Origin of the sequence: Shewanella sp. 6_MG-2023 (genome assembly GCF_030547195.1) — a bacterium.
Lineage (GTDB): Bacteria > Pseudomonadota > Gammaproteobacteria > Enterobacterales > Shewanellaceae > Shewanella.
Genome location: NZ_JAUOQU010000005.1, coordinates 57,672 through 166,158, shown reverse-complemented (window position 1 = coordinate 166,158; position 108,487 = coordinate 57,672). Strand labels below are relative to the sequence as shown.

General features: G+C 40.2%; 93 protein-coding genes and 2 tRNA genes (1 of these 95 running past the window's edge). 48 read left to right on the top strand and 47 right to left on the bottom strand.

The window, feature by feature from the left end; genetic code table 11:
• Positions 1 to 200: 200 nt before the first annotated feature.
• The 3 genes from Q4533_RS05035 to Q4533_RS05025 all read left to right on the top strand — a co-directional run bounded on the left by Q4533_RS05035 (position 201) and on the right by Q4533_RS05025 (position 3,622).
• Positions 201 to 704: a VC2046/SO_2500 family protein gene (locus Q4533_RS05035; RefSeq protein ID WP_102435556.1), complete on the top strand. Its 504-nt coding sequence runs from the start codon at positions 201 to 203 to the stop codon at positions 702 to 704.
• A gap of 199 nt (positions 705 to 903) precedes the next feature.
• A complete protein-coding gene (locus Q4533_RS05030) occupies positions 904 to 1,191 on the top strand; it encodes a DUF406 family protein (protein WP_102476730.1) in 288 nt (95 codons plus the stop codon).
• A gap of 253 nt (positions 1,192 to 1,444) precedes the next feature.
• Entirely contained in the window at positions 1,445 to 3,622 is a 2,178-nt protein-coding gene (locus Q4533_RS05025) for a bifunctional diguanylate cyclase/phosphodiesterase (protein WP_303502154.1), read from the top strand.
• A gap of 27 nt (positions 3,623 to 3,649) precedes the next feature.
• On the opposite strand, the gene Q4533_RS05020 is transcribed toward Q4533_RS05025, so the two are convergent.
• Both Q4533_RS05020 and Q4533_RS05015 read right to left on the bottom strand, forming a co-directional pair.
• On the bottom strand, positions 3,650 to 4,132 hold the full coding sequence (locus tag Q4533_RS05020; protein WP_303502152.1) for a YchJ family protein: 483 nt from the start codon (positions 4,130 to 4,132) through the stop codon (positions 3,650 to 3,652).
• Between the two features lie 128 nt (positions 4,133 to 4,260).
• Positions 4,261 to 4,809 carry a DUF4440 domain-containing protein gene (locus Q4533_RS05015; RefSeq protein WP_303502150.1) on the bottom strand — a complete coding sequence of 183 codons (549 nt, stop codon included), beginning with the start codon at positions 4,807 to 4,809 and terminating at the stop codon, positions 4,261 to 4,263.
• A gap of 186 nt (positions 4,810 to 4,995) precedes the next feature.
• Between Q4533_RS05015 and smrA the strand changes: the two genes are divergently transcribed.
• Entirely contained in the window at positions 4,996 to 5,586 is a 591-nt protein-coding gene (gene smrA / locus Q4533_RS05010; protein WP_102435546.1) for a DNA endonuclease SmrA, read from the top strand.
• A 113-nt stretch (positions 5,587 to 5,699) separates the two neighbouring features.
• On the opposite strand, the gene Q4533_RS05005 is transcribed toward smrA, so the two are convergent.
• Positions 5,700 to 7,583, bottom strand: a complete 1,884-nt coding sequence (locus tag Q4533_RS05005; RefSeq protein WP_102435544.1) for a M2 family metallopeptidase — start codon at positions 7,581 to 7,583, stop codon at positions 5,700 to 5,702.
• 193 nt (positions 7,584 to 7,776) lie between these two features.
• On the opposite strand from Q4533_RS05005, the gene Q4533_RS05000 reads away from it, so the two are divergent.
• Together Q4533_RS05000 and Q4533_RS04995 are read left to right on the top strand one after the other, a co-directional pair.
• A complete protein-coding gene (locus tag Q4533_RS05000; RefSeq protein WP_076541009.1) occupies positions 7,777 to 8,418 on the top strand; it encodes a TetR/AcrR family transcriptional regulator in 642 nt (213 codons plus the stop codon).
• A 12-nt stretch (positions 8,419 to 8,430) separates the two neighbouring features.
• Positions 8,431 to 10,707 carry an acyl-CoA dehydrogenase gene (locus tag Q4533_RS04995; RefSeq protein WP_303502149.1) on the top strand — a complete coding sequence of 759 codons (2,277 nt, stop codon included), beginning with the start codon at positions 8,431 to 8,433 and terminating at the stop codon, positions 10,705 to 10,707.
• Positions 10,708 to 10,912: 205 nt separating this feature from the next.
• Here Q4533_RS04995 and pyk read toward each other — a convergent pair whose 3' ends face one another.
• Both pyk and Q4533_RS04985 read right to left on the bottom strand, forming a co-directional pair.
• A complete protein-coding gene (pyk, locus tag Q4533_RS04990; protein WP_102435540.1) occupies positions 10,913 to 12,352 on the bottom strand; it encodes a pyruvate kinase in 1,440 nt (479 codons plus the stop codon).
• Positions 12,353 to 12,561: 209 nt separating this feature from the next.
• Positions 12,562 to 13,416 (bottom strand): MurR/RpiR family transcriptional regulator, encoded by an 855-nt coding sequence (locus Q4533_RS04985; RefSeq protein WP_102435538.1) that lies wholly within the window; start codon positions 13,414 to 13,416, stop codon positions 12,562 to 12,564.
• A gap of 330 nt (positions 13,417 to 13,746) precedes the next feature.
• Between Q4533_RS04985 and zwf the strand changes: the two genes are divergently transcribed.
• From zwf to Q4533_RS04955, 6 genes are all read left to right on the top strand, one after another.
• On the top strand, positions 13,747 to 15,219 hold the full coding sequence (gene zwf, locus Q4533_RS04980; RefSeq protein ID WP_102435536.1) for a glucose-6-phosphate dehydrogenase: 1,473 nt from the start codon (positions 13,747 to 13,749) through the stop codon (positions 15,217 to 15,219).
• A 9-nt stretch (positions 15,220 to 15,228) separates the two neighbouring features.
• Positions 15,229 to 15,927, top strand: coding sequence for a 6-phosphogluconolactonase (gene pgl / locus Q4533_RS04975; RefSeq protein WP_102531116.1), 699 nt, complete (start codon positions 15,229 to 15,231; stop codon positions 15,925 to 15,927).
• Positions 15,928 to 15,938: 11 nt separating this feature from the next.
• On the top strand, positions 15,939 to 17,765 hold the full coding sequence (gene edd / locus Q4533_RS04970) for a phosphogluconate dehydratase (RefSeq protein WP_303502148.1): 1,827 nt from the start codon (positions 15,939 to 15,941) through the stop codon (positions 17,763 to 17,765).
• A 19-nt stretch (positions 17,766 to 17,784) separates the two neighbouring features.
• Entirely contained in the window at positions 17,785 to 18,426 is a 642-nt protein-coding gene (locus Q4533_RS04965) for a bifunctional 4-hydroxy-2-oxoglutarate aldolase/2-dehydro-3-deoxy-phosphogluconate aldolase (protein ID WP_303502147.1), read from the top strand.
• A gap of 137 nt (positions 18,427 to 18,563) precedes the next feature.
• Complete coding sequence (locus Q4533_RS04960) at positions 18,564 to 19,271, top strand: class I SAM-dependent methyltransferase (RefSeq protein WP_102531119.1); 708 nt, start codon at positions 18,564 to 18,566, stop codon at positions 19,269 to 19,271.
• A 4-nt stretch (positions 19,272 to 19,275) separates the two neighbouring features.
• A complete protein-coding gene (locus Q4533_RS04955; RefSeq protein WP_303461513.1) occupies positions 19,276 to 20,379 on the top strand; it encodes a hypothetical protein in 1,104 nt (367 codons plus the stop codon).
• Positions 20,380 to 20,420: 41 nt separating this feature from the next.
• Here the strand turns inward: Q4533_RS04955 and Q4533_RS04950 are convergent, their stop codons facing one another.
• Positions 20,421 to 21,017, bottom strand: a complete 597-nt coding sequence (locus Q4533_RS04950; RefSeq protein ID WP_102476741.1) for a DUF1569 domain-containing protein — start codon at positions 21,015 to 21,017, stop codon at positions 20,421 to 20,423.
• Between the two features lie 83 nt (positions 21,018 to 21,100).
• The gene (locus tag Q4533_RS04945; protein WP_303502144.1) at positions 21,101 to 21,949 is read right to left on the bottom strand and encodes a LysR family transcriptional regulator; all 849 of its coding nucleotides are present in this window, start codon (positions 21,947 to 21,949) and stop codon (positions 21,101 to 21,103) included.
• Between the two features lie 138 nt (positions 21,950 to 22,087).
• On the opposite strand from Q4533_RS04945, the gene rimK reads away from it, so the two are divergent.
• From rimK to Q4533_RS04925, 4 genes are read left to right on the top strand one after another with little or no spacing between them, the layout of a single operon-like run.
• Positions 22,088 to 22,993: a 30S ribosomal protein S6--L-glutamate ligase gene (gene rimK, locus Q4533_RS04940; RefSeq protein ID WP_303446777.1), complete on the top strand. Its 906-nt coding sequence runs from the start codon at positions 22,088 to 22,090 to the stop codon at positions 22,991 to 22,993.
• 13 nt (positions 22,994 to 23,006) lie between these two features.
• Positions 23,007 to 24,029 (top strand): succinylglutamate desuccinylase/aspartoacylase family protein, encoded by a 1,023-nt coding sequence (locus Q4533_RS04935; protein WP_303502142.1) that lies wholly within the window; start codon positions 23,007 to 23,009, stop codon positions 24,027 to 24,029.
• An 11-nt stretch (positions 24,030 to 24,040) separates the two neighbouring features.
• Positions 24,041 to 24,466 carry a RimK/LysX family protein gene (locus tag Q4533_RS04930; protein ID WP_303502140.1) on the top strand — a complete coding sequence of 142 codons (426 nt, stop codon included), beginning with the start codon at positions 24,041 to 24,043 and terminating at the stop codon, positions 24,464 to 24,466.
• Positions 24,467 to 24,511: 45 nt separating this feature from the next.
• The gene (locus Q4533_RS04925) at positions 24,512 to 25,369 is read left to right on the top strand and encodes a mechanosensitive ion channel family protein (RefSeq protein WP_303502137.1); all 858 of its coding nucleotides are present in this window, start codon (positions 24,512 to 24,514) and stop codon (positions 25,367 to 25,369) included.
• Between the two features lie 164 nt (positions 25,370 to 25,533).
• Here Q4533_RS04925 and adhE read toward each other — a convergent pair whose 3' ends face one another.
• The 3 genes from adhE to yfbR form a co-directional block, all read right to left on the bottom strand.
• Positions 25,534 to 28,146 (bottom strand): bifunctional acetaldehyde-CoA/alcohol dehydrogenase, encoded by a 2,613-nt coding sequence (gene adhE, locus Q4533_RS04920; protein WP_102435513.1) that lies wholly within the window; start codon positions 28,144 to 28,146, stop codon positions 25,534 to 25,536.
• A 391-nt stretch (positions 28,147 to 28,537) separates the two neighbouring features.
• Positions 28,538 to 29,902, bottom strand: a complete 1,365-nt coding sequence (locus tag Q4533_RS04915; protein ID WP_303502157.1) for an anti-phage deoxyguanosine triphosphatase — start codon at positions 29,900 to 29,902, stop codon at positions 28,538 to 28,540.
• Positions 29,903 to 29,995: 93 nt separating this feature from the next.
• On the bottom strand, positions 29,996 to 30,604 hold the full coding sequence (gene yfbR / locus Q4533_RS04910; RefSeq protein ID WP_102435511.1) for a 5'-deoxynucleotidase: 609 nt from the start codon (positions 30,602 to 30,604) through the stop codon (positions 29,996 to 29,998).
• Positions 30,605 to 30,813: 209 nt separating this feature from the next.
• On the opposite strand from yfbR, the gene Q4533_RS04905 reads away from it, so the two are divergent.
• Positions 30,814 to 31,722, top strand: a complete 909-nt coding sequence (locus Q4533_RS04905) for a hypothetical protein (RefSeq protein WP_102476746.1) — start codon at positions 30,814 to 30,816, stop codon at positions 31,720 to 31,722.
• A 14-nt stretch (positions 31,723 to 31,736) separates the two neighbouring features.
• Here Q4533_RS04905 and Q4533_RS04900 read toward each other — a convergent pair whose 3' ends face one another.
• The gene (locus tag Q4533_RS04900; RefSeq protein ID WP_303502135.1) at positions 31,737 to 32,549 is read right to left on the bottom strand and encodes an endonuclease/exonuclease/phosphatase family protein; all 813 of its coding nucleotides are present in this window, start codon (positions 32,547 to 32,549) and stop codon (positions 31,737 to 31,739) included.
• 152 nt (positions 32,550 to 32,701) lie between these two features.
• Between Q4533_RS04900 and cls the strand changes: the two genes are divergently transcribed.
• Positions 32,702 to 34,153 carry a cardiolipin synthase gene (gene cls / locus Q4533_RS04895; RefSeq protein WP_303502133.1) on the top strand — a complete coding sequence of 484 codons (1,452 nt, stop codon included), beginning with the start codon at positions 32,702 to 32,704 and terminating at the stop codon, positions 34,151 to 34,153.
• A 151-nt stretch (positions 34,154 to 34,304) separates the two neighbouring features.
• Here cls and Q4533_RS04890 read toward each other — a convergent pair whose 3' ends face one another.
• From Q4533_RS04890 to Q4533_RS04860, 7 genes are all read right to left on the bottom strand, one after another.
• Entirely contained in the window at positions 34,305 to 35,519 is a 1,215-nt protein-coding gene (locus Q4533_RS04890) for a pyridoxal phosphate-dependent aminotransferase (RefSeq protein ID WP_102476748.1), read from the bottom strand.
• 331 nt (positions 35,520 to 35,850) lie between these two features.
• The gene (efp, locus tag Q4533_RS04885; protein ID WP_076540967.1) at positions 35,851 to 36,411 is read right to left on the bottom strand and encodes an elongation factor P; all 561 of its coding nucleotides are present in this window, start codon (positions 36,409 to 36,411) and stop codon (positions 35,851 to 35,853) included.
• Positions 36,412 to 36,457: 46 nt separating this feature from the next.
• On the bottom strand, positions 36,458 to 37,651 hold the full coding sequence (gene earP, locus Q4533_RS04880; RefSeq protein ID WP_303502132.1) for an elongation factor P maturation arginine rhamnosyltransferase EarP: 1,194 nt from the start codon (positions 37,649 to 37,651) through the stop codon (positions 36,458 to 36,460).
• A gap of 121 nt (positions 37,652 to 37,772) precedes the next feature.
• A complete protein-coding gene (fldA, locus tag Q4533_RS04875) occupies positions 37,773 to 38,300 on the bottom strand; it encodes a flavodoxin FldA (RefSeq protein WP_076540963.1) in 528 nt (175 codons plus the stop codon).
• Positions 38,301 to 38,349: 49 nt separating this feature from the next.
• Positions 38,350 to 38,622: a LexA regulated protein gene (ybfE, locus tag Q4533_RS04870; protein ID WP_076540961.1), complete on the bottom strand. Its 273-nt coding sequence runs from the start codon at positions 38,620 to 38,622 to the stop codon at positions 38,350 to 38,352.
• 8 nt (positions 38,623 to 38,630) lie between these two features.
• Positions 38,631 to 38,852, bottom strand: coding sequence for a DUF2788 domain-containing protein (locus Q4533_RS04865; RefSeq protein ID WP_076540959.1), 222 nt, complete (start codon positions 38,850 to 38,852; stop codon positions 38,631 to 38,633).
• 109 nt (positions 38,853 to 38,961) lie between these two features.
• Positions 38,962 to 39,726, bottom strand: a complete 765-nt coding sequence (locus Q4533_RS04860) for an alpha/beta fold hydrolase (RefSeq protein ID WP_102435500.1) — start codon at positions 39,724 to 39,726, stop codon at positions 38,962 to 38,964.
• A 307-nt stretch (positions 39,727 to 40,033) separates the two neighbouring features.
• Here Q4533_RS04860 and seqA point away from each other — a divergent pair, with 307 nt between their 5' ends.
• Positions 40,034 to 40,627: a replication initiation negative regulator SeqA gene (seqA, locus tag Q4533_RS04855; RefSeq protein WP_102435498.1), complete on the top strand. Its 594-nt coding sequence runs from the start codon at positions 40,034 to 40,036 to the stop codon at positions 40,625 to 40,627.
• Positions 40,628 to 40,661: 34 nt separating this feature from the next.
• Positions 40,662 to 42,302: a phosphoglucomutase (alpha-D-glucose-1,6-bisphosphate-dependent) gene (gene pgm / locus Q4533_RS04850; protein ID WP_303502130.1), complete on the top strand. Its 1,641-nt coding sequence runs from the start codon at positions 40,662 to 40,664 to the stop codon at positions 42,300 to 42,302.
• Positions 42,303 to 42,393: 91 nt separating this feature from the next.
• Here pgm and Q4533_RS04845 read toward each other — a convergent pair whose 3' ends face one another.
• From Q4533_RS04845 to Q4533_RS04775, 15 genes are all read right to left on the bottom strand, one after another.
• Positions 42,394 to 43,557 (bottom strand): DUF1501 domain-containing protein, encoded by a 1,164-nt coding sequence (locus tag Q4533_RS04845; protein WP_303502128.1) that lies wholly within the window; start codon positions 43,555 to 43,557, stop codon positions 42,394 to 42,396.
• A 1-nt stretch (position 43,558) separates the two neighbouring features.
• Positions 43,559 to 44,965 carry a DUF1800 family protein gene (locus tag Q4533_RS04840; protein WP_303502127.1) on the bottom strand — a complete coding sequence of 469 codons (1,407 nt, stop codon included), beginning with the start codon at positions 44,963 to 44,965 and terminating at the stop codon, positions 43,559 to 43,561.
• Positions 44,966 to 45,399: 434 nt separating this feature from the next.
• A complete protein-coding gene (locus Q4533_RS04835) occupies positions 45,400 to 45,564 on the bottom strand; it encodes a hypothetical protein (RefSeq protein ID WP_198589276.1) in 165 nt (54 codons plus the stop codon).
• 59 nt (positions 45,565 to 45,623) lie between these two features.
• The gene (locus tag Q4533_RS04830) at positions 45,624 to 45,971 is read right to left on the bottom strand and encodes a hydrogenase maturation nickel metallochaperone HypA (RefSeq protein ID WP_102435491.1); all 348 of its coding nucleotides are present in this window, start codon (positions 45,969 to 45,971) and stop codon (positions 45,624 to 45,626) included.
• The gene (gene hypE / locus Q4533_RS04825; RefSeq protein WP_102476754.1) at positions 45,971 to 46,984 is read right to left on the bottom strand and encodes a hydrogenase expression/formation protein HypE; all 1,014 of its coding nucleotides are present in this window, start codon (positions 46,982 to 46,984) and stop codon (positions 45,971 to 45,973) included. Before hypE ends, Q4533_RS04830 begins: the two co-directional genes overlap by 1 nt.
• Positions 46,971 to 48,098, bottom strand: coding sequence for a hydrogenase formation protein HypD (hypD, locus tag Q4533_RS04820; protein WP_303502125.1), 1,128 nt, complete (start codon positions 48,096 to 48,098; stop codon positions 46,971 to 46,973). The genes hypE and hypD overlap by 14 nt, the downstream gene beginning before the upstream one ends.
• Entirely contained in the window at positions 48,095 to 48,340 is a 246-nt protein-coding gene (locus Q4533_RS04815) for a HypC/HybG/HupF family hydrogenase formation chaperone (protein WP_102435486.1), read from the bottom strand. Before Q4533_RS04815 ends, hypD begins: the two co-directional genes overlap by 4 nt.
• A 1-nt stretch (position 48,341) precedes the next feature.
• Positions 48,342 to 49,061 carry a hydrogenase nickel incorporation protein HypB gene (hypB, locus tag Q4533_RS04810; protein ID WP_303446323.1) on the bottom strand — a complete coding sequence of 240 codons (720 nt, stop codon included), beginning with the start codon at positions 49,059 to 49,061 and terminating at the stop codon, positions 48,342 to 48,344.
• Between the two features lie 102 nt (positions 49,062 to 49,163).
• Positions 49,164 to 51,632: a carbamoyltransferase HypF gene (gene hypF, locus Q4533_RS04805; protein WP_303502123.1), complete on the bottom strand. Its 2,469-nt coding sequence runs from the start codon at positions 51,630 to 51,632 to the stop codon at positions 49,164 to 49,166.
• A 4-nt stretch (positions 51,633 to 51,636) separates the two neighbouring features.
• The gene (locus Q4533_RS04800) at positions 51,637 to 53,598 is read right to left on the bottom strand and encodes a hypothetical protein (protein WP_303502122.1); all 1,962 of its coding nucleotides are present in this window, start codon (positions 53,596 to 53,598) and stop codon (positions 51,637 to 51,639) included.
• A complete protein-coding gene (locus Q4533_RS04795) occupies positions 53,591 to 54,145 on the bottom strand; it encodes a HyaD/HybD family hydrogenase maturation endopeptidase (protein ID WP_102476759.1) in 555 nt (184 codons plus the stop codon). Before Q4533_RS04795 ends, Q4533_RS04800 begins: the two co-directional genes overlap by 8 nt.
• A 3-nt stretch (positions 54,146 to 54,148) precedes the next feature.
• Complete coding sequence (gene cybH / locus Q4533_RS04790; RefSeq protein ID WP_303502121.1) at positions 54,149 to 54,814, bottom strand: Ni/Fe-hydrogenase, b-type cytochrome subunit; 666 nt, start codon at positions 54,812 to 54,814, stop codon at positions 54,149 to 54,151.
• Positions 54,815 to 54,843: 29 nt separating this feature from the next.
• A complete protein-coding gene (gene hyaB, locus Q4533_RS04785) occupies positions 54,844 to 56,547 on the bottom strand; it encodes a nickel-dependent hydrogenase large subunit (protein ID WP_102435476.1) in 1,704 nt (567 codons plus the stop codon).
• A gap of 3 nt (positions 56,548 to 56,550) precedes the next feature.
• Positions 56,551 to 57,687 (bottom strand): nickel-dependent hydrogenase small subunit, encoded by a 1,137-nt coding sequence (gene hyaA / locus Q4533_RS04780; RefSeq protein ID WP_102435474.1) that lies wholly within the window; start codon positions 57,685 to 57,687, stop codon positions 56,551 to 56,553.
• Positions 57,688 to 58,329: 642 nt separating this feature from the next.
• The gene (locus Q4533_RS04775) at positions 58,330 to 58,824 is read right to left on the bottom strand and encodes a multiheme c-type cytochrome (protein ID WP_303502120.1); all 495 of its coding nucleotides are present in this window, start codon (positions 58,822 to 58,824) and stop codon (positions 58,330 to 58,332) included.
• A gap of 407 nt (positions 58,825 to 59,231) precedes the next feature.
• Here Q4533_RS04775 and Q4533_RS04770 point away from each other — a divergent pair, with 407 nt between their 5' ends.
• A complete protein-coding gene (locus tag Q4533_RS04770; protein WP_102476762.1) occupies positions 59,232 to 59,480 on the top strand; it encodes a YdcH family protein in 249 nt (82 codons plus the stop codon).
• Positions 59,481 to 59,530: 50 nt separating this feature from the next.
• Here Q4533_RS04770 and Q4533_RS04765 read toward each other — a convergent pair whose 3' ends face one another.
• The 3 genes from Q4533_RS04765 to Q4533_RS04755 form a co-directional block, all read right to left on the bottom strand.
• A complete protein-coding gene (locus Q4533_RS04765) occupies positions 59,531 to 60,832 on the bottom strand; it encodes an ectonucleotide pyrophosphatase/phosphodiesterase (RefSeq protein ID WP_303502117.1) in 1,302 nt (433 codons plus the stop codon).
• A 235-nt stretch (positions 60,833 to 61,067) separates the two neighbouring features.
• Positions 61,068 to 64,265: an efflux RND transporter permease subunit gene (locus Q4533_RS04760; protein WP_102435466.1), complete on the bottom strand. Its 3,198-nt coding sequence runs from the start codon at positions 64,263 to 64,265 to the stop codon at positions 61,068 to 61,070.
• 2 nt (positions 64,266 to 64,267) lie between these two features.
• The gene (locus tag Q4533_RS04755) at positions 64,268 to 65,467 is read right to left on the bottom strand and encodes an efflux RND transporter periplasmic adaptor subunit (RefSeq protein ID WP_303502114.1); all 1,200 of its coding nucleotides are present in this window, start codon (positions 65,465 to 65,467) and stop codon (positions 64,268 to 64,270) included.
• Positions 65,468 to 65,973: 506 nt separating this feature from the next.
• Between Q4533_RS04755 and galE the strand changes: the two genes are divergently transcribed.
• Together galE and Q4533_RS04745 are read left to right on the top strand one after the other, a co-directional pair.
• Positions 65,974 to 67,002: a UDP-glucose 4-epimerase GalE gene (galE, locus tag Q4533_RS04750; protein ID WP_303502112.1), complete on the top strand. Its 1,029-nt coding sequence runs from the start codon at positions 65,974 to 65,976 to the stop codon at positions 67,000 to 67,002.
• Between the two features lie 496 nt (positions 67,003 to 67,498).
• On the top strand, positions 67,499 to 69,094 hold the full coding sequence (locus tag Q4533_RS04745; protein ID WP_303502110.1) for a glycoside hydrolase family 43 protein: 1,596 nt from the start codon (positions 67,499 to 67,501) through the stop codon (positions 69,092 to 69,094).
• Between the two features lie 115 nt (positions 69,095 to 69,209).
• Here Q4533_RS04745 and xylA read toward each other — a convergent pair whose 3' ends face one another.
• On the bottom strand, positions 69,210 to 70,529 hold the full coding sequence (xylA, locus tag Q4533_RS04740) for a xylose isomerase (RefSeq protein WP_102435458.1): 1,320 nt from the start codon (positions 70,527 to 70,529) through the stop codon (positions 69,210 to 69,212).
• 50 nt (positions 70,530 to 70,579) lie between these two features.
• Positions 70,580 to 72,037, bottom strand: coding sequence for a xylulokinase (gene xylB, locus Q4533_RS04735; RefSeq protein WP_102435456.1), 1,458 nt, complete (start codon positions 72,035 to 72,037; stop codon positions 70,580 to 70,582).
• 200 nt (positions 72,038 to 72,237) lie between these two features.
• On the opposite strand from xylB, the gene Q4533_RS04730 reads away from it, so the two are divergent.
• The 11 genes from Q4533_RS04730 to Q4533_RS04680 all read left to right on the top strand — a co-directional run bounded on the left by Q4533_RS04730 (position 72,238) and on the right by Q4533_RS04680 (position 86,894).
• Positions 72,238 to 73,194 carry a Gfo/Idh/MocA family protein gene (locus tag Q4533_RS04730; protein ID WP_102435454.1) on the top strand — a complete coding sequence of 319 codons (957 nt, stop codon included), beginning with the start codon at positions 72,238 to 72,240 and terminating at the stop codon, positions 73,192 to 73,194.
• A gap of 113 nt (positions 73,195 to 73,307) precedes the next feature.
• Entirely contained in the window at positions 73,308 to 74,342 is a 1,035-nt protein-coding gene (locus tag Q4533_RS04725; protein ID WP_102435453.1) for a LacI family DNA-binding transcriptional regulator, read from the top strand.
• A 288-nt stretch (positions 74,343 to 74,630) separates the two neighbouring features.
• The gene (locus Q4533_RS04720; protein ID WP_102435451.1) at positions 74,631 to 75,347 is read left to right on the top strand and encodes an NUDIX domain-containing protein; all 717 of its coding nucleotides are present in this window, start codon (positions 74,631 to 74,633) and stop codon (positions 75,345 to 75,347) included.
• A 141-nt stretch (positions 75,348 to 75,488) separates the two neighbouring features.
• Positions 75,489 to 76,847 carry an MFS transporter gene (locus Q4533_RS04715; protein WP_102435449.1) on the top strand — a complete coding sequence of 453 codons (1,359 nt, stop codon included), beginning with the start codon at positions 75,489 to 75,491 and terminating at the stop codon, positions 76,845 to 76,847.
• A gap of 93 nt (positions 76,848 to 76,940) precedes the next feature.
• Positions 76,941 to 77,978, top strand: coding sequence for a glycoside hydrolase family 43 protein (locus Q4533_RS04710; protein ID WP_303502109.1), 1,038 nt, complete (start codon positions 76,941 to 76,943; stop codon positions 77,976 to 77,978).
• 315 nt (positions 77,979 to 78,293) lie between these two features.
• Positions 78,294 to 81,323 (top strand): TonB-dependent receptor, encoded by a 3,030-nt coding sequence (locus Q4533_RS04705; protein WP_303502108.1) that lies wholly within the window; start codon positions 78,294 to 78,296, stop codon positions 81,321 to 81,323.
• Between the two features lie 71 nt (positions 81,324 to 81,394).
• Entirely contained in the window at positions 81,395 to 83,026 is a 1,632-nt protein-coding gene (locus Q4533_RS04700; protein ID WP_303502107.1) for a tryptophan halogenase family protein, read from the top strand.
• Between the two features lie 32 nt (positions 83,027 to 83,058).
• On the top strand, positions 83,059 to 83,787 hold the full coding sequence (locus Q4533_RS04695; RefSeq protein ID WP_102435441.1) for a SapC family protein: 729 nt from the start codon (positions 83,059 to 83,061) through the stop codon (positions 83,785 to 83,787).
• Positions 83,788 to 83,896: 109 nt separating this feature from the next.
• On the top strand, positions 83,897 to 85,384 hold the full coding sequence (locus tag Q4533_RS04690; protein ID WP_303502105.1) for a tryptophan halogenase family protein: 1,488 nt from the start codon (positions 83,897 to 83,899) through the stop codon (positions 85,382 to 85,384).
• 6 nt (positions 85,385 to 85,390) lie between these two features.
• On the top strand, positions 85,391 to 86,074 hold the full coding sequence (locus tag Q4533_RS04685; protein WP_303502103.1) for a DUF6445 family protein: 684 nt from the start codon (positions 85,391 to 85,393) through the stop codon (positions 86,072 to 86,074).
• Positions 86,075 to 86,087: 13 nt separating this feature from the next.
• A complete protein-coding gene (locus Q4533_RS04680; protein ID WP_303502101.1) occupies positions 86,088 to 86,894 on the top strand; it encodes a ThuA domain-containing protein in 807 nt (268 codons plus the stop codon).
• Here the strand turns inward: Q4533_RS04680 and Q4533_RS04675 are convergent.
• Positions 86,891 to 87,901: an SMP-30/gluconolactonase/LRE family protein gene (locus Q4533_RS04675; protein ID WP_303502099.1), complete on the bottom strand. Its 1,011-nt coding sequence runs from the start codon at positions 87,899 to 87,901 to the stop codon at positions 86,891 to 86,893. The genes Q4533_RS04680 and Q4533_RS04675 overlap by 4 nt on opposite strands.
• A gap of 185 nt (positions 87,902 to 88,086) precedes the next feature.
• Here Q4533_RS04675 and Q4533_RS04670 point away from each other — a divergent pair, with 185 nt between their 5' ends.
• Positions 88,087 to 89,289 (top strand): endo-1,4-beta-xylanase, encoded by a 1,203-nt coding sequence (locus tag Q4533_RS04670; RefSeq protein WP_303502098.1) that lies wholly within the window; start codon positions 88,087 to 88,089, stop codon positions 89,287 to 89,289.
• Positions 89,290 to 89,850: 561 nt separating this feature from the next.
• The gene (locus Q4533_RS04665) at positions 89,851 to 91,017 is read left to right on the top strand and encodes an endo-1,4-beta-xylanase (protein ID WP_303502096.1); all 1,167 of its coding nucleotides are present in this window, start codon (positions 89,851 to 89,853) and stop codon (positions 91,015 to 91,017) included.
• Between the two features lie 152 nt (positions 91,018 to 91,169).
• Here the strand turns inward: Q4533_RS04665 and Q4533_RS04660 are convergent.
• The 3 genes from Q4533_RS04660 to Q4533_RS04650 form a co-directional block, all read right to left on the bottom strand.
• Positions 91,170 to 91,246 (bottom strand) — tRNA-Val (locus tag Q4533_RS04660).
• 26 nt (positions 91,247 to 91,272) lie between these two features.
• Positions 91,273 to 91,349: transfer RNA gene (locus Q4533_RS04655), tRNA-Val, on the bottom strand.
• A gap of 203 nt (positions 91,350 to 91,552) precedes the next feature.
• Positions 91,553 to 92,923 carry an MATE family efflux transporter gene (locus Q4533_RS04650; protein ID WP_102435429.1) on the bottom strand — a complete coding sequence of 457 codons (1,371 nt, stop codon included), beginning with the start codon at positions 92,921 to 92,923 and terminating at the stop codon, positions 91,553 to 91,555.
• A gap of 29 nt (positions 92,924 to 92,952) precedes the next feature.
• Here Q4533_RS04650 and Q4533_RS04645 point away from each other — a divergent pair, with 29 nt between their 5' ends.
• Positions 92,953 to 93,570: a riboflavin synthase subunit alpha gene (locus Q4533_RS04645; RefSeq protein WP_102519543.1), complete on the top strand. Its 618-nt coding sequence runs from the start codon at positions 92,953 to 92,955 to the stop codon at positions 93,568 to 93,570.
• 66 nt (positions 93,571 to 93,636) lie between these two features.
• Here Q4533_RS04645 and Q4533_RS04640 read toward each other — a convergent pair whose 3' ends face one another.
• Positions 93,637 to 93,837: a CPXCG motif-containing cysteine-rich protein gene (locus Q4533_RS04640; RefSeq protein WP_102435425.1), complete on the bottom strand. Its 201-nt coding sequence runs from the start codon at positions 93,835 to 93,837 to the stop codon at positions 93,637 to 93,639.
• 386 nt (positions 93,838 to 94,223) lie between these two features.
• Here Q4533_RS04640 and thrS point away from each other — a divergent pair, with 386 nt between their 5' ends.
• The 5 genes from thrS to Q4533_RS04615 all read left to right on the top strand — a co-directional run bounded on the left by thrS (position 94,224) and on the right by Q4533_RS04615 (position 98,029).
• Entirely contained in the window at positions 94,224 to 96,152 is a 1,929-nt protein-coding gene (gene thrS / locus Q4533_RS04635; RefSeq protein ID WP_102435423.1) for a threonine--tRNA ligase, read from the top strand.
• 3 nt (positions 96,153 to 96,155) lie between these two features.
• Positions 96,156 to 96,698 carry a translation initiation factor IF-3 gene (gene infC / locus Q4533_RS04630; RefSeq protein WP_076540890.1) on the top strand — a complete coding sequence of 181 codons (543 nt, stop codon included), beginning with the start codon at positions 96,156 to 96,158 and terminating at the stop codon, positions 96,696 to 96,698.
• 89 nt (positions 96,699 to 96,787) lie between these two features.
• Positions 96,788 to 96,982: a 50S ribosomal protein L35 gene (rpmI, locus tag Q4533_RS04625; protein ID WP_055023949.1), complete on the top strand. Its 195-nt coding sequence runs from the start codon at positions 96,788 to 96,790 to the stop codon at positions 96,980 to 96,982.
• Positions 96,983 to 97,000: 18 nt separating this feature from the next.
• The gene (rplT, locus tag Q4533_RS04620; protein WP_076540889.1) at positions 97,001 to 97,360 is read left to right on the top strand and encodes a 50S ribosomal protein L20; all 360 of its coding nucleotides are present in this window, start codon (positions 97,001 to 97,003) and stop codon (positions 97,358 to 97,360) included.
• A gap of 99 nt (positions 97,361 to 97,459) precedes the next feature.
• Positions 97,460 to 98,029 carry a GNAT family N-acetyltransferase gene (locus Q4533_RS04615; protein ID WP_102435421.1) on the top strand — a complete coding sequence of 190 codons (570 nt, stop codon included), beginning with the start codon at positions 97,460 to 97,462 and terminating at the stop codon, positions 98,027 to 98,029.
• Positions 98,030 to 98,209: 180 nt separating this feature from the next.
• Here the strand turns inward: Q4533_RS04615 and trxB are convergent, their stop codons facing one another.
• A complete protein-coding gene (gene trxB, locus Q4533_RS04610) occupies positions 98,210 to 99,163 on the bottom strand; it encodes a thioredoxin-disulfide reductase (protein WP_102435419.1) in 954 nt (317 codons plus the stop codon).
• A gap of 156 nt (positions 99,164 to 99,319) precedes the next feature.
• A complete protein-coding gene (msrA, locus tag Q4533_RS04605) occupies positions 99,320 to 99,799 on the bottom strand; it encodes a peptide-methionine (S)-S-oxide reductase MsrA (RefSeq protein ID WP_102435417.1) in 480 nt (159 codons plus the stop codon).
• Between the two features lie 173 nt (positions 99,800 to 99,972).
• Between msrA and astE the strand changes: the two genes are divergently transcribed.
• The 5 genes from astE to nadA all read left to right on the top strand — a co-directional run bounded on the left by astE (position 99,973) and on the right by nadA (position 106,099).
• On the top strand, positions 99,973 to 101,004 hold the full coding sequence (astE, locus tag Q4533_RS04600; protein WP_303502156.1) for a succinylglutamate desuccinylase: 1,032 nt from the start codon (positions 99,973 to 99,975) through the stop codon (positions 101,002 to 101,004).
• Positions 101,005 to 101,153: 149 nt separating this feature from the next.
• Positions 101,154 to 102,332 (top strand): thiamine pyrophosphate-dependent dehydrogenase E1 component subunit alpha, encoded by a 1,179-nt coding sequence (locus tag Q4533_RS04595; RefSeq protein ID WP_102435415.1) that lies wholly within the window; start codon positions 101,154 to 101,156, stop codon positions 102,330 to 102,332.
• A gap of 2 nt (positions 102,333 to 102,334) precedes the next feature.
• Positions 102,335 to 103,312, top strand: coding sequence for an alpha-ketoacid dehydrogenase subunit beta (locus tag Q4533_RS04590; protein ID WP_102435413.1), 978 nt, complete (start codon positions 102,335 to 102,337; stop codon positions 103,310 to 103,312).
• A 9-nt stretch (positions 103,313 to 103,321) separates the two neighbouring features.
• On the top strand, positions 103,322 to 104,917 hold the full coding sequence (locus tag Q4533_RS04585; RefSeq protein ID WP_303502094.1) for a dihydrolipoyllysine-residue acetyltransferase: 1,596 nt from the start codon (positions 103,322 to 103,324) through the stop codon (positions 104,915 to 104,917).
• A gap of 114 nt (positions 104,918 to 105,031) precedes the next feature.
• Positions 105,032 to 106,099, top strand: a complete 1,068-nt coding sequence (nadA, locus tag Q4533_RS04580; protein WP_102435409.1) for a quinolinate synthase NadA — start codon at positions 105,032 to 105,034, stop codon at positions 106,097 to 106,099.
• A gap of 104 nt (positions 106,100 to 106,203) precedes the next feature.
• On the opposite strand, the gene gap is transcribed toward nadA, so the two are convergent.
• Together gap and Q4533_RS04570 are read right to left on the bottom strand one after the other, a co-directional pair.
• Entirely contained in the window at positions 106,204 to 107,214 is a 1,011-nt protein-coding gene (gene gap / locus Q4533_RS04575; protein ID WP_102527304.1) for a type I glyceraldehyde-3-phosphate dehydrogenase, read from the bottom strand.
• A 235-nt stretch (positions 107,215 to 107,449) separates the two neighbouring features.
• A complete protein-coding gene (locus tag Q4533_RS04570; RefSeq protein WP_102519548.1) occupies positions 107,450 to 108,280 on the bottom strand; it encodes a DUF2989 domain-containing protein in 831 nt (276 codons plus the stop codon).
• 200 nt (positions 108,281 to 108,480) lie between these two features.
• Between Q4533_RS04570 and Q4533_RS04565 the strand changes: the two genes are divergently transcribed.
• Positions 108,481 to 108,487, top strand: partial view of a glyceraldehyde-3-phosphate dehydrogenase gene (locus Q4533_RS04565; RefSeq protein WP_303502091.1) — the 5' portion only. The gene runs 1,430 nt beyond the window's last position; the window shows 7 of its 1,437 coding nt (coding positions 1-7); its start codon is at positions 108,481 to 108,483; the stop codon falls past the right edge of the window.

The window sequence follows — 108,487 nt, the reverse complement described above, 5'->3', positions numbered from 1 at the left end:
GGAGAAGGATTCGAACCTTCGAAGGCTGAGCCGTCAGATTTACAGTCTGATCCCTTTGGCCACTCGGGAACCCCTCCTCAATTGCGGCGGCAATAGTAGTCACGAATTAAATATAAGTAAAGGAAAAATCGAAAATAATGCTCAAGTATTTGTTTAAGTGGTCGATAAAATATCAACCTTGATAAATTTGATGTAAATATATGCAAATTGAGTCGCCATTAGTCAACGAACTGCAATTAGGCAATCGCCTTAATGATGCAGTTGAACACCATAGAAGGGGCGAGTTCGCGCTACTACTTTCTATGTTGTCTAATGACGCTTGCGACATGGCGCAATTTCAAGTCGATAAAAATTTATCCATTGATGAAAAATTATATAAACAGTTACATATTCCTAAACCCCAAGCATTAGTGTGCGATATATCTCAGCAACAGGCGATTAATCATGCCGGTGATTTTTATGAAAGCGGTTTAAGCCAATTTCATTTACAGCAGGCGTTAAAACCTGAAGCTGTAGTGACGCGGGGAAAATATGATGAAGATTTGCAAATCACCTTAGCGAATTGTGATCTACTGACTAAACTTAAGCACCAACAATTAGTCCCAGATACATCAGCTCTAGCGCAAAATGAATTTCTTGAGCAATTAACCATACAAAGAAAGATGAGCGAAACCCTAGCATCACAACTTTATGCCGTTGCCTAGTTAATGCAGGTGCTTAGTAAATGCCGTGGCAATGATTAAGCCGTTACTTGAGTTAGTTGCTACTAAGCGTTAAGCGCCCGCTGGTTAGACAGCCCCAATTAGGTGTATTACTGATTGGTAATATTGTGAGGCATATAAAAATTTTATTTCAGTTTTTGGGCTATGCTGACGTTTTAATGTGTATTGATAGGTGATAAAAGTGATAAAAACGATTACTAAGCAAGAAGTACAAGTCAGTGACAACTGTAATGATTGTGGCAGCTTTGTCGATATTGGTGCTGTTATCGAAGAAGAAGATACACAACTTATCTTGCAAGTTGATGGTGAAAACTTTCAGCAAATTGCAGATGACTTAGTTAGCAAAGCCAAAGAACGTTTTAGCAATGTCAAAGTACAGCAGCAAGTAACCGAGCAAGATGCGGTGGTTACTTTTGAGTTTGACGTTACGGTAGAAAAAATGATTTTCCAATTAGAAAACGGCCTTTAATTAGTCGTTTCTATGAGGTGTTGAAGGTTACAACTTGCTGTTTTAAAATAGGAAGTGTAACCTTCATTTACCGAAGTTGAGTAAAATTCAACATCATGATTTTGATAATAACATTTTTGTAAATATCTCTTTTTAGCAACACTTCTTAACATTTTTAGAGTGTTATTAACGGCTAAGTTCCGTTATTTTAAGTAGAAAAAACCTCCACAGAAAGAGGTTTACCCGACTGTTAAGTTGTCCTTTGGGAATAATAATGAAGCAAACTGAGCAACAACATTTATTAGAGTTAATTGTAAACTCTGTCGCCAAAGAACAAGGCGACTTTAAACAGACCTCAGAGTTAGTCTGTAAATTACTACTAAAGTTTTTTAATGCTAGTAGCGTTTCAGTTATTTCATTACGTAACAAGTCACTAAAGCAAGAAATCATTGCTTGTCTGTCTGCTGATGACAGCCTAAAACAATTAATTTACCAACACCGCAACGATAATCTTGTTGCAAATGCCTACTTTGATGATATACGCCGTTACCGTCATATTGTCAGTGACAGTTCTCAAACTGACACCCGTCTGCAGGGCTTAAGTGCTTATTATAAGCAAGCCAATGTTCACGCAAATTTAGATGTTGCCATCCGTATCAATGGTCATATAGAAGGGCTATTGTGCATTGAGTTTGAACATCCTCTAAAGCTAACAAGCGATCAAATACAATTTGCTTGTCAATTTGCCGATCAATTGGCTTTAACCCTTGCCACCCGCTATGCCTACGATAAAGATGAGCGAATAACACTATTTCATAGTGCTACAGAGCAAGCTAAGCATGTATTGATGCTTATTAATCTTAAAACCCAAATTATTGAATATATAAATCCAGCTCATGAAAAAATGACTGGCCTAAGTCGCGATATTGTTCAAGATAATCAATTAGTCAGCTTAGATTTTTTTCGTGGCAAACGAGAGCTTGCTGATGAAATGACCCAAGCGTTAATCAATGGCAATGTGGTAGAAGGTGAAAGTGAGCTAACTCGTCTTGATGGCTCGAACTACTGGGTGCAGTATCAAGCCAACCGCTTTGTCACTGAGCAAGGAAACAATTACGCCTTAGTGTCATGCCTTGATGTTACTGCTCAGCGTAAAAGCAAAGAGCAGCTTGAGCATCTTGCTTGGAATTGCAGCCTCACCGGCCTGAGTAATCGCCTTCATTTTACTCAGCAATTAGAAAGGCTCTCACAAGGCACGTTGATCCTTATCGACTTAATGGGCTTTAAGCGGTTTAACGATACCAATGGTCATGAGCAAGGCGATGCCTTGTTATCCGAAGTCGCTCGACGATTAAAGCATTTTGCTAACAGCCATGATGCTATTGATGTGGCGCGAGTCGGCAGTGACGAATTTGCAATGATTTTACCGCAATTTGATGCTGCTGAATTACTCGAGAACAATATTAATAAGTTATATCAACAATTACTGGTCACCTCGGTAATTGGTCGTGAAAAAGTTGACCCTAAAGCGGCGCTAGCCATTGTTGATATAGCTGCGGTTGCAGATCAGTTTTCACCACTATCCTGTGCTGATATTGCTCTGCAGTACGCGAAAAAGAAGCCATCACTGAATTACCAAGTCTTTAATGATGACTTATTAGCAACCTTTAAAAATAACGCCGAAATAGAGCGAGATTTACAAACCGCGGTACGTAACAGGCAATTTGAACTGTATTATCAGCCACTGATGGATTTAAAAAATCATAAATTTATTGGCGCAGAAGCATTAATCCGCTGGCATCACCCCAAAAAAGGTGTGCTTTACCCGGGGGCATTTATTGATATCGCTGAACAAACCGGCATGATCACTGTCATTGGCGAATGGGTATTGGAAGCGGCCTGTAAGCAACTTAACTTATGGCAGCATAAGAATGTTGATATCGTCATGCATGTTAATGTTGCTGCAAGGCAATTTTTCAGTGGCAATTTATTTGAGCAAGTTTGGAGCTTAGTTACCCGCTACCGGATTAAACCACAAAGCTTAATTTTAGAAATTACTGAAACTGAGTTAATGGGAGATATTCGCCATGCAACCCGACTTTGCCAAGAATTAGCCGATTTAGGCGTTGGCTTAGCCATCGATGATTTTGGTACAGGTTACAGCTCTATGCGTTATTTAAAGCAGTTTCCAATTACTAAGTTAAAAATCGATCGCTCATTTATTGCCGATTTAACCACCAGTCATCAGAGCCGTGAAATTGTCAGCGCCATTATTGCTATGGCCAAGGCGTTAAATATATCCCTAACAGCAGAAGGGGTTGAAACCAAGGAGCAAGAGCTGTTCCTTGAAGATAGCTGTTGCCATCACGCACAGGGTTATTTATACAGCCCAGCCATAAGAGAAAACGAATTTTCACAGTTTATTTTTGAAAAAAATGAAGTCGTGCATTAGCACGACTTGTTGTTATTTGATGGCGTGTTAGCCTGTTAACTTCATGCAGCAGGCTTTAAATTTTTTACCACTATGGCAGATACATGGGTCATTTCGCTTTGGTAAATCCGCGTTAAATTGCTCACCAGTGGTGTAAAACCACTTAGCGTCTTCTCGAACAAATTGTGATTTTTCATAGATCGCATCGATTTCACCGTCATGATAAAACCAAGCTTTAAAGGTCACCGTTGCCGTGGCGAGCTCATCTTGTGGCTCAAAATTAATCACCTCTAATCCAAGCCATCGAGTAAGCTCAGCCCCTTGAGACAAATCATTAATAGATAGGCCGTCGCGATAGTTAGCATGATGAGTCTCGATTAAATAGGGATAGTGTTGTAATACAAAGGCGCAATAACGCGAGCGCATCAGGATCTCAGCTGTGGCTGCAACTTGAACATTACTGTGGTATGGCTTACAACAATCTTCATAAGTTGAATCACTGCCGCAGGGACAATGTATTTTAGTCGTCATAGTAGCTGTCTTTTAAATGCAATGAGTAAAAATGGGTTATAAAGTGTTGAAGGCTTATCTTTAATGGCTTAAAGCACTGATTATTAAACTGGTTAATAAGAGTTTTAAACTAGTAGCTTTAACAATTGCTATGGAATTCGATGTTCTGCTTCAACGGGTACAGAACCCACTTCAGCTTCATTTTCAACTGACATTGATTTAGCTTCAGTATTGAATTGGCGACCATAATATAAGTTAGAAATAGGTTTTGCCGAATAGTAAAGCTCAGGGTTCATTTTGGTGTTTGAATCAACAATAAACTGCCATTGATTGTTAGTGTCTTTTTGTGACACAAAAACAAATTTACCTGAAAATACACTAATTTGATCGCCTGTTTCTTTTTTAGGGTGGAATCGAACCAAATAAAAGCCAACGTCAGTAGCACTATCGTTAGTTAGCTTTCTATTGATGACTCGAAAATCGACTTCAATACGGGCTTCTCTTTTAGCAATTTTTTCAAAAAAATGCTGATAAAGTTCAACTATTTGTGGTTTACCGGTAATGATACCTTGATTTGGTGTTTCAGAAAGGTACACCGCATCATCGGTATACATGGTCTCGATGATACTGATATCTAAATTTTCAAAACCTGACGCAAAAGTTTTATAGTTTTGGTTTATGATTTCGTTATCTGTCAAGGTCACAGCTTGATTGAAAAAACTGATTAATGAGAAGCAGGCAATAAAAAATATTTTATAATGAGGCATGCAATTATTTTGCTCTTAGTGATTCTAACAATAGTCATTACGACAATGGCAACACTATAAATTATTCGGTAGTGATACTAAAGTGGATAATCTTTACAAAGTGTGTAGGAACCAATAATGAATAACGATGACAGCGCACTGTTTTTAGCAGAAATGGCAGGGGTAAAACCCATTAAGGCCAGTGATAGTATTTTTAGCTTCGATTCCGACATCGCAACAGAAGCGCAATTAGCCAGACGAGCTGCTGCAGCGCAGAATGAGTACATTAGTAAACTTACTGTAGATCCGATGATGATTAGCGCGGTAAAACCGGAAGACATGGTGAGTTACAAGCTTGATGGGGTTCAAGATGAAGTGTTTAGTCATCTGCGGCTTGGTAAATATAAATATCAAACAGTGGTTGATTTACATGTTTATCGCTTAGCTCAAGCGCGGGAATACCTTATCGAGGCGATTATCAAAGCACATCATCGTGGTGAGCGTAATATTTTGGTTATTCACGGTAAAGGCTTTAAAAGTAAGCCATACCCAGGGTTAATGAAATCAGCAGTGTGCCAATGGTTGATGCAGTTAGACGAAGTGCAAGCCTATCATTCTGCTACTCGTACTCAGGGTGGCACCGGTGCAGTATTTGTTATGCTGGTTAAATCCGCTCAGCAACGAATTGAGGCAAGTGAAACTAATCGTAAAGGAAGCGGTTTTAGGTAGTCTATATTATCGGCATCACATAGCGTTATTACCCTTATAACAAGGCCTACTCACTAAAACAGTCAGTGGGCCTATTTGTTATTGGCAGTTCATTTAAAACAGCTAACGATGAGTTACCAACCGCATTGACGGTTTTGTTGGCTATTTTGCTTATCTAACCACACTTGTAATGGCGCAAAATAATCGAGTACCGCTTTAGCATCCATGTTTTTAGTGCCAGTGACGATATTTAACGCTTCAGGCCACGGCTGACTTAAACCTGACTCAAGCATTTGATTAAGCTTATCTCCGGCGTCTTTATTACCATAAATACTACAACGGTGCACTGGGCCTTCATTACCGGCGATCTCACATAATGCTTTATGGAACTGGAATTGAAGTACGTGGGCTAAAAAGTAGCGTGTGTAAGGAACATTGCCAGGGACGTGATATTTAGCGCCCGGATCAAAGTCTGCTTCAGTACGTGCTATAGGCGCTTTAACGCCTTGGTATTTTTCACGTAAATCCCACCAAGCTTGGTTATATTGAGCTGGGCTAATTTCGCCATTAAATACTTTCCAGCGCCATTGATCGATCATCAAACCAAATGGCATGAAGGCAATTTTATCAAGGGCTTGACGCAGTAACAGTCCGATGTCTTTTGATTCATCAGGCACTTCATCTAATAGACCGATTTGTTTGAGGTAACTCGGCGTAATTGATAGCGCAATCGTGTCACCAATGGCTTCATGGAAACCGTCGTTTGCAGAACCTTTAAATAGGTGAGGTTGGTTTTTATAAGCGCGCTGATAATAGTTGTGACCTAATTCATGATGAATAACGGTAAAGTCTTCGGCGGTTTTTTGAATACACATTTTAATGCGAATATCGTCTTCGTTATCTAGATCCCAAGCTGAAGCATGACAAACGACATCGCGATCTTTAGGTTGCACAAATAATGAGCGAGTCCAAAATGTTTCTGGTAGCGCTTCAAAGCCTAATGATGAGAAAAACCCTTCAGCTTGCTTAACCATTTTAATTTCATCATAGTTATTGGCCGCTAAAAGCTCGGTAACATTGTAGCCAGGATCTGCATCATCAGGGGCGACAGTATTGTAAATGGTTCCCCATTGCTGAGCCCACATATTACCCAATAGATGCGCAGGAATAGGACCATTATCTGGTGCTACCTCGTCTCCATATTGCTGATTTAGTTCGCCACGGACATAACAATGTAGTGAATCATATAAAGGTTTAATATCACCCCAAAGTCGGTCTAATTCGGCTGAAAACGCCTCAGGCTCCATATCATATTGACTACGCCAAAGTTCTGATAAATCGCTAAAGCCTAAATCTTGCGCGCCTTCATTAGCCAGCTCAACTTCACGTTTAAATAATGGACGCATAGGTTTGGCTATTTCACGCCATCCTTGCCATGCTTCTAATAGCACCGCAGGATCTTGAGATTCAGCCATCAAATTTGATAATTCTGGCTGGGTTAAGCAGCGACCATCGGCAAAACAGTATTTCCCTTTACCGTATAAGCCATTCAGTTCTGAGCTAATTTGTGCAAGCTCAGCGTTTTTAGCAGGATCTAATGGCGCAGGTAATACCAAGCTACTTCGTAAAATATGTAACTTGCGGGCGTTAACAGGATCTAATTCGACCTTGGCATATTTAGCCGCTTCGGTGGCAAAGCCAACTGACATCGAAGTCATTTTTTCACTAATTGCAGCAGAAAGCGCAGCAGTATCTTCAGTGATAAAATTGCTATAAACCCATTCGGTGCGTGCGCCTTCTACAGAGAGTTTGGCCAACTGTGCTTCAGCATCATTAATAAATGCGATTGCTGAAGCGCTATCAATTTTGGTTGTTTTTTCAGTTGATTGGCTAGCTGGTGGTAGAGGATTTGTGGTGGTTAAATTAATCTCTTCATCCATTTGTTGGCAGGCTGAAAGGCCAAGCGCCATTGAAATAACAACAGCGATAGTAGACGGTTGTTTAAAAGTTAACTTCATCTTACAGGTTTCCTTATTTTTATTTTCGACGACAGTTTACATAATTAACTTAAATATTGCATTTTAGTTGCAACTTGGCGCACAAAGGGTTGCTGTTACTGTGTTGAGATGTAATAGCTACAAGAAATTAGATTGACAACTGTGCGCTCAATGTTTAATTTAAACGAGTGTTTTAATTGATTTGGGTCATGGAATGGCAGGCAGAACAGATACAAAAACAAGAATATTAGATGCTGCTGAAAAACTTTTCGCTGAGAGGGGCTTTTCAGAAACATCTTTACGTCTAATTACTAGCAAAGCCGAAGTTAATTTAGCTTCAGTTAATTATCATTTTGGTTCAAAGAAAGAGCTGATTAGAGCTGTATTAGCACGCTATTTAGATGTGTTCATGCCAAGCGCAGCTGCTGAAATAGATAGATTATTTAAAAATCCACAACTAGCTAATTTGAATGAGATATTTTCATCTCTAATTAATCCATTATTGGAATTAAACCAAGTTAGGCAGGGGGGAACAACGATATTTCTGCAATTGTTAGGTCGTGGTTATATCGAAAGTCAGGGCCATTTAAGGTGGTTTATCACCACGCATTATGGTGATTATTTAAAAGTTTTCGTTAAAGCGGTATCAGAAAGTGCGCCGCATATTCCGCCTGCAGAAATGTTTTGGCGACTACACTTTACCTTAGGGACCATAGTATTCACCATGGCTTCAGCTGATGCACTTAACGAAATTGCAGAAGCTGATTATGGTGAACATAATGATACTGAAGCAATCATTCGTAAGGTGATTCCATATATGGCCGCTGGTGTTTCAGTGCCAATTTTAGCTAAGTAATAAGGGATTAACATGACTGTCGTTATACTGGTTTTAATAGCACTTGCTGTGTTATTTGGTGTGCGTAATTTAAGGATGCGATTTATCACGCGTCCGGTTTTTTCGTTTTTTAAGAAAGTACTTCCGCCATTATCTAGTACTGAAAAAGAGGCGATGGAAGCGGGTGATGTGTGGTGGGAAGGTGAATTGTTTGGCGGAAATCCAAACTGGAACACGCTTCACAATTACGGTAAACCCCAATTAACAGCAGCTGAGCAAGACTTTATCAATAACCAAGTGCAAACAGCGCTGAGTATGATTGATGATTATGACATTGTTCACAACCGCAAAGACTTACCACCTGAGTTATGGGATTACTTCAAAAAAGAAGGTTTTTTTGCATTAATTATTCCCACTAAATTTGGTGGTAGAGAGTTTTCTGCCTACGCCAACTCAACCATTGTCAGTAAAATTGCCTCTCGCAGCATTAGTGCGGCCGTTACGGTTATGGTTCCTAACTCTTTAGGCCCTGGTGAGTTATTAACTCATTATGGTACTGAAGAGCAAAAACAGCGTTGGTTACCTGCGTTAGCTAATGGTGATGAGCTACCGTGTTTTGCGTTAACTGGCCCAGAGGCGGGATCAGACGCTGGTGCAATACCTGATACTGGTATTGTGTGTCGCCGCGAATTTAATGGTGAAGAAGTATTAGGTTTAAGTCTTACTTGGGATAAACGTTACATTACCTTGGCACCTGTAGCTACAGTGCTTGGTCTTGCATTTCAAATGCGTGACCCTGAGGGCTTATTAGGTGATACGGTTAATCTTGGTATTACCTGTGCGTTAATTCCAACCGATCATCCCGGTGTTGAAATTGGTCGTCGTCATAATCCATTGATGATGGCCTTTATGAACGGCACCACAAGTGGTGAAGATGTATTCATTCCACTGGATTGGATTATTGGCGGCCCTCAGTTTGCGGGTAAAGGCTGGAGAATGCTGGTTGAGTGTTTATCTGCCGGCCGTGGTATTTCATTGCCAGCATTGGCAACTGCATCGGGTCATATGGCCACTAAAACCACAACAGCTTATAGTTATGTAAGACAGCAGTTCGGTATGCCAATTGGTAAATTTGAAGGTGTACAAGAAGCGCTAGCGCGTATTATCGCTAACACTTATCAATTAGAAGCGGCCAGATGTTTAACCACCACCGGTATTGATTTAAAAGTGAAACCATCGGTGGTTACCGCGATTGCTAAATATCACATGACTGAATTAGGTCGAGATGTGGTAGAAGATGCGATGGATATTCAGTCTGGTAAAGGTATTCAGTTAGGGTCGAAAAACTATCTCGGTCATGCTTATATGGCCAGTCCTATTTCTATCACTGTTGAAGGGGCGAATATTTTGACCCGTTCGCTGATGATTTTTGGTCAAGGGGCAACACGCTGTCATCCTTATGTATTGGCTGAAATGGAAACTGCGGCGATGGAAGATCAAAAAGCAGCCATTAACCGTTTCGATTCATTATTAATGGGCCATATGACTTATGCTATTCGAAATGGTGTCATGGCTTTCTTTAATGCATTAACAGCCAGTAAAACCAATTCATCGCCAGTTAGTGGTACCACTCAGCAATATTATCGTGATATGAGCCGTATCTCGGCAGCTTTAGCGATAATGACTGATTTAGCTATGTTGGTCATGGGCGGTGATTTAAAACGTAAAGAGATGATCTCAGCGCGTATGGGCGATGTGCTAAGTCAATTATACCTAGCATCAGCAACCTTAAAGCTGTTTGAAGATAATGGCCGTCAACAAGATGATTTACCGGCAGTGCATTATGTCATGACTGAAAGATTACATCTTGCCGCTAAAGCATTGGAAGAGGCTATTCGTAACTTCCCAAATAAGTTTGTTAGCGTATTGCTTAGAGTGATCATATTTCCATTAGGTAATCACTTTAATGCGCCAACTGACAAACAAGCAACGACCTTAGCAGATGGTTTCATGCAACCTTCGCCAGCAAGAGATAGGTTAACTTTCTTATGTGCTGATTTTGACGGAGATAGCAGCGGCATTGCTGAAGTTGAGCAAGCATTTACAGCTAAATATGCTTGTAAAGGTTTGTACTCTCGCCTTAAGAAAGCCCAAAAAGCGGGGACTCTTGATGCGAAACAGCCAATGGTTGACTTGTTTAACCAAGCTTTAGCCAATAACGTGATTAATCAAGCAGAGCTTGAGCAGCTACTTGATGCCAATGAAAAGCGCTTAGCTGCGATTCATGTCAATGATTTTGAAAGCCTATAATCGAAAGTTAACTGACGTTTGACTGTAACGGTCTAGCGTTACCTGAGGTTTGAATGTTAAACAAGTAATGTTTATGCCTTGGGTACTGTTAGCCTGAAATAATGACGACACACAATTTTCTAAATCAAAACACACATATTTAGCACATAAAAAAACCACCTAATCAGGTGGTTTTTTATTAGCTATTTGAAGCAATTAACTCATATTAAGCAACAACAAGTACTTTACAAGTGTTAGTGCCACCAACAGTTTCCATTGCATCGCCTTTAGTCATTAATACCATGTCACCTGATTTAAGGTAACCAGCAGCTGCAACCGCTTTTAACGCTTCTGATGCTAATGCATCAGCTGGGAAAGCTGTAGAATCAAACTGAACTGGCATAACACCACGGAATAAAGCTAATTTTGCTAAGGTCTTTTGATGACGAGACAGTGCGAAAATTGGTAATGCAGAGCTGATGCGCGACATTAACTTGGTAGTTTCGCCTGATTCAGTCAAGCTGATGATAGCTTTAACACCTTTTAAATGGTTTGCAGCATACATAGTTGAAAGGGCAATGGTTTCTTCAATAGTATCGAATGTTTCGTTCATTCTATGCTTAGAAGACATCACTGATGGATGCTGTTCTGCACCAGCACAAACATTGCTCATTGCTAACACAGTTTCTTCAGGGAAGTCACCGGCAGCAGTTTCAGCTGAAAGCATCACAGCGTCAGTGCCATCTAGTACGGCGTTCGCTACGTCCATAACTTCAGCACGAGTTGGCATAGGGCTTGAAATCATTGATTCCATCATTTGAGTTGCAGTAATCACAACTTTGTTCAATTGACGTGAACGACGGATAAGTTTCTTTTGTACTGCAACCAATGCAGCATCGCCAATTTCAACACCTAAGTCACCACGTGCAACCATTACCGCGTCAGATGCTTTAATGACATCGTCCATCGCTTCATCAGTACCAACAGCTTCTGCACGTTCTACTTTTGATACAATAAGTGCAAAACTGCCCGCATCTTCAGCAAGCTTACGTGCTAAATCTAAATCAGCGCCAGTACGTGGGAAAGAAACGGCTAAGTAATCAACCTGAATTTGCGCAGCCGTTAAAATATCTGCTTTGTCTTTTTCAGTTAGTGCAGGGGCTGTTAATCCGCCGCCTTTTTTGTTGATGCCTTTATTATTAGATAAAGGACCCGCAACAGTAACACTAGTGAAAACTTTACGACCTTCTACAGATTCAACTTTAAGCTGAACACGGCCGTCATCAAGCATAAGAATGTCACCTATGACAACGTCATTTGGCAATTCTTTATAATCGATACCAACTTGTTTCTCGTCACCTTCACCTTTAGCAAGATCTGCATCTAAAATGAAAGTATCACCTAAATTCAACTGAATTTTTTTGTTATCTTTAAAGGTAGATACACGAATTTTGGGGCCTTGCAAATCACCTAATACAGCTACGTGAACACCTAACTCTTTTGCAATATTGCGAGCGTCAGTAGCACGTTTAAGATGATCTTCTGGTGAGCCGTGTGAGAAGTTAAGACGTACAACATTTGCACCAGCGGCAATGATTTTACGTAGGTTATCATCGCGGTCGGTTGCAGGTCCAAGTGTCGTAACGATTTTAGTTCTGCGGAACATAGGATACTCCGTTAATTTAAAAGAAAAAGAATTCGGTACTAAATATTATGGACTTATATTAACAGAGATTTTCGAATTATGTAGGAAAGTTACGAACAAAAAGATCGTTTTTGAGATATATATCTGTGACTGAGTCGTATAAATTCAATAAAAAAGGCCGAACAGGTAATATTGTTCGGCCTTTCGGACAGGTAATTATTTAGTAATAATTAGATGGTAAGATCTTTATTTATCCGAGATTCTTTCAATACTTCTTTAACACGTTTTAGATTATCGCGAAAACGCGGGCCTCTTCTCAAGGTAAAGCCTGTGGCTAACACATCAATAGTAACCAGCTGTGCTAAACGTGAAGCCATAGGTAAATACATGTCAGTATCTTCTGGCACTTCCATGGTCACCGGCAACGTACATTCGTGAGACAGTGGCGAGTTACGAGCAGTAATCCCAATCACCGCAGCGCCATTTTCACGGGCAATTCGGGCTATTTCGATTAATGATTTAGTACGGCCAGTGTGGGATATAAGCACCACAACATCACCTTCATCGCAGCCAATACAGCTCATACGTTGCATTAATACATCATCAAAACAAATGACCGGTACGTTAAAACGGAAGAACTTATTTTGCGCATCGTGAGCAACTGATGAGGATGCTCCCAGGCCAAAAAACGATATTGTTTTAGCTTGCGTTAAAATATCTACGGCTTTATTGACTGCAACCACATCAAGGCTTTGACGGGCAGTATCAAGGGATGCCATTGAAGATTCGAAGATTTTTGTTGTATAGGATTCAGGAGAATCATCTTCTTCAACATGGCGGCTTACATAAGGTGTACCGTTAGCAAGACTTTGGGCCAAATGTAACTTAAAATCAGGGAAGCCCTTAGTATCAAGTCTGCGACAAAAACGGTTCACAGTGGGTTCGCTGACGTCAGCCATTTTGGCAAGCGTTGCAATACTAGAGTGAATCGCCGTTTGCGGAGAAGAGAGAATGACCTCTGCAACTTTTCGCTCTGACTTACTAAATTGTGTAAGGCTTTTTTGCACCTTCTCAAGGGTATTCATAAGTAATTGTCCGCTAAAATGGATGATGTAATTTTATATCATAAATTACAATTTAGGTGGAAATGAAGTAATTTTCATACCTCTAAAAACGATTATAAGCCGTTTTGTTTTATTTTTTGTAACTAATCTATGATAGTAAAGTAATTTAACAACCAAAATACTATCAGGTTTTGTGTGAAAAAGGCTAGATGTAACCAATATCAATAATTGTAAAATTATAATGCACAAATTTAATTCTGTTGTTATATTACAACAAAAGTGTGCTTTTATTCACTGGCAACTAAAAATGGTTTGACTGTGAACACGCATAATAAAGGAGTATTTTAAGCAATGAGTAACTCATCAATAGGCGCCAAGGCTTGCGACTTTGTACTTTTTGGCACCAAAGGCGATTTAGCACGCCGTAAGTTGTTACCTTCTCTCTATCAGCTTGATAAAGCGAATCTATTAGATAAAGACACCAAAGTTATTGGTGTCGCTAAAGATGCCTTTACTCAAGAAGAGTTCATTGAACTTGTCAATAAAGCATTAAACACTTTTGTAAAGGACGAGTTATGTGAAGAGACCCTCGCTCGCTTTATTGCTCGTTGTCATTATATCGGTACTAATTTTACCGATTCTGAAGGCTACAAAGCTTTCCATGGTCTTTTAGAGCCAACTAAGCGTGTAATGGTCAGCTATTTCGCCACGCCTCCGTCAATCTTTGGTGAAATCTGTCGTTGTCTTAATGAGCAAAACCTTATTCATTCCGACACCCGTATCGTGCTTGAAAAGCCAATTGGCACTTGCCTTGCGTCATCAAAAGTCATTAATGACAAAGTTTCTGAATTCTTCAATGAAAATCAAGTTTACCGAATTGACCACTATTTAGGTAAAGAAACCGTTCAAAATCTCATTGCCCTGCGCTTTGCGAATTCATTGTTTGCTTCTAAGTGGGATAACCGCACGATTGATCATGTACAAATCACCGTAGCTGAAGAAGTCGGTATTGAAGGTCGTTGGGGATACTTTGATACTGCAGGTCAAATGCGTGACATGATCCAAAACCATTTACTGCAAGTGCTGACGCTTGTGGCAATGGACCCGCCAGTAAATTTAGATGCTGATAGCATTCGTGATGAAAAAGTAAAAGTACTTAAGTCATTGCGTCCAATTACCCCAAACAACGTGTTTGAAAACACGGTTCGTGGCCAATATTCTAGTGGTTATTTAAAAGGCTCACCTGTTCCTGGTTATTTAGAAGAAGAGGGCGCCAATGTTAAATCTAACACTGAAACCTTTGTAGCGCTTCGCGTTGATATTGATAATTGGCGCTGGGCTGGCGTGCCGTTCTACTTACGTAGTGGCAAACGTATGCCGTTTAAGAGCAGTGAGATTGTGGTTTACTTCAAAAACCCGCCGCATAATTTATATCGTGACACCATGCGTAACTTACCACCAAACAAGTTGACTATTCGTTTGCAACCCCATGAAGGTGTTGAAATTCAAATGATGAATAAAGTCCCAGGTCTGGAAGAAAAGCAACGCATTCAAACCACCAAACTTGATTTAAGTTTCACCGATACCTTTAAAAACGAACGCATTGCCGACGCGTACGAACGTTTATTACTTGAAGCCATGTTAGGTAATCAAGCACTGTTCGTGCGCCGTGATGAAGTTGAGCAAGCCTGGACTTGGGTCGATGGCATCATCAACTCTTGGGAAAATGGCGGCGAGAAGCCTAAGCCATATCCAGCAGGTACATGGGGCCCTGTGGCTTCAGTTGCTTTAATCACTAAAGATGGTCGTTCTTGGGACGAGTAAGGAAATATTATGATTAAAGAATCTGTATTTAAAGCATTTGCAACCCCAGCGGATCTCGAAACCAAATTAGCTGACAAAATTGCCAGTCAGTTGCAGGATGCGGTTGATAGCCGTGGTAAAGCAAGCCTTGTTGTTTCAGGTGGCTCGACACCGCTTAAATTATTTCAATTACTAAGCAATAAAGCGATCGACTGGAGTGATGTTTATATCACACTTGCCGATGAACGTTGGGTAGATGCAGAAGCTGCAGATTCTAACGAGCGCTTAGTAAGAGCACATTTATTACAAAATCGCGCAGCAAGTGCCAAATTCCGTGGTTTAAAGAATATGTTTGATAGCCCTGAAAAGGGCTGTGACATGACGATTGAGTCTCTGGCTAACTTCCCTAAACCATTTGATGTTGTGGTATTAGGCATGGGTACAGATGGCCACACTTGTTCGTGGTTCCCTTGCAGTAAAGAATTAGAAAACGCTTTTACGACTGATTTACTTTGCGCAGCCGTTAATCCAACGACTGCTCCACATGCACGTATTACCTTATCTAAAGGTGCCATTTTAAACAGTCGCCAGATTTATCTGCATTTAGTAGGTGAGTCAAAACTATCCGTATATCGCCAAGCTTTGGAAAGCGACGATGTGAATGCAATGCCAATTAGAGCCGTATTAGCGCAGCGTAAAACGCCCGTTGATGTGTTTTATAGCGCGTAAAGGAGTTAACCATGCACTCAGTAGTTCAAGCTGTTACCGATCGAATTATCGCTCGTAGCCAAGATTCACGTAAAAAATATCTCGAAGCATTAAACGATGCTCGTGCCAAAGGCGTACATCGTAGTGCATTAAGCTGTGGCAACTTAGCCCATGGTTTTGCGGCCTGTAAGCCAGATGATAAAGATTCTTTACGTCAATTAACCAAAGCGAATATCGGTATTGTGACGGCATTTAATGACATGTTATCTGCCCATCAGCCATATGAAGATTATCCAAACTTCATTAAAAAAGCCTGCCAAGAAGTCGGCAGCGTTGCTCAAGTTGCTGCGGGTGTTCCGGCGATGTGTGACGGTGTGACCCAAGGCCAACCTGGCATGGAGCTTAGCTTACTGAGTCGTGAAGTGATTGCAATGTCAACGGCGGTGGGTTTATCTCACAACATGTTTGACGGTGCCTTATTATTAGGTATTTGCGACAAGATTGTTCCGGGTTTATTGATTGGCGCGTTAAGTTTTGGTCATTTACCAATGATGTTTGTGCCAGCAGGCCCAATGAAATCTGGTATTCCAAACAAAGAAAAAGCCCGTGTACGTCAACAATTTGCACAAGGTAAAGTTGATAGAGCTGCATTGTTAGAAGCTGAATCAAGCTCTTATCACAGTGCGGGTACTTGTACTTTCTACGGTACTGCTAACTCTAATCAGTTAATGCTTGAAATGATGGGGCTACAGCTTCCTGGTTCTTCGTTTGTGAATCCTGATGATCCACTACGTGATGAACTAACCGCAATGGCAGCTAAACAAGTGTGTCGTTTAACCGAAATGGGCACCCAATACACCCCAATCGGTGAGATTGTAAATGAAAAATCAGTGGTTAATGGCATTGTAGGCATCCTTGCAACAGGTGGTTCTACCAACCTGACTATGCACATTGTTGCTGCAGCGCGCGCCGCTGGCATCATTGTAAACTGGGATGACTTTTCAGATTTATCTGATTGCGTACCATTATTGGCAAAGGTTTATCCAAACGGTCATGCTGATATTAACCATTTCCACGCCGCAGGCGGCATGGCATTTCTAGTAAAAGAGCTGTTAGATGCAGGTCTTATCCATGAAGATGTCAACACTGTAGCGGGCTTTGGTTTACGTAAATATACCCAAGAGCCGCGCATTCTTGACGGCAAGCTGACCTGGGTTGATGGGCCAACAGAAAGTTTAGACAAAGAAGTGTTAACCCACATCGATACACCGTTCCAAAGCAATGGTGGTTTAAAATTACTCAAAGGTAACCTTGGTCGTTCGGTGATCAAAGTATCAGCAGTGCCTGCAGCTAACAGAATTGTTGAAGGCCCAGCGGTTGTTATTGATGACCAAAACAAGCTTGATGCTATTTTCCAAGCCGGTGGTTTAGACCGAGATTGTGTTGTGGTGGTAAAAGGCCAAGGCCCGAAAGCTAACGGTATGCCAGAGTTACATAAACTCACACCATATTTAGGCACCTTACAAGATAAGGGTTTTAAGGTTGCGCTTGTGACTGATGGTCGTATGTCGGGTGCGTCAGGTAAAGTGCCTGCTGCGATTCACTTAACGCCAGAAGCATTAGATGGCGGCATTATTGCTAAGGTTGAAGATGGCGACATCATTCGCGTCAACGCTGATACCGGCGAGCTAAGTTTACTGGTGGATGAAGCCACTTTAACTGCACGTGTAGCAGGGAAAGTAGATCTACATCACTCAAGTTATGGAATGGGCCGTGAATTATTCGGTGCTTTACGAAATAGTTTAAGCAGCCCAGAAACAGGCGCTCGTAGTACCAGTGCCATTGACGAAATTTATTAATTAAAAGGAAGATACTCGAATGCTTGAGAATAACTGGACGTTACAGCCACAAGATATTTTTAAACGCAGCCCGATTGTTCCTGTAATGGTTATCGATAAAATTGAGCATGCAGTACCGTTAGCTAAAGCATTAGTAGCGGGCGGCATCAGTGTTTTAGAAGTCACTTTACGCACAGAATGTGCTTTAGAAGCCATTGCATTGATTGCTAAAGAAGTCCCAGAGGCGTTAGTGGGGGCAGGTACTATTTTAAATGAATTGCAACTGCAACAAGCTGTAGATGCGGGTTCACAATTTATTATTACGCCAGGTGCTACCGTTGACCTGTTAAAAGCAGCTAAGCGTGGTAATGTGCCGTTAATTCCAGGTGTTGCGAGTATCTCAGAAGTTATGACGGGAATGGAGTTGGGTTATACCCATTTTAAATTCTTCCCAGCTGAAGCGTCTGGCGGCGTTAATGCACTGAAAGCCTTCTCTGGTCCATTGGCGAATATTCGTTTTTGTCCAACAGGCGGTATTACGCCGACAAGTTATAAAAATTACTTAGCATTAGCTAATGTTGATTGTATTGGTGGTAGCTGGATCGCGCCTACTGATGCAATGGAACAAGAAGATTGGGGTCGGATTACCCAGCTATGTAAAGATGCCATCGGCGCTTTATAAACCGAGCGTTTAACTAACGATTAATAAAAGCCACTTTCGAGTGGTTTTTTTGTTTTTAAAATAAGTCCGATCATCAATTTTATAGTGTATAAATTAATACTGGTGAATTAACATTATAAAAATGGACACTTCTTTAAATGGACAAGTACCAGCAAACGGTAAACGTATTTGACAAAGCAGCTGATAAATATCAGCAAAAATACATGGATTGTGCCTTATATGCTGATAGTCTTAATCGTTTTGCTGCGTTAATAGACACTCAATTCAACATTGAATCTAGTTCTAAATCGGCATTTAAAACAGAAACGGGTATTTCTGTATACGATATCGGTTGCGGACCAGGTAACGCCAGTTTGTATTTGCAACAAGCATTAGCTCAGCAACGAAATGTCCCGATAAATATCAGTGGAATAGATTTATCTACGGCGATGATAACGATTGCCAAGCAGCAAAACCCCGCAGCGACATTTGAGGTTAACGATATTCGCCAGATTGCGGCAACAAATAATAGATTTAATGTACTGCTGTGCTCATTTTGTCTGCCGTATCTTGCAAAAACTGATATAGCGCCTTTTATTGAATCTTTAGCCAAGATATCGACACCACAAGCGTTGATCTATATTGGCTTTATGCAAGCTGATTACAGTCAATCATGTGTGCAAGAGTCTGCTGAAGGTGACAAGCTACATATGTATTTTTATCAACCTGAATTTATAGCGTCTTTGCTCTGCCAATATGATTTTGAAATTGTCACCAGCTTTACCCAAGATCATATCGTCGATGGTCAGAAGATGGCCACTGATAGGTTTTTATTTGCTAAGAAAACAGTGTTAATTAAGGAGTGATCGAATGCGAACATGGCCATTAGCTTCCAAAATCCCTTTTATTAGTCTGCTAGTTCTATCGTTTGCCTGGTTTTTATTTTATCAAAACGATATGTGGATTAATGATTATGGCGCAGCAAAATTCGATTGGTTGTTACTCATTGACGCTGCTATCATTTTACCCATAATTTGCTTTTTGTGTATCAAATCTACCAAGTTAGCACTCGTTAAGGCACTCGGTTATTTTGCTATTTTAATACTGCTTGGCAGTTATATTATTCCCTCAGAGCAACAAATATTATGGCCTTATTTAACTCAGATCCGTTACCTGTTACTGACGGTATTTGTATTAATTGAGGTATTTTCAATTACCTGCGTGATATTTGCCATAAAAACGGCGCTTAAATCAGGAGTTGATCCTGATATTGCAATTAAGCAGCCAATTAGTGCTTTATTTGGTAATAACTTGGTAGCCGATATCATGATTTTTGAAGCCAGAGTTTGGAGCTTCTTTTTGTGTGGCCATTTAATCAAACCGTCAACATATCACGGTGATTCACAATTTAGTTATCATCATAAAGACGGTAATCAGTCTAACGCACTAGGATTTATAATGATGATAATGTTTGAAATACCGCTGATGCATTTACTGGTTCATTTTATGTTTTCAGCGTTCAGCGCTAATGTGGTAACGGCATTAACCTTGGTGAGTTTAGTATTCTTTATTGCTGAATACCGTGCTATGTCACGCAGACCGATCACAATAGAGACTTGTGCAGCCTCATTAGTCACTGATAATTACAACCCAAACACTCAAGCTGAGCTTGGCCTCGCAGATTTAAATTCAGGCTCAGGAGCAAGCGTCATAATTCAGAATAAATTACATATTCGCTACGGAGTGTTTAATAGCTTTAGCATTGATTTAAGTAATATTAAAACTGTCGAACCCAACAAATTAGCCATTCGACGTGCTGAAACGATAAAACGCTTTAACTTTTCTGGCGCTCCCAATGTCAAACTAACCTTAGTTGAGCCTATTAAAGGTATTGATAGTGTATATATTGGAGTCGATCAACCAGATGCGCTTATTGGTGAACTAACACTAGGTCTCGTTAAACCAAATTGCTGACACTAGGCCAATATAATGGCTGTTATTGACCTTATATAGTTTCAGCTTAACGTGCGCAGCTGTATTTGCTGCATATGATTATTAAAGTGCATTACATGGGCAAGGGCGTAGTCTTGTTTACTGAGCTTGCCATAAGCAAAGTGGGGCTGTAAATGACCGTTATATTGCTGAAAATCTACGAGCGATTGTTGCAACCTTTTGAGGGCTAGCAAATAATCAGCCTGCTTTGAAATTAAAGGTGCCCCAGGTATAACTTCTGCAAGGTTATGAGTCATCTTGCCTTTAGCACTGAATAAAGCAAATGCGCTAGCCCCAATAGTGTGTTTAAAAATCTCTGCTTTTTGCTGCGGATAACCTGTCATTGAATACTCAACACTTTGGGCGCAATGAGTAAAAATTTGGTTTAAATCCCAACCTGCTGATGTCGTGCTTAAAGTAGCCTTTGCTGCTTGCTCTGGGTTGTTGCCAATGACGGCTGCAGCAAGCAATTGCGCTATTTGAGATAATATATTATCTATAGTCAATGGCCGAGGTGCTGGGGTGATGCTAAACCAAGTCACTGTACCTGCAATTGTCACACCAGCGCCAACCACGGCACTGCCTTTTACCAAAGCTGTTAAAAACGCTCTTCTGTCCATGGTTATCCTTGTTGGGCTTTGTGAGTAGCAGACTAAAATTACGCCAGCTGTTAATTTTGCCTTGCTGTTTCACTGATTTAAAATCACGTTTTAAGGTAGGGAAATAGCTGTAGCGTTTGTTCAATAATATCGACTTTATGGCCTTTTTCTAAATACACTGCATAAATTTCTCGAGAAAAAACCGGCGCATCTTCGACAATAAAAAGTCTATTACTTTCAATGTATTCAAACGCCATTTGTCTTGGCAGGTAAGCACAACCACCGACATCCAACAAAAAGTTTAGTGCAACCCTTGGCTGGTTCATCGAGTGTTTTGCTGGCGGTGAGTCTTGAAAGCTGCGGCGAAATTGACTATTAATCGACTCACCGTAGTCCACCATAATGTAGTTTGCTAATGTTGACATTTGACTGTCTGAGTTTGCTTCGGTGCTCACAAGATATAACGGCACAGTCGCGACTTTGGTGATGACAAGTCCTTCTACGTAAGGTGGCTCAAATAAGAAAGCCACATCTATCACACGGCTTAATAAACTTTTTGTTAATTCAACGGGCGATAGGGTACTGGTTAATAAACTCATCCCTTCGATATTGTGGTGAATTTTAGTTAGCCAGCCTTGAAGTACAATATCCCAAATGGACATGATGGAACCTATGGCCAGTTGGTGGTTATCACCGTCAGCTATGCCCACATCTTGCTTGGCTTTTTGCCACATCAATAACAGCTCATTGGCATGCTTAATTAAGCGGTTACCCTCAGGGGTTAATTTGAGGTGTTTCTTACTGCGATCAAACAGTAACACCCCCAAGTCCTCTTCTAAAAGCTTGATTCTGGCACTGACAGCAGACTGGGTGATAAACAAATTTTCGGCAGCGACTCTAAAATGTAGTGTACGACTGACTTCTAAAAATGTTTTTAATAATTCTATTTTCATCAAACTCCTTAAAAGCTGTGATTAATTTTTTTGATTAAACACATCAAAATTTAACGTTTTATTTATCAGCTATATCTTAATACACTCAGCGAATTACAGCACCTTTGTGCAGCAAAAGAACCACATTAAGGACATTTTATGAGGATCGCGATTCTATCAAGAAACCCAAAGCTATATTCAACTCGTCGTCTAAAAGAGGCAGGTGAAGCCATGGGCCATACGGTTGATATTATTGATACATTACATTGCTACATGGATATTACCAGCAGTAAGCCAACCTTACGTTACGATGGTAAAGAGTTACCTGTATATGATGCGGTGATCCCGCGTATTGGGGCGTCGGTAACATTTTACGGTACTGCAGTGGCCAGGCAGTTTGAGATGATGGGAACATTTAACATCAATGAATCTGTCGCCATTAGCCGCTCACGCGATAAATTACGTTCATTGCAATTATTATCCCGTAAAGGCATTGGGCTACCACGTACCGGTTTTGCTAATAAGCCTGACAACATTAAAGATTTAATTAAAAATGTTGGTGGCGCGCCTGTTGTGATTAAGCTACTAGAAGGCACTCAAGGTATCGGGGTGGTTCTTGCTGATACCGCCAAAGCTGCTGAAGCCATTATCGAAGCTTTTATGGGATTAAAAGCCAATATTTTGGTACAAGAGTTTGTTAAAGAGGCTGGCGGCGCCGATATTCGTTGTTTAGTGGTTGGTGGTAAAGTGGTCGCAGCAATGAAACGTCAAGGCGCCGAAGGTGAGTTTCGTTCCAACTTACATCGTGGTGGCTCAGCTGAAGTGGTTAAGTTATCTAAAGAAGAACGTGAAACAGCAATCAATGCTGCCAAAATTATGGGACTGAATTTGTGCGGTGTTGATTTACTGCGCTCACAAAATGGTCCTATGGTTATGGAGGTTAATTCATCGCCAGGTCTTGAAGGTATTGAAAAAGCCACAGGTAAAGATGTTGCCGCTATGGTGTTTGAGTTTATTGAAAAAAATGCTAAACCCCATAACAACAAAACACGTGGGAAAGGCTAATTAAGGCTTCATTATGGAAAAATTAATTATTGGCGATTTTACCATTTTACCCGGTGAACAACGCAAAATAGAGCTGCCGGTAGCAAAGTTATATACCGATGCTGATGTTTCTTTACCCGTACATATTATCCGTGCCAAAAAAACGGGGCCGACAATATTTATCAGCGCGGCGGTACATGGTGATGAATTAAATGGCATTGAAATTATACGAAGGCTAATTAAACAAAATAAATTTAAGATTATTTCAGGAACCCTCATAGCTGTACCTATGGTCAATGTTTATGGGGTGGTGAATCAAAGCCGCTACATGCCAGATAGACGGGATTTGAATCGCTGTTTCCCTGGCTCTGCCAAAGGCTCATTAGCTGGACGGGTGGCACATATATTTCTTAATGAAATCGTCAGCCATTGCGATTACGGTATTGATTTACATACTGGTGCAATACACAGGTCTAATTTTCCGCAAATTAGAGCGGATATGAATGATGAGGAAACCAAATTACTTGCCGAAGTGTTTGGCGTGCCGGTTATTTTAAATTCAAACCTAGTGGATGGTTCTTTAAGGGAGTCAGCAGTTAAGAATGAAACCAAAATCCTCTTGTATGAGGCAGGTGAAGCGCTGAGGTTTGATGAGTTTTCAATATGTGCAGGCATGAAAGGCATCTTAAATGTGTTGCAGCACTTAGGCATGATTAGAAAAACATCTGCAACAAGAAAGAAAAAGCGCGCCCCATTTATCGCCAATGGCAGTCAGTGGGTACGTGCAAATGCCAGTGGGATTGTGCATAACATTGCCAATTTAGGTGAACAAATTACGAAAGGGCAAGTTTTGGCTGAAATTGGTAGCCCCTATGGCGAAGTGATTGACTCGGTGATCGCATCACGCTCTGGCATATTAATCGGTAAACAAAACATACCGCTAGTGCAAGAAGGTGAAGCCATGTTTCATATTGCTTACTTTAGCGAAAATGATGAAAAAATTGCTGAACACATTGAAAATGTTCAAGAACAACTATTACCAGATTCTGTAAACTAATGAGTTTCGATATGAAAAATAAAACGATTATTGGCAACTTAGAGTATATCGCGCTGCCTAAATTGGGTATCACCGAGTTACAAGTACGTGTGGATACAGGGGCTAAAACCTCGTCTTTACATGTAGATAATATTAAAAAGGTGCTGATAGATGGCGAGCATTGTGTCTCGTTTGATATTCACCCAGATTCACATAATGTTGATACGGTAAAAAGCTGCCATGCTCCTATTAGTGATATCCGTAAAATTAAGTCATCTAATGGCACCTCGGAGCAACGTTATGTGATTAAAACGCCAGTAGTTCTTGGGCAACAAAAGTGGTCGATTGAAATTACCCTTACCGATCGCTCAGACATGAGTTATTTAATGCTATTTGGTCGTGAAGCTTTAGGTTCACGGTTTTTAGTGGATCCGTCAGCGGTATATTTAGGATCTTGAATCTAAATATGAATTCAGGTTTAGTAATAACGACGAGGTGCAATAATGGATTTCGTACAAGTTGAACAATGGCTAAATTTGACAGTGTTTACTGTTGCACAACAGCCAATTACCTTAGGTGGGTTATTGATCATTCCGGTGATCATAATTGTCGGTTTGTTCATCACTAAATTGCTAGTAAAACTGATCACTAAGCGGTTAACGTCTAAAAAGACTGACCCTAATATTATCCATCTGTTGCAACGTATATTGTATGTCATCGCCATTGCAATATTATTAATTACTTCGCTTGATTTAATTAATGTGCCCATTACCGCATTTGCATTTTTGTCCGGTGCCATTGCAATCGGTTTTGGCGCGCAAAACATTATTAACAACTTCATTAGTGGTTGGATATTAATGTGGGAACGCCCCATTAAAATTGGTGATTTTCTTGAAGTTGAAGGTGCTAAAGGCATAGTCGAAGCCATTAATAATCGTTCGACTCGTATAAGACGGGTTGATGGCGTTCACTTGTTGATCCCCAATAGCACATTATTAGAAAACACTGTGGTGAATTGGACACTAGTTGATAATTTAGTCAGGTCAAATGTGCGGGTTGGCGTAGCTTATGGGACTAAGGCAAGAGTTGTCGCAGATTTGCTATATGAAGCAACTATCGCACAAAAAGAGGTATTAATTGAGCCTAAACCTGTGGTGAGTTTTGAAGACTTTGGTGACAACGCGCTAATATTTGAAGTTAACTTTTGGATTAACTCCACTGTAGAAGGGGGGTTAAGGGTAACGCGAAGTAATATTCGTTTTGCTCTGGATGAATTATTAGATCAAAACAATATTGTGGTGGCATATCCACAACGTGATGTGCATCTGGATGGCTCACTGACACTAATAAAGCAAAGGTAAACAGTAAATTATTAAATAAAAATACCGCTGATACATTTGATGATAATCAATATTGTATCAGCGGTTAATTAATCGCTACTGTTCAAGCCAGTTCTTTTATAACTCTAGCTTGTGTAGACTTGTACCAGAGCCAGTGCCGAAAAGTAGCAACTAGAACATAGCCATTAGTTATCTTGATATGGCTTACCATAAAAGCTATCTAATAATATCTGCTTTAACTCACTAATAAGCGGGAAGCGCGGATTGGCGCCAGTACATTGATCATCAAAAGCGTGCTCGGCTAATTCATCCAATTTGGCTAAGAAATCGGCTTCATTAACACCAGCTTCCTTGATAGATGTCGGAATACCGACTGCGGTTTTTAACTGTTCTATTTTACTTATTAGCAATGCTACCTTGTCTTTATCAGTGGTGTTTGAGTCAATACCTTCAAGCTTTAGGGTTTCAGCTATCTTTGCATAACGACATAAGGCTTTTGGGCGGTCGTACTGACTAAAAGAAGCTTGCTTGGTCGGCATATCGGTGGCGTTAAAGCGAATAACATTACTGATTAACAATGCGTTTGCTAACCCATGGGCTAAATGAAACTCAGCACCGAGCTTATGGGCCATTGAGTGGCAAATGCCTAAAAAAGCATTAGCAAAGGCAATACCTGCGATAGTGGCGCCGTTATGGACTTTTTCTCTGGCTATGGGGGCTTTAGCGCCCAGTTCATAAGCTGCCGGTAAATGCTCACATAATAATTCCAGTGCTTGTAAGGCCTGACCGTCACTAAATTCATTTGCCATCACGCTAACATAAGCTTCTAATGCGTGAGTTACAGCGTCAATGCCACCAAAAGCGGTTAATGACTTTGGCATATCCATTACTAAATTGGGGTCGACAATTGCCATGTTAGGAGTGAGTTGATAATCAGCAATAGGGTATTTCATGCCGCTCACTTCATCGGTTACCACGGCAAACGGGGTCACTTCTGAGCCTGTGCCAGAGGTGGTCGGTATTGCCACCATTTGCGCTTTAACACCTAATTTGGGGAACTTATAAATACGTTTGCGAATATCCATAAAACGCAAAGCTAAGTCAGCAAAATCAACGTCAGGATGTTCATACAATACCCAAATTATTTTAGCCGCATCCATAGGCGAACCACCACCTAATGCTATGATGACATCAGGTTGGAAACTTTGAGCAACTTTAGCGCCTTGTTTCACAATGGCTAAAGTAGGATCCGCTTCAACGTCATAGAATACTTCTGTTTCAAGCCCCTGAGCTTTTAAGATTTTAATGGTTTCATCGCAATAGCCGTTATTAAACAGAAACTTGTCAGTGACAATTAAGGCGCGTTTTTTAGTTGATAGCTCTTCTAATGCAATGGGTAAACTGCCTCGGCGGAAATAAATTGAAGAGGGTAGTTTGTGCCACAACATATTTTCAGCCCTTTTAGCGACAGTTTTCTTATTAATTAAATGGCTTGGGCCAACGTTTTCAGATATTGAGTTACCGCCCCATGAACCACAGCCCAAAGTCAGTGATGGCGCTAATTTAAAGTTATATAAATCGCCAATACCTCCTTGTGATGCTGGAGTGTTTATTAATATCCGCGCAGTTTTCATCCTAAAACCAAAGGCTTTAACTCTTTCTACTTGGCCATCTTGGTCAGTGTATAACCCTGAGGTATGACCAATGCCGCCTAATGTCACTAATGCTTCAGCTTTGTCCATGGCATCATTAAAATCAGTGGCGCGGTACATACCTAAAAGTGGTGATAACTTTTCATGGGCAAAGGCTTCAGCTTCATTGATATCCGTCACCTCACCAATTAATACCTTAGTCCAGCTTGGGACAGTAATTCCTGCCATGTTGGCAATGGTTGGGGCACTTTGACCAACGATGTCAGCATTTAACCCACCATTTTTAAGAATAACCTCTTGCATGGCAGCGGTCTCTGAATCGGATAACAGGTAACCGCCATGAGTTTCAAAGCGTTGTTTAACTTGCTCATAAATACTGTCTACCACGATGATGGCTTGCTCTGAGGCGCACACGACGCCGTAATCGAAGGTTTTTGACATAAGGATTGAGCTTACTGCGCGTTTTATATCAGCGGTTTCATCAATCACGATTGGGGTATTACCCGCACCAACCCCAATGGCAGGTTTACCCGATGAGTATGCAGCTTTAACCATACCGGGGCCGCCAGTTGCGAGGATAAGGTTGATGCTATCGTGTGTCATAAGTTGGTTAGACAGCGCCACTGAAGGTTCGTCAATCCAGCCGATAATGTCTTTGGGTGCACCAGCGGCAACGGCGGCATCTAAAACAATACGTGCTGCAGTCGTGGTGGATTGCTTGGCTCTTGGATGTGGCGAGAATATAATACCGTTACGGGTTTTAAGGCTAATCAGCGCTTTGAAAATGGCAGTTGAGGTAGGGTTAGTTGTGGGCACTATGCCGCAAATTATCCCTACAGGTTCGGCAATGGTGATGGTGCCAAAAGTGATGTCTTCAGCGATGATACCGCAGGTTTTATCGTCTTTATATTTGTTGTATATATATTCAGATGCAAAGTGATTTTTAATGACTTTGTCTTCTAATAAACCCATGTTGGTTTCAGTTGCTGCCATTTTAGCAAGTTTAATACGAGAATCTGTGGCGGCAAGCGCTGCTGCTCTGAATATATTGTCGACTTGTTCTTGGCTGAAATTGGCATATTCTTTCTGCGCTTTAGCGACTCGCTCTACCAGTAGCTCAAGTTGTTCGGTGTTGTTGACAGTCATCATTACGTCCTCAAAAATTGTTAACTAAAGCGTTTTAGTTAACAACTCTTAGCAGCTGTTATAGCTGTGACCTTGGCAAATTATTAGCGTCTACGTGATAAAATTACTCCTTTAGCGGTATATATGTCGTGATCCACAGCACAAATCACTACTAATGGTAATTTAATTACACAAAAAGGCTTAGTTAAGTGATTATTATCATGCCAGCAAAGCTGGCGGTTAATTCACTAAGAGTGTTTTACCTTTGAATTAATAGCATAAAAATTTAAGCTAACTGAGTGTGCTTTGGCTGGAAGTAAATTGAAGTTTTATTACAGTGTTAGTGACTTTAGATGCTTAACGCTAATCAAAGCCACTAACATAGGGGTCTCATCTCGATAGGTAAGTAAGGTTATCTTTCTAAGCTAATCTCAAAAATGCCAGAAGACTTGGGGCCAAATAATTGCTGATGCAACTTACCGGCAAATTCATCGGTCATTCCAGAAATATAATCTGCAATAATTCGCATTGGATTAAGGTTATTCTCCTTGGCATGTAACCAACGTTCTTGAGTGTTTAATGGCAGCAAACGTTGTGGATCAGACTCAAAGGCTTCAAATAATTCCATGACAATTTGTTGGCCTTTGTATTCGAGCATTTGCATTTCAGGTTTACGGATAACGTACTTATAGACAAATTGTTTTAAAGTATGCAGTGCGATGGCAAAGTCAGGCTCTAGGCTGGCATTGTATTTTAATAAAGGTTCATCAAATTTGTCGTCTTGCTCGATATTAATGGCAGTGACAAAACCATTCACTAAGGTACCTATGGCATCTTTACGTAAGTGATGTTGATGGGAAAATAATTTATCTGCGATATGGGTAAATTCGTGAGTAAGCCATGGGTCATTACTTTGGCTTAATTTGTCAGAGACATCCTGCTGCCATTGCAAAGGCGTGACTATGCCCATCACGATAGCATCTTCTAAATCATGGACTGCATAAGCGATATCATCCGCCAGTTCCATGATGGAGCAATCAAAAGATTTATACTGGGTTCTGTGGTGAGGATAGTGTTGATTAGTGCTGTTTTTAATGCTGATAAAGCGGTTTCTATCATTTACACTCAAACCTGAAAGCACCCAATCGAAGATATCTTTGTCATCGTTAAAAAGGCCTTTTACCGATGGCCACTGTGAAGGTCTTAATTGTCTGTGGCTGGTTATTTCTGGGTGACCTAAATCGACATGTAACTGCCTATATAAAGCGGGATACTTTAACACTCCAAGTAAGGTTCGCCTGGTTAGATTCATGCCCCAGTATTCGGTGTAGGGTTCAAGTCTGGCTAAAATTCTAAAAGTTTGACCGTTGCCTTCAAATCCGCCGTGATGGCGCATCATATAGTTCAAGGCCACTTCACCGCCGTGACCAAATGGCGGATGACCAATATCATGGGCTAAGCATAGTGACTCTATTAAGCTCATTGAATCTAATAGTTGCTCAATGTCAGGGAATTTACGTTTAAGCTGGGCAGCGATGCCTGTGCCTATTTGTGATACTTCTAATGAATGGGTTAAACGAGTGCGAAAAAAATCGTTCATGCCAATGCCGTGTACCTGAGTTTTAGCTTGTAGGCGACGAAAGGCGGCTGAGTGCAGTATTCTTGCTCTGTCACGCTGAAATGGACTGCGGTGATCATTACGGCGTAATTTATCTTCACCTAGGCGGCGTTCATGCCATGGATTTATCTTAGTGCTGCCCTCAATATCAGCGTTCATTTGTTTGTCATTGATGGCAGCTAATTCATTTTCAGTGACATCACTACTGTGTATTTCATTGTCTGACATTGATCATCCTTTACTGTGTGAGCATCAGTTAGTTAATTCGTTTTCAGTCAATTTATCTAATGTGGAAGTGCAGCTATCGAGGAAAATTTCGATAAAACATTTTACTTCAGGTAAATCTTGTTCCATTTGCTTAAGCTTTTTATCCAAGTTAATTTTTACATGTTGAAACTCGTCATTGTTAAAGCGTAGCTCATTCATGGTTTTCACATAGGCTTGTAAAATATCTGCGGCTTTGACGATAGCTTTGTATTCTGGGTCGACTTGGGTTTGAACTAATAGTGGCTCCATTTCTTCACGCAGATCTTCAGGTAACGAGGCTAAGCATTCTTTTTCTGCCAGATCTTCAAGCTTTTTAAAGGCTTTGGTAAATTCAGGACTGTGATATTTGGTGTTGGAGTTGATATCTTGGAGCTTGGTTTCTGATACTTCATGGTAAAGGGCGATGGTAGCCGCTTTTTCTGGATTTAGCTTACCGCCAAAGCGTTTATTTTTAATGACCACCAATAAGTGCGCAATCACAGCGACTTGATGACAATGCTCTGATACGTTTTCTTTTTGAAAACAATGCATCAAAGCCCAACGTTCTAACAATGGCATACGGGTGATCCATGCCATAAAAGTGCTTGGTTTCATAATCTGCCTCGGTAATAGGATTAAGGCGAATAGCAGATCCGTGTCGCTAATGAATACGGATTACGGCTAAAAAGCTATCTGTCTACTGTAATCAACTACACTGCGCCATACAACTGTATTTTATATTAACAATTAACCAAAATTTACGTTAGCATAACAACGGATAAGCTTGATTATGAAAGAAAATGCTAAGTTAAATGAGATTGAATATGGATGATGCTCGCTGTTTGCAATTAGATAGATTAGTCACCAACGAAGAGCTTTATATACTCGACAATGTAAAATCACTTAATTTTGTTTGCGATGAATGCGCTGTGGCGCTTATACCTTGCTCTTACAAAAAAGCGGTTAACTTACGTAGACCTTATTTTAAAACCTCAAAAAACGTTGATCATGAGCAGCATTGTTACGCTAAAGCCAGCAGTAAAATTAAGCAGCAAGGCAAAACATCACGGCTGAGCAGTGATGAAGGCTTTCCATTAGCTTATCCTAATCGGTTTACTTTAACCGCCGCAAAGTCCGTTAAAGCGGTGAGTACTACCGAGATTGCCGCTGATGATGTTAATCAATTAACAAGGTCGAAGGCCGCGAAAACTGTAAGCAGTAAGCGTAAAGCGAATTATCTGACCAGCTCTTTTCAAAGCATAGTCGATCAGTATTTTGACTTTCCTTACGATCGTGACAGGGCGCTTTCATTTGAAGGGGTTGAGGGAAACCAATATGGGCAGATTTTCACAAAAATCATTAACCCAGTAGGCAAGCAAAAGTTTCGTTTTCAAACTGACAATAATGATACCAAGGTGTTTTACAGCACCTTAGCATGGGATAAACCACAAGTTGAAGCTGACTATATTATGATTAAGTTATCCGCTGGCTGGTGGCAAAAAGTGGATAATAAGAATAAAAACCTCAGACCCTATGTTGTCAAAATTCAAACCAGTGCATGGCCTGAAGCGGTAAAGACAAATTTTGTAAAACGCTTAACTCAAATACGAGAACTGGTAAAAGGCACCGACAAAAAAGCCTTGGTAGCATTTGTTGGCAAGCAAGATCAGCAAGAGGATTTTTATCGCTTTTTTGCTGAAGAAGCCAAATTGATTAGTTTTAAAGTGGTTTAATTTTGCTCAGGGTGTTATTGCAGGATAAACTCTGTTTGGATCGGATTATGATCTGAGGCTGAGGTTTCGTTAGAGTCTGCATTTATTAAGGTTAAACCGCGATAAAATAAATGATCAAGTGGTAAGCCAAACACCCGTTTACGAAAATCTGCTTTGTATTTAGCTTCTGTTAGGCTCAGGCCATGAGTGAGTTGCCTTACGATACTCATTCTACCTTCTCGCCAGGTATTTAAGTCTCCTGCTAAAATAACCGGCCCCTGATGTAGTGCGACTTTTTTGAGTACTTTTTTAAGTTGTGATTCGTAACTAGTAAGTCGCCAATCGAAATTAACCCCATGCAAGTTGACCACAAGTAATTGTTGGCCATTAGATAATGGGTAGGTGGCCACAAGAGTCGATTTGGCGAATCGGATTAACGGTTCTGCAGTTTGATAGGCACAGGCTTCATTAGCTGGTTGAGATGAAATATTCATAACCCCCATTGGTACGTTAAGCAGGTTAAACCCTTTGGCCATTACCACATGGTGCTGGGTATCGGCTAAGTACTTTGAGAAACGACGATTAAGTTTGGCTTCTTGCAGAAGTAACAAATCTGAGCCTTGAGTGATTTGCTGTAATTCAGTTTGCCAGTTTCTCTTTTGTTGTTTATAAATGTTCCAAACAGCAATACGTAAGCGTCCTTGTTGATCAAGGGGCTTGCTGACTGTTTGGGATAAACATTGAGACACAAACATGGGTTGTAGTTCACTCATCATAACCTCGGCTTCGCCATTGAATTTCGTCACTACAAATAAATACAAACCGCCACTTAACAATAGCCCGATCATGATCCAATATTTTAATTTGTTAAGGTTCAATGTTACCTCGAGATAGATGTATGACAGCTGAATGATTAGCTTTGCTATATGCTTGCTTGTTTAAAGAGTACAATCAACTTTACTATTAACTTTTCAATACACCTAGGAATACTGTAAAAACTATGGATCAATTGACCCAAATTATTGCCATTGTTGGTGTGGTGCTTTATTGGCTTATTTTAGGTGTGGTGGCAATTCGAATCGTTATCAAACGTCGAAGTATCGGCGTGTCATTTTCTTGGTTGTTGATTATTTACTTTTTGCCTTTTGTTGGGGTGTTTGCCTACTTATTATTTGGTGAATTGCATTTGGGTAAAACCCGCTCAAATCGTTCAAAAGCCATGTATAAACCCTATGCCGAGTGGTTTAAAGCGTTATATAAGCATAATGCCCATAAACCCGAAAGCCAAAGTCATTATGCTATTCCTATTAGTCATTTGTGTGACACCCAATTAAGGATCCCATCTCTTACTGCCAATGAAATGGTGTTAAAACATACTACCGATGACATTTTAAACTCAATAATTAGCGATATAAATAAGGCTAAAAATTGTATTCATATGGAGTTTTATATTTGGCATCCCGGTGGTCTTGCAGATGAAGTGGCTAATGCATTGATTGCCGCTAGCCAGCGTAATGTCGCCATTAAATTACTATTGGATGCCGCCGGCAGTCGCCAGTTTTTCAAATCATCATGGCCAAAGTTAATGACAGATGCAGGAATTAAAGTGGTGCCGGCATTGATTGTTAGTCCACTGCGTATGCTGTTTAGGCGCATGGATCTGCGTTTGCATCGTAAAATTGTTGTCATAGACAATACCGTGGGCTATACCGGCTCAATGAACTTAGTTGATCCTAAATATTTTAAGCAGTCCAGCGAGGTGGGAGAGTGGATTGATATGATGGTGCGCATCACCGGACCTGTTGTACCAGTGATTAATACCGTAAGCAGCTGGGACTGGGAAGTTGAAACCAATGAGCGCTTTTTACCTGAGCAGCCGCCAGAGGCAGAGTCGACTCATACATCGTCATTAGTTCAAGTTATTCCATCGGGCCCAGGGATGCCGGAAGATGTTATTCATCAAGTATTATTACAAAGTTTATATCAAGCCCGTACACGCATTGTTATTACCACACCTTACTTTGTACCCAGTGAATACTTGTTAGTGGCCTTAGTCACCGCAGCGTTACGGGGAGTTGATGTTAATATTATTATCCCAAGGCGCAACGATTCCACTATGGTCAAATGGGCCAGTAGTTCGTTTTTCACTGAACTGTTAAATGCTGGCATAAAAGTTCATCAGTTTAACGGTGGTTTGCTGCACACTAAGTCGGTGTTGATTGATGATGAACATTGTTTGATTGGTACGGTAAATATGGATATGCGTAGCTTGTGGCTAAATTTTGAACTCACTTTAGCGGTTGACGATGTTAAGTTTGCTTATAAATTACAGCAGTTACAGCAAAGCTATATTGATGATTCTGAGCAACTTACTTTAGCACAGTGGAATAAACGCCCTTGGTACAAAAGGGTGATTGAACAAGTTTTTTATTTGTTTAGCCCTTTACTATAGCTTTTCACTTTAGCCGTTCACTTTAGCTGGTTGCTATAGAGTTTCGCGTAATCGATAGCGCCTTGTCATGAGCATATAAACACAGCCACGATAAAAACTATAGTGGCTGTGTTTGTTATGACTATTACTGATAAATACGGCAGTAATTTGATTACTGTGAGTAGTTCTCTAAAAAGTTGCCAAAATCTGTGAGTGCCTTAGTTAAGTCTTCTTTGTGGGGTAAAAATACCACTCGCAGATGATCTGGCTCTGGCCAGTTAAAGGCGGTACCTTGGACTAAAAGCATTTTTTCAGATTTTAATAAATCCAGTACCAGTCTTTCATCGTCTCTAAGATTAAATTTCTTTAAGTCCAGCTTAGGGAAGGCATATAAAGCTCCCTTAGGTTTTTTAACGCTAACACCGGGTATTGAATTAAGCACGTCATAACAGACGTCTCTTTGGGCGGTTAAACGGCCATTTGGCAGTATTAGCTCGTTAATACTTTGATAGCCACCTAAAGCAGTTTGTATCGCATGTTGATTAGGTACGTTTGAACACAAGCGCATTGAGGCCAACATGTCTAAACCTTCAATATAATTTTTGGCGGCTTTTAAATTGCCACTTAAGACCATCCAGCCAACGCGAAAACCTGCTGCGCGGTAAGCTTTAGATAAGCCATTAAACGTCACTGTCAAAATATCATCTGAAAGCGAAGCTGCATGTACATGCACAGCTTCATCATAAAGAATTTTATCGTATATTTCATCAGCAAATAAAATGATGTCATGTTGACGGCACAGTTCAACCACCTCTAACAATAACTCACGACTGTATACCGCACCTGTAGGGTTATTGGGGTTGATGATCACAATGCCGCGGGTACGCGGGGTGATTTTACTTTTAATATCGTCAATATCCGGAAACCAGTCTGACTCTTCATCGCAGCGATAATGCACCGCTTTACCGCCAGCAAGGTTAGCAGCAGCGGTCCATAGCGGATAATCAGGTGAGGGGATCAGTACTTCATCATCGGTATTAAGTAGACCTTGTAATGCCATACAGATAAGCTCAGATGCACCGTTACCGATATAGACATCTTCGATATCAATACCAAAGATCCCTTGAGCTTGATAATGCTGCACAATGGCTTTACGGGCTGAAAATAGCCCTTTTGATTCACAATAACCTTGAGCGCTTGGTAAGTTTAAAATGACGTCACGGACAATTTCTTCAGGGGCTTCAAATCCAAAAGGGGCAGGGTTGCCGATATTAAGTTTTAATATTCTATGACCTTCATCTTCTAGGCGGCGTGCCTCTTTATGAACAGGTCCTCGAATATCATAGCAAACACTATCGAGTTTATTGGATTTGATAATAGGGCGCATACTTGCCTCAAGTTACTAATACGACATAAGTATCCGAACAATAACGAATTAATGGCAGTGAGAAAAGGATTAATTGAATATTTTATTGAGTTTACTAGCGGATTGTACTGCGCGACTTATATTATCGACACCCGGTTAGGTTAAATGACTAAATTGGTGAGCATAAGTAAGATGAAACACTGAATTGCTGGTGTTTTTGAGTGCAACTCTCTTATTAAAGATAAGCTAACTAAGTGCATAAAATAAATACAAAAAACAAAAAAGCCAGCATTTGCTGGCTTTTAGACTTTTAGGGTGGTTCCGTTAAGGGCCTCCCTAATGATAGCGATAATTAAACGCGTTTTTTGAACTCGTTAGTACGAGTATCAATTTCGATTTTATCACCGATTTTAACGAATTCAGCTACCGTAACAGTACCACCACCAGTAATGGTTGCTGGCTTCATTACTTTACCTGAAGTATCACCACGAGCAGCAGGTTCAGTGTAAGTTACTTCACGAACGATGCTAGTCGGTAATTCAACAGAAATCGCTTTACCTTCGTAGAAAGTGACTGAACATTCTTCTTCCATACCGTCAACGATATAAGCAGAAGCATCACCTAAGTTGTCAGCTTCAACGTCATATTGGTTGTACTCAGCATCCATAAATACATACATAGGATCTGCGTAGTAAGAATAAGTACATGCTAAACGTTCTAGGATGATATCTTCCATTTTGTCATCACCTTTAAAGGTGGTTTCAGTGGTAGAGTCTTGTAGAACGTTCTTTAATTTGATTTTAACGATTGCAGCGTTACGACCAGAGCGAGTTGTTTCAGTTTTCTGAACAACCCATGGGCTGCCATCTAACATGATCACGTTACCAGGACGGAGTTCATGAGCAGTTTTCATTACTTTATTCCTATATTTTAGGTATTAATTTTAATTGCGCAGTATCTTAGCTGGTTTTAATAAATTGAACCAGACGTGTAGCAAGATCTGCATCATTTTTAGCATCAACTGCCCAATCTGTAGCATGACGCTGCATAGGCAATTGCACTGAAATAAGTTGTTGCCAATAATCTGAGATATCGGCACGTTGCTGATTGAATGCAAAATTTACTTCCGAGAAGATATTTGCAAATCTATCATCAAGTTTGTGGGTATAGATATTAACAAAAGCCTGCAGTTTTACTAGGTGATAATCTTCATCTTGTGGGTAAATATGCCAAATAAACGGCCTAGCTGCCCACTGAGCGCGCAAAAAAGAGTCTTCTCCGCGAACAATGTTGATATCACAGCTCCAAAGCAGTCGGTCAAAGCCGCTTTGATCTGTCATAGGCAGAATGTGAATAACCAGATTTTCCAGCTGATATTGCTGACCTGGTTTAATGTTTTCTATGGTCACTGGCAATAAATCAATAATGCTGGTTAAGCTTTTGCCCACGGGAATTAACGCATGCATGGTTTGGCTTGATTGACGCCAAAGCTTGACCAAACTTGCTAGGGCTTGTGACTCATAACTAAATACTGATACGACGACATCTTCAGCGTTAATGCCTGATAAACCTAATTGGCGAAACAATGACAGTTTATTACTGCTATCAGCTTGCCAAGCATTACGTTGACTAAATAAGTCTTGCTCGCAAATCAATCCGCCACTTTTGGCAGTAAACCCAGGAAAATAAAAATACTTTTTAAGGCCACTTTGTTGCATTGAAGGTAAACCGTGACAGCCGTCGACCCAATCTTCAGCGCAAAGGTATTCAAGGTTTATCCATAGCGGTGGAGTATGTGATGAGGTTGAAGTGTGGTGTTTATTATGGTTGTGGAGTTCTTCAATACTGCTTTTAACTTGTGAAGGTAATTCACAAGCAAAAGCTTCAATCAATACGCTTCCAGCTTTGTACTCTATATCTAATGGGTTGTTCCATTGAAAAATATTAACACCGCAAAAGTATTGCTGGGCTATAGCTGGGTTTAATTGCGGCAAAATATGCGAAAAACTGTGTAAGTCATCGACCCATAAATTGATTTGAATACCGTATTCTGCGTGCAATTGTTTGGCTAAACGCCAGGTGACACCGATGTCGCCGTAGTTATCAACAACAGCGCAGAATATATCCCAATGTTGATTGCTTGATTTGTTCACTTTTTTCTCTCAACACAGCAGCTAGCTATTTGGCGCTAAATGTCAGCGCTAAAAAAAGCGGCTATGGCCGCTTTTTAAACTGTTTTTACTTAACAGTAAAAACAAAGTTAGAGACTCAATATTAGTCTTCTAATTCAGCTAAGCACATTTCTTCATAAATTTGCTTAACCCAAGCGTCAACACGCTCTTCAGTCAGTTCAGGTTGACGATCTTCATCAATACCTAAACCAATAAAGTGTTTGTCGTCAACTAAACCTTTTGATGCTTCAAAGTCGTAACCTTCTGTTGGCCAATGACCAATAATGATCCCGCCACGCTCAGATACGATATCACCAACCATGCCCATAGCGTCAAGGAAGTACTCAGCGTAATCTTCTTGATCGCCACAGCCAAAAATTGCGACTAACTTATCAGTGAAGTCAACTTGTTCTAGCTCTGGGAAAAAGTCATCCCAATCGCATTGAGCTTCACCGTAATACCATGTTGGAATACCAAATAAGATCAAATCGAACTCAGCGATTTGCTCTTTGGTGCTTTTGGCGATGTCTTTGACATCGACCATTTTTTTACCCAACTTCTTCTGGATCATTTTGGCTACAGCCTCGGTATTACCAGTGTCACTACCGAAAAAAAGACCTACAGTTGCCATTGTCTATCCTTTAAATATCATGTTCGCTTTGCGAATTTAAAAAAACGGTTCAGTTGTCGATTTGTTGTTGCAAGATTAATTCGATTAACTGGCTACGGCTGATGTTACTGGCCAATGCTTGTTCGTTCAAGGCGTCATATAAAACTTGTGACACCTTTAACTCTATTCGTTTTAATCCGTTAGCGCGATCACGTTGTATTTGATTGCGCTTATTGACCTTTAACTGTTGTTCCCGACTTAAGGGGTTGCTTCTAGGGCGTCCACGACGCTTCTCTGAAGCAAACAGGTCAATGGTGGTTCTATCTGTTGTTTCTTTTGCCATCGTTCTGTTTAACCGATCCCTGAACCTTCCCAGGTGATCTGAATAATACCTTTTGCTACAAACCCGGCACAGCCAAGGAATAATACTAACCATACGATGTAACGTCCAAATTTGGGCACTTGGCCTTGCTTAAGGACATCGTGAATAGCCATACCAATAAAGAAAAATATTAAAGCAAAAAACAAGTTTAGACCTAATGTCTCAATTTGATCCATATACTGATTCAACATGTTTTTTCCTTTAGTAATGCTTTAAGGCTAAAAGAGGGCGGGAATATATCACATAGATATACTATGAGCCATATTTGTTGGCTTCTATTAATGAAAATTTACAAGTTAATTATTGGCTATTGCTATCGATAAACTCAGCAACTAATCGATTAAATATTTCAGGTTTTTGGGCATGTAACCAATGACCTGTACCATTGATGGTTTTGGCACTGACACGAGGGAACTGCGTCATGATGGCATTGGTGTGCTCTGCAAGCACGTATTGAGAGTCACCACCACGGATAAAGAAACAGGCCTTATCGTATTGTTTGTCGGTGATATCCCAAGCAATGATTTGCGGATAATTCTCGATTAAACCGTCAAGATTCATTTTCCACTCAAAGCCATTGTCGGTTCGCTGCAGGTTTTTAAGCAAAAACTGCGCGGTACCTAAATCAATATCAGCGCTGATTAAATGCTCTAATGCTGATTTTCTGTTGGTGGATTGATCTAGAGTTAAGGATGTTAACCCTGCAAATACGGTTTGATGACGTGGTTCATAAGCCACTGGGGCGATATCTGCAACCACTAAGCTAGTGACTTTTTCGGGATGTAATAACGCTAAAGCCATGGCGACTTTACCGCCCATCGAATGGCCAACAAAATGTGCTTCGGTTAAATTCAAGCTGTTTAGCAACTCTACGCAAGCTTCGGCAAGGAGTGGGTAGTCCAAATATTGCCAATGTTCACTTAAACCATGGTTAGGTAAGTCGACTCGAATAACCTGATGGTTTGCTTCCAGTGCATTTGCGAGGTTTTTCAGGTTGTCCAAATTACCAAATAAGCCATGAATTAAAACCACTGCAGGGCCAGTACCTGATGAAACGTAATGCATTGAAATGTCCATTTTGATTGTCAACGAAGGCGTGATTTTGCCTGTAAAAGGGGATGATGATCAAGAACTGAAATGAATTAGTCAGTTGTTATATGTTCATTAAAGCATCCATCAGTGCCATTGATGATGTGAAATTGACTAATTTTGAGATGTTTAGCTGTTTTTACTCTTTACCATCGGCGTGAGATGGGTAGACTGTCATTATATAAAGATCGATCTAAATCGATCGGTAATGCCACTGGTCATTATTTAATGTCGTAAGTGGCTTGACGTTTTTGACTATAGATTAAGACCAAAGGAAGCATTAATGAGTAAATATATTGAGATAGACGAAGAACTCTATCGTTATATTGCAAGTAAAACAGAACGCATTGGTGAAAGTGCATCTGATATTTTACGCCGTTTGTTGGATCTTTCTATTGAATCAGTTGAACCTGTAGAGCCTTTAGCGATAAGCCAACCTAGCTTAGAAACCGCCCATGCTACAAGCGTTGCTAAAGTAAAGGCTGAGGTTATCACACCAGAAGTCGTTGAACCTGCCGTAATTGAAGAAGTAAACACTGAGGTCGATTTCAACACTGTTGTACATGAACATATGTTATCTCAGCAAAAAGGCGCAGTAGGGCGCTTTATGTTTTTGTTAGAGTCACTTTCTGCAATGACGCCAGCCACTTTTGATCAAATATTAAAAATCCAAGGCCGGGGCCGTTTATATTTTGCTCGTTCAAAAGCGGAATTATTAAAAGCCAGTCAGTCTGCTAATCCGAAGGAAATTGGTACTAGCGGTTATTGGGTTACCACTAATAACAACACCGCCAAAAAGCGCACTATTTTATCAGAAGTGTTATTGCAACTCGGCTGTAATGAAGAGCTGGCAAAATCAATTTCAGACAGAATCTAAGGCAATTTTAAATTTCTAAAATAGGGAGTATACCGTGGCAATTCATGACAGAGCAGGCACTGTAGCAATACAAAAGGATTTGATTAATTTACCCAAATTGATGAGCCACTATTACCGAATCGTCCCTAATGTTGAAGATGTGCAGCAAAAAGTGACCTTTGGTACATCAGGTCATCGCGGCAGTTCACTTAAGGCCAGTTTTAACCAAAATCATATTTGGGCTATTACTCAGGCTGTGGTTGATTATCGTCAACAAGCGGGTATCAGCGGGCCTATGATTGTAGGTTTTGACACCCACGCCCTATCGTACGCAGCTTATATGTCGGTGCTTGAAGTACTCACAGCGAATCAAGTCGCTGTAAGAGTGCAAAAAGATGAGGGTTTTACCCCAACACCGGTCGTCTCACAAACTATTGTGAGTGCCAATGTTAATGGCGGCGATCTCACTGACGGTCTTATTATTACACCATCGCATAATCCGCCTCAAGATGGTGGTATTAAATATAATCCGCCCCATGGTGGACCTGCTGAAGGCGAGATCACTAAACAAATTGAAACCGCTGCCAATGAATATTTAGCTAATCAATTAAATGGCGTTAAAAAAGTCAATTACGGTACTGCTGTAGAGTCAGGCTGGATTAATGAAGTTGATTTTATCGCACCTTATGTTAATGCATTAAGCAAGGTTATTGATCTCGAAGCGATAGCAAAAGCTAAAATTAAAATTGGTGTCGATCCATTGGGTGGCTCTGGTATTTATTATTGGTCTCACATTGCTGAGCAATATGGTTTAGACATTACCTTAGTTAACGACAAAGTCGACCCAAGTTTTGGTTTTATGCCGTTAGATAAAGATGGAAAAATCCGCATGGATTGTTCATCACCTTATGCCATGGCGGGATTACTGGCACATAGCGAAAACTTTGATGTCTGTGTTGGTAATGATCCAGATTACGATCGTCACGGTATTGTTTGCCCAGGTTTTGGATTAATGAACCCAAATCATTACCTTGCTGTCGCTATAGATTACTTGCTGACTTACCGCAAAGGTTGGGCGGCAGACTTAGCCATTGGTAAAACCTTAGTATCAAGTGCAATTATCGACAGAATTTGTCAATCACATCAACGACATTGTTTAGAAGTACCAGTGGGCTTTAAATGGTTTGTTGACGGTCTTGCTAACAGCAGTATTGCGTTTGGCGGTGAAGAAAGTGCCGGCGCTGCCTTTTTAAATAAAGATGGTTCTACTTGGTGTACCGATAAAGATGGTTTTATTCTGGCTTTGTTAGCCGCTGAAATTTTAGCGGTAACAGGTAAAACGCCAGCCCAGCGTTATGTCGAGCTAACTGAACAGTTTGGTAAGAGTTACTATACCCGTATCGATAGTCCTATAAGCCTGAAGAAAAAAGCCAAGTTTGAGACCTTATCGTCAGATAGCTTTACCGATACAGTCCTTGCTGGTGAAACCATTACGGCTATTTTATCTCATGCGCCAGGTAACAATGCGGCAATTGGCGGCATTAAAGTCACCACCGAAAATGGCTGGTTTGCCGCGCGTCCATCTGGCACTGAAGCATTATTTAAAATTTACGCTGAAAGCTTTGTCAGTGAGGCGCATTTAGCTGAAATTATCAGTCAGGCACAAGTCATGATTGATAGTGCGTTAAAAGCCTAAAGTTTAAACCAAAGGGTTAATAGCCTTAGATGATAAATGCCTGACTTAGCAATAAGTCAGGCATTTTTTTAGGGATTGTATTGCTACGGGTTTAGCTGATGATAGGTACATCATAGGGTGTGTTGTTTGGCAGTATGTGATTTATCTCTTCAGTTGTTAATTGCCAATGTTGCTGCATCACAGTCGATATCCAGCTAAAACTATTACTGGTAGGTTGTAAGTCTCGATTTTGAAATAACTGCTCAGGTTTAAGTCCCGGCCATTGCCCTAAGACTTTACCGCCTTTTACTGCGCCACCTGCGATAAACATAGCACTACCAGTGCCATGATCCGTACCATAGGTGCCATTTTCTTTTACAGTGCGGCCAAACTCGGTAGCAACAATTATCACAGTATTTTGCCATTGATTAACTAAAGCGCTTTTAAGTGCTTCTAGGCCTTTATCTAATTGGCTCAATTGACGGTTAAGGCGACTATGTTGGTTGCTATGGGTATCCCAGCCGCCCATTTCTAACATGGCGCAATCTATTTCATCACTTTGGGTTAAAAAATTACCACAGGCTTTAGCTAAGGCGACAAATTTACGACTCTTATTGCCACCACCTAGCATGGCCATTTCTTTCAATGAGATCCCATCCATTAGGTTTTGAGATAATTTTTTGTCTTGTTGATAAAGCACGGCTAACTGCTGATAAATATCTTCATCAGCGGGGTCACCTTTGGTGGGATACCAAGTATTGACACGGTCACTACCACGCAAGCTGATGGGGATAGCGTTTGAAATCGCAATAGCATTGTTGCTTTTGTTTTCTAATGATGCGCTTATGGCTCGTCCTAACCAGCCAGACTCAAGCTCTTTAAGTTCTCCACCGCTTTCTAAAAAGTCTTGTCCAGCAAAATGTGACCGCTCAGGGTAACCAGACGATACTGCCACAATAGGTAACAGTTGCTTGTCGAGATACCACTGATGCATATTGGTTAATACTGGATTTAAACTAAATTGTGGGTTTAACACGAGTTTTGAATTGGCGACATTATCGGCTAGCGTGGGTCTTAATTGAGAAAAGTTAGGCTCCTTTAGTGGCACTATGGTATGCAATGGGTCAAGTGCGCCGCGAAGTATGACCCAGACGATATTCTTTTTAGTTTTAGCTGAGGACGCGGATGTTGCATTCGCCACAGAGCTAGGCGCTAGGCCGCTGCTTAACATCACTAAACTGGCACTGATCCCTTTAATAAATTCACGACGTTGCATGTTATCTCCTTAAGAACTCAGGGGTAAGTAATAATAACGCTAAAGCTTGTTCACGACTTTCTGCACGGGTAATGGTATTAAATGATAATTCAGATAATAAGTTGCCATATACGGTATTAATTGCCTGAGCTGTATCAGAATCTCGTTGGGAGGTAGCAAATTGTGTGGTCCAGTTGATTTTGGTCATTAATGCATTAGCACTGTTCCAGTCTGGTTCTAGATCGCCAAATCCCTCAGGGGAGCCCGCTTTAAAAGGCTGTTGACCCATTTCACCTAACTGCTTAAGTAATTTTTGCATGTTAGTGACAGGCTTATTAACTGCGCGGTAACTAGAGATGACATGTTCAACGGGGGTTTTAAACTTCAGCTGTTCAGGCTGCCATGACTCGTCTGCATTAATTAAGGTCAGCATAACTTGTTTGATGTTGCCATTGGTGCTGTTCCATGTTTCAACAAGCTTGGTTTGCAGTGTTTCAGAAGGATTATCACTTATAAAATATTTAACTATTTTATAGCACAGGTGGGTTGCAGTTTGTGGCTGTTTGGCAATATCAGCCAGCATAGCTTGACCCTGTTTAACGCCAGAGGCATTGTCTTGTGCGGCAGGATATTGTTTACCAAGTAGGGTTCTAGGTCCTGGCTCATGGCCATTGACTCGATAGATAAAACCTGTGGCATTATCTTTTCTGGGGTTGGCAATGCTCCACCCGCTAATTCCGTTTGCTAGCTCAATGACATCAGCTTGAGTGTAACCACCATTAACCCCAAGGGTGTGCAGTTCGAGGATTTCTCGAGCTAGATTTTCATTTAACCCTTTGCCTCGCTTGCCAAGAGGGGAATTTGCACCGAACGACTTTTCATTATTGAGATAACGTATCATGGCAGGATGACTGGTCACTGCCAGTAGCATGTCTGCAAATGATCCTAATAAATTTGGCGCTATGGCTTCACGCTCTAATGTGGCGGCAAGTGCTGTCATCACTCGTCCACTGACTGTGACACTAAAATGATTTGAAAAAAAATGTAATAAACGCCAGCTTAATGAGTTTGGAGAATTGATTGCGCTATTAAATGCACTGGCTGTTAGCTGGTAATAGGCTTGTTTGTGTGGCGGCAGTGGCTTTGGCCCGTTAAATTTCTTTTTATTGTTGGCTTTATTTGCATTAGATTGACCTTGCATGGACATCATATTTTCAGTTTGACGGTTATTTTTTGCTAGCTGCTCTTGTCTTAAAAATTCGCTTACTTGACGGATTATTTCGTCAGAGTTGAATTCAGTTGCTTCAAACTCTGGGATCACCAATTGTTTAACTAAGTAGGCTTTTGGATCGTTAGTCGCTAGGGATAGTTCGTTTGGCCTCGCGCCAAGTCCAAATCGGTTAGTGGCAATTATCGCAGCTGCTGACATAGTACATCCTTGGATCAGTTAACTTGTGGTCTTGGTGAAATATTACCTTAAGCTAAACAAAGCCGATTTATAAGCGTGAACTAGATTTTTTAGATGGTTTTATGAACAAATTAGCCTTAAGAATGACATAAACTACACAAAATAGAGGGTAATATCATTTTTGGCTTGATAGACGCTTGCACTGCTGAGGATTTATTTTAACCACGACTGTTTCAAGATAGAAGGTGAGGCAGCTTAGCATTATTGCCAGACAAATTAGTTATGTTTGCGGGGCTGGCTGATAAATACAAAAAAACTACCCATTGAGCGCAGTGGGGAGCTGTGGCTCAAAGGGATAGCATTAAAAGTAAGCCGGCTGTATCTGGCTAACTAATATTGACTAAGCGACTTTTGTTAAAATAAGTGCTGTCTTAAATAAGTGCTGTCTAAGCAAGTTATCGCGTTTTGTTGTAAATAACTAAGGCGACAATGGCTACTAATGCAATAGCAGGTGCGAGTTCATACAGATGATGAAATAGACTGACTGCGCCATGACCTTCGTGGGCAAATGCAAGAGTAGGGGATGCAGCCATTAGCATTGCGGTTAGTTTCGTTTTCATTGTTAGTTCCTCAATAATTCTTTTTTAATTGGTTAATAAAAGTTATTACAAATTGAGCTTTAATCGGTATTCATTTCAAGTTGCATTAACATCATCTGCTCACCATCTATTACCTGAGTATTGGTACTTAAACATCTTGGGCAAACAATATTACGTTCGGTTAATTCTGATTGCGTGTCACATTGGCGGCAGTGAATGATTAGCGCCTGTATATTCATATCCAGCATGGCGTTGTGGCAAATCCCTTCAAGTTTGAAAGTTTCAAACGCCGTGGCCAATAAACGTGGCTCGACGCCACTTAACACCCCAACTTTAATCTGTACTCTGATGATTTCATTAGCTTGATTTTGGGCCGCTAATTGCTCAATTTGCTCCAATAATGACATCACAATTGAATACTCGTGCATTAGCAAATCCTTGGTAATAGCTCACCTTGGGGAACATCTAAATAGCGGCTACTGCCCCATGGTGTGGTTAATACTACTTTGCCAAGGTGTTGATTAGTCACATTGCCGATAATGCAGGCTTGATCGCAGTGGCAATATTGTTTCATGATAGTTAAAGCCTGCTCAGCTCTCTCCTGTGGCAGGGCCATAATAAAGGTGCCTTCATTTGCTAAATCAAAGGCTTCAAAACCATAAAGTTCACACAGGCCTTGGACTTGTGGCGATATTGGAATTAATTTTTCATCGACTTCAATGCCAACAGCAGATGCATTGGCCCATTCATTTAATACCGCAGACAGGCCGCCGCGAGTGGCATCTCTCATGGCATGGATTTCGATATTCGCTGCAATGAGTTGCTCGACTATGGGCCAGAGTGTGGCGCAATCACTGGTGAGTTCAGACTCTAAACATAAGCTATCACGTGCCATTAAAATGGCTGCTCCGTGCCTTCCAATGTCGCGGGATACGATAATAGCGTCACCTTGTTGCAGGTTTTTAACTGAAATACCGGGTTTTAAAATTCGGCCCACACCTGAGGTATTGATAAATATGCCGTCAGCGCAACCTTTAGGCACTACTTTAGTATCACCACAGACAATACGTGCACCAGATTTATGTAATTCAGCGGCCATGCTTTGCACTATGGTATTCAGATCTTTAATGGCAAAGCCTTCTTCAATTATAAAGCTGCAGCTTAAATATTCTGGCTGCGCTGCCATCATGGCTAGATCGTTGACTGTGCCAGCAACGGCCAGTTTGCCGATATCACCACCAGCAAAAAATAAAGGCTCAACGGTAAAAGAGTCGGTAGTAAATGCACAATGGCCAGTTAAATTTAAATCCGCAGCATCTTCTTGAGACTCCAAAATTGGATTTGAAAAAGCTTTAAAGAACATATCAGTAATTAAACTGTTCATTTCTTTACCACCGCCGCCATGGCTTAACTGCACGTGTTGATATTTATTCGCTGGCATTCGTTACTCCTGTATAACGATAATATGCATTGCAGGCACCTTCTGAGCTGACCATACAACTGCCCAATGGATTGTCTGGAGAGCAGCCTCTGCCAAAGACTTTGCAATCTTGTGGATTGGCGAGACCGCGCAAAATATCACCGCATTGACAGGCTTTGTGGTCATCAATTTCTACAGTGGGTAGCTGTTGTTTGAATATAATTTCGGCGTCGCGATGGGCGTACTGGGGTTTTAAGGTCAATGCTGATTTTGCAATCGGCCCTAAACCACGCCACCTAAATGATGCTCTAAGGGTTAAGTATTGGTCGATTAATGCCTGCGCTGCTTGATTACCCTCGTAACTGACCGCGCGGCTGTATTGATTATCAAGCTGGGCAATATTTTGCTGTTTTTGTTTTACAATTCTAAGAATCGATTCCATCACATCCACAGGTTCAAAACCCGCTACTACCAATGGCGTGTTGTAGTTATCTACAGCCGCTTGGTAAATTTTAGCGCCGCTAATCACGCTCACATGGGCAGGTCCTATAAAGGCATTTACTTTAGCTTGTGGGTTGGCCATCACGGCATCAATCGCTGGTGGCACTAGTACGTGGTTGATATGAAATAACAGATTATTTATTTGCTGTTTTTCAGCTTGGTCAATTAACACGGCAGTCATTGGGGTTGATGTTTCAAAGCCGATGGCAAAAAAGATAATGGTTTTATCGGGATTGTCTTTTGCGATACTAAGCGCATCCATAGGGTCGTATAAAGGCCGAATATCACAACCTTTAGCACGAAATTGAGCAAGGCTACCTTTTGAACCAGGCACTCGGATCATATCGCCTAAGGTCAATAATATAACGTCATCAAGCTGTGCTAATGCAGCAGCGTGGTCGATGCGCTCTTTTGGCATAATACACACAGGACAGCCGGGTCCATGAATAAAATTGATGTTAGCTGGCAGCAATTGCTTTAAACCATATTTCATTATGGTGTGGGTATGACCGCCGCATACTTCCATTATGTTAATATCAGTATCTATCTGACTAGTATGTGAGTTTATCTTTTCTGCCAACGCTTTGATGGTGTCAGGATTGCGAAACTGTTGATATAGATCAGTGAGGATCATAAATCATTTCCTTCATCATTAAGTTTATCAACAATCTCTTTATAGAGTTCCAAACTTAATTTGGCATCTTCTGTATCGATTTTATTCATCACAAATCCGATATGAATCAGCACAAATTCGCCCACCTTTAATGGCTCTGTCATTAAATGACTACTGACCCGGCGTTTAACCCCTAAGGTATCGACGGTGACACTAGTATCATCGTGAACCGCGGTAATTTGAGAAGGCACTGATAAGCACATATTATTGCGCTCCAATTGCGCTGTTTATCCAATCAGCCACTTGGTTAAGAGATTGTGGGTCTTTGACTGAAATGGGTAATAAGGTCACATCAGGATTGAGTTTTTTTAGTTGCTGCTCGCATTCGGTTAAGGAAAAGTCAAAATGCTCGGCTAAATCCATTTTGGTTATGAGTACTAAATCCGCACGGCGAAACATCACCGGGTACTTTTCAATTTTATCGTCACCTTCAGGCACAGATAACAGTACGATATTTTTGTGGGTGCCGACATCGTAACTGGCGGGGCAAACAAGATTTCCAACGTTTTCTACGAAGCAGACATCAATAGGTTTAAGGTCAATATGGTGCAGCGCTTGATGCACCATAAAGGCATCTAAGTGACAGGCTGAGCCGGTTTGAATTTGATAAGCACTAATGCCTTTAGCGATTAAGCGGTCAGCATCACGAGAGGTTTCTAAGTCGCCTTCAATGACCGCGAATTTAGCCATTAAATGAGTGGGTAAATATTCCAGTAAAGTGGTTTTACCGCTACCTGGGCTACTCATTAAGTTAAAAGCCATGACGTTATTGGCTTCAAAATGCGCACGGTTATGCTGGGCTTCATGATCATTCTTATCTAATATTTTATGAATAACAGATAAGGTCTTAGTATCATTAAGCTGCGGGTTAGAGTGTAGGCTATGTTGATGATCTGTAATTGAACATCCGCAATCTTGGCACATATCAATATTCCTTATTCGAAACGCCTCTTGCTATATCTCAGTATCAATGGCGGTTAAAAATTATTCTTTGATTAACATCAGCAATTAATCGTTATTTAAATATTAATTGGCTATTTGTGTTGTTTGTTGTTGTAAATAGGCAAACCATAATTGCCCTAAAGAGATGCCGGCATCGTTTATAGGGATAAGTTTACAGGGTAGTATTTGCCGCTGCTTTAACGCTTGCTGACATTGTGTTAGTAGTAATTTATTTTGAAACACACCGCCGCTAAACACTAAAGCATATTCAGGGTACTGATTAGCAACATCAGCGACAGCTCGGCTTAAACTCGCTGTGAATGCAAAACATAATTGTTCGGTCGATGGCGGCTGTTTAGCCGTGATAAGCCCGATAACTTGTTTGATTAATCCGCTGCTATCCCAAACTTTAACTGCTGAAGCAGCTGCTGTTGAAGATACCGTTGCTGAAGATGCTGTTGTCGAAAAGAGCGTGGTCGTAGAAGAGGCAGCAGTTGTCTCTAGAGGCAATGTCAGTAATTGCTGCCCAGTGTTGGCATTATTAGTTGCATTAGTTGAATTAGTTGCATTAGTTGCATTAGTTGCTATTGATTGCTTTAGCCAGTTATTAGCACAAGTTTCAATTAACATGCCTGCTTGGGCTTCAAACTGATTCGTTTCAATAAGATTAAGCGCAACAGCAATGGCATCAAACAGCCGTCCTATTGAGCGTGATTCAATGCAAGCACTATTGTTAAGCCACATACGATGTAAATTATCTAAGGTATGAGCAGGCATTGTTTGAATTGCCTCGATGGGCAGTTTTTTTATTTGAGCAAGGCTGAAGTGCTCGAATAACAAGGCTAATAAAATCCTTACGGGATGTTTAATCGCTTGCTCGCCACCAATTAACTTAAATGACTTCAAGTGTGCGACACTGCGATAATTAATGCCATCAAGCAACATGCACTCACTGCCCCAAAGGCTGTCATCATCACCTAAGCCTGTGCCATCAAAACTAAATCCTAATACTGGTTTTTGGTAGTTATTGATCGCCAGCACACTAAGGATATGCGCATGGTGATGTTGAACCTGTGAAATCGGGACATTGTGTTGATTATTAGCCCATTGGCTAGATGCATAATCAGGGTGCTTATCACTTATTATTTTCTTAGGGTTAAAACGATACAGTCGCTTAAATGTGTTTAAGGTGTGTTCAAATAACTGGTTAGTTTCGAGGTTATACAAGTCACCAATATGTGGGCTAATAAAGGCATGTTGTTTAAAAGCAAAGCATTGAGTATTTTTTTGCTGCGCCCCGACCCCAAGAATTGGATATTTAATGGCGCTGGGTAAGGCAATACTTAATGGCGCATAGCCTCTTGCTAATCGAATAACCTGAATTCGCTCGTTAATTACTTGAACAACGCTATCATCACAAGGGTTTACAATGGCTCTGTTGTGGTCAACGAGGCCATCAATCACATGGCCTAGTTGCGACATAATCTCGTTGGCGTCGGTAATAATGGGTAAGCCTGAAAGATTTGCGCTGGTGGCAACAATGGGTTTGGTAAAGGCATTAAGCAACAGATGATGCATGGGAGTGTAGGGCAGAAACAGTCCTAATTTATCTATGTCGGGTGCAATTAACTTGCTGATAAAATTATCAATATTGGCGTGTTTAGCCATTAAGGTGATAGGTTTTTCAGCACTACTTAAGAGTTGCCATTCAGTTTTTGTGCCAGTAACGAGTTGTTTGGCTTGCTCGATATCTGCTGCCATAACGGCAAAGGGCTTTGCTGGGCGCTTTTTACGTGATCTTAGCTTTTTAATGGCCTCATCATTAGTGGCATCACAAATAATATGAAAGCCCCCTAGACCTTTAACTGCTAAAATTTTGCCATTATTTAACGCGCTGATGATGGCTGAAAACACTTGCTGTTGATCAGCAATAACCTCAGTTATCTGCCCATGGGTAAGCTTGTCAAAACGTAACTTGGGGCCGCATTTAGGGCAGCTCACTGGCTGAGCATGGTAGCGTCGATTTAAGGGATCTTCATAGGCTTTTCGGCAGTCATCACACATAGCAAAATTAGCCATTGAGGTAAGATGGCGATCATAGGGAAGTTGCTTAACAATGCTGTATCTTGGCCCGCAATTGGTGCAATTTGTAAAAGGGTATTGGTAATGACGATTATTTGGATCTGCGATGTCAGCTAAGCAATCTGTGCAGCTACTTTTATCGGCTGAAATTGACACTATGGCTTGTTGATTTGACTGACTTTGGCTGATTGAAAAGTCGGCTAGTCTTGTATCAATTCGTTCTTCTACCACATTCAGTTTATCGATTCTGGCTAATGGCGGTGGATTAATTCTTAACTGATGGATCACATGATTGATATCAGTATTTAATCCTTGTAGATGAATGCATACACCTTGCTCATTATTTAGCACACTGCCGAGCAAATTAGACTGAGTGGCTAATTGATAAACGTAAGGGCGAAAACCAACCCCTTGGACTATGCCGTTTATATTGAGTTTTACCTGTTGAAGATAGGCTTGATGCAGTCCCATAGGCTTACCTTAACCCACGTCTTTTGGCGAGATACAAACCACCAATGGCAATGTTGGCGCCATCGAGATCTAATTGATGGTTTACCACTAGAGGGTAATTCTTTTGTAGCCGCATACATAGGCGCTCAGCAAGTACGCTATAGACTAAATCGTTGCCTGCTAACACCACGGCATCAATTCCTTGTTGCTGCTCCAGATGATCAAGCCAGTTACTAAGATAATCAGCCAGTGAATCAAAAAAGCCAAAAGCTAAAATGGCGGGATTGGCGCCAGCTAATTTAAAACTCATTAAGCTGGCAAAGGTACGGCGCCAATTAATGCTCCTATAGCCGTTTTCTGAACAAAGTGGAAAATCAATTCTAGGGGCATTATTACCATGATACTGCTGCGCCAGTGCATGAAACGCATCTGCTTTCGCGTCAATACTGGTTAATTGATTTAAGGCCTCATCATCTAAAATCAACATGGCAGCTAGGCCAATAAAATGTTGAATATTATCACTAGCTTTATCCAGTGTGGTTAGTGCTAATTGATGGATTTGTTGTGGAAATGCTAGGGTAAACTTAGCGAGTACTTTTGATTCTTCGTGCTGTAATTGCGCAATAATATCAGCGCCATGTTGCTCAAAAGTCGGTAATCGTAAAAACTGGGCAATTTTTTGTTGTTTATTTTGGGTAATAACTACACTGGGGTTGTCATGGCTAAAATAGAGTGTGGCACTGGTGATGGATTGTTTGTCTGTTGCTGCTAGCGTTTGATTCGACAGCATTCGATTGGAAATTTGACTGATCACAGCTTCAGACAAATTCAGCAAACCTGCGTGCATGGCGCAGCAAGCCGCGTCTATTCCAGTCACTGTTAATTCAGTCACAGCGGTGTTATCAGCTGCTGACATACGGCAATGGATCTGTTTGTTATTCCAGCTGGCTTCATAGTGTTTGTATTGAGCAACATCATGTAATGGGCTGGCGCCATTAATGGAAAATTGGTGATTGCTGGCGATTTCTACCCAAGCATTATTGATGCGAGTTACGCTTGGCTTAGCTATGGACTTAGTTAAAGGCTTGTGTAAGTCGTTATGAGTATCAGCGCTAACTGAATCGTTTATATCAATATAGACCCAATCAATACCAATAGTGTTTAGCTGATCAGCCAGTGCCATAAGTAAACGACTGTCAGCAAAGCTCACTTGATAGTATGGATCAGTAAGTGTTGGCTGGACTTTACACTTAGCTTGATGTTTAGCAGTAGTAACACCTGAAAAGACTGCTGCATCAGCTGACATCAGTTTGAGTCGCGGTTTTTCTAAACTGGATAAGGCGAGGGTATGGTACTGCTGCACTGCAAAATACTTACTTAAATGCTGGGGGTTACAGATTAAAATATGTTGTTGGCCAGCGTTTTTGGCAAAAGGTTGTAAGCTCAAACTGAAATTTGAACTTGGATCCGAACTTGATACAGAACTTAATTCAGAACTTAAATAAGTGCTGCCACTGCTGCTTAAACTAATCTTGGTGTCATTTTTTAACCGCGCTGCAATTGCAATAAGATCTTGCGGCGCCATAGATTGCTCTAAGGTGCTTATACGCTCATGGCCGTGACAATGGGGACAAACTAGATCAAGCTTTAAAAAGTTAGCATCTGCGGCATTAACCATCTGCGGCTGGCATTCACTACAGTAACTGATGTTGAGCTCAGCATGGGCTAGCGGCTTTTGGCTGCCTTTACGGGTTTTGATGACACCGACATCAGCAGAGCATAACCAGATTGAATATAAAAATTTGGCGGCAATCTCATCGGCAAGGGCGGCGAGTTGTGGCTCTGTGGCCTCAACTTCTAAAAAATAGCGATTGTTGTTAAAACCCGCGCTAAAGTCAAAGCGGGTATCGGCTATATATTGATTACAAAGCTGCGCATAAAAGGCCACTGGGCGCTGGCAGGTAAAATTAAAACTGACTTTATGCATAGGGCTGACATCCACGTTTATAGGAATCAGGGATTAAGTCGTTAATATTAACACTGTGTTTTTTTGTATAGCTAAAACCTGCTTTTTCAAGGTGTGCCAGTAAGGCTTTTTCCATCGTCGGCACCGCAGCTTGTATTGACTCAGTTAAGCCTAATGTCATCGGCTCGATGACTGTCGGCGTAACTCCAATCACGTGAGTATTGGGTCTATCACCGACCATGTCCATCATGATCAGGGTTTGCAGCATCTCAACCTCATGGGCACTGCCTTGCCAATCAATTTCGGGTGGCGCTTGATCAAAATTAAATGAATACACCTCTCCGGGCTTTACCCCTGGACTGTTTACGGTATCCACCACAATTAAGTTGTCATATTGACAAAGAATAGGGATAAGTCCTTGAGCAAGGGTGCCACCATCTAAAATATCGAGTTGATGGTTTGGCTGATAGAAAGCGTATTTTTCATCGATATAATTAACAAAATGTACGCCGATCCCTTCATCAGCGTACAAAACGTTTCCTATACCTATTAGTAAGCTAGTAGACAAAAGCTAGTGATCCTTATGGTAGTCATAACCGGAGACGATAGAGTCAACAGAGTTATGCTTAAAGCGTATGCCTGACCAAACCGCCATATAGATATGAATAACCACAAATATAATGAAAGCCCAGGTGACTATGTGATGCCAAATTCGTACTTGTGCTAACCCGCCCATTAAGGCAGTGAACCAAGCTGAAATTTCCCATATAGCGCCACCTAACCCTTGATGATAAACATTGGCATAAAGCACCAAGCCAGTGATACACATGAATAAAGCCGCAAATGATATGGCAACGTATGTCACAAACTGCAAAGGTCCGTATACGCCAGCTTTATCTAAGTGTCCCATCCAGATATAGGATTTAATTTGTGCTATCCAGCTCTTCAGGCTTAAAACATCTCTGATTGAACGTCGTTCAATGGCGCTTTTAGCAAAAAAGAACAAGTAAAAACGTACTATGGTGATACTGGTAAGTACAAAGCCAAACACGAGATGTACAAAGCGGATCCCGCCTTGAACCAAGACATCAGAAGATGCGGGCGCCACCAAAAATGGCCATGAAATGTAAAAACCAGTTACCACTAACATCAAAATAGACAGTGCTCTAAGCCAATGGAATATCCGTATGGCAGGTGAGAAGATGAGTTCTCTGCGATGGGTTGCAATTTGAGTCATAATCCTTTCCTCTTAGATCCGCAAACTTGCTAAAACCCGTTAGGATCGATGCGGAATTCACCTAAATCATTACCTTTATAATCCATTACGTGTACCGCGCAGGCCATACATGGATCAAACGAGTGAATAATTCGAATGACTTCCAGTGGTTTGGTTGGATCTTCAAGTTCAAGCCCAATCAGTGATGCTTCATAAGGGCCAACTTTACCGTCAGCATCGACAGGGCCAGAATTCCACGTGGTAGGAACAATAGCTTGGTAATTTTCTATCTTACCGCCCTTAATTCTGATCCAGTGACTGAGCATTCCACGCGGCGCTTCAATCATCGCATGGCCGATGTAATCGCGATCTGAGTCTATTTCTGGTGTCACATAGGTAGATTCATCCGATTGCATATTGGTTAACATGGCATCAAAGGTTTTTAAGCCTTCTTCTGCCACAATCACGGTTTGCAGCATGCGCGCCGCGGTGCGGCCTAAGGTGGTGAATAATGCTTCTATAGGCAGGCCTGTTGCGGCGAGCAACCCATTAACACTATCAACAACAATCTTGTTGCCACGGGCATAGTTCACCAGTAAACAGGCTAACGGCCCAACTTCTACGGGTTCGCCCTGATATCGTGGGGATTTAACCCAAGAGTATTTTCCATCACCATCGACAGTCGGTAATTTGCCATACACGGTATCGCGCTCAACAAATCCGGTGTAATTTGGAATCGTTGTGCCGTCATAGGGGTGCTGGGCGGTTTTTGCGTCATACCATGAGTGGGTGACATCTTCTTTTATGGCATCGGGATCTAAATCGCTCACCCCGGCTAAATCTCCATTCATTATCACGCCTTGCTCAAACAGATATTGACCATCAGCTAAGATAAAGTCATCGGTGGCTAAAAAGTTTTTAACATTGACGCCGCCTAACACACTTGGCTCGCCACCAAAGGCGGCAGCTGCCATAACGATGTCGGCTTTATAAGCGCGGATAATAAAGTCATGGACGATAGCGTGTTTTTGTTTCCACTCTTGTAAACGTGCAGGACTTAGCATGTCTCTAACAGAGGTAACACCGCCAACTACAAGGGATTGCGGATGCGGCGACTTGCCGCCAAATATTGCTAGCATTTCAGCTGCTACACGCTGAACTTCTAACGCTTTAAGGTAATGGGATAGGGCAATGAGGTTTTGCTCTGGCGTGAACTTGTAGGTTTTATTGCCCCAATAGGCATTAGCAAAAGGCCCAAGCTTTCCGGTATCAACCAAGCCTTTGACTCTTTGCTGTACGGCGCGTAATTCACCTTCGCCAGTGGCGATAGGGTTTTCGGTGTATTTATTGGCTTCTTGGGCGGCTAATGCCGGATCGGCACTTAAGGCTGACACCACATCAACCCAATCTAAACCATGTAAATGATAGAAGTGCACAATGTGATCATGCATATACAAAGAGGTTTGCATTAACGAGCGTAAGTACTTTGCGTTGAGCGGGATTTTAACCCCTAAGGCATTTTCAACCGCTTCAGTACCGCAGCGATAATGAGAATAGGTACATACCCCACAAATACGTTGCACAATTAGGCCGACATCCATAGGAGTACGGCCTTTTAAAATGACTTCAATACCACGCCAAAGGGTAGAAGATGACCAGGCCTTTTGAATAACATTATTTTCATCAACTTCAACTTCAACACGTAAATGGCCTTCGATACGGGTGATAGGATCGATAACGACTCGTTTACTCATGGTTTATTCCTCTAGCGGCTTAGCAAAAAGACTAGTTACTGCGTGAGCACCTATGCCCACAACGGTCGCACCAAGAATGACGGTACCAATGGTATCGGCAGTGGCATCAATACCGTGGAGCAACTGTCTGCCTAATGGCTTTTCGAAATCCGCCATATCATCCCAAAAATTAGGTTCAGCGCAGCCAATACAGCCATGACCTGCAAGTACTGGCCAACTGGTATGATGATTAAAGCGTTCAGTGGGGCAGTTGTTGTAGGTATAAGGGCCTTTACAGCCCATTTTGTATAGGCAGTAGCCATCTTTAGCACCTTGATCGCCAAAGGTTTCTACAAATTCGCCAGCGTCAAAACGACCACGACGTTCACAGTTATCATGCACTCTAGCGCCGTATGCCCATTTAGGGCGATTAAACATATCTAACGCGGGCAGTTTTCCGAACATGATGAAATACATCAAGGTACCGACAATGTTCTTTTCACTAGGAGGACAACCGCCTAAATTAATCACCGGTTTATCAATAACCTCTTGCACACCTTTAGCACCAGTAGGGTTTGGGGCTGCAGCTTGTACGCCGCCAAATGCGGCGCAAGTTCCAACAGAAATAATTGCAGCCGCCCCAGCAGCTGCTTCTTTTACTATCTGCATTCCGGTATGGCCTTTACAGCCGACCGTTAAATAAGTGCCATTATTAGCCGTTGGTACAGCACCCTCTACCGCTAATAAGTAATTACCTTTATATGCCTCCATAGCATGCTCAAGGTTTTCTTCCGCTTGCCAACCGGCTGCAGCCATCAATGTTTCATGATATTCCAAAGAAATATGATCAAAGATGAGGCTGTCTAAATTAGGGCTGTCGGTTCTGATAAGGGATTCTGAACAACCGGTACATTCGGCCATATGCAGCCAAATCAGTGGTACTCGATCAGCAAGCTCAGCGGCTTCGGCAACTAGATTGGTGAAAGGCAGGGGCAATGCGAGTAGTGCGGTAACAGATGCACTCCAAGTCATAAACTCACGTCGGCTAATGCCATTTTTTATTAATTTATCTTTTAGGCTAACGCTGTGACGTGGTTGTAACTGCTGCAATTGCGCAATTCGTGTTTTACATCGTTGATATAAAGCTGCATGTGTATCCATCTGATAACCTTATCCATGTTGGAGGATCAAACTGCTTTATTAAATATAGATCTGTTAGGGATAGGTATATTGATACACATCAATCATTGTTCACTTATTGAACACATATAAAAATAGAGTGTTTCGCTATTTGAACAAATAGTGAGCTGTTGAGTCTTGAAGTTTTTTGCGAGGATTGATAGCAGCTAAATAGAAGTCACTAGGAAACTAGAAGCTATTGGACGTACTTGTCTGATGTTGATTTTATTTACAGCAAAAGTGAATTTCAATTTCTAACTTTATGGCTGTTTAAAACCAGTAAAATCGCGCTGACTTATCTCAAATTCAACGCGCATTTCATCATAATTATTTAAGTTAACTGCCAGTCAATTGTTTCAATACCTGTGGCGGTACTAAGGTTGATAATTTCGCTAAACATGCATTAGTACTTGGATCGCGATATTTAATTTTAAATTGACATAATGTGTATAAGCGTTGCGGCTCATTACTGACTTACTTTCGGGGTTAAATCGCGATTAAAGCCATATTGGGCCAGCGGCTGTGTTTGATTTTTTGTCCATTTGATATGCTCACTGGCGGGGCCATGACAGGTTTCACAGGCCATGTTGATTTCTGACCAACTACTGTCAAAGCTATTGTCTGTTACGTTATAGTTTTTTTGACATTGGTTGAGTGACAATCAGCGCACATGTAGTTCCAGTTTTGGCCTTTATTGGTCCAAAAGAACTCGTCATAAGGATCCATTTCAGGATATAAATAAAACCAGCGCTGTCCGCCTTCATCTTTACTACGGCTATCCCAAGCAAAAGGGAGTAGTTGTATCGCACCATTTTCAAATTCAACCATATATTGCTGTAGAGGTTCATAACCAAAGGTATAGCTAATTTTATAGTCGTTAAACTTGCCATCTGGGCCTTTAATATTGACCCAGTACTCACTTACTCTCATAAAAAAACGTGAGACTTCACCTTGGTAGTCAAATTGTTGATCGGTAAAGTTTGCTAGAACGATATCTGCAGTAGTCCGCCCCATAGACATATCATGATGCGAGCCTTGCCAATCACTGTATTGTTGCTGGTGGCATTCAACACAGGTTTGGCTGCCACTAAATTCAGCTGCTGGTGTAGTCGCATTCACAAAAAAGGTCGTTAAGCTGAAGAAGGTAATACTGATTAGCTGATTGAATTTAATCTTAAATTTACGTCAAAGATTATTTAGATCTTATAGTAAAATGAAATTAACAATTAACCAACACTTTGCTGGTGGCAATCTTGATTTATTCGCCATTTTTGAATTTTTTTGGCTACTGTTAAAGTACTGGAAAAGCACTGTTATTATGCTTTTATGACTAAAGCAATATTGGCAGCATAGTTTCGCAATACCTAATGCAGTGGATATCAACGCTAAGCGCAGTGGTAAATTATGCCGAGCAACTTGTTTTTTATATCAATTGCTCTACATTTTAATAAGAGAACGACTAGCGTTACCGCGTAAGTACACATAGATACGTTTAACTCATTGAAGACAGGATATAAGAGGCTTTTATGCTAGGTGAAAATCATTCCCTCAGAAACGAATTTCCAGATCACATAGATACGATTACTTCGCTTATTAGCAGCAATGTCGATTTTGCTGAAATAATGAAAAAATACGATGCGTTAGATAAACAAATTAGAGATCTTGAGATGCGAGACTCGCCCATCGCAGACGAATCCATCCATGAGTTAAAGCAGCAGCGTGTAGTAATGAAAGACGCCCTTTATCATCAAATTACTTTGGCAGAACAGGGCTAAAAGAATGTATTTAAGAAGCGGGCAATATCGATTAGATATTGCCCGTTTTTTTATTGCTTTAATAAAGGAGACAGCACGTCAAATTTGCCATCAATGGGTTCACTAATAGATAAATTAAGTATGTGTGCAATTAAAGGGTAAACATGAATATTTTTAGCTAACTCAATTTCTGCTTGATGGTTAAAAGCCGGGCCGTTGGCATAAAAAATGGCATTCATATCCGGCATCACTTCAGCGTAGTAGCCATGTTTACCCTTAACGCCAGGTTTTGCATCACTGCTGGTAATGTAATGATCATGGGTGACCAAAATCCCATCACCAATGGCGGGATTAAAGTCATACTCAAGGTGCTTAGGTATCGACTCCTTTCTATAAAATGCTAAGCCATCGGTCGCAGCAACTAGTTTCTCAAGGGCAATTAAATCTTGGTCTTTATTATTGCCATGGGCGCGCACTAATGAAAAAGCGGCGTCATTAATAAAACTAAATCGAGATTTTAATGCCTCATCATCGGCAAACAGTTTGTCTGTGTAGATACGCTCAAAATCAGCAACCTGTGCCATACCATGATCTGATGTGATGATAATATTAACCGCATAAGGTAGCGCATTCACTTGCTCGATTAAGCTAGCAATGACCTTATCAATGTAATTGACAGCATCATGGGTTTGCTGCGATAACGGCCCGTGATGATGACCTGCGCTATCGACATCTGAAAAGTATAATGTCACAAATTGCGGCCGCTGCGTTTCAGGTAATTTAAGCCATTCAATAACTTGCTCGACACGGGTTTCATTTGCGACTCTACCGTCATATCGTTTCCAATAAGTGGGTCTAAAACCCGCTATTTCAGCTTCTGAGCCGGGCCAGAAATACGTTGCTGATTTCATCCCTTGTTGGGCAGCTAAAGACCAAAGTGGAACGCCAGCGTAAAAAAGGCCATCGGTGACGGCATCATGGTCGCTTAAAGCGTAATGGCGCCCTAATGTGGGGTTGTAGAAACGATTAGCAACAATGCCATGATTACTGGGATAGAGACCGGTAACCAGTGTCAAATGGTTAGGGAAGGTGACTGTTGGAAATGACGGCGTTAATTGCGTTATTGTTGCGGCATTGCTGGCAAAGTTATTAAGAAACTTAGGCTGATGAACTTTATTGTAATCATGCCTATAACCATCAATAGAGATAAGTAACACATAGGGCTTATCATTGACATTATGGGGCTGATTTGACCCTAATGATGATGTTTCATCTGCCATGATATTATGGCTTAAAAAAACCAATGCGATAGTAATACTGCTACTAAGTTGTTTTAACCTTGCAAGGCTGTTGGATGCTAACCATTGACGCATTATTGCTTCCTTTATTATTGTATTTAGTCGAAGACAAAAATTACTTTGAACTCTTTTTATTATCTAATTTAGCCATCATAGTTAGTGTTGATGACAATCATATGATGTGTCATATTTTGCAGGCTGATTAGTTAACAAGTATTTTAGTTAATTATCAATGCAATTAACTGAAATTAAAACAATAAAAAAGCGAAACATCCTGTTTCGCTTTTAAGTTGGTCACATTGTTAACCGATTATTTTACTGCTTGACTGGCTAACTCTGCTTTATGCTCTTCAGCTGTTAATGGAAAATAATGTCTCCAAGAACCTCTCAAGAAAATCCGCGTATCTTCAATTGCTATATAAAGACAAGGGATTAAACACAGTGTTACCACTGTTGCGAACAACACCCCAAACGCCAGTGATACGGCCATTGGTATCACCATTTGTGCCTGCATACTGGTCTCAGTCATGATTGGCACTAGACCAATAAAGGTCGTTAAAGAGGTCAACATAATCGCTCTAAAACGTCTGCAACCAGCGTTAATTACCGCATCATTGAGTTTAACCCCTTGTTTTCGGGAATTATTCACATAATCCACCATCACTAGTGAGTCATTGACCACCACACCTGCAGCGGCAATAATCCCGAATACAGAAAGGTTACTTAAATCAATACCTAAAATGATATGGCCAAGCATTGAGCCAATCACGCCAAATGGGATCACCGACATGATCATAAAGGGTTGCACGTATGACTTAAGCGGTATCGCTAATAAGCTGTATATCACCAACATAGAGATAATAAAATCACGCATTTGGGTATCGGCACTATCAAGTTGCTCCTGAATACTGCCAGAAACCTCACTTTTCACTCGAGGGTATTTTGCCAATAATTGCGGAATGAAATTATCACGAATATCTTTGGCGAGTTTAAATGGCTCAGCTTGTTCAGCATCAACCGAGGCCCATACATTAATGGTTCGGTTACCATTTTCACGGCGAATACTACTCACGCCTTGAACTACGTTTATATTAGCGACTTCAGACAGGGGTAATTCAGCACCTTGAGGCGTTTTAATCAACACCTCCTGAACGAGGGCGATAGAGTTACGTTGCTCTTCTGGGTAGCGTAGCATCACCTTGATTTCTTCGCCGTTACGGATAATCCGCTGTGCTTCAAGTCCGTAAAAGCTATTACCGACTTGTGAAGCAATATTAGCCAGGGTTAGGCCTAAACTGTGGGCTAAAGGTTTTAAGTCAAATTGCACTTCTTTGGCAGAGGATTGACGACTGTCATTAATGTCACTCACCCCTTTTAAAGTACCTAACTTTTCTTTTAACTCCTTCGATGCAGCAATTAATTGCGCCTCATCGTTACCCTCTAGTCGGAAACTAATATCACCATCATCTCGGCCACCACCAAATAAACTATCTTGGATGGTGAAAGATTTAACTCCTGGGATATTTGGCATCGCTTGGCGCCATAATTCAGCCACTTCAAAGGTATTAATGGGTCTTAATACCGGGTCGACCAGTTTTGTCCTCACTTCTGCTTTTGTACGACCTTGAAGCTCAACTTGTAACTCTGCAATCATGCCTTGACCATATTGAGATTCAAGCTCTTTCTCAACAGTACGCAGGGCAGATTCAATGGCATGGGCGGCATTAAGGGTTGCGGTTTCTGCGGCATCGACATTCATTTCCAAGGTGATACGAGGAAAATCATGGGGGATTTTAGGTTGCCCAATAAAGCGTACTAAGCCGCTTATATAAAGGGCTGCGCAAATAACAATTAACATCACAAAGGTCGCAATAACTGAATAACGGTATTTTACTGCAGCAGTTAGACTAGGGCGGTAAACATTAGCAATAAAATTCGCTAGGTTTGTTTCAATTTTACCTTGAATAAAGTTAACGATATTTCTTAACCAATCTAACGGATTTTTAGAACCCGGTTGCACAACTTTAGGTTTTTTCATATGCGCTAAATGTGACGGTAAAATTAACTTTGATTCCACTAATGAAAAGATTAAGCACAAAATAACCACAAACCCAATGGCTTGACCAAAGGCTGATGAAGGGCCGTCATCTAAGGTGATCGGTAAAAACGCTGCAATGGTGGTTAATACCCCAAAGGTTGCCGGCATGGCGACCCGTTTAACCCCGCGAATAACACTATCGATATTTTGACCGTTTTCTTCACATTCAGTATGGGCGCTTTCTCCCATCACAATGGCATCATCGACCACAATACCCAATACCAGTATGAAGGCGAATAAACTGATGACATTGATGGTGACATCAATAAAGCCCATTGGCATAAATAATAGCGTACCTAAGAAACACACGGGTAAGCCCATCATTACCCAAAACGCTAACCGCACTCGCAGAAATAACGCCAGCATGATAAAGACTAATAATGCGCCTGTTTTCATGCTATCGAGCATTAAATCTAAACGACCTTCAAGGTAGTAGGTCATATCAACCCAAGGCTCTAAGGTCACACCGTCTGGTAAAATAGCCTGTTTGTCAGTAACGTATTTTTTTAAAGTATCGGCAACATCGGTGATACTTTGGTTTTTAGCGGCGCCAACAAAAAAGGTGACAGCATTTTGGCCATTGAATTTAGAATATTGAATGCCTTCTTCAAAGCCATCGTTGACCGTCGCAACGTCTCCCAGTAATAAGTTAGTACCGTCATCCAAGGTTAATAAGGGTAAATCTTCAAACTCATATCCGACATACGCTTGGTTTTCTACTCGTAAGTTAATGTAGCCATTTTCAGCTTTAATTTGTCCCGCTGACATATTACGGGAATAACCACGTACAGCTTCTGCAACATCGTTAAAACTAAGACCAAATTCTCTGAGTCTGTCTTTACTGACTTCGACACTGATTTCGTAATTAAGTCCGCCATAGAATTCTGAAATATTTACATTAGGCAGTTGCATGATTTCTTGATGAATTTTTTCGCCTAAGTCTTTGAGTTGTCGTTGAGATAAGTCGCCATATAAACTTAAATACATCACTTCTTGGCGTATTTTTATGCGCTCAACTTTCGGAAACTCCATGCCTGCTGGGAATGTTGATACTGAGTCAATTTCTGATTTAACTTCATCCAATACAATTTGCGGATCGTATGAGTCTTCAATTCTGAAATAACCAGAGGCTTGGTTACGATTAGAATAGGTAATAACCCGCTGCAAGCCCTGAACCGTTTCTAAGGCTTGCTCTATTTTGACCGTAATGCCTTCTTCAACTTCTTGGGGCGCAGCGCCCGGATAAACGGCGCTGAACTCAATCCAGTTAATTTCAACCGCTGGGAAGAACTGTTTACGTATGGTGTTTGCAGTCAGTAAGCCACCAAGTAATATGATGATCATTAATAAGTTTGCCGCCACACTGTTGCGGGCAAACCAAGCAATCAAACCTTTATGGGTGTCTTCCATGATTATTCCTTATCTTTGATGGCGATTGCTGATTTAATAATGTCGTCACCTTCAATAGCATCTTGCTGGAGAATCTTATCTTCAGGTAACTTTACTGACATGCCTTCAATAGGGTAATCAAGTGCCGAGGTAATAATATTCATCCCATCTTCTAAACCACTTGAAATAATCACGTTACTGCCGTTTTGGCGAATAATATTAACAGGTAAATAACGCAGTTTCATTTCTGCATCCATGACCGCAACTAAACCGTTTACAATCAGGTGGCGGGGAATAATTGCAACGCTGCCAGCTTGTGTGCCACCAATATGTGCTGTGACATAGGTGCCAAAGCGTAATTCTTTATGGTTACCTTTAAGTGCATAAGGGTCATTTATTTCAGCGACTAAATAAGTCATACGACTCTTACTATCAATCACACCTTCGCTGCGGACAATCGTGCCTTGCCATTGCTGTTTTTCACCGGCGAAGTTACCCACCAAACTTACTTCAGCATTAGCGCCTTTTCTGTCTAGATATTGCATTTCTTTATCTGCAAGTGGCAAACGTACTTCAGCAATTTCAGTGTTATACAAGGTGCCAATTGATGCGCCATTGCCAACATAAGTGCCTAAGCCAATATTACGACTGGCGATTAACGAATCATAAGGTGCTTTAATCACTGAACGTTCTAAATTACGTTGGGCACGATGTAAGCCGGCTTCAGCACTTTTCAACTTAGCGATTTCTTTGGCTAATTGAGGTTTACGTAAACTTAAATCGCTAGGTTTACTATCGGTAATCTCAGCCCATTCACGTTCGGCTACTGCTGCAGTGGCTTTTTCTAGCACTAGGTTTGATTTAGCTGATGCCAGTTCAGCTTGTGCATCAAGTAATGCTGATTCGTAATCACTTGGGTCAATTTTGGCAAGGATATCGCCTTTTTTGATGAAGCCACCTTTTACAAAAGTGTCTGCTAGATAGGTAATTTCCCCACTAACTTGCGCGACTAATTCAGTTTGATATTTAGGGTTAACAACACCGTAAGAGCTAACCGTAAATGTCATTGGCTTATATTCGATACTCTGCACTGATACAAGCGGTGTAGTGTCTACGGCTGGTTTTTCTTCGGGTGGTTGCTTCATCGCAACTAAGGCCGCAGTTATGGCAATGCCAGAACCTATAATTAAGAAAGGAAAAACTTTTTGCATTGTGGTCGCCACGGGACATCCTTTTTGAAGAGATAACACAAACCTTTCGCGCTTGTGTGCAAATGAGTTATCGACATTATATGGAGATGTTAATAAAACTGTTAACTGTAAGTGGTAACAATGTGTAATTTAATGTTTAAAATGTTTCGAGACTGACAGTTTACTTATTACCTATAGCGACAATTGTTCATATAAAGTCCCATTTTTTGATAGCGATTCATAACGTTAAACGAGCTTGTCACATAAGTATTGGCAAGGTTGTAAATGTATACACCGGGTTTAAATGTGAGGCTGGTAAGGAAAAAAATAGGTAATAAAACCACATTCATTAACATATTGTGCTGATTTACGCTCATGAAGCTAATTTTTAATAGTAATTTTGATGTGTAAGGTTCAAAATTGCGGATTATAAATTGTCATTTTGAACGTTTACACACGCTAATTAATTACTCTGAGTTCATAGATTATAAATGAGTTATTAATAGGCGATTGATAAGTTTTATACAGAAGGAACAGTAATGAACGTATTAGTTACCGGTGGTGCAGGTTATATTGGCTCACATACAGTGTTATCACTGCTAGAAAACAATTGTAATGTCGTTGTTTTTGATAATTTGTTTAATTCAAATATTGAGTCAATTAAGCGAGTAGAGGCATTAACTGGGAAATCGGTAATTTTTATAGAAGGTGACATTCGTGACAAACAGGCTTTAACCGCAGTTTTTGAGCAATTTGATATTCAAACCGTGATCCATTTTGCAGCCCTTAAAGCGGTCGGTGAATCAGCGCAAATTCCACTTGAGTACTATCAAAATAATGTTCACGGCTCTGTGTGTTTATTGGAAGCCATGGCCGAACATAATGTTCATAACTTTATCTTTAGCTCATCTGCGACCGTTTATGGCGAAGAAAATGATGTGCCTTATGTTGAGACCATGAAGTTAGGTACACCTTCAAGCCCTTATGGGGCAACTAAAGTAATGGTCGAACGGGTGATGGCAGATTTTGCGGTATCAAACAGCAATTTTAGAGGAGTTTCATTGCGTTACTTTAATCCAATTGGAGCCCATGAAAGCGGCCAAATTGGTGAGTCGCCTAAAGGTATTCCTAACAATCTACTGCCTTATGTTGCTCAAGTTATGGTGGGCAAACGTGACAAGCTGAGTATTTTTGGCGCTGATTATCCAACAAAAGATGGTACCTGTGAACGTGACTATCTGCATGTAATGGATTTGGCTGAAGGGCATGTTGCAGCAATGAACTGGTTAGACAATAATACCAGCTTTACTGGTGTTGAGGCATTTAACTTAGGTACAGGTAATGGCGTATCGGTATTTGATATTGTTTCAGCGTTTGAAAAGGCGGTTGCAAAACCTATCCCTTATGAAGTTAGTCCAAGACGAGCAGGGGATTTAGCTGCATTTTGGGCCAATGCGCAAAAAGCTAATCAACAATTGAATTGGCAAGCAAAGCGCAGTTTAGATCAAATGATGGTTGATACCTGGCGCTGGCAATCAGCTAATCCTAATGGTTATGATCAAGCGTAACGTTAGTCTTAATGTCTCGCAGCATGAGTTGAAAGCGCCTTTATGTGAAAATGAAGGCGTTTATCACACATCTTGGTTAAGTAAATCCCCCTTAAATAATCACAGCAACAATCAGTTAAACGATTACTTAAACAATCATTTCTACGATCAATTCAAACAGAAAGAATGCCTTTAAAAGCTAGTCTGTTGTCGGCACTTTTTCATCAATACTAACAATTTCCATTTTCTTAAATATCAGCAAAAGTCCGACATACACGCCAACCAAATTTAGCCCTAAACCTATCCGTTATATGACACATGTATCATTCAGTAGAGTCTATTAAACAGTAATTATTTAGTTGATATAAAAGCAATTAATATGTCAGTTTTTTGGTGAATGAACATTGAAAAATAAGCTTTTTTAGCAATAACTCCACCTCTAATGTTAGCGCTAACAACTGTTGTGTGATATAAAATAACTCACTTTTTAACTTTGTCGTTACAAAACAGGTTGCTTATGAGTCAACAAATAAACCCAATTTTACCAGGGTTTCATCCCGACCCCAGTATTGTCAGAGTAGGCGATGACTATTACATTGCCGTGTCGACATTTGAATGGTATCCCGGAGTTCAAATTTTCCATTCTGTGGATTTGGTTAATTGGACATTAGTGAGTAGGCCATTAAATCGGGCTGCACTACTGGATATGACAGGTTGTCCTGACTCCTGTGGTATCTGGGCGCCTTGTTTGAGTTATGCGGAAGGTTTGTTCTATCTCATTTATACCAATGTAAAACGATTTGATGGAAATTTTAAAGATACCCCTAATTATCTAACGACGTGTAGCACCATTGATGGTGAATGGAGTAACCCGGTTTATTTAAATAGCAGTGGTTTTGACCCATCATTATTTCATGATGACGATGGCAGTAAATGGTTAGTTAATATGCTGTGGGATCATCGACCAAATAAACATCCCTTTGCAGGGATAGTATTGCAGCAATATTGCCACAAACAGCAAAAGTTAATTGGCACAGCAGTTAATATATTTGCTGGTAGCCCTCATCGCCTTACAGAAGGCCCACACTTGTATAAGATAAATGATTATTATTATTTATTAACGGCAGAAGGTGGCACCAGTTATGAACATGCTTGCACGTTTGCGCGTTCAAAGCATATCGCGGGTCCTTATGAGATTGATCCCAATGTACATGTATTGACGTCTAAAGATCAACTCGATAAACCCTTACAGCGAACAGGTCATGGAGGTTTAGTTCAAACTCAAGAAGGGCAATGGTATTTAACCCATCTGCTTTCTAGGCCGCTAAAACTAGATGATGGTGTTAAGCGCAGCCCGTTAGGGCGAGAAACCGGTATTCAAGCATTAATATTACATGATGATGCTTGGTTTAGGCTGGCATCGGGTGAAGTGTATGGTGAGGTTAATCCTATAGGCTTAACCGTTACACCCAAAAGAGATTTCTCACATTATGATGACTTTTCAACCTCGATATTACCCTGCCATTATCAATGGTTGAGAATCCCAAATCCTGAATGTTTTTATAGTTTAACGGATAAGCCTGGCGCGTTGACTTTGTATGGTAAACATTCTGTAGGTAGTACCTTTAAACAGGCACTTATCGCGAGAAGACAACAGCATTTATCTTTTGTGGCACAAACTCAATTACGCTTTAAACCAATGAGCTTTCAGCAACAAGCAGGGTTAATTTGCTATTACAATGCGCATAAGTTTCATTATTTGTATGTTTCATATGATGATGAAAAAGGTGTGCATATCGATGTTATGAGCTGTTTGGGTGATGAATCTTTAAAAGCTGATTTTCCCATTTATCAAAAACGGCTGCCAATTAGCAGCGAGACTGTGAGCCTTAGGGCTGAAGTTGATAATGAGCTGCTGACCTTTAGTTATTCGGTTGAGAAGGATGTGTGGTTACCTATTTGCGAATTAGATTACAGTGTTATTTCTGATGAAGCAGGAAAGGGTGAAGGCGCTAATTTTACTGGTGCATTTATTGGGATGTGTTGCCAAGATTTAACCGGCGCAAATATTGCCGCTGAGTTTAACTATTTTGATTATCAAGAAAAGCATTAGCGATTTAACATCTTAATAAATCAGCGTTAAAAAAATAGGCCATCTTAAAATAAGATGGCCTATTTTCTATACATTCATTTAAACCACAAGCAAAGAGGTTTATTAGAAATCAATTTTAAATATAGCGATTAACCACATTTTCAAGTAATTCTTGGCGTCCAGAAACCGATGTTGGATTGATATTCTGCTCATGGACTACCTTAGCTAAGCTTTCTAAGCTATGTTGACCATCAAAAATATCTTTACCAAGTCCTTTATTCCAGCCTGCATAACGTTGCTCTACAAATGAAGATAACGGTGCATCTTCAATAAGTTGTGCTGCATTAAGTAGTGATTTAGCCATGGTATCCATACCACCAATGTGACCATGGAATAAATCATCATTTTCACACGATTGACGACGAAGTTTTGTATCGAAATTTAATCCGCCGGTTGTAAAACCACCTGATTTTAAAATTTCGTACATCACTAAGGTACATTCAGCAACATCGTTAGGGTATTGGTCTGTGTCCCAACCATTTTGCATATCACCACGGTTAGCATCGATACTGCCCATAATGCCTTCAGCACATGCTACAGCTACTTCATGATGGAAGCTGTGTCCAGCCAAGGTTGCGTGGTTAGCTTCAATATTTACTTTAATTTCATCTTGTAAACCGTGCTTGTGTAAGAAGCCTGCGACGGTTGCAGTGTCATAATCGTATTGATGTTTAGTCGGTTCTTGAGGCTTAGGCTCGATTAACAAAGTGCCTTTAAAACCAATTTTATGTTTATGTTCTACTACCATTTTTAAAAAGCGTGCGTACTGTTCGCTTTCTTGCTTTAAGTTAGTATTCAGTAGCGAATCATAACCTTCACGGCCGCCCCATAACACGTAGTTTTCGCCACCTAAACGGTTAGTCACTTCCATTGCGTGTTTTACTTGAGCTGCGCCATAGGCAAACACTTCAGGGTTTGGATTCGTAGCACCACCTGCACAAAAACGTTTATTTGAGAACAGATTAGCTGTACCCCAAAGTAATTTAACGCCAGTACGCTGCATTTCTTTTTCTAGAATGTCTGCAATGTGGTTTACGTTAGCATGGCTTTCTTTTAACGTTGCGCCTTCAGGAGCAATATCGGTGTCGTGAAAGCAAAAATAGGGTACACCAAGCTTTTCAAAAAATTCGAATGCAACCTTGGCTTTTTGTTCAGCTAGAGCCAGTTGATCACCTACAGGTTGGATCCAAGGGCGATCGAAGGTACCTTCACCAAAAATATCAAAACCCGTTGAACAGAAGTTATGCCAGTAACAAGCGGCAAAACGCAAATGTTGTTTCATTGTTTTACCAAGAACGACACGATTTTCGTCGTAGTAACGAAATGCTAAAGGGTTTTTACTGGCTTCGCCTTCGTATTTGATTTTTTCGATATTATTAAAAAATTGTTCGCTCATGTTGACTCCGTTTCTTTTAGTTAATTTAATACTATTTAAGGGTTTAATTATTAAAATAGATGTTTGGTTGCTTGGTATAAGGCTTTAAATTTTTGATATTGATCGGCGTAATAAACTTGCATTTCAGGGTTAGGTAATACCAGGTGTTCAAGCTTGCCACTGGTGCAGATTGATTCAAGAGGACTCTGTTCTACAGCAATTCTTGCTAACCTTGCTGCGCCATATGCCGGTCCGACTTCACCGCCTTCACGGTATGAAAGTGAACGGTTCAATACGCTAGCAAGAATATCTCCCCATAATCGACTTTTTGAACCACCGCCAATAACCGTAATTTCATCAATGGTTGCACCCGCATCTAGTAACACCTGTTGACCATCAGCAAAAGCAAATGCCACACCTTCTAATACTGCGCGGCCAAGGCTGGCAGCAGTGGTGTTATGGTCTAAACCAAAGAAAACGCCTTTGGCATTCGGGTTATTGTGCGGGGTTCGTTCACCAGAAAGGTAAGGTAAAAACAACACTGAGTTTGGCTGACTAAAATCACATTTAGCGATTTGTTCTAGTAGGGCTGATTCATTGCCATAACCTGTTAGTTTTGTCACCCAACTCAAACAACTTGCCGCGCTTAATACCACCGACATTTGATGCCAGGTATCACTCAAACAGTGACAAAAAGTATGGGCAGCGTTATCTGGATTAGGTAAATATTGCTCATTTGCAACAAAATAAACGCCAGACGTGCCTAGAGATAAAAATGCTTGGTTTGGCTTAATCACGCCGATACCAATTGCGCCAGCGGCATTGTCACCCGCGCCAGCAACAACAGGCACAGAATCCATGCCCCATAAACTGGCAATATTCGGGCTTAACTTGCCTGTTATATCTGTGCCTTCAAATAGCTGCGGCATATGTTCAATGCTTAAAGAAGTTGCCGTTAGCATCGCTTCAGACCAGCAACGATTCTTGACATCTAACCACAGGGTACCTGCGGAGTCAGACATGTCTGATGCAAAATCCCCAGTCATTTTGAAACGTAAAAAATCTTTAGGTAATAATACCTTGGATACTTTGTTAAAGTTTTCAGGTTCATGCTCTTTTACCCATAACAACTTTGGTGCAGTAAAGCCTGGCATCGCAATGTTACCGGTAATATTACGCGAGTTGGGTTCATTTTCTTCTAAGGTTTTACATTGAATTTCGCTTCGACCATCATTCCATAATATCGCCGGACGAATAACTTGGTTGTCGCTATCTAGTAAAGTCGCCCCATGCATTTGACCTGACAAACCAATAGACTTAATCGCTTTGAGTAATTCAGGCTTTTGGGTTTTAAGCTCTGCCATCGCTGAACAGGTAGCTTGCCACCAATGATTTGGATCTTGTTCTGACCATTGGTCGTGGGGACGAGATATTGTCAGTGCTGAACTGGCTTGTGCTAACAACTGATCATTATTGTCTAAGATAATGACCTTCACACAAGAGGTTCCTAAGTCTATTCCAAGGTACATAATTCTATCCGTTGTTATGAGTTTCTATTTTTTGTTAGCGCTAACATTATCATTGAGTTTTAAATCTATCAAGTGTATTTTGTTTCATTAATGTTAACTTTGGTTGGCTGTTAATCGAGTTAATAGCAGATAGCGCAGGTTTTACAGCGCGATAAATCGCTTTTGATAAGGCAATTTGATGAATATAAAGGGAGTAAAGTATGGCCAAGCTAAATTGGGGGATTGTTAGCGCAGGAAGGATTGCAGCTTTATTTTGTCAGGACTTAGTCTTTTCTGAGAATAGCCATTTATATGCGGTAGCAGCCAGAAAGCAAACTGATGCCGATGAATTTGCCAAGCAATACCAGGTTGAAAAAGCGTATCAAGGCTACCAAGCATTATTTGATGATCCAAAGGTTGATATTGTGTATATCGGCACCCCACATAATTTTCACTTTCAACAAGCCTTCGATGCGTTGACTGCTGGAAAGCATGTACTGTGCGAAAAACCGATGACAGTTTCAACAGAGCAATGCCAAATTTTGGTCACCTTAGCCCAAGATAAAGGCTTGCTGCTGATGGAAGCCTTATGGACTTACTTTTTACCTGCGATGCAACAAGCTAAGCAATGGTTAAATGATGGCCGAATTGGCAAGCTTAAGCACATTAAAGTTGATTTTGGTTATCCCGTGCCGTTTAACCCAGATGGCCGAGAATATAATGCTGAATTGGCGGGTGGTTGTTTATTGGATATGGGAATTTATCCCTTGGCAATTGCAGATTACTTCCTACAGTCTGATATCGATAATCTCTATGTTCAAGCACATGTCTGCGAAACAGGTGTGGAAGATGATGTCATCATTATTGGCAAAAGCGATGATGTGATGGTCAGTCTTGCAACCTCATTTCAATGTCGATTGGGTAATAATGCTTATCTTATTGGCGATAAGGGTTACATCTTGATCCCTGATGCATTTAGAGCGAAAGAATGTCATTTATTTCATCTTGATGATTTAATCGAAAGTTTTAGTGATGATAGACAATCATTAGGTTATCACTTTGAGGCAGATGAAGCATGCCGACTGATTAAGCAGGGCAAGGCTGAAAGTGCAGTGGTTACCCATCAACATAGCTTATTGTTTCAAGTACAGTTAGCCAAGGTTAAGGCGCTTATTTAAGGCTTAAGGTTAGTGTTTCTGTATCATTAAGTTTTTTAATATTAACGATATATTTATGAAGTACGTGAGTAGCTGTTTATATTTTTGACCTGATAATGATGAGTAGGCAAGTTATGGGTAAGGTAAAAAAAGCACGCATACAGGATGTCGCATTAGCAGCTGGTGTCTCAATGATGACAGTATCGCGGGTTTTAAACCAAGATCCTAACGTCAGTGATAATACTCGCAGTAAAGTGCTAGCTGTGGCTAAGCAGTTACACTATCGACCTAATGAATCTGCACGTCGATTAGCCAGTAATAAATCCTATTTACTCGGGTTAATATATGACAATCCAAGTGATGCCTATATTAGCCAGTTTTTGTTAAGTGCATTGAAAAACTGTCGTGCTAAAGGGTTTCACCTCGTGGTAGATGAAGCAGACAATAACCTTGATATAACACTGCAATCAGTAAATGATCTGATTAACGAAACCAAAGTGGATGGAATAATTTTACTGCCTCCGGTTTGTGACCAAAAGGAAATAATTGATTGTTTACAACGGGCTAATGTTCCGTTTGTAAGAGTCGCGCCGGATAGTCAATTAACTGTTTCACCCTATATTTGTATGGACGACTATCAAGCCGCTTTTGATTTAACGGAAACACTAATAAAACAAGGTCATCATAAAATTGGCCATATTATTGGTGATCCGAAGCAAGGGGTTAGTCGTTTACGCTATCAAGGTTATTTAGATGCACTGCGTTCAAATAGAATAAATACCCCACCGGAATACATAGAGCAAGGTTGCTTTAGCTATCAATCTGGAATGTTAGCTGCGAAGAAAATGTTGTCGTTAACTGATAAACCTAGCGCTATCTTTGCAGCTAATGATGATATGGCTGCCGCAGTCATATCAATTGCCCAAAACCAAGGGCTGAATGTCCCTAATGACTTATCTGTTGTCGGTTTTGATGATACAACGCTTGCTACGATTGTATGGCCAAACATCACTACGGTTAGGCAACCTATCAATGACATGGCCAAGTTAGCGGTGAGTTTATTTACCGCTAATAAAAATAAAGACTTTTCTGATCTAAAAGGCACTCAACTACGCAACATTCTAGACTTTACTATTATCCAAAGAGAGTCGAGTAAAGCGAACACGTAAACGACTAAAAGTGTTAATAAACTGGTTTTAACAATACTCACATCAAAAATTTGGAGGCATAAACACACGTTTACACTTGGGTGTTTATGCACTCAACATTTAACTTTTCAGTCTCTCAAAGTATAAATTGAAATTGTATCAGTCATTTACAATTATGATTTTGATGAGTAAAGTGTTTTATAAATTTCTGTTGTGTATGACTTTAGAATAGGGTGTTTAGCTAGCTATTGACTGCTACATCCCCTCAAGTTGTATCACATTGCTTGCTCTATTATTTGGATACCCCCCGTGAACTTTATAAACGAAGTTATTAATGAAGAAACGATTCCAGCTGATTGTATTAGTAACTTAACCGTTGATAATCTTATTTTTACCCTGCATGAAGGTAAGCTAAAAGTATTACTCGTTAAATACAATCAAGGGCTTGCAACTAACCAGTGGGGGCTCGTTGGACACTGGGTACGCAGTAATGAGAATCTTGAAACGGCGGCATCTCGCGTCGTTAAAAATACCACGGGTGTCGAAAACTTGTACTTAGATCAGCTAGGTGCATTTGGTGATGTTGACCGTTATCCTGCCAGACGTATTATTACCATTGCTTTTTATTCATTAGTGCGTTTTGATGACACTGATTTAGCTCATGGTGCCAATGCTATTGAGTGTGAATGGTTTGATGTGAGACAAGTCCCTAAATTAATGTTTGATCATGGCAACATTCTCGCCAGCTGCTTAAATCATTTAAAATACAAAGTAAGACATGAACCCTTAGGTTTCAGTCTATTACCTGAGAAGTTCACTTTATTACAACTGCAAGAATTGTATGAATCTATATTGGGTTTAACCTTAGACAAACCTAACTTTCGTCGAAAAATTTTAAAGATGGATTTATTGATAGATTGCAAAGAAAAACAACGTAATGTGGCACATCGCGCTGCCGCATTGTACCGTTTTGACATTGATGTTTATGAAAAGCTGACGCAATTCGGTTATACCTTTGAATACTAAAACATAAGTTTTGCTACCCCATCAAAGACAGCAATCGCTGTCTTTTTTTACACCCTGTTAATAATTACCTAAAGCTGTTTACAATGTTAATTAATTGATATAGTGTTTGTGACTATAACCTTTAATTGGAATGTAATGGTAATGGAAAAGACGAATAAGAAACTCACCATTAAAGAAAAGCTTGGCTATGGCCTAGGAGACACTGCAAGTAACATCGTGTTTCAAATGGTCGCCAACTTTATGTTGATTTTCTATACCGATGTTTATGGTCTCTCAGCTGCAGCAGCCGGAACCTTATTGTTATCGGTTAGGCTTTTTGACGGATTAACTGACCCTATCATGGGCGGTCTAGCAGATAGAACTCGTACTCGTTGGGGCTCATACCGTCCATACATTCTAATGTTAGCAGTACCTTATGGCGTTTTAGCCTGCTTAGCGTTTATCACCCCTGATTTTGATAGTACGGGTAAGTTGATTTATGCCTACGTGACTTATGGGCTGCTAATGACATGTTACACGGCAATTAACATTCCATATGGTGCTTTAGGTGGGGTGATGGCTTCAGATCCTAAAGAAAGGACCTCTTTACAATCTTTTAGATTTGCCATGGCGATGGCTGCGCTGGTGGTTATTGTTTGGGCAATACCAAGGTTAGTCGAATATTTTGGTCAAGGGAATGATGCTGTAGGTTATCCATTAGCAATGATTTTCATGGGGACATTAGCCGCTATCTGTTTCTTAATGTGTTTTGCAATGACCAAAGAAACACTCACTAACACGGATGCGAGTAAACGCTCGACTCAGAGTATTTTTAAAGATTTCTTTCAGTTATTTAAAAATGATCAATGGTTAGTCATTGCCATTATTAGTCTAGCGACGTTAATTCTTATCGGTATTCGAGCATCTGTTGCACCGCATTATATTAAATATTACATCGGTGATGAATCGCTGCTATCGAATTTTTTAACATTGGCAGCAGTGGGTTCAGTACTTGGTGCGATATCGACTAATTTCCTGTCTAAGTTTATTGAGAAAAAGATCCTGTTTCAGGTGGCATTAGTGGTAGTGATAATTTCACATTCATTATTTTATGTCATAGGCAGTGACCAAATAGCACTTATCTTTATTGCTTACTTCATCGCCAACTTTGCCCATATGATCATAACGCCCATTATGTTTTCAATGGTTGCTGACACTGTTGATTACGGCGTTGAGAAAATGGGTAAACGTTTAACGGCTATCACTTTTTCAGGGCATTTGTTAGCCATTAAATTTGGGTTTGCTATTGGTGGCGCATTAGCTGGTTGGATATTGTCTGCGTATGACTATGTCCCTAATGAAGTACAAACTGAACATACATTGTCAGGCATTTTATTGGCCTTTGCCGGAATACCTATTGCGTGCACCATCATCTGTTTATTTGTCATTAGTAAATATCGTTTAACAGAAATGGAAGTTAAAAAAATTCAATTAAATCTACTTGAAACAAAATGCAGCTAGTTACTTTTAATTATTGAAAATTGTTAATTTAAAAGTATTCGTTGAAATCTTGGTGTTGTATTGGGTGCTAAGGTTAAATAGAAAAGGGAAACCATGATTAATAAAGAAGTAAGTGATGCTGAAAGGAAGCAGCAATTGGATATTGAAAATGCTCATTCATTTAAACAGAAGGATGAACCATTAGTATCTCATATATATACAGCCGATCCTTCTGCTCATGTGTTTGAGGATAAAATATATATCTATCCTTCACATGATATAGAAACTGATACTCAAATTAATGACGATGGCGATCATTTTGCCATGAAAGATTATCATGTTTTATCTATTGATAATGATACTAATGACGTGATTGATCATGGTGTTGCTTTGAGTGTAGAAAATGTTAAGTGGGCGAGTAAGCAAATGTGGGCGCCAGATGCTGCTCATAAAAATGGCGCTTATTATTTTTATTTTCCGGCTCGTGATTTACAAGGTATTTTTAGAATTGGCGTAGCAACAAGCCATTCACCAGCAGGCCCCTTTGTTGCTGAAGATAATTATATTGAAGGTTCATTTAGTATAGACCCGGCTGTTTTTGAAGATGATGATGGCAGTTATTACTTATATTTTGGTGGTTTATGGGGCGGGCAATTACAAAATTGGCATGAAGGCCAGTTTAGTCTGCAAGACAGTTACCCTGAAGATGAGCAAGCTGCATTGCCAGCCAAAATGGCAAAGTTATCAGATGATATGTTGTCTTTAGCCGAAGAGGTTCAAGACATCGTTATTGTCGATGAAAAGGGTCATCCAATCACCACAGCTGATAACCAACGTCGTTTCTTTGAAGCGTCTTGGGTACATAAACATAATGGGAAATATTATTTTTCATACTCTACTGGAGATACCCATAATATTGCTTATGGTATTGGTGATAATCCTTATGGGCCATTTGTATATCAAGGTGTGATATTAAATCCCGTTTTAGGTTGGACTAACCATCATTCAATTGTGGAGCATCAAGGAAAGTGGTTTTTATTCTACCATGATGCCAGTTTATCGTCGGGTCAAACACATTTGCGTTGTGTGAAAAAAACACAATTACACCATGATTCAGACGGTCAAATAATAACCATAACAGCATATGAGTAATGCTTTGTATAAAGCGGGATAGCAACATTTTTATTTGTCTAAATAAGTTATGGTCAATTTGACCAGTAGATTTAAATAATACAGGTAAAGATTAACGAAAAGTTTACACATTTAAATACGCAATAATGAGCAGAGAATCGACAAACTATAGCTTTATATTGAATTTAACGATTTAATAACATACGAATCGATTGCAGTCTTTGTTAGTACTCTTTATTGGATTTTTAAATCAAACGGTTAGTTACTTCTGGGGAGTAATTAATTGAAAAAGGAGTCATTGCCATTTTGGCAATAACGAAGCGAGGGGAGAATGAGATGTTTAATAAAAAGATAATAGCCACTTCAATTCTAGCAGCATTAAGTTCAATGTCTGCGACACATAGCAGTTATGCTGCAGAAGCAGCTGATGACGTCGAAGTGATTCAAGTGACAGGTATTCGTGGCAGTTTAATCCGTTCAATGGATCTAAAACGCGAAGCCGAAGGTGTTGTTGATGCCATTTCTGCAGAAGATATTGGTAAATTTCCGGATACTAACTTAGCGGAGTCACTGCAACGTATTACTGGTGTTTCTATTGACCGTTCTAACGGTGAAGGTAGTACTGTGACTGTGCGTGGTTTTGGCTCGGCACAAAATCTTATCACCTTAAATGGACGACAGTTACCTAATACTACAGGTAGTCGTACGTTTGATTTTGCCAATGTCGCTGCCGAAAGTGTATCCGGTGTTGAAGTTTATAAAACCTCTGATGCCAGCATTACTACTGGTGGTATTGGTGCAACGATTAATTTAAGTACTTATAAACCACTAGATGCACCCGGTCTAACAGCCAGTCTGTCAGGTAAAGCTGTAGATGATGCTTCGACAGAAACAGGTGGGGTTACTCCTGAGTTTAGCGGTTTATATTCACAAACTTTTGCTGATGATACTTTTGGTATTGCTATTTCAGGTAGTTATCAAGAACGTGAAAGTGGTATGAAACAGTTTTTAGCCGATCAAGGCTATCGTGCCAGTGACGCGAGCAACACAGGTTGGGGCGGCGTACCAGCAGGTGCTGAAGGCGGAACTAATCGTCCAACTATGGGTATTTACTCAAACCCACAACAGCCACGCTATGTCATGGAAGAACGTCAACGTGAACGTATCAATGGCCAATTAACATTACAATATCGTCCAATTGAAAACTTTACTGCGACATTGGATTACACCACCTTCAGAAATACCATTGAAGAACAGCATACTGATGCTTCAGTTTGGTTTAACTATGCCGGCGATCGCAGTGAATCAGTTTGGACGGGTGAGCCCAATGCTGTGCCATTAATTTATTCTGAAATTTATGACATCAACAGCCCTGGTGATTTAAAAGATACTTCACTAACAGTGGGTGCTTGGGGTCGTGAAGAGGTTACTGATTCAATTGGCTTAAACCTTGATTGGCAGGTAACAGAAGATTTAGTGTTAACGCTAGATCATCATAGCTCTAAAGCCAACATGAAAGCGTCGGATCCACGTCACGGTACTCGTAACAACGTGCAATTACCGTCATATACGCGTAGCCGTACCGGCCTTGATTTAACGGGCAGTTTACCGGGCATTGCTGTAGGCGATATCGAAAACTTTAACCCTAGTACCATGCGTTTATCAGGAAGTTGGTTTGCCAATGACAAATACACGTCAGAAATTGATCAAACTCAATTAGATGGTAAATACCATTTTAACAGTGATTTAAGTATTGATTTTGGTGTTTCGCTTAACACTGTGAATAACCGCTATCGTCATACTCAAGTGCAACGCCCAGATTGGGGTGGCGTCGGTGAAGAAGGTGACTTCGAGGATATTAATTGGACTGAAGATACCATCCTAGACAAATTTGATGATACAGGTACCGCTGGTGATTTTGAAGGTACTCCAACCCAAAGTGATTACGATTTATTTAATCGTATTTTCTTTGCTGACTTTGATGAGATCATCAGTGCTGCAGAATATGCCGATCCTATCGCTAATGTTGATGGTCTATATGGTGATTGTAAGGCCGCCTCTGGCGCTGCTGCAGGTCCTAATGGAGAAGGCCAATTCTGTGCTTCGACGAATTGGGATGCTGATACCAACCGCTTTACTGAAGAAGAAACCACCGCAGCATACATTCAAGCTAATTTCTTAGGTGAAATGTTTGATATGCCATATAGCGTACATGTCGGTCTACGTTATGAACAAACTGATGTAGTCTCGACAGCTTCGGCGCCGGGTTATAGCCGCGTTGAATGGAACGAAGACACATCCACCTCTATCACGGGGCAAACAGGTATTGAAACTCTAAAGCAAAGTGCTGACTACTATATTTTCTTACCAAACATTAACTTTAACTTAGATGTGACCGAAGATGTACGCGTTCGCGCAGCAGTAGGTAAAACAATTTCACGTGCGGGTTATAACTCGCTGTTAGGTGGAACGACCATTAATACGGGTGGTAATTTAAGTGGGTACTCTGGCAGTTCAGGGAATCCTGGCTTAGAACCATTAGAGTCAATTAACTATGACTTGTCTGCAGAGTGGTATTACGATGCGGGTAGTTATGCTTCTTTGGGTTATTTCAGAAAGGACGTGTCTAACTGGATTAGCTATGGCTCTAAACAGTCTAATATTTTCAATCTATCTAACCCTTTGAGTGGTGATAAATTTAATGCGGCAGTGGCAGCTTTAGGTGCTAACGCATCAAATGAGCAAATTCGTACTTATATTTTTGAAAATTATGCAGATGATCCAAACGTAACACCAAATTTTGATGATGATGGCTTGTTAGATGGCGGTACGATTGCTGGCGACCCATTAACAGATGATGAAGTCGTATTTGACTTAAATGTGCCTATTAATGGTGACACAGAACATACCATCGATGGCATTGAGTTTAATGTACAACACTTATTTGGTGAAACGGGTTTCGGCGGTATTGTAAACTACACCATGGTAGATTCAGATTTACAATATGATGATAGTTCACTTGAAGATACTGAAGCATTAGTGGGCTTAAGTGATACTGCAAACTTAGTGTTATTTTACGATAACTACGGTGTGCAGGCGCGTATTGCTTATAACTGGCGTGATGAGTTCTTGTCAGATAAACGCGTTAATGGCGATTTAACCACGCCTATCTACACTGAAGAATATTATCAAATTGACTTCAGTATCAGTTATGACATTCCAGCAGTTGAAGGACTTACCGTCTTTGCTGAAGGGATAAACATTACTGAAGAAGTGGTTCGTAAGCATGGTCGTCAAAGCCAATTAGTGTTTGAAACAACACAAACAGGTGCGCGATATGGATTAGGGGTTCGCTATACGTTCTAGAAGCGAGCTGTAAATGATAGCGGCTGCCCCCAGTCGCTATCACCCTTATTTACTTGTGTTTGTGGTGAGCTATGAATAATAAAATCACAGAAGTTGTTATTGTTGGCGGTGGTACAGCAGGCTGGTTAACAGCAGGGATCCTTGCTGCACAGTTCAAAAAAAAGTCACTAGCGATTAATATCACCCTAGTTGAATCCGCTGATATTGCCACGATAGGTGTGGGTGAGGGGACTTGGCCTTCAATGCGTGAAACCCTGAAACATATCGGGATTCGCGAGTCAGATTTTTTAACTCATTGTGATGCCAGCTTTAAGCAAGCGTCGAAGTTTGTACATTGGAACAATCCAACGACGAGTCATAGTTTTTACTACCATCCATTCACACAACCTGTAGCGGCTGATTTTCAGCAGAGAACCGACGTTGCAGTCACTAACCACTCTGCTTGTCATTGCGATGGTGCAGCCAGTTTCGCTCAATTATTCTGTTATCAATCAAGTCTTTGCCAGCTTAATCTAGCCCCTAAATTAACCCATACAGCAGATTACGACTATATCGGTAATTATGGTTATCATCTTGATGCGGGTAAATTTGCATTATTATTAAAAAATCATTGTATTGATACACTTAACATCAAACATATCAGCGCTAACGTCATAGGACTTAATGCGGATGCAACAGACTTTATTACCTGTTTACAGACGGATTCTTTAACGTCGCCGCTTGTTAATGGTGACTTATTTATCGATTGCAGTGGTCAACAGGGCTTATTGATAAAACAGCATTATAAAATTCCGTTTATTTGTAAAAAATCTATCTTGTTTAACGACCGTGCCGTTGCGGCTCAGGTGCCTTATTCATCGAAAAACCATCCCATTAATTCAAGTACCCTTGCCACAGCGCAGGCTGCTGGTTGGATTTGGGATATTGGATTGCAATCTCGCCGTGGGGTTGGCTATGTGTATTCCAGTGAGTTTATATCAGATGAAGAAGCCAAGATTGCGTTAACGCAATACATTGGTGGTGAAGTCGACAGCGTAAGCGTTAAACACCTTAGCTTCAATCCTGGCCATTTAAGCAAATTTTGGCATAACAACTGTGTTGCTATCGGCATGTCAGCTGGCTTTATAGAGCCGCTAGAAGCGTCAGCTTTAGCCTTAGTCGAACAATCAGCGATGTTTATTGCTGAGCAGTTTCCGCATCATGTGCAAGTATTGCCTCTTATTGAAGAGCGTTTTAATCAACGAATGCTCAACCATTGGCAACAAATAATTGATTTTTTAAAGCTGCACTATGTTTTATCAAATAGAAAAGACAGTGAGTATTGGCGTAAACATAAAGATGACACCACAACGCCAACTTCTTTACTGAAGTTATTGGCGCTTTGGCAGCATCAAGCCCCGAGTAAATACGATATTACCCAAGCTTACCCGCTTTTTCCTGCTGCCAGTTATCAATACGTGTATTACGGCATGAAGCAACATGAGCTGAGTGACCAACTCGATTTAAGTCAATACTCGGCGCAAATACAGAAGGTCGCTCAGCAGCAACAACAATTAAAACAAGTCGCTATTTGTAATCGAAGTTTACTTAACAGTATTCAGCAAAGCATTATTCAAACAAGCAGAATCAAAGATCTCACTATAGAAAAAAGCCCCATTCATAACCGCGCCGACGATCATCATGACAAGGCTCAATTAGCATAGTGGTATTAATAAAACCCAAAAGGAACGCATCTATGGCTACTCACGCATTATTAAATAACGTTGAACATAAAAATATAAAAATTATTACCGAACGTTCAGCTAAGTATGGCGATGACCAGTGGTTTTCACCGACTTTTGTCGCTGAATTTAAAACGGTTCAGGCTCATTACCCGATTATGTTTCAAAAAAATGCTGACACAGGCGAGTTTACGCCAGTCACCCTGTTTGGGTTTAAAAATAATGAAAACTTATTCTTAAATGAAGGTAAGTGGGATGCCAGTTATATCCCGCTTTCAATGCAAAGATTGCCATTTTACATTGGCACTCAGCATTCGGTAATGAACGGGGTATCTGAGCCACAAAGAGTCATTACCTTAGATATGGACTCACCTAGAGTCAATGATGAGCAGGGCGTTGAACTGTTTTTACCTTTTGGTGGCAATAGTGAATATTTGGAGAATATGGCCAATATACTTGAGGAGTTACATCAAGGGCTCAATGCGAATGCATTATTTGTTGCTGCACTCACTCATTTTGATTTACTTGAAGCGGTGACTATCGACGTGACGTTAAATAATGACAGTCAGCATCAGTTAATTGGTTTTTATACTATCAATGAAGATAAGCTAGCCAGTTTGGCGGCTGATAAAGTGATTAAATTACATCAATCAGGGTATCTTGAAGCCATTTACATGATTATTGCTTCTCAGGCGCATATGAGAAAACTGGTTGAACGTAAAAACAGTCAACTGACCCATTAATGGGATTTTGATGATAAATACTTTATCAGTAAATTTGTTTATTTATTATCATTAATTCGATACCGTATCATGGCTATATATCTTTTAAACAAGCATGCAGGCTACTGAAATGAATAAAAAAATAACAAACGTAGTTATAGCTGGCGGTGGTACTGCTGGTTGGATGGCTGCTGCCGCTTTTGCTAAGTTATTAGGCAAGAATATTAATGTCACTTTAGTTGAATCTGATTTAATTCCTACCGTAGGTGTCGGTGAAGCAACCATACCGACCTTACACATTTTTCATGATTTATTAAAAATCAACGAAGCTGAATTTATGGCTGCGACGAATGCCACGTTTAAATTAGGTATTTCTTTTGAAAACTGGCGTGATGTTAATCAAGACTATATGCATTCATTTGGTTACATAGGCCAAAGTTGCTGGGCTGCAGGATTTCAACATTTTTGGTTAAAAGGTGTTAAGCAAGGGGTTGCCAGTGACATAGGCGATTACTGCCCTGAACACGTGGCAAGTCGTGTAGGTAAATTTGCAGTGCTAGCTAATCATGATAGAAATCATGCGTTTCATACCGATGCAGGACTTTACGCCCGCTTTCTACGTCAGTTTTCTGAAAAGTATGGCGCTAAACGCATTGAAGGAACGATTTCAAAAGTAAATTTAAATGAACAAAATGGTTTTATTGAATCGTTAACATTAGCTGATGGTCAACAGATTGCTGGTGACTTATTTATTGATTGCACCGGTTTTAAAGGCATGCTGATAGAAGAAACACTGCATACCGGTTATGACGATTGGCGTCATTGGTTACCTTGCGATAGCGCAATTGCGGTGCAAACGAAGCAAACGAAACCACTGGTACCTTATACCCGCTCTATTGCGCATCCTTGTGGTTGGCAATGGCAAATACCGCTGAAAAATAGAATGGGTAATGGTTTAGTCTTTTGTAGTCAATATCTGTCTGATGATGACGCTAAATCATTACTGCTTGAAAATATTGAAGGGGAGCTGATCAACGAGCCTCGAGTTATCAAGTTTCGGACTGGTACTCGACGTAAGCATTGGAATAAGAATTGTGTCGCTATCGGTTTATCCAGCGGATTTATTGAACCACTTGAATCAACCAGTATTCATTTGATCCAACAAAGCATTGTTCGATTAATGCAAAACTTGCCAACAACCGCAATGGAAAGTGGCGTGGTTGACAATTTTAATCAAAAGATGCGAATTGAAATTGAGAATATTCGTGACTTTATTGTGCTTCATTATCATGTAACAGAGCGAAAAGACAGTGAGTTTTGGCGCTATTGTAAGCAAATGGATATCCCTGAAAGCTTACAAAAAAGAATAGATTTATTCAAACAAAGTGGCCAAGTGTATAAAACAGATCAAGAGTTGTTTGGTGAAGCTTCATGGCTACAAGTGATGTTAGGCCAAGGCTTGATGCCTGAGCAATATCATCCTATTGTCGATAACATGTCTGATGACGAATTGGCGCAGTTTTTAGGTACCATTAAACAAAGCATCGCTAGACGGGTAAATAGCTTGCCTAACCATGTGGATTTTATAAATAACTACTGCAAGTCTACAATCAGTTAAGGCGCTATGTTTAGTATTAATGCTGATATAAAGCCTCGTATTGAATATATCGGTAACAGTAAAATACCTATTGTTATTATTGATGATTATGTCGCGGACATCGAGGTTGTTCGTGACCAGATCATTACTGCTTGTCAGTTTATACAGGATAAACATACCCAATACCCGGGGATCAGAAGTGCCATGTCCAAAGCTGATGTGGTTGCTTACTTAAAACCACTGATGCAAGCCTTGTATTCTATTTTTAATTTGCCTAAACACCTTACGCCAAGCCCTTGTGATAACTATTACTCACTGTTGACCACAGCAGAAGCTGATTTGTCATTAATACAAACCATTCCACACTTTGATACTTATCATCCTAATCTTATTGCCTGTATTCATTACTTATCTTGTCATCAACATGGCGGTACCGCTTTTTTCCGCCATAGACGTAGTGGCTATGAATTTATTAATGAAGCCCGATTAGCAGAGTACCAAACAACACTTAATACTTTACAGCATAGTGGCTACTGCACTGAGGATCATCCAGATTTTGAATGTTATAAAGTGATCCCATATCAGCAGAATCGGTTAATTATTTTTCCTGGGCAACTACTGCATTCAAGCCTGGTAAAACCGGCGTTTGATATCAATGACGATCCCATTACCGGTAGATTGACGGCAAATTTATTCGTCAAATTTAAATAGGATAATATTACAAATGCATAAATTTTTACTCGTGGTATTTATAGCCATTGTTGGTTTTAACCATCAACACAGCCACGCGACAGGTTTCGAAACCTTAGCGGCTAAACAATTCAACGTACTATTATTTACTAAAACAGCTGGCTGGCATCATAAGTCTATTCCAGCAGGCGTCACGGCGTTTGAAAAGCTTGCAGATAAACATTATTTCAATCTGATCTGGCATGAAGAAAGTCATTACTTTAACGATGAGTACCTCAGCAATGTTGATGTAGTGATATTTCTTTCGACGACAGGTGATATTCTGTCTAATGAGCAGCAACAAGCGTTGGAACGCTATATAAAGTCGGGCAAAGGGTTTGTCGGTATTCACAGTGCATCAGATACAGAATACGACTGGCAATGGTATCAACAACTCGTTGGGCATACGTTCGTTATACACCCGGTAGTGCAAACAGCTTGGCTGTCTAAAGTGTCTAGTGAATTTCCTGGTCTAGAATCAATGCCTGAAAAGATGCTGTGGACTGACGAATGGTATGAGTTTGGTGAAGCTAAATCAACGGGACTGAATTATCTTTTGACTGTCGATGAAACCAGTTATAACCCTAACGCTGATTGGGGAACAAAAAAGGGCAATGGTATGGGAAGCTTTCATCCCATTGCTTGGTACCAGAACTATGATGGCGGCCGCTCATTTTATACATCACTAGGTCACATCAAACCTGTTTATCAAAATGACGTGTTCTTAGCTCATTTATACGGCGGAATATATTGGGCTGCAACAGGAAAAGGAATTGACACCACTATTAAGACATTAGATTAATTTGAATGAGTTGGTGTTATACCTGGGATATTAGATTTAAAGGTAAATAAACCATTGCCAGTAGTGACTAGAATGGTTTTTAAGTCTTTTCCACCAAAAGCTAAGTTAGTAATTTTAGGGGCGATATAAACGCTTTGAAGTAATTCGCCCTGTGGGTTATAAACATATAAATTACCTTCATTATGACTGGCTGCATAGATGTTTCCTGCGCAATCCACATTAATTCCATCCGGTGTATCAATGTTTATTTTGAACAACAACTCCCCAAGCTCATTGTTTTTGGTAAGTTGATGTGCAAATATTTGATGACTATAATCCCCGATATATATGATTCTATTGTCAGGAGACAAGCTAATTCCATTAGGTTTAATGAACTTTGTTGATAGTAAAGTGACTTCATTATCTTCACTGACTTTGTACACGCCAGTGAAGGGGGTTTGTTGCGGTCGCTCACTTAATTGCCAGTCTGGATCAGTAAAGAATAACTCACCAGAAGGATGTTTTATAAGGTCATTGGGAGAGTTAAACAGCGCGTCGTTATAATCATTAACGATTAAAACTCGTTCTTTGGTCGTTAGTGAAAATTTATTCACTGAACGCGTATCATGATTCATGCTGATTAACTGCTTACCATCAGACAAGAGTCCGTTGGTACCACTATTTTCAATAAACAGTTCAATACCGTCTTGCTCGCTCCAAGAATAAATAGTGGCTTCTGGCCCATTTGTTTGAGGGCTATTAAAATCCATTTCAGAGAAATAAAACGTATCTGTAAACGCTGACCAAGTTGGCCCTTCTAAGAATTTTAGCTCAGAGGTAATTAATAGGGGTGATAAGTCACTTGCAAGAGGCAGTATATTTTTAGGACAACTTTTTATTATTTCAGGAATTGTATCTTTTATATCCATACTGTGTAGCTTATCAACTGCCATGGAATGTGATGAAAAAGCGGCCAATGCTGCAAATGTAAAAAATCTTTTTATCACTATATTACTTATTGTATTCATTCTAAAAATGTCTCTATGAGTATTGTCATCAATGCAATTTCTTGAATCGGGTTGAGCAATAAAGTTAACGGCCTAGAGCAACGATGTAACACCAAGTTAACAAATATAAATTTAATGGTCAAATTGACTATTAGTTAAAAATCCTAATAAGATGGTTAACACTATTTTATACAAAGGATGTAAGAATGAGACAAATCTTAAAAACGTTATTTTTAAAACATCAGGGTTTAAAACAATTGGTGGCAGTGTTAGGTGTCACAATATTTCCGATAATGTTTTCAGCTCATAGCTCAGCAGAAGAAAAGGCAGCCTTAAATGACTCAAATAATAAAAATATTTTACAGCAACATTTTAAAAATGATTTTAAAATTGGTGTCGCTGTAAATGATGAAATAGTCTCAGGGCTTGATCCCGTTAGTGCAGAAATTATTACCAAACAGTTCAATACCATCACCATTGAAAATGCCATGAAGGCAGAAATCGTTAATCCACTTCCTGATCAATTTAATTTTACAGCAGCTGACCAATTTATTGAGTTTGGTAAAAATAACAATATGTTCGTCGTAGGGCATACGCTTGTGTGGCATAACCAAACCCCTGATTGGTTTTTTAAGCAAAACAATGGTGAACAAAACTCCCCTGAACAGCAAATTGATCGAATGGAGCAACATATTAAGCTAGTAGCAGGAAGGTATCGTGGCAAAGTGGATGCTTGGGATGTGCTAAACGAAGTCATCGGTGATGATGGCAACTATCGTCAAACCGTGTGGACTAATGTCATCGGCAATGGTGACGAAATGGCCAAAGCCGCTTTTACCTTTGCCGCCAAGTATGCACCCAATACAGAACTTTACTATAACGATTTTAATGCCTGGAAACCGGCCAAGCGTGATGGCATTGTCAAAATGATTAAAATGCTCCAACGTGAGGGCATTAAGATCGATGGAATAGGGATTCAAGCCCATTGGGGGCTCAACTTTCCTAAACGTCATCTCATCGAAGACGCTATTGATGTATACGCGGCATTGGGGCTGAAGGTGATGATAACTGAACTCGATATTGATGTGTTGCCATTTACCAAAGAAGGTCAAGTTATTGGGCAAGGGTTTATGCACCCGCAGTTTCAAGAGCAAGAATTTAAAACTTACTTAGATCCATATTCAGATCATTTACCCGCTGATATTGAAGCAAAATTATCACAACGATATACAGAGCTATTTGATATATTCAAAGCAAAACGTGAAAAAATCGACAGAGTCACATTTTGGGGATTACATGATGGAATGTCGTGGAAAAATGACTATCCAATTCCGAACCGCACCAATTATCCGCTGCTATGGGATAGAAAACACCAACCTAAGCCTGCATTCAAGGCACTGTTTAACTAGACATTCGATTTCAAGCTGAATGCTTAGCGCCGCTGATAGACATTGTTGTTATTTATTTCATACTGCCGATCTTAGTGGTTGATAAACCTTATAGCCATTTGGTACTGGCTTTAACGGCTAATGGTGATAACGACTGTAATCATTCGTTTGATGCTGAAGTTAAATCGTCAGTAAATATAAAATTATGTTACTTAAATGTTTTAATAAGCAGCTAAATAGTCTATTTTAGATTAGCTTGTTGTCCAAAAGACTATTTGGTGGTTTCTCATTATAACCTAGCAGTATAGGAATAATCATAATGAGTTATTTGGACTTGATTTACAAAATGGGGAGACCAACTGAAAACTTTACTCATCAGTTAGGCATTTCTAACCTTGGTATTAGCAGGCTATTAGTTGCAGGCTTAATTGAGAGCCTGTAATTAAAACCAATATTTATTCGGATTAGCGACTATCAGTCACTAATTAGATTCGTTTAAACGGCAACTATTAACCTTGTTTGGTCGATGTAATGCATTAATATTCGGCCAGATTACTCACAAATAGCTGGACATGGAAAGTGATGAAAATAATTAATAAATTCAATAAATCGTTAATTGCAGGTTGTGCCACGGTAGTTTTAGCGCTATCAGGCTGTAATAGTGGCCAAGGTGTCACTCAGCAAACAAAACCTGAAGCAACAGCAACATTGACTCAAGATATTATTTTAAAAAATCAATTTGCTGAAAACTTTAAAATTGGTACAGCAATCAGTAAATCTCAAGTATTGAACCCTACCGATCCTGAGCTATTGTTAGCGGCTAAACACTTCAATACCTTCACGCCTGAAAATTCAATGAAATGGGAGTCGGTGAACCCGTTACCCAATGAATATCAATTTGAAGTTGCTGATGCATTAGTAAACTTTGCTAAGAACAACAATCAACAATTGGTTGGTCATACTCTCGTTTGGCACTCGCAAACGCCTGATTGGGTGTTCGAAGATGATGCAGGAAACCCTTTAAATCGTGAGCAACTATTAAAAGTGATGGAAATACATATTAAAACTGTTGCCGGGCGTTATGCTGATCAAATATTTGCTTGGGATGTAGTCAACGAAGCACTTAATGAAGATGGCAGTTTGCGTGAATCAAAATGGCAGCAAATTATTGGTGATGACTTCATTGAACAAGCCTTTATTTATGCACACCAAGCTGCGCCTAATGCCAAACTGTATTACAACGATTACAATATGTTTAAGCCTGAAAAAAGAGCAGGTGCTATTGCGTTAATCAAGCGACTGAAACAAAAGGGCATTCAAATTGATGGTGTAGGTATGCAAGCCCATTACTCTCTTGATTACCCAGACTTCACCGAAGTTGAAGATTCAATTGTCGCGTTTGCTGCAGCAGGTGTTGATGTCATGGTCACAGAGCTTGATATTTCAGTGTTACCATTTCCTGAAAACTTAGCAGCAGGCGCCGACGTCTCATTAGATGTCGCACTGCAACAACAATATAACCCGTACGCTGCAGGTTTACCCATTGAAGTAGAACAGCAATTAGCATCACGCTATCAAAACTTGTTTGCTCTCTATAAAAAACATAGCGACAGCATAGGTCGAATTACGTTTTGGGGGGTAAGTGACAAGCAAACTTGGCGCAACGGTTGGCCAATGGCAGGACGAACTGATTATCCGTTACTCATTGATAGAGATATGAAGTTAAAAGCTTTTGTGAATTCTTTATAAGCCTTTATATAAATTACAAAACAGCCACTCTTTGAACAATCACTGAGTGGTTTTTATGATATTTAAAAGTAGTTGATGATATTTTGTAAATCTTAGGAATTTTGAACATAAAAAAACCAGCATAAGCTGGATGAATTATTATGATTTGAAATTGGTACAACCGAGTGGATTCGAACCACCGACCCCTACCATGTCAAGGTAGTGCTCTAACCAACTGAGCTACGGTTGTATTGTGTTTAGCAATCTCAAAAAAAATGGTACAACTGAGTGGATTCGAACCACCGACCCCCACCATGTCAAGGTGGTGCTCTAACCAGCTGAGCTACAGTTGTATCGTTCAACGTTGATAAAAGACTTCATCGTTGGGACGAGCGATATATTACGGGATACGCGTTTTGATGCAAGCAAAAAAATCAAAAATATGAACGAGTGGCGATTTGCTGTGCAAATTGAGTCATATAGCAGCGTAGGCGTGTTTTTTTTAAACATTATCAGCATGCTCATCTCGTTCAAATTTTATAACGACTAGTTAAAATTAACTTCTATCTTCCAATACTGCTTTGAAATTAGCATTCTTTTGAATATAAATAAGTCGTAATGCAAATAACACTGCAGCACTGGTTAAGCCCGCGATTAAGCCTATCCAAAAGCCATGTGCGCCCATCGCAGGTACAATGATATCTGTACGCGCAAGTATATAGCCAAGTGTCATGCCAATGGCCCAGTAAGACACTAAAGTAATATAAAAGGCACTCTTAGTGTCTTTATAACCGCGAAGAGCGCCAGCAGCCACAACTTGGATAGAATCAGATAATTGGTATAAAGCTGCAAGGAACATTAAGCTACCCGCTAGCGCAACGACTTCAGGGTTATTATTGTAAAGGAGGGCTATTTCAGTTTTGAACGATACAGTAATGATTGCCGTTACCACTGCTAATGAGAATGCAATGATTAGCCCTATTTTTGTCACCAGTTTTGATATTTCTAATTTATCTTGCCCTAGGTAATAACCCACTCTAATCGAAACGGCAATACCGATTGATAATGGCAACATAAATACAATAGATGAGAAGTTTAGGGCAATTTGATGGCCTGCAACAACGTTAGCACCAAGGGGGGCGAGCAATAAAGCTATAACTGCAAATAGACTGACTTCAAAAAATAAAGCCATAGCAATAGGGGTGCCATGCTTCATCATTTCCCAAATGGTTTTCCAATTTGGCTTATTTAATGTCGAAAATGGCGCTATCTCAGCAAATTTCTTGTGAAGTTGCATGTATATCATCATGGCAAATAACATAGCCCAGAACACTAATGCAGTTGCAATACCACAACCAGCACCGCCCATCGCAGGGACCCCGAAATGACCATAGATAAAGATATAGTTGGCAGGGATATTAACCGCAAGACCGACAAAGCCAATAACCATCGTCGGTAATGTATAAGAGATGCCTTCAGAGCAGCCCCGTAGTATTTGGTACAAAATAAATGCAGGTACACCCCACATAAAACCATGTAAATAGCCTGCACTTAACTCGGCTAATTCAGGTTCTAAAGCCATCATGGTAAAAATAGTTTTAGCAAATGAGAGGAACAACAACACACCAACACTGCCAATTATGGCAATATAGAATGCTTGCGACATCAAGGGTTGGATTGCTTTTGGATTATTAGCGCCGTGATGATGGGCAAACACTGGTGTAAATGCCAACAGTAGCCCTTGCACAAACAATAAAGCAGGTAACCATAAGCTGGTACCAATCGCGACTGCAGCCATATCGACAGCGCTGACTCTACCGGCCATAACAGTATCGATAAATCCCATCATTGTTTGGGTAACTTGAGCAATTAATACTGGCATTGCCAGTTGGATTAATTTTTTGGCCTGAAAGCCTGTGTTATTCATTTAAAAACCTTCAACTAAAGAGCACAAATATGTTTACTGGTATCGTACAAGCGACGTGTGATGTTATTACAATTAAAGCACAGAGTGGTTTAAAAACATTTGAAGTTAATATTCCAGGAGAGCTACAGCATGGTTTAGAAACTGGTGCGAGTGTGGCAAATAACGGTGTTTGTTTAACGGTCACAAAGCTGGTGAATAATAGAGTTTATTTTGATGTAATGGAAGAGACCTTACAGCTAACAAACTTAAATTTTATTGAACCGGGTGACAAAATCAATATTGAACGTTCTTTGACCTTCGGAAAAGAGATAGGTGGCCACATTTTGTCAGGTCATGTTCATACCATGGCAACAATTACCCACATAAGTCATACCGATGAGCATTACAATTTAACATTAACAGTACCGGCTAAATGGATGGATTATATCTTCTATAAAGGTTTTATAGGCGTCAATGGATGCAGTTTAACGGTAGGAGAGATTGATCAAGACCAGTTCAAGTTACATTTGATCCCAGAAACGCTCAAATTAACTAATTTGAGTGACTGCAAACTGGGTGACAAAATCAATATCGAAATCGATAGTCAAACTCAAGTTATAGTCGATACAGTAGAAAGAATTTTAGCTAAAAAATCATTGCTAAAATAGCCTACAAAGGCTTAGATTGATGACACATTCTAAGCCAATTAAAGCAGGTTTTTACATGTTCAACTGTTAATAGAACTGTTCATCATCAGAATCTATAAATAATTGAATGGTTCTATTTGAATCGTTTACTTGCAATCGCATATGGATTGGATTGCAGCACACTCGACAATCATCATAATACTCTTGATCTCCACAACTAGTATCAATATGAACATGTTGATTATGGCCGCAATGTGGACAACTTATTACTCGGCTGACTAAATTCATAACTTCCCCCAGTATTTAACATTAAAGCATTTGCAAAACTAAAAAACCTTTAACCGTTTAGCAGCAAGCAGGATTGAGCTTGGAATTAAGTATAGTAAACATTAGTAAAACTCGCGTAATGCCAAAGTTGTCAGTTGAGGTAGCAGCTGCATTGGCTATTAAAAGTTAATCGAGTCATCCAAGAAGTGTAAAAAGCTGTTGTGATGGTGTTTTATTCAATTTTGCGACTGAGTTAGCTTGCTTGCAAAAGGCCTTTTCACATACAATGCGTATTCATGCCACTTATGACTCAGACTCCTGTAATGTCTGATGTTCGGTGGCATTTCTTTTATATATTAATTACCAAGTGGCCCTACGTGTGGGTCACCACTGGATAAGGAAATGAAATGCCTATTATTACTTTGCCTGATGGCAGCAAACGTGAGTTTGCCGATTCTGTTTCTACTTTAGATGTCGCTGCCGACATCGGTCCTGGTTTAGCTAAAGCGTGTATTGCTGGTCGTGTGAACGGTGAACTCGTTGATGCTTGTGATTTAATTACCACAGATTCAGAACTTTCAATCATTACGGCTAAAAATGAAGAGGGTGTTGAAATCCTTCGCCATTCTTGTGCGCACTTATTAGGTCATGCTATTAAGCAAATGTGGCCTGAAACTAAAATGGCAATCGGTCCAGTTATTGATAATGGCTTTTACTACGATATCGATTTAGATCACAAGCTTACTCAAGAAGATATCGATGCGTTAGAAAAACGTATGCAAGCATTAGCTAAAACAAATTATAGCGTTGTTAAGAAAGTGGTTTCTTGGCAAGAAGCCCGTGATACGTTCGAAGCTCGTGGTGAAGAATACAAAATTGCAATCTTAGATGAAAATATCAGCAAAGATGCAACCCCAGCGCTTTACCATCACGAAGAATATATTGATATGTGTCGTGGACCTCATGTACCTAACATGAAGTTCTGTCAAAACTTTAAGTTAATGAGTGTTGCTGGTGCATACTGGCGCGGTAACTCTGACAATAAAATGCTACAACGTGTTTACGGTACTGCTTGGGCAGACAAAAAAGCTCTTAAAGTACATTTAAACCGTCTTGAAGAAGCGGCTAAACGTGACCACCGTAAAATTGGTAAACAGTTAGACCTTTATCATATGCAAGAAGAAGCGCCAGGAATGGTGTTTTGGCACAATGATGGTTGGAGCTTATATTTAGAGCTTGAGAAGTTTATTCGTCAAAAACTAGGGCAATACACTTACCAAGAAGTTAAAGGTCCATTAATGATGGATCGTAACTTGTGGGAACGCTCTGGCCATTGGGACAAATACGCTGATGCGATGTTCACAACGAACAGTGAAAACCGTGAATATGCGATTAAGCCTATGAACTGTCCGGGACACGTACAGATCTTTAACCAAGGGTTGAAGTCTTACCGTGATTTGCCATTAAAAATGGCTGAGTTTGGTTGTTGTCATCGTAACGAACCATCAGGTTCTTTACATGGCCTAATGCGCGTTCGTGGCTTTACTCAAGATGACGCACACGTATTCTGTACCGATGACCAAGTTCAAGAACAAGTCAGTGAATGTATTCAAATGGTGTATGACACATACGGTACGTTTGGATTTGAAAATATCGTCGTTAAATTATCAACTCGTCCAGAAAAACGTATTGGTGATGACGATATGTGGGATCGTGCTGAAGAAGCATTAAAGAAAGCACTTAAGGCTAATGATATCGAATTTGATATTTTACCTGGTGAAGGTGCGTTCTATGGCCCAAAAATCGAATTTACTTTGCATGATTGCTTAGATCGTGCGTGGCAATGTGGTACAGTGCAACTTGATTATGCGTTACCTTCACGTTTAGGTGCTACCTATGTTGCTGAAGATAACACTCGTCAAACACCGGTTATGATTCACAGAGCTATTTTAGGCTCACTTGAGCGCTTCCTCGGTATTCTAATTGAAGAGTATGCAGGTAAATTCCCGACATGGCTTGCACCAGTGCAAGTAATTGTTATGAACATTACTGATAAACAGTCTGATTATGTAGATGAAATTGTTAAAACTTTCAAAGAAAGTGGCATTCGAGCATCTAAAGACTTGAGGAATGAGAAAATAGGCTTTAAAATACGTGAACATACGTTAAAGCGTGTACCTTATTTATTGGTCGTTGGTGATCAAGAGATAGAAAATAAGGAAGTTGCGGTACGAACACGTGACGGTATCGATTTAGGCAAGATTAAAATCAATGATTTTATTGCCAAGATACAAAAACAAATTTCGAGCCGTAGTCTAATTTTGTTGGAGGAATAGGTCATAAAGATCAAGAGAGCAGCAGGGCGACAGCCAGCCCCTAATCGTATTAACGAAGAAATCACTGGCGTACCAGAAGTTCGTCTATCGGATATCGAAGGCGAATCTGTTGGAATCGTAAGTATTTCACAGGCTCAAGAATTAGCTGATGAAGCAGGTGTAGACCTGGTTGAAATTAGTCCTAACGCTGAGCCTCCGGTCTGTCGCATTATGGACTACGGTAAGTTCCTTTTTGATAAAGCGAAAGCTCAAAAAGAACAAAAGAAGAAGCAGAAACAGGTCCAGCTGAAGGAAATTAAATTCCGTCCTGGCACTGATGAAAACGACTATCAGGTAAAACTACGCAACCTGATTCGTTTTCTAGAAGATGGGGACAAAGCGAAAATTACGCTGCGTTTCCGTGGTCGCGAAATGGCACACCAAAGCTTAGGTATGGATCTTTTGAACCGTATCAAAGCAGATTTGGAAACATATGCTGTTGTTGAATCTTTCCCGAAAATGGAAGGTCGACAAGCAGTTATGGTCCTAGCACCTAAAAAGAAATAGTAGGGCAACCAATTAAAAAGTAGCAAAATCTTTTTTGAGGGTTTTGCTCGCCTTACGTTTTATTAATGTCCCAATGCGGAGTTTTAGCAATGCCTAAAATGAAAACAGATAAGGGTGTCCAAAAACGCTTCAGAAAAACCGCTAATGGTTTCAAGCGCAAACAGGCACACTTACGTCATATTTTGACAAAGAAGAGCACTAAGCGTAAACGTCACTTACGTGCTAAATGTTTAGTAGCTAAGTCTGATGTGCCAGCAATTGCACGTCAACTACCATACGCTTAATTAAAGGAGATATGAACAATGCCTAGAGTTAAGCGTGGTGTAACCGCTCGTGCTCGTCACAAGAAAGTACTTAAATTAGCCAAAGGTTATTACGGAGCTCGCTCTCGTACTTTCCGTGTTGCTGTTCAAGCAGTAACTAAAGCTGGTCAATATGCTTACCGTGACCGTCGTCAAAAGAAACGTCAATTCCGTCAACTTTGGATTGCACGTATCAATGCGGCATCTCGTCAAAATGGTCTTTCTTATAGCCGTTTCATTAACGGTCTTAAAAAAGCTTCGATCGAAATCGATCGTAAAATTTTGGCTGACATCGCTGTATTCGACAAAGTTGTTTTCACAATTTTAGTTGAAAAAGCAAAAGAAGCTTTAGCTAAGTAATTAGTTATTATTCTTTAAAAAAGGAACCTTAGGGTTCCTTTTTTTATATCTAAAATTTAGAATCTTGCCATTGTGTTTGACTTATTGGAAGTAGGTGTTATGAAAACCCAGTTAGCAACAGACAGATTATCAATTGCTATTATGACGCTTGATGATGCCGATTTACTTTACGCTCTAGACCAAAATCCCGATGTGATGAAATATATAAACGGCGGAAAACCTACCTCAAAATCTGATATAGAACATATTTCTATACCACGTTTGGCAAGTTATTTAACGCCATCCAAAGGGTGGGGCTTTTGGAAGGTGTTTGAAAAGCGAGAACTAGATACTGTTGATCGTCGTGATAACTTTGTTGGTTGGATATTGATTAGGCCCATGGGCTTTTTCAGTGAGACCCCTGAATTTAATAATCTTGAAATTGGTTGGCGATTCAAACAATCAGCTTGGGGGAAAGGTTATGCGACAGAAAGCGCCAAAGCAGTGATTAAATTATTGGTAGAGGAACAACCAATTATTGAACGTTTTACAGCAATAGCGGATAAGGATAATTTAGGTTCAATTAAAATTATGAAGAAAATAGGAATGGAATTTATCTGTCAGCAGTTTCATTCAGATGTTAATGGCAAAACTGAAGTTGTAATATACAGTTTGAAAGTTAACCATTAAAAAAATGAGTAATGTGCAGTAATAGTGTTAAACAAAAACTGGTCAACTGTATAAACAACAGCCTTCACCTGTGTTATTCACATCGATAAAATACAAACAAGAAAAAAGCCATCACAATAATGGATGGCTTGTCGCTACTAGCTCACTATGTGTAAACTAGTAGATTACAAAGTGACGATTCTACTTTTGTGCGTCTAAGTAACGCTCGGCATCTAACGCAGCCATACAACCTGATCCTGCTGAAGTAATAGCTTGACGATAATGTTGATCCATTACGTCACCACAAGCATAAATGCCTTCAACACTTGTCTGAGTTGCGTTACCTTGAAGGCCACTGTTGACGGTAATGTAACCGTAGTTCATATCAAGTTGACCGTCAAAAATACCGGTGTTTGGGCTATGACCAATCGCAATGAAAACGCCAGCAACCTCTAAATCTGAAATTGACTCATCTTTAGTGCTTTTCATTTTAAGACCGGTAACACCCATGTTGTCACCGACGACTTCATCAAGAGTTTGATCTAAGTGTAGGATGATATTGCCATTAGCAACTTTATCCATCAGACGGTTGATCAGGATCTTTTCTGATCGGAAAGAATCACGACGGTGGATTAAATGCACCTCAGAAGCAATATTACTTAAATAAAGCGCTTCTTCAACAGCAGTGTTACCACCACCAACTACAGCCACTTTTTGGTTACGATAAAAGAAACCATCACAGGTAGCACAGGCTGATACACCACGGCCCATAAATGCTTCTTCAGATGGAAGGCCTAAATATTTGGCAGATGCACCAGTTGCAATGATTAATGCGTCACAAGTAAACTCACCATTGTCTCCTTTTAATCGGTAAGGGCGCTGGCTAAAATCAACTTCATTAATATGATCAAAGATAATTTCAGTATCAAACTTTTCAGCATGTTCTTGCATTCTTGCCATTAATGCTGGACCGGTTAAGCCATTAGCATCGCCTGGCCAGTTTTCAACTTCAGTAGTCGTAGTCAGTTGACCACCTTGTTGCATCCCAGTGATCATGACAGGCTTCAAATTTGCACGTGCTGCGTAAACTGCAGCAGTATAACCAGCAGGGCCAGAACCTAAAATTAACAGGTTAATATGACGAGCTTGACTCATTTTTTTATTTCTCCATTACATGCTTTAAGCAATTTGCATGGATTGTAGGGAATTTACAGGGTGGGGTAAAGTAGCGATTGCTCCAAGATATAGATTGAGGCAATCGATACCGTACACAAAAGACACCAAGGACTTATCGCATTAGACTTTTACATGCTAATAACTAATATGACAACTTGGTAAGCCATTCTTTTCTAGATAGTTTTGGTGGTATTCTTCCGCCGGATGAAAGGTTTGAACCGGTACAATTTCAGTTACAATTTGTCGTAATCCCCATTTACCACTTTGAATTAGCAACAATTTAGATTGCTCTGCTAATAATTTTTGTTCTTGGCTGTGGAAAAAAATAGTGCTTCGATATTGGCTGCCAATATCACCACCTTGCATATTTAGAGTGGTTGGATTGTGGTTTTGCCAAAAAACGGTCAACAACTCTTCATAGCTAACGATATGTTCGTCAAACTCAACCTGTACCACTTCTGCATGGCCCGTTACGCCCGCTTTCACTTGCTCGTAGGTCTGAAATTTGTCATTTCCCCCCATATAACCGCATTGTGCTGCAACTACACCATTTATTTGTTTAAAAAAATATTCAACGCCCCAAAAACAGCCTGCACCAAAAGTTGCTATAGTCATACGATACCCGTAAAGAAGTCTAGATGGCTAAAAGTATATTTATTCTAATAAATAATGCAAGCAAAGATTTACACTCTGTTAAATGTTACTTAACGTTAGCTTCCCCTAAATGTGATAGAATCCGACTACCGTTTGAAACCATTCAATATTTAAAGCCGCATCAAGGAGTCAGCGTGTTTCAACAATTAATGGATGACAAAGATTTTTTAGCATTTACGTTAACTAACATTAATAACAAGGTGCCAGAACAGCGCTTTGAATTGTCAAATAAAACAACAGTTACGATTTTAGATAACGGGATTATTTGTTTTAATCCAGCTCAAGGGTCGACTAAAGACATTGTTTTATCTTGTGGCATACATGGTAACGAAACAGCACCTATTGAAATCTGTAACGAACTCATAAATAATTTATTAAAAGAAACAATCGTTACAAAACAAAGAGTCCTGTTTATAATTGGCAATCCAGATTCCATACTCAGCCAAACACGCTTTGTAGAAGAGAATATGAATCGTTTGTTCAGTGGGGCACATTCTTCCGGTTTAGGTTTATCAAATAAAGAAAGAGTTAGAGCAAAAAAATTAGAGGAATATGTAGCTAATTTTTATCTTCAAAATAATAGCTCACAACGAATACATTACGACTTACACACCGCGATAAAGCCGTCTAAACATGAGAAATTTGCGATTTATCCTTACAGGCCTGGACGTAGCTTTAGTGCTGATCAAATTATGTTTTTAGCGGGTTGTGATGTTGACACCATTTTATTCCATCATGAACCTACCACTACTTTTAGCTATTATTCATCAGAACAATTCAAAGCCGATGCATTTACAGTCGAACTGGGTAAAGTGATGCCTTTTGGCGAGAATGATATGTTAAAATTTGCCAATACTAAAAAGATGCTTTTGCAGTTGATAACTCAACAACAAGTTGAACTAGCTCCTTTTGATAAAGACAAACTTCACTTATATAAAGTGTCTCGTTCCATTAACAAGCAGTTTGATGATTTCAAATTCACCTTTGATAAGACAACGGTAAATTTTTCTGGGTTCAAGCAAAATCATGTATTAGCAACGGAAGGTGACACTGAGATTAAGGTCATTTATCCATACGAAGCTATCGTTTTTCCTAATGAAAATGTACCTGTGGGCCAACGTACAGTATTATGTTTAGTGCCAGCACCTAATGAAGACATTCAATAAGTTGTAAAGCTAAATATACATTATATATGACAGGATATTCACTAAGTGGAATGAACATTAGTTGATAGTAAGTTTACGTTAACGTAATGTTCGTTCGCATATAATAAATTACGCTTTATTTTTAAGGCTACAAATAACAAGAGCACAATATGAGCAACGCAACACTGACTAATGAAACAGTGCATCGTGTCAGCTTCTTAGACAAAGCTTCATTGCACATTCCTATTTTAAAAATTCTACAAGCTGATGGCACAACTTACGAAAATGCCGTCATGCCCGTTATTGATAAAGCCTTGGCTGAACGTATACATGATACTTGTGTTTTTACCCGAGTATTAGATGAACGTATGTTAAGTGCTCAAAGGCAAGGTCGTATTAGTTTTTATATGACTTGTACTGGCGAAGAAGCCTCTATCATTGGCAGTACTGCTGCACTTGATGACGGTGATGTCATATTGGCGCAATACCGAGAGCATGCATCACTTAGATATCGTGGTTTTACCACTGAACAATTTATGAATCAAATGTTCAGTAATGAAAAAGATTTAGGTAAAGGCAGACAGATGCCAATTCATTACGGTAGTAAAGAATTAAATTACCAGACAATTTCATCACCACTAGCGACTCAAATACCACAAGCTACCGGTGTTGCACATGCTTTTAAATTACAAGGCAAACGTAACGTTGCTATTTGTTATTTTGGCGAAGGTGCAGCATCAGAAGGTGACTTTCACGCAGGCCTAAATATGGCTGCAGTTTTAAAGTCACCAACGATCTTTTTCTGTCGTAACAATGGTTACGCGATTTCAACGCCAACTGAAGAGCAATTTGCAGGTAATGGCATTGCCAGTCGTGGTGTTGGTTATGGTATGCACACTATTCGTGTTGATGGTAACGATATGCTTGCGGTACTCGCAGCAACTCAACAAGCTCGAGCTCATGCGTTAGAACATAATGCGCCAGTACTCATCGAAGCGATGACGTACCGTTTAGGTGCACATTCATCTTCAGATGACCCATCGGGTTATCGTTCAAAAGAAGAAGAAGCTAAGTGGGAGCAACATGATCCTGTTAAGCGCTTTAAACTTTGGATGATCAATAAAGATTGGTTAAACGAAAAAGATGATGCTGCAGCTTATGAACAATACCGAGAAGAAGTACTTAATGCCGTTAAAGTGGCAGAAAAAGTGGCTTTACCGCATATCGACTTGTTAATCACAGATGTATTAGATAAACCAACACCTGCTTTAGAGAAACAATTAGCTGATTTAAAACAACATATTAAAAAATATCCTAAGTCGTATCCTAAAAGTGCAGGGAGAATTTAATCGTGGCTGAAATGAACATGTTACACGCCATTAATGATGCGTTATCAATTGCGATGACCGCGGATGAAAGAATGGTGGTATTTGGTGAAGATGTTGGACACTTTGGTGGTGTTTTTCGAGCGACATCTGGACTACAAGAAAAATTCGGCCGTGATCGTTGTTTCAATACACCGTTAACCGAGCAGGGTATTGCTGGCTTTGCTAATGGCTTAGCCTCAAATGGCATGACTGCTGTGGCAGAGATCCAATTCGCTGATTATATCTTCCCTGCATTTGACCAAATCGTTAATGAATCAGCAAAATTCAGATATCGCAGTGGTAATCAATTTGATGTTGGCGGACTGACTTTTAGAACCCCTTATGGTGGCGGTATTGCAGGCGGCCATTATCACTCGCAATCTCCAGAAGCGTACTTTACCCAAACGCCTGGTTTAAAAGTTGTCATTCCACGTAACCCAGAGCAAGCAAAAGGGCTGTTACTTGCTTCTATACGTGACCCTAATCCAATTATTTTCTTTGAGCCTAAGCGTCTTTATCGTGCTTCAGTTGGCGAAGTGCCCGCTGGCGATTATGAAATCGAGCTAGGTAAAGCAGAAGTGGTTAAATCAGGAACTGATATCACATTACTAGGTTGGGGCGCGCAAATGGAGATCCTTGAAAAAGCAGCGCTTATGGCTGAAAAAGAGGGTATTTCATCTGAAATTATCGATTTGCGCACTCTGGCACCTTGGGACATAGAAACCGTTGCTGCTTCAGTTAAGAAAACGGGTCGGTTATTAATAAACCATGAAGCGCCGTTAACAGGTGGCTTTGCTGGTGAAATTGCAGCAACAATTCAGCAGGAATGTTTCTTAAGTCTTGAATCACCCATTAGCCGAGTATGTGGTTTAGATACACCATACCCGCTTATTCTTGAAAAAGAATACATGCCAGATGAGCTTAAAACATTCGAAGCCATTAAAGCATCAGTTAATTTCTAGGAGCAAGATATGATTAAAGATTTTATTTTGCCGGATATTGGTGAAGGTGTTGTTGAATGTGAGCTTGTCGATTGGATGGTTAAAGAAGGCGACTTAGTCGTTGAAGATCAACCCATCGCTGATGTCATGACCGATAAAGCTTTAGTGCAAATTCCTGCACCACATGGTGGCGTAATTACTAAGCTGTATTATGCCAAAGGCGATATTGCTAAAGTACATGCACCACTTTATGCCGTAGATATGGATGCAACTGCTGCCGAACCTTTTGTCATTTCGACAGCGGCGGAAGTAAAAAATGATTCAAGCCATACACCTAGCAATGCCTCGATTCAAAATACGCCACAAGCCCCTGTTACAGGTAAAGCGATTGAAGAGTTTTTATTGCCAGATATTGGTGAAGGTATTGTAGAGTGTGAACTGGTTGAGTGGTTAGTCGAAGAAGGCGATAGCGTGGTTGAAGATCAACCTATTGCTGATGTGATGACAGACAAAGCTTTGGTTCAAATTCCAGCAATAAAAAATGGCACTATTGTTAAACTTCATTATCGAAAAGGCCAGCTTGCAAAAGTACATGAACCTTTATTTGCCATCGAAGTTGAATCTACCTCAGTAGCAAATACCCTTGTAGATGATGCTCCAGCAACCCAAGTGGCTTTAGATGTTTCACCTGAGCCTGTTATACAAGGCAAAGCATTAGCCAGTCCTGCAGTGCGACGTTTAGCCCGCAGCTTAGATATCAATATTGCTGATGTGAAAGGAACAGGCAAAAGTGGCCGTGTCTATAAAGAAGATATTGAAAGCCACTTAACTGCAGCGACGCCTAAATCTACGACAGTTTCTACTCCTGTGGTCAATAACCAAGCCCCAGCAGTCACGCCAGCGACGACCGTGTCAAGCGCTACTGATAAAGTCGAACCTATCAAAGGTGTTAAAGCGGTTATGGCGAAAATGATGGTGGAGTCTGTTTCGACCATTCCGCATTTTACCTATTGTGAAGAGTTTGACTTAACAGATCTAGTTGCCTTGCGCGCCGAAATGAAGCAACGCTACTCTACTGATGAAGTTAAGCTAACAATGATGCCATTTTTCATGAAAGCAATGTCGTTAGCCATCAATGAATTCCCTGTGCTGAATAGCCAGGTCAATTCCAAGTGTACTGAGCTAACGTATAAAGCTTCTCATAACATAGGTATGGCTGTTGATTCAAAAGTTGGTTTGTTAGTACCTAATGTAAAAGACGTGCAAAACAAATCTATTCTAGAAGTTGCTGCTGAAATTACTCGTTTAACCACTGTTGCTCGTAGTGGCCGCGTTTCACCTGCAGATCTTAAAGGTGGCACGATTTCTATTTCTAATATTGGTGCACTCGGTGGCACAGTGGCAACGCCAATCATCAATAAACCTGAAGTAGCCATTGTAGCGTTAGGTAAACTGCAAACTCTACCGCGCTTTAATGAAAACGGTGAAGTTGAAGCGCGTAAAATAATGCAAGTTAGTTGGTCTGGCGATCATCGCATAATTGATGGTGGCACCATTGCCCGTTTTTGTAATTTATGGAAGCTCTATCTGGAACAACCTCAAGAGATGTTATTAGCCATGCGCTAATTCCTTCACCTTCAAAATAGGTTACCCAGTTACACGAAAGGACGCGAAAGCGTCCTTTAATTTTATGGGCCGATTTTGTATAATACTCAAACGTTGTAACTTCTCGGAATCAAAATGATCACTTCGGCACCGAATATCGCTTCAATCGAATATCCTTTTCCCGCAAAACCCGCTGTATTAAATGAAGCCGAAAAGGCTGATTATAAACAAAAAATTAAACAGCTTTTAAAAGAACAAAATGCGGTTCTTGTTGCACATTACTATACTGATCCTGAAATTCAAGCCTTAGCAGAAGAGACAGGTGGATGCGTATCTGATTCTTTAGAAATGGCACGCTTTGGTCGTGATCATCCTGCTAAAACGTTAATTGTTGCTGGCGTTAAATTTATGGGCGAAACGGCTAAAATTCTTAGCCCTGAAAAAACCATTCTAATGCCTACTTTAGATGCCACCTGTTCACTTGATATTGGTTGTCCTATTGAGCAGTTTTCGGCATTTTGCGATGCTCATCCAGATCATACCGTTGTGGTCTACGCTAACACCTCTGCCGCTGTTAAAGCGCGTGCAGATTGGGTTGTTACATCAAGTATCGCCCTTGAAATCGTTGAACACTTAGATAGTGAAGGCAAGAAAATCATCTGGGGCCCAGATAGACATTTAGGCAGTTATATCGCTAAAGAAACTGGCGCCGATATGCTGATGTGGCAAGGTGATTGTATTGTTCATGACGAATTTAAAGCAAAAGCCTTACGTGAATTAAAAATACAATATCCAGATGCTGCTGTGCTAGTTCACCCAGAATCACCAGCAAATGTGGTAGCGTTAGCTGATGCTGTAGGTTCAACTAGTCAGTTAATTAAAGCTGCACAAACTATGGACAATCAGCAATTCATTGTAGCAACCGATCGCGGCATTTTTTATAAAATGCAACAAGCTGCACCGGGTAAGACACTTATTGAAGCGCCAACAGGCGGTAATGGCGCCACTTGTAAAAGCTGTGCCCATTGTCCTTGGATGGCTATGAATGGTCTTCAAGCGATTGAAGCATCGCTCAGTAGTGTCGATAAAACAACCCATGAAGTGTTTGTTGATGACGCTTTACGTGATGATGCGTTAGTGCCACTTAATAGAATGCTAAATTTTGCTCAAACCCTTAATATGAAAGTAAAAGGCAACGCCTAATTAAGTTTGTAAGATTTAGCTTAGTATTACTAAGCTAAATGACAGACAATAAAAAGCCCTGCAATTGCAGGGCTTTTTCATATTAGTCAAATGACTGCTATGAATTATTTAGCTGTCATTAATGCAACAGTATTATCTAACATGCGGTTACTGAAACCCCATTCGTTATCATACCAAGCCATTACTTTAACAAGTCGACCATTAACACGTGTTTGAGTCGCGTCAAAGTTAGAAGAAAATGCATTATGGTTGAAATCGATAGAGACTAAAGGTTCAACATTAATAGCAAGCGCTTCATTCAATGGTGAAGTTTTTGCTGCATCTGCCACTATCTGGTTAATTTCTTCAACTGTGGTGTCACGAGACGCTTGGAAAGTTAGATCCACAAGAGATACGTTAACTGTCGGTACACGTACAGCTAAACCGTCAAACTTACCTTGAAGCTCAGGAACCACTAAACCTACAGCAGCAGCTGCCCCAGTTTGCGTTGGGATCATAGACATTGCTGCTGCACGAGCACGACGTAAATCAGTGTGGTAAACATCTGATAAGCGTTGATCATTGGTGTAAGCATGAATAGTAGTCATTAAACCAGATTCAATACCAACAGAGTCATTCAACGGTTTCGCAAAAGGAGCTAAACAGTTGGTTGTACATGAAGCATTTGAAATAACAGTCATATCACTGGTTAACACTTCATTGTTCACGCCGTAAACAACAGTTGCATCAACATTCTTGCCTGGAGCAGAAATAATAACTTTCTTAGCGCCAGCTGTTAAATGTGGTTGTACTGCTTCTTTAGATGTGAAAATACCAGTACATTCATAAACAACATCAACGTTTAATTCTGCCCAAGGTAATTTAGAAGGGTCTCGTTCTTGAAAAGTCAGGATTTTATCGCCATTAACGTAGATGGCTTCATCATCATGATCAACTTTAGCATTAAAACGACCATGAACTGAATCATACTTGGTAAGGTGAGCATTAATTGAAGCATCACCTAAATCGTTGAGTGCAACGATTTCAATTGGGTAATCCTTTTCGCTTTCATAAAGCGCACGTAAAACATTTCTACCGATACGGCCATAGCCGTTAATTGCTACACGGATAGTCATTGCATATCCCTCAAGTGATTATAAAATCTGTTTCGTAAATCATGTGGTAGTAAAATTACCAAATTAACGATTTTCGTCAAGTAAAAAAGCCGAAAAATGGCAATTTAAGCGTCAAATGTCTGTATTTTATTTACAGAATTCAATATATCACACACTTTTTGTGTTTTTTTGTAAGTCGTCAACAAATAAGTGAAAAATATAATGTGTTCATTGTAGTTAATAACGCGCTAGTTTTTTAATCAATTCGCGTTTTAAATTGGCTGATATCGAATTGACCTAAGGAAAGTTGATTAACTAACATTTGCGCATCGAGGTCTAATTGGGCTGCCAAGGTTTTATTATTGCCAATTAAGGCTAAAAGCCTCTGCTCAGAAGCCACATAATCACTCATCAACAAATTGGCTTTGGTAAACAAGTATTCATTTTGTGAATTTTGTTCACGTCGATAAATGCTCGCTAAACCTAAAAGCCAGTCTGGATCCAAAGTTTCTGCGTTTGAGTTAGCTAAAAGTGATAAATACAGTGCTTTTGATTGGCTGGTATTTATTTTTAAATAATAACTGGCAATGTGGGACAACATGAAAACTTCATTAACTTCACCAGATTGTTCTGCGGCGATGACAGCATCTCGTGAATCACCATCATTAAAAGTGGTCCAGCGGTAGTAAGCCAAATAAAGATCTGGGTTATCTTGAGTAGATTCTCTTAATTGGGCTAAGTTTTGGGTACTAATAGCATAAGCACGTTCTCGATCTTCAGTACGGTGAGTATTAATAACATGTTTAACCCCGGCAGCAAGTTCGATGCATTTACTATAAGACTCAAGCTTGATGAGTTGCTCATAGAGTAACTTTCCTGAAGGGGTTTCTATCTGCTTTAATTGGTAACGACTGCGAATTAAGTCGCCTTTTTCTACTAAACACCAACTATCTTGGTGTAAATCGGCACAAAGTTCAGGATTTTTTTTACATATGGCGGCACTATTTCGACCAACATCACAACCGAAAAGGCCGAATAATGCAGCGAATAAAGAAAATGATGTAATTATTACTAAACTTTTGTTCAAAACTGGCTCCGCATGGTGATTTTTTCTAATAAAATTACAGGTTTAGTAAAAATTTCTTACTGGTGAAATGCGTCAAATTTCATTACAATGACGGCGACTAATAAGGGATAACCCTACAATAATCTGATTATTGGTCTTTTCTTTCTGTTACTCAATTCTTTCTGCGACAAAGCCGAAATATGAGATAAAGGATCTTTTTAATGAGCG

Bases quoted from the DNA above. Each gene is read 5' to 3' on its own strand.
- Q4533_RS05035 (WP_102435556.1), top strand. From the start codon at position 201: ATGCAAATTGAGTCGCCATTAGTCAACGAACTGCAATTAGGCAATCGC.
- Q4533_RS05025 (WP_303502154.1), top strand. From the start codon at position 1,445: ATGAAGCAAACTGAGCAACAACATTTATTAGAGTTAATTGTAAACTCT.
- Q4533_RS05020 (WP_303502152.1), bottom strand. From the start codon at position 4,132: ATGACGACTAAAATACATTGTCCCTGCGGCAGTGATTCAACTTATGAA.
- smrA (WP_102435546.1), top strand. From the start codon at position 4,996: ATGAATAACGATGACAGCGCACTGTTTTTAGCAGAAATGGCAGGGGTA.
- Q4533_RS05005 (WP_102435544.1), bottom strand. From the start codon at position 7,583: ATGAAGTTAACTTTTAAACAACCGTCTACTATCGCTGTTGTTATTTCA.
- Q4533_RS05000 (WP_076541009.1), top strand. From the start codon at position 7,777: ATGGCAGGCAGAACAGATACAAAAACAAGAATATTAGATGCTGCTGAA.
- Q4533_RS04995 (WP_303502149.1), top strand. From the start codon at position 8,431: ATGACTGTCGTTATACTGGTTTTAATAGCACTTGCTGTGTTATTTGGT.
- pyk (WP_102435540.1), bottom strand. From the start codon at position 12,352: ATGTTCCGCAGAACTAAAATCGTTACGACACTTGGACCTGCAACCGAC.
- Q4533_RS04985 (WP_102435538.1), bottom strand. From the start codon at position 13,416: ATGAATACCCTTGAGAAGGTGCAAAAAAGCCTTACACAATTTAGTAAG.
- zwf (WP_102435536.1), top strand. From the start codon at position 13,747: ATGAGTAACTCATCAATAGGCGCCAAGGCTTGCGACTTTGTACTTTTT.
- pgl (WP_102531116.1), top strand. From the start codon at position 15,229: ATGATTAAAGAATCTGTATTTAAAGCATTTGCAACCCCAGCGGATCTC.
- edd (WP_303502148.1), top strand. From the start codon at position 15,939: ATGCACTCAGTAGTTCAAGCTGTTACCGATCGAATTATCGCTCGTAGC.
- Q4533_RS04965 (WP_303502147.1), top strand. From the start codon at position 17,785: ATGCTTGAGAATAACTGGACGTTACAGCCACAAGATATTTTTAAACGC.
- Q4533_RS04960 (WP_102531119.1), top strand. From the start codon at position 18,564: ATGGACAAGTACCAGCAAACGGTAAACGTATTTGACAAAGCAGCTGAT.
- Q4533_RS04955 (WP_303461513.1), top strand. From the start codon at position 19,276: ATGCGAACATGGCCATTAGCTTCCAAAATCCCTTTTATTAGTCTGCTA.
- Q4533_RS04950 (WP_102476741.1), bottom strand. From the start codon at position 21,017: ATGGACAGAAGAGCGTTTTTAACAGCTTTGGTAAAAGGCAGTGCCGTG.
- Q4533_RS04945 (WP_303502144.1), bottom strand. From the start codon at position 21,949: ATGAAAATAGAATTATTAAAAACATTTTTAGAAGTCAGTCGTACACTA.
- rimK (WP_303446777.1), top strand. From the start codon at position 22,088: ATGAGGATCGCGATTCTATCAAGAAACCCAAAGCTATATTCAACTCGT.
- Q4533_RS04935 (WP_303502142.1), top strand. From the start codon at position 23,007: ATGGAAAAATTAATTATTGGCGATTTTACCATTTTACCCGGTGAACAA.
- Q4533_RS04930 (WP_303502140.1), top strand. From the start codon at position 24,041: ATGAAAAATAAAACGATTATTGGCAACTTAGAGTATATCGCGCTGCCT.
- Q4533_RS04925 (WP_303502137.1), top strand. From the start codon at position 24,512: ATGGATTTCGTACAAGTTGAACAATGGCTAAATTTGACAGTGTTTACT.
- adhE (WP_102435513.1), bottom strand. From the start codon at position 28,146: ATGACTGTCAACAACACCGAACAACTTGAGCTACTGGTAGAGCGAGTC.
- Q4533_RS04915 (WP_303502157.1), bottom strand. From the start codon at position 29,902: ATGAACGCTGATATTGAGGGCAGCACTAAGATAAATCCATGGCATGAA.
- yfbR (WP_102435511.1), bottom strand. From the start codon at position 30,604: ATGAAACCAAGCACTTTTATGGCATGGATCACCCGTATGCCATTGTTA.
- Q4533_RS04905 (WP_102476746.1), top strand. From the start codon at position 30,814: ATGGATGATGCTCGCTGTTTGCAATTAGATAGATTAGTCACCAACGAA.
- Q4533_RS04900 (WP_303502135.1), bottom strand. From the start codon at position 32,549: ATGATCGGGCTATTGTTAAGTGGCGGTTTGTATTTATTTGTAGTGACG.
- cls (WP_303502133.1), top strand. From the start codon at position 32,702: ATGGATCAATTGACCCAAATTATTGCCATTGTTGGTGTGGTGCTTTAT.
- Q4533_RS04890 (WP_102476748.1), bottom strand. From the start codon at position 35,519: ATGCGCCCTATTATCAAATCCAATAAACTCGATAGTGTTTGCTATGAT.
- efp (WP_076540967.1), bottom strand. From the start codon at position 36,411: ATGAAAACTGCTCATGAACTCCGTCCTGGTAACGTGATCATGTTAGAT.
- fldA (WP_076540963.1), bottom strand. From the start codon at position 38,300: ATGGCAACTGTAGGTCTTTTTTTCGGTAGTGACACTGGTAATACCGAG.
- ybfE (WP_076540961.1), bottom strand. From the start codon at position 38,622: ATGGCAAAAGAAACAACAGATAGAACCACCATTGACCTGTTTGCTTCA.
- Q4533_RS04865 (WP_076540959.1), bottom strand. From the start codon at position 38,852: ATGTTGAATCAGTATATGGATCAAATTGAGACATTAGGTCTAAACTTG.
- Q4533_RS04860 (WP_102435500.1), bottom strand. From the start codon at position 39,726: ATGCATTACGTTTCATCAGGTACTGGCCCTGCAGTGGTTTTAATTCAT.
- seqA (WP_102435498.1), top strand. From the start codon at position 40,034: ATGAGTAAATATATTGAGATAGACGAAGAACTCTATCGTTATATTGCA.
- Q4533_RS04845 (WP_303502128.1), bottom strand. From the start codon at position 43,557: ATGCAACGTCGTGAATTTATTAAAGGGATCAGTGCCAGTTTAGTGATG.
- Q4533_RS04840 (WP_303502127.1), bottom strand. From the start codon at position 44,965: ATGTCAGCAGCTGCGATAATTGCCACTAACCGATTTGGACTTGGCGCG.
- Q4533_RS04835 (WP_198589276.1), bottom strand. From the start codon at position 45,564: ATGAAAACGAAACTAACCGCAATGCTAATGGCTGCATCCCCTACTCTT.
- Q4533_RS04830 (WP_102435491.1), bottom strand. From the start codon at position 45,971: ATGCACGAGTATTCAATTGTGATGTCATTATTGGAGCAAATTGAGCAA.
- hypE (WP_102476754.1), bottom strand. From the start codon at position 46,984: ATGCCAGCGAATAAATATCAACACGTGCAGTTAAGCCATGGCGGCGGT.
- hypD (WP_303502125.1), bottom strand. From the start codon at position 48,098: ATGATCCTCACTGATCTATATCAACAGTTTCGCAATCCTGACACCATC.
- Q4533_RS04815 (WP_102435486.1), bottom strand. From the start codon at position 48,340: ATGTGCTTATCAGTGCCTTCTCAAATTACCGCGGTTCACGATGATACT.
- hypB (WP_303446323.1), bottom strand. From the start codon at position 49,061: ATGTGCCAAGATTGCGGATGTTCAATTACAGATCATCAACATAGCCTA.
- hypF (WP_303502123.1), bottom strand. From the start codon at position 51,632: ATGGGACTGCATCAAGCCTATCTTCAACAGGTAAAACTCAATATAAAC.
- Q4533_RS04800 (WP_303502122.1), bottom strand. From the start codon at position 53,598: ATGCATAAAGTCAGTTTTAATTTTACCTGCCAGCGCCCAGTGGCCTTT.
- cybH (WP_303502121.1), bottom strand. From the start codon at position 54,814: ATGACTCAAATTGCAACCCATCGCAGAGAACTCATCTTCTCACCTGCC.
- hyaB (WP_102435476.1), bottom strand. From the start codon at position 56,547: ATGAGTAAACGAGTCGTTATCGATCCTATCACCCGTATCGAAGGCCAT.
- hyaA (WP_102435474.1), bottom strand. From the start codon at position 57,687: ATGGATACACATGCAGCTTTATATCAACGATGTAAAACACGAATTGCG.
- Q4533_RS04770 (WP_102476762.1), top strand. From the start codon at position 59,232: ATGCTAGGTGAAAATCATTCCCTCAGAAACGAATTTCCAGATCACATA.
- Q4533_RS04765 (WP_303502117.1), bottom strand. From the start codon at position 60,832: ATGCGTCAATGGTTAGCATCCAACAGCCTTGCAAGGTTAAAACAACTT.
- Q4533_RS04760 (WP_102435466.1), bottom strand. From the start codon at position 64,265: ATGGAAGACACCCATAAAGGTTTGATTGCTTGGTTTGCCCGCAACAGT.
- galE (WP_303502112.1), top strand. From the start codon at position 65,974: ATGAACGTATTAGTTACCGGTGGTGCAGGTTATATTGGCTCACATACA.
- Q4533_RS04745 (WP_303502110.1), top strand. From the start codon at position 67,499: ATGAGTCAACAAATAAACCCAATTTTACCAGGGTTTCATCCCGACCCC.
- xylA (WP_102435458.1), bottom strand. From the start codon at position 70,529: ATGAGCGAACAATTTTTTAATAATATCGAAAAAATCAAATACGAAGGC.
- xylB (WP_102435456.1), bottom strand. From the start codon at position 72,037: ATGTACCTTGGAATAGACTTAGGAACCTCTTGTGTGAAGGTCATTATC.
- Q4533_RS04730 (WP_102435454.1), top strand. From the start codon at position 72,238: ATGGCCAAGCTAAATTGGGGGATTGTTAGCGCAGGAAGGATTGCAGCT.
- Q4533_RS04725 (WP_102435453.1), top strand. From the start codon at position 73,308: ATGGGTAAGGTAAAAAAAGCACGCATACAGGATGTCGCATTAGCAGCT.
- Q4533_RS04715 (WP_102435449.1), top strand. From the start codon at position 75,489: ATGGAAAAGACGAATAAGAAACTCACCATTAAAGAAAAGCTTGGCTAT.
- Q4533_RS04710 (WP_303502109.1), top strand. From the start codon at position 76,941: ATGATTAATAAAGAAGTAAGTGATGCTGAAAGGAAGCAGCAATTGGAT.
- Q4533_RS04705 (WP_303502108.1), top strand. From the start codon at position 78,294: ATGTTTAATAAAAAGATAATAGCCACTTCAATTCTAGCAGCATTAAGT.
- Q4533_RS04700 (WP_303502107.1), top strand. From the start codon at position 81,395: ATGAATAATAAAATCACAGAAGTTGTTATTGTTGGCGGTGGTACAGCA.
- Q4533_RS04695 (WP_102435441.1), top strand. From the start codon at position 83,059: ATGGCTACTCACGCATTATTAAATAACGTTGAACATAAAAATATAAAA.
- Q4533_RS04690 (WP_303502105.1), top strand. From the start codon at position 83,897: ATGAATAAAAAAATAACAAACGTAGTTATAGCTGGCGGTGGTACTGCT.
- Q4533_RS04685 (WP_303502103.1), top strand. From the start codon at position 85,391: ATGTTTAGTATTAATGCTGATATAAAGCCTCGTATTGAATATATCGGT.
- Q4533_RS04680 (WP_303502101.1), top strand. From the start codon at position 86,088: ATGCATAAATTTTTACTCGTGGTATTTATAGCCATTGTTGGTTTTAAC.
- Q4533_RS04675 (WP_303502099.1), bottom strand. From the start codon at position 87,901: ATGAATACAATAAGTAATATAGTGATAAAAAGATTTTTTACATTTGCA.
- Q4533_RS04670 (WP_303502098.1), top strand. From the start codon at position 88,087: ATGAGACAAATCTTAAAAACGTTATTTTTAAAACATCAGGGTTTAAAA.
- Q4533_RS04665 (WP_303502096.1), top strand. From the start codon at position 89,851: ATGAAAATAATTAATAAATTCAATAAATCGTTAATTGCAGGTTGTGCC.
- Q4533_RS04650 (WP_102435429.1), bottom strand. From the start codon at position 92,923: ATGAATAACACAGGCTTTCAGGCCAAAAAATTAATCCAACTGGCAATG.
- Q4533_RS04645 (WP_102519543.1), top strand. From the start codon at position 92,953: ATGTTTACTGGTATCGTACAAGCGACGTGTGATGTTATTACAATTAAA.
- Q4533_RS04640 (WP_102435425.1), bottom strand. From the start codon at position 93,837: ATGAATTTAGTCAGCCGAGTAATAAGTTGTCCACATTGCGGCCATAAT.
- thrS (WP_102435423.1), top strand. From the start codon at position 94,224: ATGCCTATTATTACTTTGCCTGATGGCAGCAAACGTGAGTTTGCCGAT.
- rpmI (WP_055023949.1), top strand. From the start codon at position 96,788: ATGCCTAAAATGAAAACAGATAAGGGTGTCCAAAAACGCTTCAGAAAA.
- rplT (WP_076540889.1), top strand. From the start codon at position 97,001: ATGCCTAGAGTTAAGCGTGGTGTAACCGCTCGTGCTCGTCACAAGAAA.
- Q4533_RS04615 (WP_102435421.1), top strand. From the start codon at position 97,460: ATGAAAACCCAGTTAGCAACAGACAGATTATCAATTGCTATTATGACG.
- trxB (WP_102435419.1), bottom strand. From the start codon at position 99,163: ATGAGTCAAGCTCGTCATATTAACCTGTTAATTTTAGGTTCTGGCCCT.
- msrA (WP_102435417.1), bottom strand. From the start codon at position 99,799: ATGACTATAGCAACTTTTGGTGCAGGCTGTTTTTGGGGCGTTGAATAT.
- Q4533_RS04595 (WP_102435415.1), top strand. From the start codon at position 101,154: ATGAGCAACGCAACACTGACTAATGAAACAGTGCATCGTGTCAGCTTC.
- Q4533_RS04585 (WP_303502094.1), top strand. From the start codon at position 103,322: ATGATTAAAGATTTTATTTTGCCGGATATTGGTGAAGGTGTTGTTGAA.
- nadA (WP_102435409.1), top strand. From the start codon at position 105,032: ATGATCACTTCGGCACCGAATATCGCTTCAATCGAATATCCTTTTCCC.
- gap (WP_102527304.1), bottom strand. From the start codon at position 107,214: ATGACTATCCGTGTAGCAATTAACGGCTATGGCCGTATCGGTAGAAAT.